The sequence below is a fragment of the Putridiphycobacter roseus genome (assembly GCF_003234935.1).
In the GTDB taxonomy this organism is placed as follows: Bacteria; Bacteroidota; Bacteroidia; order Flavobacteriales_D; family Crocinitomicaceae; genus Putridiphycobacter; species Putridiphycobacter roseus.
The window spans coordinates 1-115,343 of record NZ_QKSB01000010.1; the positions used below are offsets into that span (position 1 = coordinate 1).

Consider the following 115,343-nt stretch of genomic DNA (forward strand, 5'->3'; position numbering starts at 1 on the left):
ACGTTTCACATACCCCATGTTTTCTGATGTTTTCATTACACTACTGTTTTAGTGTATCGCTATTTCAGGACGTGACAAGTTAAATAGAGAAAGAGTCCTGACGTTTATCGTCAAGGCTTTTTGTATGGATGCTAAGACTACAGAAGATGTAATTACTGCGTTAGAAAAAGGTAAAAAACAAAGTACGATTATTACAAAAGCCATTGGTTGTCCTATCAAGCCGAGCAAAGGATAACAAGAGTTTACGTTTAAGTTAAATAGAGAAAGAGTCCTGACGTTTATCGTCAGGGCTTTTTTGTATGGATACTAAGTCTACAGAAAATGTAATTACTGCGTTAGAAAAAGGTAAAAAACAAAGTACGATTATTACAAAAGCCATTGGTTGTTCTATCAAGCCGAGCAAAGGACAACAAGAGTTTACGTTTAAGTTAAATAGAGAAAGAGTCCTGACATTTATCGTCAGGGCTTTTTTGTATGGCATAGAACTACTGTACTCGCCTACTTAAATAAACTTATTGTTTTATGCTATTAGGATTTAAATAGCAGTACCTTTAATGAAAATATAAATAAGAGATTCATGAAGTATGAAACCTGGTTAACTTATTCCAATATGTCGATAGCGGTACAAATTAAAGAAGGACTTTATCACTGCAGTCAATTTGGATCGAACCAGGAAAAGAAAAAAGATTCTAAAGTCTGCAGTAGCATTGTAGAATTAAAGTTTTTTTTATTGTCTTATCCAAATGCGCCTAAAAAAGACATATTGGCATTTATTAGTAAATTAGAAGCTAAAAAGAGTGTTACTGGAAAGTAGAAACGTTTTACTAATGCTTATTCACCTTTAACATAACCACCTTAATATTAAATATATTATGAATAAAAAAGTCATTTCAAAAATAGTTGAAGAAATTAAATTAACGGAACCGATTAAACTTCAAGTAAACGGATCGAAAGACAATAGTCCTGCACCGATTGGTTATTCCCGTTCGGACAAAAAATTTATGCCGGACATTGTTGCAAAATTCAAGAATAAAAGAGACATATATGCAATAGAAAAGGATATTTCCGATAATGACATCCATTTATTAGTTTCGAAATGGATATTATTTTCTGCTGAAGCTAGGAAATACTTTGGGACATTCTATATCGTTATACCTAGTGCACAAGAAGAAGAATTCGAAAAAATAATTATAGAAAAACAGTTAGAAGTTAAATTGATTTTAATATAATTTCTAACTTATAGCATAAAACGCCCATTAAATTGATTTTAATGGGCGTTTTACTTTCACTAAACTATAAAAATTTAATCCCCGTCGTTATCCCCAAAGGTTAGTGAAATACCAATGAGTGTTGGAATGTCTATTTTAAAACGTACCATCAATGCTTTGATTTTAGTCACGTATTCGGTTAATTTTTCTGGATTATTTTGATAATAGTAAGCATAATCATTTTCGAGTGCATCACCATATTCAACCAAAGCTTTAAAATCATCTAAGACTAAATTTGCGACTTTTTTATCTTTTTTTCTAATGTGGTTATAAATCGAATTAAAGTCGCTCGTACCTTCCCCAATAAATACTTCATATGCCATTTCAATACTTTCCTTAACAAAGGCAAGCCTTGACGTTTCGTAATAAGGGGCTTCCAGGACAGGAGTTCCTATTTTTTTAATGACCAAGTCCTCCAACACGTGAATAATTCTGTTGACAATCATGTTATAGGACCCTTCCACTCCTTCATCAGTCATACTTTCAAAATTGCTTTGGTAAACCGACCAAGAAAATTCAATATTTGCCATTTCAAGACTAATGGCTTCTATTTGCCATTCCAAAAAGGTACGGTATCTTGCAGACTGTGAAATGGAATCATTTGCTTGTGTATTATTTAATAAATATTCTATAGCAGACAGTCCTTTTACTTTATTATTTAAAGATTGAATTCCTTCGGCCAATGTTAGGGAATTATCTTGGTATACCTCCCAAATTTCATTGGTATCAATACTGGCTTTATAAAAGCGGTTGTAGACATATATTTTACTGATATCGCCAAAATTATAGAGTAAAATGGCATAGGCATCATCCAAATACGCTTGGTAGGTATTTTGGAACACTTCTATTTCCGCAATAGTAATATCATTGTCATTAATGGCTCTCCAATTTTGCAATAAAGCTTTGGACGATAAATTCACTTCGTCTAATTCTGGTGCTATTTTTAATTCATACAATGCGGGTAAAAATTCTTTTATTGTAAATTTATTTTTTTTACAAGCCATTAAGCCGACGCTTATTATAGCCAAAAATAGGGCGGTTTTTTTCATCAAAGTGAGTTTATAAATTTAAGCACTTGTGCTCTCTGCGTTTTAGGAAGTGCCTTATACCTGTTTTTTGTAGTTTCGGCTTCACCACCATGCCAAAGGATTGCTTCTTCAATATTTCTTGCCCTACCGTCGTGTAATAGGTAGGTATGTCCATTTACTGTTTGAATCAAACCAATACCCCATAACGGTTGGGTACGCCATTCTTTACCTTCCGCTAAAAATATGGGACGATTATCTGACAGTTCCGTTCCCATATCATGCAATAACATATCCGAATAAGGATGAATTAATTGCTTATTTAAATAAGAAAACACATGTGAATTACCTGTTTCAAAAGTATTTGTATGACAAGCGATACATTGTAATTCTGAAAACAATAATTCCCCTTGAATAACATCCTCATCCGCCACATTTCTTCTGGCTGGAACAGCCAAAGAGCTCGCGTATAAAACGGTTTTTTCTAAATCATCTTTTTCTATTTCTACTTCACCACCATCTTCTAAATTCAAACACTCTGGTTGATTATCGGTATGGTTTTCATTGGGAAATAAATAGGATTTTATGCCTAAGTCACCTTGAAAAGCCGCAGCAACTTGTTGCTTTAAACTAGGCTGTCCTGCTTTCCAACCAAAAAGTCCTAATTGCATATCACCTGACTCAATATCCCAAACATAATTTGCTTTACCTGAAATGCCATCACCATTGGCATCATTTTCATCTACATTAAGCAATATATCAGCAGAATTGATAGCTTCAAGTAGGCCAAGTCCTATCATTTGTTGTCCAATTCGAGGTGACATCATAATGTTTGGTGAAAGGGCACCATAATTTAATTTAATCAAGCTATAAATTGGTTTTCTTAACGTGTAAGGAGTCCCATCTTCAAATTCACCGGAAGTATATTCAAAATTAACATGGATAACACCTTCGTCCTTTACGCCATTTATTGATTTATCGTTAAATTGTCCACCATATATTGGATCATCTATCGGACTGCCATCTGGGTTATTTCCAGTACTCAATCGAATTAAAAAACCGGTAGCATTATCATCTATGGATAAAATTGGCGCCCCTCTTCCATCTTTAAAATGACAAGCCGAGCAAGATTTTGCATTTAAAAGAGGGCCGATACCATCTCTTGCTTTCGCAGAAGCTGGTGCCGACACCCAATTTTGGTTAAAGAAACTATTTCCGACAAAAAATAATAATTCTTTATCGTTAGACATACTTGACATGGCATGTCCAAATGCGTTTTCAGATTCGTCGAAAATAGTGCCATTTTTCCCACCACTATATAATCTATAGTCTGTAATTACAGCTTCCTTTCTACAAGAAAGCATCATAAGGAATAAAAGTATAAGTGGATAGGTTAATTTCATTACTCTGGTAAAGCGGTATTAATAGATAGTCCTAAGTGATTTCCTACTTCGGCAATAACATCTCCTAAATCTCTTAAATCATTGATTGAGTTGTTAATTGCTCCAGTAGATCCTGGTTGTTCTAAAGTTAAAGCATAGTCAAACGGTACAGAAATACTATGAACACTTGCATTACAAGCCGCCAAGGCATCTCTTAATTTTTGACTCAATTCCTCATCTGATTTTTCAACTACATCTGCAAGGGAAGTTCCTGAAACAACAGCGCCATTGGTTCTAGTATAAGTACCTAAACATACATTTTCAATTCCTTGAAAATTTAAAATAATATCTTGGTGTGTATTGTCTGAAAAACAAGAATGTTCATCTTCTTGATCTTGGTTATCTAAAGCAGTAAAGATTCTTTCTCCAGCTAACTCAGATTTACTCAATACCCCTATTCCAGTCATTACATTATTTAAAGCATCATCTGCATCCATAGCTAAATAGGTAGTTCTATAAGCGCCACCTTCTTTCCATTCATTCACCATCAAAGTTAAGTGTTCTACTAATAAATCAGCACAAACTTTTAAATAAATGCCTCTTTTTTCTTGATTCGACGCAGTTCCGTTTGCCCCTACTACATAATCCGTATATGGTCTATCCCCTTTTGTTTTTAAAGCAGTGTTTACATCATCTTGTCCCCACAATAAAAACTCAATAGCATGATAACCAATACTAATATTTTCTTCACCACCTTTTTCGTTTAATTCTTCTAAAATGGTTTTTTCAATATTTACTGAAGGATCGTTAATAATTCCTGTAGTGGCATCACCTTCAACATAATCGATATAAGCTTCATCTAATGGCCATGCATTTAATAATCCTTCTGGTCCATCTGCATCATCAATTGGTCCACCTGCAAATCTAAAGGCTTCCGTTTGTCCGTAAGGTACTCTAGCTGCCAACCATGCTTCTTTAGAAGCTTCAAAATTTACTGCAGTTGGATTATCCACAAAGTCATAAATAGTCGTTTTTAAAGCTTTTGCCAATTCATAACTGTCTTCATAACCAGCAGAAACTAATTCCGCATACGTGACTTGATACTCTTCTTTAAGATTCGTTACTTTTTTCTTTTTACAGGCACTTAATCCAATTAAGGCAATACCAATAATTACAATACTTTTTCTCATTTTATTCCGTTTTAAATAGTCTTATTTTTATTTAGTCTAAATAAGGATTGCAAAAGTATATTTTTTTTTACCAAAGTCAATAAAATGATAGACAAAAAATAAAAAAAGGTTCCAACACCAACTGTTGGAACCTTTTAATGATGAAAAAGTAAGCTATTTTAGTTACTCAAACAATGCTAGCCAAACATCATTTCCATCCTCCACCTAGAGATTGGTATAGATTTATCATGGCGACAAATCTTTCTTTTTTATATTCTACTAATTCTAATTGTGCATCCAAAGCATCTCTTTGGGTTAACAATACTTCCATATAATCTGCTCTTGCCGACTTAAATAAATCTAGAGCAATGGCAATACCATCAGACAAAGCACTTACTTCATTGTTTTTTAGAGCATAGCTTTTTTCTAAATTATCGATATTTGACACTTGGTTATACACTTCTAAATAAGCATTTAAAAGTGTTTTTTCGTAATCAAATACGGTTTGAATCTGTTTAGCGTTTGCATTTAGATAAGCAGCTTTAATTGCTTTTCTATTAATTAAAGGTGCCACCGCATCTCCAGCCAAGGAGAACAACATAGATTCTGGTGATTTTACAAGGTATACAGGATTAAACGCACCCAAACCTAAGCCAGCCGAAATATCGAGTCGTGGATAAAACTGTGCTTTTGCAACTTTAACATTTAATCTAGCAGCCGTTAGTCTTAATTCAGCAGCTTTAATATCTGGTCGATACGACATCAGTTGGGTTGGAACACCAGCAGAAAGTTGGGTTGGAATGTTCGCTAAAAAAGTCTGGGGATTTCGTTCCACCTTTTTCGGATATCGTCCCAGTAAAAAATTAAGCTTATTCTCCATCTCTATAATAGCTTGTTGTATATCATATTGAATACTTTGCGTATTTAAGACTTCCGCTTCAAACTTGCGCACCGCTAATTCAGTCGCTTCTCCATTTTGCTTTTGAATTTTCACCGTTTTCAAACCATTTTTTTGAATAAGGATATAATCTTGGATAATTCCCATTTGGGCATCTAGCGAAAGTAGCTCATAATAAGCGTTTGCAATTTCCGCTACCATTTTAGTCACCATGAAATTTTTACCTTCTACAGAAGATAAATATCTTGCAACAGCAGCATCTCTTGAGTTGCGCAATTTTCTCCAAATGTCTACTTCCCAACTCGCATTAAACTGAATATTAAAATCAGGTAATGGTTCCGGAAATTCTTTACCTGGTTCAATGTCGACATTAGCTTCTACAGCGCCATCTCTTGTATATCTTGGCACCTTATCCACAGCGGCGCCACCACCAAGGTTTAAAAAAGGGAGTAACTCCCCTTTTTTCGCAGAAATTTCATTTTGAGACATATTTATTTCTTGTAAAATCATGTTCAATTCCTGGTTGTTTTTCAAGGCTGTATCAATGAGCGCAACCAAATAAGGATCACTAAAAAACTCATGCCATTTCAATTTTGCAATAGAATTAGTATCACTTAACTGCGTATACTGTTCGGGTACAATTGCATTACTGTTTTTTTCTTGCAATTTTGGAATTCCACAGGCGGTTAAAAACAGCAAACAAGGAATTGCGAAGTGCTTTATTAATTTATTCTTCTTCATATTGTATCATATCTTCAGACAATGGGGAATCGTCTTGGTTTTTAATTAAAGTTTTTCCTTCTGCTAATTTTGCAAAAATGTAATATAATCCAGGAATTATTATAACCCCGAATACAGTTCCAAAAAGCATACCTCCAAGTGCAGATCCACCAATGGTTTTATTACCAATAGCACCAGCACCATGTGCCATTACCAAAGGAATAAGTCCTGCGATAAAAGCAAAAGAAGTCATTAAAATAGGTCTAAATCTCACCCTCGCGCCTTCAATTGCGGCCTCTAAAACAGTCAGACCTTCTCTTTGTTTTTGTACGGCAAACTCTACAATTAACACGGCATTTTTACCCAGTAAACCTACCAGCATAATCAGTCCAACTTGTGCGTAAACATCATTGGCAAGTCCCATCATTTTCAATAAAAAGAAAGAACCAAAAACTCCAATTGGTAAGGATAGTACTACCGCAAAAGGCAATAAGAAACTTTCGTACTGGGCAGCTAAAACAAAATAAACAAATACCAATACCACCAAAAAGATAAACAAGGATTCGTTTCCTCTTCTTGCTTCATCATATGACAAGCCTTCCCAAGCAATATCATATCCTGTAGGTAATGTCTCTGCAGCGACTTCTCTAATTGCTTGAATAGCATCTGCAGTGGTAAATCCCTCTGCAGGCAAACCACGAATAGAAGAGGAATTATACATATTGTAACGCGTAATTTCATTTGGTCCTTGCGTCTTTTTCATTTTCATGAAAGCGGAATAAGGTACCATTTGGTCTTTATCATTTTTAATATATAATTTCAACACATCTGTTGGTTGTCTTCTATATTCTGGTCCAGACTGGACATATACTTTAAAAAATCGACCAAAACGAATAAATCCTTGTTCGTAAGTACTACCAATTAAAATATCTAAATTTTCCATGGCTTTACCAATAGATACTCCTTTTTGCATAGCAGCCTCATTGTCTATTTCTAACTCATATTGCGGATAGTTTGCCGCAAAGAAAGTAAACAATCCGCTTAATTCTTTTCGGGTACCTAAAGCAGTCATAAAGTCTTGGTTTATTTTATCAAAAGCATGGTAATCAGTAGTTGGATTTTTATCTAACAAACGCATTGAAAACCCACTAGAAGATCCAAAACCGGGTACTGCAGGTGGTTCAAAAAATTCAATCACGGCACCAAAATCTTTGGTTTTTTCCTCTAACTCTTCCATCACCTCATGTACAGAATGCTCTCGGTCGGACCATTGTTTTAGGTTGATTAAACAAGTACCCGCATTAGACCCTCTACCTTCTGTCATAATTTCATAACCAGCTAAAGAAGTAACAGACTCAACCCCTTCAAGTTCTTCACAAACATCTCTTAATCTTTGCGACACCTCATTTGTTGTTTCCAAAGTAGAACCTGGTGGGGTTTGAATAATTGCATAAATAGTTCCTTGGTCTTCACTTGGTATAAAACCGGCTGGTAAACTTTTATTCTGAAAGAATATACCTACGCCAAAAGCAATAAGTACGATCGCAGTAATGATACGACGATTTACTATCAATCGTAATATTTTAACATAGCGGTTTGTTAATTTATCAAACCCTTTATTAAACTTACCCAAAAACCAATTTATTGGTGTCTTACGCTTTACTTTCCCATGGGTATTTCTTAAGAATATGGCGCAAAGTACAGGCGTTAAAGTTAAGGCTATAATGGCAGAAAGTATAATTGAACTAGCCATGGTAATAGAGAATTGTCGATAAAACGTTCCTACAGGACCAGACATAAACGCTATGGGCACAAAAACGGATACCATTACCGCAGTAATGGCAATAATTGCCCCACTAATTTCACCCATAACTACCTTTACCGCACGGTAAGGAGAAAGTCCTGTTTCTTCCATTTTTGCATGCACTGCCTCTACCACAACAATGGCATCATCTACCACAATACCAATGGCTAAAACTAAAGCAAACAAAGTGATTAAGTTAATTGACAGTCCAAAAAATTGCATGATAAAAAATGCGCCAATTAAGGAAACTGGTACTGCTAAAATTGGAATAATAGTCGAACGTAAATCCCCTAAAAATAGAAACACAACAATGGCTACCAAGATAAAAGCATCTCTTAAAGTATGGGTTACTTGTTCAATGGAGGCATCTAAAAACTTAGAAACATCATAGCTAATTTTGTAATCGACACCTGGAGGAAAGTTCTTTTTCATTTCTTCCAACTTTATTTTTACATTCTCAATAACTTCTGTAGCATTACTACCAAATGATTGTTTCAGTACAATAGATGCAGAAGGATGGCCATCTAAATTTGAATAGATATCAAAAAACTCACTACCTAGTTCTATTTTAGCTAAATCTTTTAAATAAATTATCTCTCCTTCGGCATTGGCACGAACAATTATTTTTTCATACTCTTCCGCTTTATTAAACCGTCCCTTATAAGTCAATACATACTCTAAAGATTGTGCTGCAATACCTGAACTTCTACCTAAACGACCAGGTCGACCAACGATACTTTGTTCGGATAATGCATCCATTATTTCTTCTGTTGAAATATTGTAAGCTCGCATACGATCAGGCTTTAACCAAATACGCATGGCATATTTTCTACTGCCTAAAATTTGCGCTCTTGCCACACCTGGCGTTCGGTTAATTTCTGGAATCATTTGCACATTTGCATAATTATACAAAAACTTTTCATCCAAGGTATTGTCCTTACTATATAGGTTTACATACATCAACATACTTGGTTGAATGGGCATGATTACCACCCCTTCTCTTTGGACCAAAGGAGGTAATAAAGGCATCACCCTATCGACCCTAGTTTTTACACGTATTACTGCTTGATTTGGATCCGTTCCAGGCTCAAAAATAATTCTTAATGTAGCCTCACCAGCACTTGTAGCATCTGTAGCCATGTACCGCATTCCTTGCACCCCATTAATTGAGTTTTCAAGGGTGGTTAAGGTAGATTTCACCAAAACATCTGCACTTGCACCAGGATAAGCAACAAAAATATTGACTGTGGTAGGTGCAATTTGAGGAAATTGAGAGGTGGGTAATTGATTAATCGATAAGACACCGACAAAGACCATAATAATTGAAATTACTATGGCTAGTACTGGCCTATGTATAATGTTTTTAAACATATCTTTTATATTTTTAATTCGTTAAATTACTCTGCGTATAAATCCAAATTAGAAATAACTGTTTTTGGATCTTTGAAATCATATTCTATTTTATCTCCAGCTTTCACCTTTCTAAGTCCATCTAATAAAATTAAATCTCCCTCTTCTAGCCCATCCACCACGGCATATAAATGTGGTAGTTCTGTGCCAATTTTTATTTTTCTTGCCTGAACGACATCTTCTTTATCAATGACATAAACATATTTTTGCTCTAGAATTTCGAAAGTAGAAACTTGTGGAATTAATAAAGCATTCACTAAAGGTTTAGTGACTAAAACACTTCCTGTTTCTCCATGTCTTAATAACCCTTTTGGATTTGGAAAAGTAGCCCTAAAAGCAATATTTCCAGTTTCATTATTAAAGTCGGCTTCAATAGTTTCTACTCTTCCCTGATAGTCAAAAAGTGCTCCATTAGCCAATTGTAAACTTACAATCATCACACTGTCGCCTTTTAGTTTTGTTCTATAATCCAAGTATTCTGATTCGGAAACATTAAAGTAAACCCACATCTTACTGTTATCTGATAGGTTAGTCATTAAATCTCCTTCGTCAATTAAACTACCTAATCGAACATGAAACCTGTCGATAATGCCATCAAATGGTGCGCGAATGTCTGTAAAACTTAAATGCACTTGTGCCATAGATAATTCCGCTTTTGCCTTGTTAAATTTTGCTTTTGCAAGAGCCAGTCTATTCGAGGATATAATATTACTATCTGCTAAGCGACTGGCATTTTGAAATTCAATTTCAGCAAAATCTGCTTCTGCTTCTGCACTTTCATACTCTGCTTGGTATAGCTTGGGCATTATTTTAAATAAAAGCTGCCCTTTTTTAACGCTCTGTCCTTCGTCAATATAAATGTCTTGTAAAAAACCTCTTTCTTGTGCACGTATTTCAATATGACTAATCGCATGTATTTGAGAAACATAATCTTGTAGGATTGTGGTATCTTTTCTTATTGGGCTAGTAACTAGGAATTTGCCTTCAGCCTCATGGCCTTCTTCTTTTTCTGTTTTACAACTTGTTTGAAATAACAAGGCAAACAGGCTTATAACCATTAATGATTTTTTCATAATAAATAGTAATTGTTTCTTTAGTGAAACTATTTGGATAATGTTAAATTTTGTGCGATAAGCACCGATAATTAGTCCAGAAATTGGACATTCTTATTTTATTTCAAGCAGCGCGAAAAAACTCCTTAAAAAAATACGGGTATAGCATATACCAGTTTAAAATCAAATACGAAATACTTGAAACAGTAAACACAAGGAATCTGTGTTACGTTCTAATTTTGCAAAATCTAATTTTGTTCCCTTTCTTTGAATTAAAGACTCTGGAAATTGATTAGAAAAATAAAATAAATTGAAATTTAAAGCACAATTTAAACACTTCTTTCCCCCTCTACTTTCTTCCTCTTCGGATGTGTCAGCCACAATGGATTCTAATTGCCGATCTTTTCCGTTATTGAGTTTATAACCGTAGTTATAGTTGTGGCTTGTCTCACTTGCGTGTTTTGAATGCTTAATAGATAAAAGCTCATTCGCTGGTGATACTTGCTGATATACATCATTTGATAATGTATTAGCCATCATATTACCCATTCCGCCTATAAACAGAATGACAAACAAGACTACATATTTATACAAATAATTTTTCACAACGGTACAAAATTACTTAATCTAAATTTTTACTACCGCATTCCATTTGTTAAAAAAGTGTTAAATCTATTTAAGACATTTACAAAGAAACCGTCAAACAATAAGGAACAATATGTTAACCTCTATTTTTTTATAGAAACTACAACATTTACTTACCAAAAAATCCTTTTTAGCCATTATTGTTTTTCACCAAAACGCGCATACATTTTATCAATATCTAACTTTTTAGTACCTTCTTCTTTAACGCCATTGACAATAATTACAGATTTTAAATCAATGAGATTTACTTGCTGTATATTACCCCATTTTGCATCTTTTAAATCAATAAGCGCTGGTGCATATTCTCCTTTTTTCTGAAAGGCAGAAAAGGCTACCTCTGCATTTTCAATACTAATTTTTTCGCCAATAACTTTAGAATCATCTTTTGAAGCAATACCTGTAATGGCACCATCAATTTGAATATTAGAGAGGGTTAAGGTTGATCTTTCTCCACCAGAAATTCCTTTATCACCAGATTTTTCCGCATTTAATTGATCAATTGTAACCACTGAACCAGAAAAGTCAATACAATCATTTCCTGTATTTTTAAAAGTAGATTTTTTTAAAGTCCCAGTACAAAAATCAGCATCAAACCCATCTGAAGTCGTGTTTTGAATGATTAAATCACTAATTTCAAAATGACTACGAATAATGTTTAAAGCATCTTCAGAGTGATTATTTTCAATCTTTACATGCTGCAAAATGGTTGGTGTTTCATAAATCGTCAAGGCGCCAGTTAACAGCCATTTTTCATATGCCAAATTCGATAATCCACTTATTGTAACATGCTCAAATCTTGCGATTTTTCCTTTCAAAATAGTCACCCCATTCGACGTACCATCCTTGCATATTAATTGAATAGGACGTTCGGTGGTGCCAATGGCATTACAAGTGTTATTGATAATCAATCCTCCCTTATTTTTAAATTCAATAATAGTTCCTGCAGCAATTTCTACTTCATATTGACTTGGAATATATATTAATCTATCGATAAGTACTTTGCCTTTAAATACAATTTTATTATTTTGAATACTAAAGGATTTATTACGCGGATCAAACCCAGTTTCTAATCGCATACGCGTGGTAGTTTCTCCTGGTTTTTCAAAAGGAAATACCGCTTTATAATTTAATTGATTGGGGATATTGTTATAGGTAAATACAATTTTTGAAGGTAAATACGTGGTAGTTGCAGAAGCCGTTTGAGCTTTATTTACATAGGCGTCTATATTTATTGTTTCTTTAAATGGTAATACAGAGTCCCCAAATAATTTAGATTGATAGCCAATAATGTGTACTGAATTTGGATGATAATTTTCAAAGTTTAAGGCGTAATTCACTGAATCAATTACCTTCAAATACGTATTTATTGAAATTTCTTTTACAAAAAAGGAATCTACAATGGTTGCATAATCTACCCTACTGATCCAATCGTCCACCTTGTTTTTTTCAGTTAAAACTACTTCCCAAATAGAATCTAACTTCGGTATTTCATTTTTTAAAAAAGCTGCGTGTTTATAATACACTTCTTTGTTAAAACTAAAATGTGGTTCTTCCACCATAATGGCTTCAACGTTTTCATTTAAGGCCGTTTCAACTATGCTAAATAAGGAGTCAAGGTAGGACGCTTCTGTCATTTTATTTATATAAAACAAATACTTCTCCTTAAAGGAACGGTGCAATAGAATGGCATTATCAAATACCAACTCTTCATCATGCTTGTTTTCTAATAAATTATGTAGGACGTTACTTTTAAAATTATCCTTAATTGAAAAAGGTATCACATCATATACAATATGTTCAATTTTTTGTGTTACTGGATTAAAGTAAAATCTTCTATTGTGCCAAGCTAGTGCATGGTTATGTGCAGATAATTCCATTAAGGCGTAGAATTTTGCCAATTGATCAATGTCAAATACTTCTTCAATTCCTAAATAGCCAGTTTTAAATAGATGCAATAAAACTTGTCCCTCTTCAAAGTTCATTTTTAATTTTGGATTTTTCAATGTTCTATTTTCTTTAAATAAAGAAATCATGCTCGCATTGAATACCGGAAATCTTGCCTCATTATCTGACTGTGTTAATTTATAATGGAATGCCCAAGCACCGCTTTCATCCATTTTTAAAATCGGCCCCTCTCTTCTCTTTCTGCTTTCTACTAATTGTTTATCAAAATGCTCTTCCAAAGCAAAAACACCATAATCAAACCCATTGATAGTTACTGAAATAAATTCATATTTTGTGGAAAGCAATCCCATTATGTCAGAAAATTGATGGAAGACCCATTCATGTATATAATTTCGAGTTTTTGGATGTTGAATAGAGAATGTTTTGAGTCCTAAGAATGAATTATTACCACTTACTTTAATTCTAAAAGATGTTTTCCCTGACTTTATGTGATCCGTCCAATCCCCTTTCAGTTTCATTTTAATTTTTAAGGAATCTTCTCCGTCTAGGATAAAAGCTTTTACATATTTTTTATTTTCACTGGCGATAATTTCAGACTTTAATGCATTAGAAATAAAGCCATCCAGTTTATTTTTACTTTTCTCTGGTATGTATAAATTCAACCTGTTTTTTAAGTTGTTTTTTGGTGCATTTGGTAAAATAGTCACCGAAAAATCATCAAAGTAGGCATCATTTCCTCCAGCAAACACAAATATTTTAATGCGTTTAACGCCTGGAGTAACCACAAATACTAAGTTGTGTTGTACCCATCCATCTTCCCCTGTTGCTCGCTTATCATAAAAAGTCCTAAACTTATGGGCATAACCATCACCTTCAATATCCGCGATTAATGTACCGTCCTTCGCGCCTTTTTTTTGCCATATGGAAGCGCGCACAAATTGGCCTTCTTTTACATTTTCTAATTTAAAATTAACTCCATATAAATTATTCGAGTCTAACTTTACCGCATGCGATCCACTTTTTGCGTACGTTTCATCCATTAAGTCACCGCCCCCCAAATAAAAATTAGGTTCACTCGTGGTAAATTTTATATCTCCAGAAATATTTTCCACCTGCTCCAAATCGGAGGTAATGGTAATTTCATTATTAGGTATTTTATTGGTTTGTGTATTACAACCAACGAATAAGAAAAATAAAATAAAAATGTGAAAAAATATGATTTTCATATGCAAATAATAATTTTAAGCTGTCAAATTTAAGAAATCTATGCATAGTTAATAAAATTATGATTGGATTAAATATACTTTTACGAATAGTATGTAACTTTACACTGAATTAAAATAAACGATTTAGTGTGATTAAAAAGAAAACAAAACGTATTCTCCTCATTGGAACTTGGCTAATTGCATTTACACCCTTGTTTGCAACGGTATTCATGTTAGAAAGGTCTAAGAGTAACATTCCTGCTTACGAAGAACTTTCAAGTCCACCAGACAAGCAAGCTTCTATTATACTTTCGGAAGACAAGGTAGAGATGGGAAGATTTTGGAGTGTAAATAGAAAAAGTATTTCCTACAAAGCAATTTCTCAGAATGTAATTTCAGCACTAGTTGCTACGGAAGATAAAAGGTATTACGATCATGCAGGTGTTGATAGTGAAGGCTTGGGTAGAGCACTTGGCGCTGCTTTAATTGGAAAGAACAAAGGTGGCGCAAGTACCATTACACAGCAATTAGCAAAATTATTATATACCATGAACGACACCGTGAATGGAGGTTTAGCTAGTTCAAAATTTGGTCGATTAAAACAAAAGTTTGGAGAAAATGTATTGGCTGTTCGACTAGAAAAAGCCTATACAAAGGAAGAAATAATTACCATGTATTTGAATAATTTCGATTTTTTAAATAATGCTGTAGGCATTGAAACGGCTGCACATGTTTACTTCAACAAAAAACCCATTGACTTAAAAATTGAAGAAGCGGCTATGCTAGTAGGCATGTGTAAAAACCCTTCTATTTTCAATCCATTACGTCACCCGGACACTACTAAACACAGAAGGAATGTTGTATTAAACCAATGGAGAAAAGACGCCGACAATGAATTCTTGGCAGTAAGTATCAGTCAAGCCCAATACGACTCTATTAAAACATTGCCTTTAGGTATCAGTTATCAGAAAGTTGACCACAAAGAAGGATTAGCGCCTCACTTCAAAGAGGTATTAAGGGCAGAATTACAAAATAAATTTAAAGAAAAAAATCCGGATGGTTCTTTTGTATATGCCAAACAAGATGGTTCTCCATATAACATTTATAGAGATGGATTAAGAATTTATACGACCATCAATTCAAAAATGCAGACTTATGCTGAGGCTGCTGTACAAAAGCACTTAGCAACTAGACTTCAGAACGAATTTGACAAAAGTAATAAGCGAAATAAAAATCCTCCTTTTGCCAATGACAGGGAAAATACGCCAGAAGCCATAGCACGAATTATGAATAGGGCCATGAAACGTTCCGACAGGTATCGACAAATGAAAAGAGGCGGGAAAAGTGAAAGTGAAATAAAAAAGGCTTTTAACACACCTATTGAAATGAATTTATTTGCCTACACAGGAAATTTTGACACCATTATGTCGCCCTTAGATTCCATTCGTTACTATAAAGGATTTCTACAAGCAAGTTTAATGTCTATGGATCCTAAAACCGGCTTTGTAAAAGCTTGGGTTGGTGGACCAAACTTCAATTATTTTGCTTTAGACCATGTTAAACGAACTAAAAGACAAGTTGGTTCAACCATTAAACCATTTGTATACGCTGCTGCCATGGGTATTGGCGTAATAGATCCATGTAAAACTTATGCCGATATATCCTACGGGATAGATGTTCCAGTATCGCCAACGAGAACCAAATCGTGGAATCCTGCAACAGGTACTAAAAATACAGGTGAATTGATTCCTGCAAAATGTGGTCTTGCCGGATCTTTGAACAACATAACTGTCGCAGTAATGAGAGAAATGGGCGCTACTGCAGGTCCACAAACCATGAACAAATTACTAAAACAAGTAGGAATCGATTTATTAGAACAAGACGTGGTACCTGCCATGTGTCTAGGACCAATGAGTCTTTCTTTATACGACATGGTTGGTGCACAAAGTACTTTTGCGAATAAAGGTATTTACATCAAACCAGTATATGTAATGCGTGTAGAAGATAAAAACGGTAATGTACTGATAGATTTAGAATATGAAATGCATGAAGCCATGCCCGAAGAGTTAGCTTATTCCATGTTAGGCATGATGAAAGGTGCTGTAAATGGAGCTGCAAATCCTTACCAAAACGGCAAGGTGTACGCTACTAGTTCCAGCCTTAGAAGCAGTCAACCTTGGGGAGGAATTAAAGCACCTACCGCAGGAAAAACAGGAACAACAAATAGCGCTGCAGATGGTTGGTTTATGGGATTAACTCCCGACCTGGTGACTGGTGTTTGGGTAGGTGCTGATGACAAACAAATTCACTTCCGCTCTTATCCTTGGGGACAAGGTGCTAGGATGGCGTTGCCAATTTATGGCTATTATATGCAAGAAGTTTATAAAGACAAAAAATTAAAAATTTCAACCAGTGATTTTGAAAGACCTAGAAATTATAATGATGATATTTTTAGGTGTAAAAACGAAGACACTAATATTGACGGATTATTTTAAAACATTATGAATAAAGTTGTAAATTCAGTAGAAGAAGCACTGGAAGGTGTTACAGATAACATGACATTAATGCTAGGAGGCTTTGGGCTTTGCGGTATTCCTGAAAATTGTATCTCAGAATTAGCCAGATTAGGCATAAAAAATCTTACTTGCATTTCAAATAACGCAGGCGTAGATGATTTTGGTTTAGGATTATTGCTTCGGACCAAACAAATAAAAAAAATGATTTCTTCTTACGTAGGCGAAAATGATGAATTTGAACGTCAGATGCTCTCTGGTGAACTAGAAGTGGACTTGATTCCACAAGGGTCACTAGCCGAACGTTGTCGTGCTGGCGGCGCTGGTATACCAGCCTTTTATACACCGGCAGGTTACGGTACCGAGGTTGCAGAAGGAAAAGAAGTAAAAGTATTCAACGGCAAACCCCATATTTTGGAAACAGCTTTATCGGCCGACTTTGCATTTGTAAAAGCATGGAAAGGAGATACAGAAGGAAACCTAATCTTTAAGGCTACTGCACGTAACTTTAATCCATTGATGGCTATGGCCGGCAAAATAACCGTTGTAGAAGTGGAAGAATTAGTACCTGCTGGTGAACTAGACCCAAATTTTATTCATACCCCTGGAATTTTTGTACAAAGAATTTTTAAAGGTGAAAAATTTGAGAAAAGAATTGAACAAAGAACAGTAAGACAGAAATAAGATGGCTTTAGATAAAATAGGAATTGCAAAAAGAATTGCACAAGAATTAGAAAACGGATGGTATGTTAATCTTGGCATTGGTATACCCACTTTAGTAGCAAATTATGTACCCAAAGGTATTGAAGTTGAATTTCAATCAGAAAACGGGATTTTAGGCATGGGACCTTTTCCTTTTGACGGAGAAGAAGATGCTGATTTAATCAATGCCGGTAAGCAAACGGTTACGTTAAACCCTGGCGCTTCCATTTTTGATTCTGCGACCTCCTTTGCTATGATTAGAGGACAACATGTCCAACTCACCGTACTTGGTGCTATGGAAGTAGCTCAAAATGGCGATATTGCCAATTGGAAAATACCTGGTAAAATGGTAAAAGGTATGGGAGGCGCTATGGATTTAGTTGCTTCGGCGCAAAATATCATTGTTGCCATGATGCATACAAATAAAAAAGGAGATTCAAAAATTTTATCCACTTGCTCCTTGCCCCTCACTGGGGTGAATTGTGTTACCAAAGTAGTCACTAACTTAGCTGTTATGTCGGTAAAAGACAATGCTTTTCACTTAATTGAAAGAGCCCCTGGTGTTACAGTTGAAGAGATAAAAAATGCTACTGCAGGTAAATTAATTGTACCAGATGTTGTACCAGAAATGAATATTTAAAAAATATTAGGTGTTAATTAAAAATAAATATATATCTTTGCACTCTCATTTTTGTAAGAGAATATGAAAAAAGATTTTATCATTGGTTTCACCAGTTTAAAAGACGGTCTTCATTCATTTGATTACAACATTGACGATACGTTCTTTGAGCAATTAGACTATTCTGAAATACAACAAGGAGATTTAAAAGTCCACCTTGACCTCGAAAAAAAGGCAACTTTAATGGAGGCACATTTTCAGATTAGCGGAAAAGTAACTTTAATGTGCGACCGTTGTACAGATGAATATGAACAAACGGTAGACACAGAAAATGAATTGATTTATAAATTTGGATCCGAAGCAATGGAAGATGAAAACGTAATAACGGTTTTTCATCATGAACATGAAATCGATATTACCCATCCAATTTATGAATTTATCATTACAAGTTTACCTTCCAAAAGATTACATCCGAAAGGAACTTGTAATGAGTCTATGCTTGAAATAATGGATCAATATCTTTTAGTCGGTAATGACGAAGAGGAATAAAGAAAAATAACTAGAATTAAAATTATATTTAAAATAAAGAAAAATGGCGCATCCTAAAAGAAAAATCTCGAAAACGAGAAGAGACAAAAGAAGAACTCACGTTAAAGCCGTTGCTGCTAACATTTCGACTTGTCCAACCACTGGACAACCACATTTGTTCCACCGTGCTTTTTGGCATGAAGGTAAACTTTATTACAAAGGAAAAGTATTAGCAGAAAAAGAAGTAGCTATTTAATTATAGTAGAAATTTTCTATACAATATTGGCTTGCTATAATTTATAGCAAGCTTTTTTGGTTTTTCATATTCTCTAAAATTCAAAAAACATACTTATATTTGAATTAATTTCGTATTTATTCTACATTTTTGGGAGTGGTTTAGGAATTTTTAATAATTTTACCGCTTCGGTTATTGCAAAACACCAAACTTAACACCTTAGATTAAATGAGTAAAATTACAGCAGCAATCACATCAGTTCACGGCTACGTCCCTGAAAAAATATTAAGTAATTTTGACCTTGAAAAAATGGTCGACACTAATAATGAATGGATTGTTTCGAGGACAGGTATTAAAGAAAGAAGAGTAGCTGCTGAAAATGAAGCTTTATCTGATTTCGGTGTAAAAATAGTGGAAGGAATTCTTGAAAAAAGGGGGATTGACGCTTCGGAAATAGACATGATTATTGTTGGGTCTATTACTGGGGATTATAAATTTCCTAGTACTTCAAATGTAATATGCGACCGTGTTGGAGCAACAAACGCTTGGGGATTTGATTTAAGCGCAGCTTGTTCTGGTTTTATATTCACCTTAGATGTAGGCAGACAATACATAGAAAATGGCACTTACAAAAAAGTAATTGTGATTGGTGGAGATGTAATGTCTAGTATCATTAATTATAAAGACAGGGCGACTTGTATTATTTTTGGTGATGGCGCCGGTGGGGTTTTATTAGAACCTAATACAGAAGGCTACGGTATTCAAGATGCTATTTTAAAAGCAGACGGTTCTGGAAGACAATTTTTATTGCAAGCCATTGGCGGTTCACGTGAACCTATTACCAAAGAAAATGTTGGTTCTGATGGTATGTATGTATACCAAGAGGGACAAACCGTTTTTAAAAATGCGGTAAAAAGTATGGCTGATGTTTCCGCTGAAATCATGGAAAAAAATAACTTAACCAGTGAGGACGTGGATTATTTAGTACCACACCAAGCGAATTTAAGAATTATTGATGCCACAGCAAGAAGAATGGGCTTAAACCCAGATAAGGTTACCGTCAACATTCAAAAGTTTGGCAATACCACATCTGGTACCATCCCATTGTGTTTATGGGAATGGGAAAAGAAATTTAAAAAAGGAGATAATATTATTTTAGCAGCATTTGGTGGCGGCTTCACATGGGGAGCAATTTACATCAAATGGGCTTACGACTCAAAATAAATTGACGAATAACATCTATAATTATGGACATTAAAGAAATACAAAATTTAATCAAATTTGTTTCAAAATCAGGCGTAAACGAAGTAAGTTTAGAGCAAGGTGATTTTAAAATCACTATCAAAACAGATATGCCTGCGGCTGATCCAGTTTATATTCAGCATTCTTTGCCAAATGCGGCACAAATGCCAATGCAAGCTGCACCGGTTGCACCTGCACCAATTGTGGAAGCTACACCTGCAGTAGCTGTTGAAGAAGATAGCAAGCTAATTACAGTTAAATCACCTATGATTGGGACCTTCTATAGAAGACCTTCTCCAGATAAAGATTTATTTGTAAATGTAGGAGATTCAATAAAACCAGGAGATGTGGTTTGTATTATTGAAGCTATGAAATTATTTAACGAAATTGAATCTGAAATAACAGGTAAAATCGTTAAAATTTTAGTAGACGATATGTCTCCTGTAGAATACGATCAACCTTTATTTTTGGTTGACCCTGCTTAATTGAATTAAAAATATCAAACTATATGTTTAAAAAAATATTAATTGCCAATAGAGGCGAAATTGCTTTGCGTATTTTAAGGACATGTAAAGAAATGGGGATCAAAACAGTTTCTGTTTACTCTACGGCCGATAAAGACTCCTTACATGTTCGTTTCGCAGATGAAGCGGTATGTATTGGTGGACCGCCTAGTTCTGAATCCTATTTAGTGATGGATAGAATAATTGCAGCTGCTGAAATTACAAATGCAGATGCAATTCACCCAGGGTATGGCTTCTTATCTGAAAATGCTAAATTTTCTAAAATTTGTCAAGAACACGGGATCAAATTTATTGGTGCCTCTCCTGAGATGATTGAAGCAATGGGCGATAAAGCCTCAGCGAAGAAAACCATGATAGATGCAGGTGTACCTTGTATTCCTGGTTCTGAAGGTTTGTTGAGAGACTTAGACCATGCAAAAGAAGAAGGTATAAATGTTGGCTATCCTGTAATGATTAAAGCAACTGCCGGTGGTGGTGGTAAAGGAATGCGAATTGTTTGGAGTGAAGAAGAAATGGAAGAACATTGGAATTCTGCACGACAAGAATCTAAAGCTGCCTTTGGAAATGATGGTATGTATATGGAAAAATACATAGAGGAACCACGACACATTGAAATTCAAATTGCTGGCGATCGTTACGGTAATGCTTGTCACTTGTCAGAAAGAGATTGTTCTATCCAAAGAAGACATCAAAAATTAGTAGAAGAAACCCCTTCTCCTTTTGTAAACCAAAAGTTAAGAGAAAAAATGGGTGCAGCTTCTGTGAAAGCAGTAAAAGCAGTAAACTACGAAGGTGTTGGAACTATTGAGTATTTAGTAGATAAACACAAGAATTTTTACTTCATGGAAATGAATACTAGAATTCAAGTAGAGCATACTATTACGGAAGAGGTAATCAACTACGATTTAATTAAAGAACAAATTAAATTGGCAGCTGGAGATAAAATTAAAAAGTCAGCCTACTACCCTCACCTACATGCTATCCAATGTCGTATTAACGCAGAAGATCCTTATAATAACTTTAGACCTTCTCCAGGGAAAATAACCGATTATCACCAACCTGGTGGACATGGAATTAGAGTAGATACACATGTTTATGCTGGATATGTTATTCCACCATATTACGATTCTATGATTTCTAAATTAATCACTGTGGCACAAACACGTGAAGAAGCAATTAGAAAAATGGAAAGAGCTCTCGAAGAATATATTATTGACGGCGTGAAAACAACTATTCCTTTTCACATGAAATTAATGAAAAATGAGAAGTTTAGGTCTGGTGACTTTACCACTGCCTTTATGGATACATTTGAAATGTAATACCGCAATCAAAAAACAATGAAAGCGTTCGAATTATCGAACGCTTTTTTTTTGTTCTTTACTTATAATAACTATATTTATTACTTCATTATTAAGTAAACATTTTATGAAGAAAATTATTCTTGTTTTTTTTACACTATTCGCACTGTATAGTTGCAGTGACCAAGTCAAAAAAAATAAACAGAATAATAAATTACCCATCACGTTAACCACTGCAAAAGGCGGTAAGTTTTATGGAGAAACATTACACGTAAATTCATCTGAACCAATAACGGCACTATTTCCCGCAAGTGTTACAGATATCTATTCTCAACACGTATCGAGTCAGATATATGAAGGCTTATTAAAATTTGACCCAAATGACTTAAGCATTCAACCTGCGATTGCAAGTTCTTATACCATTGACTCTTTAAACAAAAAGTACCGATTTAACATCCGGAAAAACGTCTACTTTCATAATGACCCTTGTTTTATTGACGGTAAAGGAAGAATGGTTACTGCAAAAGATGTTAAGTATGTATTTGAATTTTTATGTTCTAACCATAAAATGAATGCCTCTACCATTCAGTGGAGAACAAGTATTCTTGGTGCGAATGATTACTTCGAAAATAAAACCGACCATGTAGCTGGGATAAAAATTATTGACGATTTTTGTATCGAAATTGAATTAAATGAACCTTTTTCTGGATTTCTAAACCTATTGGCCTTGATCCATACCTCTATTTTTCCCAAGGAAGCATTTGAAAAATATGGTCCCCAATTAATGAACGAAATGGCTATTGGCACTGGACCGTTTGAAGTGTTAAGCATTGAAGACACCTTTAAATTACGGAAAAATTCCCATTATTGGCGCAAAGATGAATTTGGTAATCAATTGCCCCTTTTATCGTATATAAATATTCAATTCGACCAGAATAAATCTAATGAATTAGCAGACTTTAAAAAAGGGGAGCTAGATTTCATATGGGGACTTCCAGTGGAAGAAATTCCAAATGTGATTGGGAGTTTAGAAGATGCTAAAAATGGAAAAAATAAAGAATTTACGGTCCAATCTATTAATAGCTTACAAGTAGAGTATTATGGTTTTTTAATGAAGGATAGTTTATTGAAAAATAAAGCCCTCCGAAAAGCCCTAAATTATGCCGTGAATAAAAACTATATCGCGACCTATATTTTAGAAGGTTCCGCCTTACCTGCTACGCATGGTATTATTCCAACGATTCATGGTTATCCGAATGCCAATGTAAAAGGTTATGCATTTTCGAAACAAAAGGCACTCTATTATCTAAAAAGGGCTGGATATACCAATGGCAACCAAGTAAAAGATTTAAAACTTTATTATAATAACTCAGGCCAAATAATTGAATTAGTTGCCAATTCTATACAAAAACAAATATCGAATATACTAAACATAGACCTTCAATTAGTTCAATACGAACGAAAAGATTTGTTTAGCAAAATTGAAAATAGCGTTTTACCTTTTTGGCGATTTGGATGGATTGCAGATTACCCAGACCCAGCTAACTTTATAGCTTCCTTTCATTCAAAAAATATTAACTCGGCTTCTAAAAGTGCCAATAATTATGGCTTGTATAACAATCCTGAATTTGATTTTTATTTTGACAAAGCCATGTCAGCTTGTAATGATTCTTCCAGAATGCTGGACTTGGCAATGGCCGAAAATATATTGATGGAAGACGCCGCGGTATTACCACTATTTTACTATACTTCTATCCGATTAATCAATCCACAATTAAGAGATTTTCCAATTAACGAATTAGAGTATAGAGATTATTCTTTGGTTTATTTTACCAAAGAAAAAAAGAAACGGGTCCGTGTTTATGAATCTTTATCCAAAGAATAATTAATATGCAGAAAGCTATTTTCATATTTGATGCTGGTGGAACCAAAACAGATGTGCTATCGCTACAACAGGGCGAGACAAAAAAATATTCCCTACCTGGATTTAATCCCAATCGGAAGGAAAAAGAATTCTTATCGGCCATTAACGAATTAAATATCTCAGAAAATAGTCAAGTCTACTTTTACGGTGCAGGAATTAAACCCGCACAGCATAAAGATTTTCTCCGCACGTTAATGGGAACAAGCGACATCTTTGTGAATGATGATTTATTAGGAGCTGCTCGGGCGTCTTTTGGGGATAAAAAGGGGGCAGTGGTAATTATGGGCACAGGTGCCAATATTGGTTATTATAACGGTAAAACTATGTTGGACCAAAGAGGTGGTTATGGTTATCTTATTGATGATTTAGGCGGTGGCTACGAATTGGGAAAAAAAATAGTATCTGCATGGCTATCTGGAGACTTAAACGAGCAAACCAACCAAGTGATTCAGGACTACATTTGCACACCAAAAGAAAATTTTATTACCACATTTTATCAAAATATTGATTTAGGACTGTTAGCTGGTCTTTGTAAAATAGTTTTACCTGAGATAGAAAAAGACCCAAACCTTAAAACCATTACGCTAAATTATTTTGATGTTTTTGTTAAAACACACCTCATACCATTTTCTAATAAACACCATTTTAATTCCATATCCTGTGTAGGATCCATTGCATTTTACTATAAAAAATATATTACGATCGCTTTTAGTAAAAATGGCATAAGAATTGATTCCATTCTATTGAAACCAATAACCGAATTATTTAAGTTTCATTTAACAAAATTATAATATTATATTGTTAAAGGTAGAGAACTTAGCTGTACCTTTGCGCTTGATTTTACGTATAGTAACATGATGACACAATTAAACATACCAGCCACAGAGAAAACACCAAGCATACGTTTTGATCCAGCCAATGATTTTTTTGAAATCAAAGGTGTTTCATTACCCGTAGAAGCCGAACAATTTTATAGTCCCATCATTGAATGGGTAAAGAATTATATTGTAGATGCACAAAAGAAAACCAAGTTGATGGTAGATTTACAATATTTCAATATAAGTTCATCTAAACAATTACTCGATATTTTTTTCCAATTAAAAAGACTAATTGGACTAGAAAAGCAAGTATTGATTGAATGGCTTTACGACAGTGAAGAGGAGGATTTATTAGAAATGGGACAAGACTATGAATTCATGGTCGGGATACCCTTCAAATACACTGAACACCAATTAATTACGAAGTAACCTTGTTAATATTTCACAAAAAAAATCAAATTTAAGGACTTGACAAAAGGCCTATTTACAATTTGTTTCTATTTTTGCACCATATTTAAAACCTAATGGAAAATAAAAATACACTTGCAAAAGCAGCGTTAGCTATTAATGTTGTTTTAATAATCTTAGTTATCATTCTTTTTACTAAAGTTGGAAAAGGCAATAACACAGTAGAAAACCCTTCAATTACTTCTAGTGATTCCAATGCCGTAGTTTCGACACCTGTACAATCAGCTACTGGAAAAATAGCTTTTTTTAATATGGATTCTTTAAATAGTAAATTAAAACTATTTGGAGAAATCGAAAAAGAAATTAAAAATGCAGGAATTGCAGCAGAAGATAAAATGCGTAGAAAGCAAAGAGATATTGATGCATGGAAATCGAAGTGGGAGAAAAAAGGAAAATTATTATCCACTGAAGAAGCACAGTATTACAAAGAGGCTGAAAAAATTCAAAACGAAGCTATGCAATTTGAACAAAATGTGCAAATGAAATTAGCGCAAGAACAAGAGCAGTATATGCAAACTTACGCCTTAAGAATTTCAAACTTCGCAAGTGATTTCGCAAAGAAAAATGGATATGACGTTGTATTTTCATACCAATTTGGACAATCTCCTTGGTACTACCACGAATCATTAGACATTACGAATGCTTTAGCAAAGGATATGAATGCTGATTTTGCAGCTTCAACAACTCCAGAAGGAGAAAAATAATTATGCAAATCGCAAAAAAAACTAAGGAAAATAATATTTCGGAATATGTATTATACATGTACCAAATTGAAGATTTAATTCGTGCCAATAATCTTTCGTTAGATACTATTGTCACTACTATACTTAAACCGCAAATTCAAGACGAAAGTATTTTAGATGCGTATAAAGTATGGTATGCCGACCTGATTAAGCAAATGAAAATAGAGGGGATTCAGAAAAAAGGACATTTAAGTGATTTAAATGAAATTTTAATGGAAATGTCTCTATTACACAATACCCTAATTAACATTATTAAAGAGCCGAAATATTTAAAAGTATTTGAGGGTGCTTTGCCAAGCTTAAAAGCTTTTCAAGCAAAGAGTAATGCTGGAGATATTAACTTAATTGAAATAGGCTTCAATGCACTTTACAGTAAAATTATACTTGGATTAAAAAAGCAATCCATTAGTGAAGCCTCCAATGAAGCCTTTAAGTCTATTGCTACTATGTTTGGTTTTTTAGCTGCATATTACAAAAAGATGAAAAAAGGGGAATTAGATTTTGCTAATAATTAACGCTTATTACAATTCTCCTTCTCTATAAATAATTAGCTTTGTTTTGTGTTAAGCAAAATACTATATTACGGCATTCTTCTCCCCCTCTCCTATCTCCCTTTAGGTTTGTTATACTTACTGTTCAAACCAGTTTTTTGGGTCTTATACTACGTGGTTGGCTATAGAAAAAAAGTAGTAGAAAAAAACATTGCGCAATCCCTTCCTGAAAAAACGCTTTCGGAACGAAAACAAATTATTCGAGACTTTTATTTATTCTTAACCCAATTGTTGGCGGAATCTATAAAAAACCTAAGTATCTCAAAGAAAAACCTCACTAAAAGACTAACGGTTAAAAATCCAGAGTTGATGGAAAAGTTGTATCAGGAAGGAAAATCAGTCATATTCTTGTCGGCACATTATAACAACTGGGAATTCTTAATCACTGCACAAAACATCATTTTTCCACACCAAGCAATTGGAATCGGCACCCCTTTAAGTAATTCATTTTTTAATACAAAAATAAATAAAAGGCGGGCAAGATTTGGGATGGCAATTGCCAATGCCAATGATTACAAAGCCATTTTAAGCGCGCACTCAAAAACACCCACAGCCACCTTAATGCTGGGTGACCAAGCACCAAATCACGTTGAAAATTCTTATTGGACTGAATTTCTTCATCAAAAAACACCCTTCTTTTTTGGCGCAGAAATAATGGCTAACCAAAACCAATCGGCTGTGGTTTATGGCACTTTACAAAAGGTGAAAAAAGGATATTATCAATTAGAATTAAAATTAATCACGGCATCTCCAAATGATGAGAAATACGGCATGATTACCCAGGAATACGCAGATTTATTAGCACAAGATATTCAACATGAACCCTCGAAATGGTTGTGGTCGCATAAACGTTGGAAAAGACAAATACCAGAAAATTTAACCGCAGTTCAATTTTCACATCAACAAAGGTTTGAAGACAAGTTCAGAAATTAACCATTAATTTTCGTCAATGCATTTTTTGCTTGAAAGATGTGCCTTTCGTTATGGTACACCATAAACAACAAAGCGTCCCCAATATTTAATTTTACAACAGGTCTTAAAGACAAGGGTACTTTTGTTTTTCTTAAATCAATCGTTTCCGCATCTTTTAGCAGATCAATAAATTCTCGGTTGTGTGCTAAATACTCTGTTAAAACATTTTCTGTACTTAAAGATTTATTCACTAATGGGTTATAATCTTTTGGCGACTTTAATTTACGTTTTACATTTTTTACCTTGCCTAATTTTACCGAACGATAAACTGCTTTACCCAATGGACTACTGATAAAATGAGTCCCCGGCTCAATAAACCGCGAGTTGGTAATTCTTCCTTTTAAAACTGGAATATAATACCGGTAATAAGCATTCAAATGTTCAATGCATTGTGCCGCACTCCAACTGCGTTCATTAGGTTGTTCGTTTAAATCTTCGACTGTTTGATTTAAAAAATTTTCAGTAACTTCTTGAGTGAACCCATTCGTTAAAATGGCTATGCGCTTCAATAATACTTCAACTGCGATTCTTTTCATGACAAACAACTTAAAACAAAGTTAATTTTTTTCAACATAATGGCTCGTATTTTTATAAGAATAATTCTGTTTAAATTGGTCTAACCGAAGATTATTAACTAAATTTCATTTTTTTCTTCTGAAAATTAATTATGAGCGAACAAAAGAAGTTTGGAACATTTGCTGGGGTATTCACTCCTTCTATATTAACCATTTTAGGAGTAATGCTATACCTACTTTTTGGAAAAGTAGTAGGAAATGCAGGTCTAGGTGGTACGATTATTATTATCATAATCGCCCACATCATATCCATATCAACGGGGTTAAGTGTATCTTCTATAGCCACAGATAAAAAAGTAGGTGCAGGTGGCGTGTACTATGTTTTATCCCGAAGTCTTGGCTTACCTATCGGAGGAGCCTTGGGCATTACCCTTTTTGTTGCTACTGCAATAAGTATTGCGCTCTACATGGTCGGTTTTGCTGAAGTTTTCAACTCCATTCTTGACATCAATTTTGTGGAAATAAAGCAGGTAGTCAACGACCAAGAAGTTAAATCCTACCTTGTAAATGATAGCCAATCTTTTTTTAATGGTTGGTCCGACATTGATTTGATACGTTTCACAGGTACAATTGGCTTAATACTTCTAACAGTTATCGCTTTAATCAGCACCTCAATCGCTATAAAAACGCAATTTATTATATTAATTTTAATTGTTCTTTCATTGGTAGCCATAGCTTTTGGCGATCCAAGTCTGGCCACAGTATTTACTAAGTCCGCAGTAAACCCTGCCAATCGTCTAGATTATTTTGAAGCATTTGCTTTATTCTTCCCCGCTGTTACGGGTTTTACCGCCGGTGTTGCCATGTCTGGTGATTTAAAAAATCCAAAAAAATCTATCCCAATCGGTACCATGCTTGCCATTGCTGTTGGTTTTGTTGTCTACATGTTAGTCGCCATATTTTTATTCTATAATTTTTCAAGCGAAACGCTCATAGAAAATACCAACCTACTTTATGAAATAACCTTATACGGCGGTATTTTTGTCATTCTCGGTGCTATTGGTGCCACACTTTCTTCTGCCATTGGCGGGATTTTAGGGGCTCCCCGTATTCTTCAAGCCATGTCGGTTGACAAAATTACACCCAAATTATTTGCCAAAGGAGTAGGAAAAGAAAAGGAACCAAGAAATGCACTTTTATTGACCGTTTTTATTGCTGAAAGTGGTGTCTTAATTGGACAATTAGAAGTCATTGCTGTAATTTTAACCGTCTTTTATTTGGCTGCTTACGGTTTTATCAATTTATCTTTTTTCCTTGAAAGTTGGGCAAGTGCAGACTTTAACCCTAGTTTCAAAGTCAATAAATGGTTTGGATTAATCGGGTTTATTGCCACATTTACGATAATGTCACAAATCAGTATATTGTCCATGATTCTCGCTTTGGTCATTATTTCAGGCATATACCTTTACCTTAATAATAAACAAGTTTCCCTAGGCACAGGAGATATATGGCAATCGGTCTGGTCGACGATTGTTAAAAAAGGATTAAGGAAGATGGAGACCTCTAACGACCATAAAAGAAACTGGAAACCAAATATTCTTTTATTTAGTGGTGGAAATGAATCTAGGGATAAATACATTGAATTCAGTAAAGCGATAGCCGGACAAACGGGAATCATTACTAATTTTGATTTGATTGAAAACAAGGAGGCAAAAGTATTATTTCCAAAACATAAACAATGCGTCAAAGATGAGGAACTAGAGAAATACGGCATATTTGGTAAACAGATTGAAGTACAGAATGAATTTAAGGGGATTGAAAGTATTGCTTCTACTTTTGGCTTTTCGGGAATTGAACCCAATACCATATTAATGCAATGGCCTGGAGAAACCAAAGACCCTGTTTGGTTTACCGATATGACCCAAAAATTATTTGACCTAGATTTTAATGTATTGTATTTAGACTATGACAAGCGTTGGGGATTTAGAAAGAAAGAAACTATTGATTTATGGTGGAGAAGTGTTGGCAATAATGCTGAATTGATGCTTAGCTTAGTTAAATTTATCAGTCATTCTACAGATTGGGCAAAAGCAAATATTCGCGTATTATTGGTCAATGATACAAATACAGAAAATCAAATTATTGAAAATAGAATACAACAAGTAGTAGACCAATTCAGGGTAAAAGCCAAAATAAAAATAATCTCCAACCGATTGGACCAAATTCCAATTTATGAATTAATGAAAATGCACTCTTCTGAAGCTGACTTAGTGTTTGTTGGTATTCCTGAAATTGAAGCGCCTGACCAATTTATTAAAGAAACCAATGAACTGATCAACACCATTGGCACCACTTTACTGGTAAAAGCTTCTAGTCAGTTTGAAGAGACAGATTTAAAAGTAGAAACCATTGAATTAAATTACGAAACAGTTGCCATTACCGATTCCAAATTAATTCCCTTGACTGCTTTTGAAGACGCAAAACTGAATGAGGCCATTGTACAAATAGACAACCTATGGGGAGAAGTATATAAAACAGCATTGAATGACAGTATTGATCGTATTGCCATGTTTCACTTTAAACAAGTTGCAAAAATAAATACAAAAATTCAAGCCTTTATTAAAAATGTTACCACAAATCCTGGCATGGATTTTTGGATAGAAATTCAACAATTATTAACACAAATCAACACGATTTATGAAGATGATATGAAGTTTCAACTCCCTGAATTCTATCAGGATTTTGATCAGTCATTTGCGGCATATATTGCGCAAAAGGAAGAATCTATTTATGAAGTACCTAAAAAAATTCGCCTCAGCAAAAGAAAAGACAATAAGGGAGCGTATGTGCATAAACCAAAAAAAATTGCTTGGAATAAGCAAATAGAAAGGTTATGGAATACAAAAGGAAAATTGAATTTACAAAGCAACATACAAGAATTCGGTTATCAGAACTATATTTTATTACACCAAAGTAAAAATTTAATTCACCAAGAGTTAAAAAAGCTAGTCCATCAAATAGAAAGTGGCGCCCAACTTACCAGCAATTTTGAGAAAAGTTTTACCACAATAAATGAAAAAATAAACGAAAATATCTCTCAACTTGGAATTTCATTGTACAAGCAAATAAGGAGTGCTGATCGTGCTTTACTTAATAAGCTAGGTGGGATTCTTGAAAAGACGAGTTTTAGAAGAGAAATCCAAGAACGCCTCCCCTATTTAAACCGTCGTGAAGAAAAGCAATTACAAAATAGCTTGCGCAATTACTCTGGTTATTGGCAAAGAAACATGGTATTGTTTAGTTTAAACATGCAGGCAGACATTTATTTAATTCAATTTTTGGTTAAAATTGATCACCTAGTAGGCAATATTAAAGAAAGAGCAGCAACAGATTACATAGTAGAATTAAATAAAAATATAGCCGTAATTCAGTCTAATGTAGCTACCATAAAAGACCTAATAAATACCAATAAAAAAGGTGCATTAAGTCAATACCAACCCAAATTGACTGCGGATGTTTATTTTAACCTAGATGGTATTGTTCAATATGTACTTGACTTTATACAAAATGGGCTTGAAAAAATTCCTGAAGAAGTGGTTTTAATGAAAGCGAATTCAGTAAATAGTATTCGTAACATTCAAGAAAAAGAAGTCGGAACCATACAAGTTCAACTCGACGACATCAGTGATTATTTGACTAAGATAAACTTTTATAAACCGTTTAAAGATATCGTTTCAAACTATATTAATCAGTTAAAAAAAATAATCTCTACTGCATTAAATGGGGTTTACAAATTACAAAATGAATTAGAAAACTATGCAAAGACCAATCAGACTGAAGGATTAAATGCTGCGCTTGAAGCATTAAGTGTAGATTGTGAGTCCTGTAATTTAGCTTTCCAAACCACGCACCAAGCCTTTGCTTTAGAGTTAGATAATTTAAAGGTGCAATTAGCAGATGTATTAAACATCAATAAAATAATAGAACAGTACGAAATTATTTACCCCCAAGCCAAATTAGAATCTAAAGGAAATAAAATTAAGGGGCAGATTAAACAGTACCAAAATAAAATTGGTGGCTTTCTAAACAAAACTGTTTCTAAACTTATACAAAGAAAAGAGGATAGTGAAAAAATTGCAAATGTGGATAAATTCAGCCATGTTTTAAGTCCGATTAGCATTTACCAAAACTTTATTGCGCAGTTTAGTATCAAGCCGCAAGTTCAGATTAATTTACCATTTTATTACGACCAATTGTTTTCTGGAAAATACTATTCCGATACAGAAATCATTGAAAATAGAACAAATGAAGTAGCACTCATAAAAAATGGGTTACAAAAAATTGATGAAGGAGTTTCAGGTGGAATATTAATCCTTGGAGAAAGTCTTTCCGGAAAATCTTATGTGGCCAACCACATTATTCACCAAGTATTAAAAGATGCGGACGCTTATCGATTAAGACCCCTAGGGCAAAAGAGGAAAGAAAATGCTTCCATTTTGCGAATTATACAAACTGCTACAGGAATTCAAGACTCCATGTCGGGTATTATGCATCAATTAAAACCAAAAAGTATTTTCTTTATAGAAGACATTGAAACCTGGTTTTTAAATACAGAAAATGGGAGTAAGTTATTGAATGAGTTAAGCAATTTAATGCACCAATATGGGAGTATGCATTACTTTATACTTACGGGTAATATTTTTGCTTATGGGTCGATTAAAAAGCATGCTACTATCAACCACCATATCATTGCAAGTATTGTTTTAAATCCTTTAACTAGTTCTGAAATTAAAAAAGTAATAGAAACTAGACATCATTTAGGCAGTATGAATTACATTTATAAAACGATTCCTGAAAATTATTTGTCCGATTCAAAGAAAGCAAAATTAATGCAACGATTTTATCAAAATGCAAAGGGAAATGTTGGAATGGCTTTAAAATATTGGATTAGTAGTATTGAAAGTGTAGATGAAAATAACATTGTTATTTCACCAGTTCCAGCAGCGGTATTACCCCCATTTCCAGACGAAGTATGGCAAAGTATGATCTATCAGTTTCAGTTACACAAAAGACTATCTAGAAACGATTTAAATGCCATCTATGGAGACAGTAATAAAGTCTGGATCTACAGACATTTAATTCTGTTAGAAAAAGCAGGATTAATAAAAAATATTGAAAAAGATTTATTTGAAATGCCTTCCAGTATTCGTTTTTTCATTGAAAAGAAATTATATGTCAACAATTGATACCCTTATCCCTTTAAATAGTGACAGCATTCCTGCAATACAGCAGACGGTTCCACCTATTGTAATCAACGTGCGCGATACCATCATTAACCAAATCACCACGAACAGCAGTCCGCTAACTACCGACCATATGACCATGGACTGGGACCTCAGTGTGTCATTTTGGTTGATTCTTTTAATTACCGGTATGGGACTGGCTGTATTTTTTGGAATTGCCTTCCTTAAAAAATATATTTTACCCATACTAAAATCGAAATTTAAGGCCGATAAAGTCAAAATACTTTGGGGCAGAATAAGCATGATGATTTGGCTACTATTTGGACTTTTTTCGGTCTATTTATTGTTAAAATCAAGTATCATTTTAACCAGTATTTTATTGGTTCTAACTTTTGCCCTGTTCCATCAATTCTTTATTGACTTTTTTATAGGTTTATACTTTAAATTCGAACACCAAATTAAGGTCAACGATCACTTTAGACTCGACGCCATGGAAGGTGAAATAGTAGCCTTTAAAAACAGGCATTTACAACTGGTTAACAACAAGCAAGAGCAGCTTTTAATCCCTTATAGGAACCTATTAAAGCAACCTATTATTATTACCAAACAAGTGGAAAACTTAGCACAAAAAACAATCGTCCTTACATTGACTGGTGAAGTGGGTAATAATTTATTGCGATTAAATACCTTAATGGAAATGTGTCCTTGGATTTATAATCCCAATCACTACAACATTACACAACAAGAAAATGACACTTATCAAGTTACAGTAAGGGCCAAGGAAATATTTACGTTCAGTAAAATTGAAGCCTATTTAAAAGACAAATTAGGTGAATAAGAATTATTTAACCAATAGAAAGACACTACTTTTTTAAATTTTAAGGCGGGTATTTCTACATGAAAAATGGCCTAGTTTAATTGCAATAGCTACTTTTTAAAAGGACTTAAAATACCCACAGATAAAATTGCTCCTAATGGCCTTGCACATCACTTAAAATCGAATCCTGAACTGTTTTATAAAATAGTTTATACGCAACTTACTTTTTCTTCTTTGCGTAAAAAAAATAATAAAAGGAGATCCATTTGGTCCCGCCTTTTAGACTTAATTTCTATATCTTCCATCCTGCAATTAGAAATTCACTTAGGGAAGAATGCCTTTTATTTCGAGGGAATATATTTTACCTACCCAATTCTTATGCAGTCCTTCTGTTAAACCATAAAGTTTAAATTCAATAGTACGCGAACAGCATACAAGACAAGCAAAATAAAATACCTAAATTAATAGGCATTTCAATTATTAATCCGCGCACAACTCTCCTATTTTAGTTCAAAAAGAACCGTAGATTTTACCAAGGTTAAATACATAAAACTGTACAAACCTGTACTATTCTAAAGTTAAAACCTGCTTAACGGTTATTTAGCCAAGCTGAAAAAGGAGCTTGTTTAAACTGCGGTATATTTTCTTTTAATTTTTCTTGAAAAACTTGAAATGCCTTAATGCTAATAGCTTCACTAAGGGGAGTTTTAAGTAGCGCCAAATCATAATGTTCTCCCACAAAATTAATCGTAAACTTTCCATTTCTAAACTCTGGGTGGTTTAAAGCGAACTTACAAAAGCCTAAAGTAGTAGCAAAGCCATTAATTTTGTATGCATCAATTGCTTTTATGGTCTTATCAATAGCTTCGTCTCTTGTTTTTGCATGCACAATTAATTTTGCAATCATGGAATCATATTCAATGGCAATTTGCATACCTTGCTCGTAACCATCATCCACTCTAATACCCAAGCCTGTTGGTTTTTTATAGTATTCTAAAACACCTAAATCTGGTAAAAAATCATTTTCAGGATCCTCCGCATATACCCTTACTTCAATGGCATGTCCATTTATTTTAATATCACTTTGTTTTAGGTCTAATACTTCCCCTCTTGCTACTTTAATTTGCTCTTCCACTAAGTCTAGGCCGGTAATCATTTCTGTAACTGGATGCTCTACTTGCAACCTAGTATTCATTTCTAAAAAATAAAAATTCTTATTTCTATCCAATAAAAACTCAACCGTACCTACTCCTTCATAATTACAGGACTTAGCTACATTTATCGCGGCAGCTCCCATTCGTTGTCTCAATGCTTCATCCACAACAGCAGAAGGCGCTTCTTCAATAACTTTCTGATGCCTACGTTGGATAGAGCATTCTCTTTCTAATAAATGAATTACATTTCCGTGTTGATCTGCTAAAATTTGAATTTCAATGTGTTTAGGATCTTGAACAAATTTTTCAATAAATACAGCACCATTACCAAAAGAAGAAACAGCTTCAGAAACTGCACGGTCGTATTGACTTTCAAACTCTTCATTAGACTCCACCACTCTCATTCCTTTTCCGCCACCACCAGCAGAAGCTTTTATCAAAATTGGATAACCGATTCCTTCAGCAATAATCTTTGCTTCATTAATATCTGTTATTGCTTCGTCCGTTCCAGGCACCATGGGTACATCAAATGCTTTCACGGCTTGTTTGGCATCAATCTTATCTCCCATAATATTGATTGCTTCAATTCCAGGTCCAATAAATTTAATTCCTGCTTCGGTCACACGTTTAGCAAAAACTGCATTTTCCGATAAAAATCCGTAAGCAGGATGAATACCATCTGTATTTGTTTGCAATGCAATATCAATAATTTTATCTTGGTTTAAATAACTTTTTGCTGGAGAGGATTCTCCTAAGTAATAAGCTTCATCTGCAAATTTGACAAAAGGTGCATTTTTATCTGCATCAGAATAAACTGCAACAGAAATGATATCTAATCTTTTTAAAGTTCGCATGATTCTCAGTGCGATTTCTCCTCTATTTGCTACTAATACTTTTTTCATAGAATTTATTTTTTTTCTGGCAATACTGCAGGTTTAAAATTTTCAACTACAGGCACTTTCCTACCATTACTGCCTTTTTTCTTTTGTTGTTTATTTTCTTTGTTTCTAAATATATTCAAAATTCCTTGCCAAAGCTTAAAATCTCGACTAGAATTAAATGATTCTTGATAGCTCAACCCAAATCCTTGTGTAAAAGCCCCTCTATCTTGGTTGGCAATTTCATTAGATTCATTGAATACATTTACAGAAAATGTCCCATCTTTATTTAACTCATATTCTACATTCACATCCCCTACAATGTTAGATGCTTTATCATCTCCTTCCTCCGAGGAAATAACCCCTACGGATGTTGTCATTTTTAATCTATCATCTAAAAAGGAGGTGGAAAAGCCTAATTCGGCATGGTCTGTTCCAATATCAGAGTTTAAGTTATAATTATCTCCAATCTGTCCCAACACCGCATTAATTTGTTGGTTCACTAGGTCTTCTGTAACATTTCCAGAAGCTGCGAGTGAGCCTTCTACAGGAATAAACTTTTTAAATATTAAAAGGGAAAAGAACTGCTTGTATAAATCATCTTCAATACCTGTTATTTGGCTCAATGCAGATTTTGCATCATCCTTTGCATCTGGGGCTTCAATGTCTAACTTTAGCTCTGGTGACATGAGGGTATTCGTTAAATTCAAATAACCATATACTAATTCATTCGTGCTCGATTGATTTAAATCACTCGAAATGATATCACTTATATCTGCTGTTCTTTTAAACCTGGTTTTTATGTCAATATTTGCATCATATGGTGATTGTGTCCATACTACCGTACTACCATCCATAATTTCAAAATCTTCTTTCACCACATTTTTCATATTGAAATGGTACACACCTTTGGTAATTTTATATTTTCCAAACATAGAAATATCGCCATAATTATCCATATTCATTTCTATCTGACCAATACCTTGTGCTTCTATTTTATCATTTAAAATAGGATCAAATACAATGTTAACTTTAGCTTGCTCGGTCACATCAAAATTCATTTGTAAGGTCATACCTAGTCTTTCTAATTTTACCAAAGCAGTATTTTGATCTGCAGTATCTGCACTGTAAAATTTCACAAACCCACCGTCTTCTATTTCGCTTGTCCCATAAAGTGGCAAGGTTAAATTGGTTCCTTTTTGAGTTTTGATATCTACAGTAATTTCGGTTAAATCATCATACCCAAAAATATTAACATTACCAGTAATAAAAGCCTTTCCATAATACACATCCCCTTCTTTGTAAAATGTGTTCATGGCTAAAAATGTTCTGGTCAGACTTGGATCTTCCAAGTCTAGCGTTACATCATAATTCCAATCGCTATATTTTTTATGGTACACCTGCATCATACCAATCCCTTTATTTCCTATCTGATCGGTTATTTCAAGGTAATCTGCAATAATTTCACCTCGATTAAAATTAATTAATCCAGCAATGGTATAATCGACATTAAACATAGGCACATTTACACTTGTGGGCTCCACCGTTAAATCGCCAATAATTATAGGGTTATCTAGTTCTCCTTTTACTTTTAAACTTCCATCTAACGATCCCCGAATATTCGTATATAATTCAGGATCAGAAAATGCATTTAAGAAACCAATATCTGTATGTTCAAATTTTAAATTAACATCTAAATTATTATTTTCTCTTTCTATGTAATACAAGCCATCAAAATCAAAACTTTTTATGCCTTTTCTAGTCAAATCGCCATTTACCGCCAAGGCATTATTTCCTTTATTCCATTTTCCTGACAAATTAATATCCCCTACTAGTTCATCATTAATGGCCAATGTATTAATATTGGAATTCGTCACCACCTTAATATTGTCATAAACATCTGACAAACCTCCATCTAGATTTAACAAACCATCTAATTTTACCGTTTCTCCAGTAAATGAATTCAAAGAAGATAGGTCAAAATCTTTGACATTGATATTTAGCCAATCCTCAGGATTTTCAGATACTTTTCCGTTTAATTTCACAAAGTGATTGCCACTATTAATGTCCAAGTTCTTTATTTCTATATATTCAGGATTCCATAACACTACAGCTTGGTCGAGTATACCCCATTTTTCGTCTTGCAAGTGAAAATAAGAAGGCGCAAATACAGAAATAATATCTTTATTTTCAGCCAATACAGTTTCTATTTCAAAAAATGCAGATTTTATTTTATTATTTTCTATCCAGCCTAATTTGGTATTTAAAGTATTGTTTTGAATATTAGAAAAGAAGGAAAAGCTATCTACCAGTAAGCTGTCTGTTAAAAATATTTTTCCAATTTTGTAATCTAGCACTGCCTGCGTACTGTCTATTGTGCTGGTCAATTTCACTTTTTCAAATGTTCTTCCTTCGAAACTAAGCTCTTTAGAAGCTATTATCATTTTACTGGTTCCCGCTAAGGAATTTGTTTCCAAATCGATTTGGGTATTGGGTTGTAGATAATAATTTTCGTCGAAAAAGCTCAATATGGGATTAATATCTTTTAAATCCAGTTGTAGTGTAAAATTTTCCAACACCTCTAAAGGAATAGGTTCTATTTCCAATAAATTAGGTACTAGTCTAGCAATTTGATTTTTAAGAATTGGATAAATGTATTCAAAGTTAAATTGTCCATCTAAGTGAAGGGAAACATAATCGGACTCCACCGCAACGTGGTCAGCAGTTGGTGTTCTATTGATTTGCATGGTTACATTATCCAGGCTTAAACGTTTATTGCCATCAAAATAATCGATAGAGGAGATAGACAAATCTCCATGGATATTTTCCAAACTATTACCGGTTAAATTCACATGAATTTTTGTTTTCAAATTTGTTCCTTCATTGCCATTCAGCAACTTCAATTTAGTTAAATAAGAACTATCCACCCGCACATCAAAATTAAAGGAAAGTTCCTTTTTAAAATCTACATAACCATTGTAATTTAAAGCTAAATTATCATCTTCAATATCAATTTCACCTGTAAAACGTTCTGCATGAAACCGGCCTTTTTTAATAGAAATATTTTCATATTCATAGCCATTCATCACAATATTTTGCAAGCGTCCATTAAATAGTAAATCAATTTCATCTAAAGAAAAACCATGAGATTCAGGTAAAACTTGTAAGTAACCATTAATTTTACCAAGGTTCACATTTCCGGTCAATGCCCCTAAATCAAACCCTTCAACAATTAAATCTTTTGCCAATTCCTTATCTAATGCACCTTGATAATAATATTGGCCGTCTGCTCTTTTCTTAAATTTAAGTCCATTTTCAGAATACAAATTCCCTAATCCAGTTTGAATCACCCCATCCACTACAAAGTCAGTTATAAACCCCGTAAAGTGTCCATTTTTCAATTGAATTTTATGGAGTTTTTTGATGTTACTGGCCAATTCTATTTTGCCATCTCCAGCAATAAAAGGCGATAAATTAACACTTTCAATATCTGCAATTGAAGTTTGGAATAGACTAATATTTTCATCTAAAAAAGCAGAATTAAGGTCATTAAGATTAGGTATTTGAAAATTTCCTTGTAGTATGGTACTGGCAAGCATTCGAATATCTGCATCTCTTATTCTCATGCCATTTACCACACCTGTCACCTTTGCATTCACGATTTTCACATCATCTGTCATGCCTTTAATTTGGGGAACAAAATAAGAAAGGTCTTTTAAATTCACCACACTATTCTGCAATTTGGCATTGAAATAAACCTGGTTTAAAAAGTCACTAAAATCGACTGCACCATTGGGTGTTTTTAATTCAAAATAAGCTGCTTGTAATAAGGTCTTTTCTAGGGCAAGATTTAAATTGTTTAACCCAATTATTTCTGGGCTATACAAGACATCCGTACTTAGGTTATTTAAAACCAAACCAGATTGATCTGTAAAACGAAGTCCTTCAATATGTGTTTTAATAGTATCTCCTTCAAACGAGAAATCGTTAAATGCACCGTTTAAATTTTGTATGTTCAAATGGCTGTAATCTACCCCGTAAACGAGGGCGGAATCATTAAAATTATCCATTTTAAAATTCACATCTTGCAGCGCTATTGTTTTTACTGCTACGCTAAAGTTTGTAGTACTGGTATCTTTTTTTTCAGTGGCAAAATAATCGACCAAATGTTGAAAATTAAAAGTACTATCCCCTTGCTGTTTATTTAAATGCACATGTGCACCACCAAGTAGCACTTTGTCTATTTCAATATACTTTCTTTTAAAGTCCCAGTCTCCAATAACCACACGAACGACCTCGGCACTCAATAAAGTATCTTTATTTTTATCTTCCACAAATATGCCTTCCAGATCTAATCTATCAAAGAACAAGATATCCACTTTATCAATGGCTATTTTAGACGCTAACTCATCCGATAAATAAGTGGTTAATTCTCTTGCTAAAAAAGTCTGAAAAGTAGAGGTACGAATTAAAAAAGCGACTAAAAAGAGCACTATCAATAATATTTCTATTAATAATAAACCAAAACTGACAATGCCTTTACCTATTTTCACTAATTTTGTGTGTATATATATTTTCCGCTAAATTAATTAATTTGAACAATAATAGCACCATAATTTTAGGAATAGAATCTTCCTGTGACGATACATCAGCATCCGTACTCATAAACGGAAAAATCATTTCAAATATTGTTGCGAATCAGGCCGTTCATGAATCTTTTGGCGGGGTGGTTCCTGAACTAGCTTCTAGGGCACACCAACAAAACATTGTTCCGGTTGTTGCAGCAGCATTAAAGGAAGCAAATGTAAGTAAAGAAGAACTGTCAGCAATCGCTTTTACACGTGGCCCTGGTTTGTTAGGCTCTCTTATTGTTGGTACTAGTTTTTCTAAAAGTTTGGCTTTAGCATTAGACATTCCCTTGATAGAAGTCAACCATATGCAGGGACATATTTTGGCACATTTTATTCAAAATGACAGCAATCGTTATCCTCAATTTCCTTTTATTTGTTTGACTGTTTCTGGTGGCCATACTCAAATTGTATTGGTAAAGGATTATTTTGAAATGGAAATATTAGGAGAAACCATTGATGATGCTGCTGGAGAAGCATTTGATAAAGCGGCAAAAATAATGGGATTACCTTATCCTGGTGGTCCATTAATTGATCAATTTGCTAAAAATGGCAATCCCAAAGCCTACCCTTTTCCAATCGCTAATTTGGAAGGTTATAATTTTAGTTTTAGCGGTTTAAAAACTAGTTTACTTTATTTTTTAAAGAAAGAGTTAGTAAAAGACCCTGAATTTATCACAAAAAACAAGGCTGATATTTGCGCATCTTACCAACACACGATTATTAAAACATTGTTTAAAAACCTACTAAAAGCTACTAGAGCAAATAACATCACCAACATTGCAATTGCTGGTGGCGTGTCTGCAAATTCTTTGTTGCGAAGTGAATTAGAGAGAATTGGAAAACAAGAACATTGGGAAACTTTTATTCCTAATTTTGAATATTGTACCGATAATGCTGGAATGATTGCTATTGCTGGTTATTATAAATATTTAAAAAAGGAATTTGTTGGACAAGATATTACGCCAAATGCTAGATTAAAGATTAATTAATTAACCTTACTTCTGATCGCCGGTTTAATGCATGTAACTTATCTAAACAATCTACGCCGTCGCCACAATCGTTTACTAATTTACCTTCCCCATAAGCGTTAATAACTATTCTATTTTCACCGATACCTTTGCCTACCAAATAACTTTTTATCCACTCTCCTCTTCTTTCGGAAAGAATCAAATTATACTTATCAGAAGCTCTAGAATCGGCATAGGAATTAATTTCTAAAGTACTATTGGTATTAATTTCCATTAGAATCAACATTTTCTCTAGTTTAATTAAATCACTAGAGTTGGGTTGGGTTTTATTGGACCCATAATAAAGAGATTCAATATCACTGCTCAAATCTAATGCCGAATTACCAAATATTTTGTCGTGATTACTTTCATCCATTTGTTCTTTTAACTCCAATGGCAACGGCGTAGCAAATCCCATTGGTTTGTAAACAAAAAATCCTTTTTCACTACTTCTCAATTTCGCCAATTGTTTTCCATCTTCTCCCTCCACAAATAAGGAAAACTTACTCAAATCATAGCTTTCTTCTAGGTCGGCAAGTTTAAACAATACGCTCGATACACCCGGCAACTTCCTAAAAGCAAAACGCCCTTTTTCATCTGTGTACACTTCTCCTATTAAATTACCATTGCCATCATAAGCAAGCACTTTTAATTTATTCTTAAAATATCCCTCTTTGTCATCATAATCGTAGTTTCCTGAAATTTCGAAAATCAATTCAAAATTTTCCTCTAGGTTCGACATCTTATCAATTTTAGACTGGATCGCATCTAGTTTATTAAAGACGAATTCTCCGTTTTCATTAGCTACAATTTCTGTTAATAACTCACCATCAAAATCATTAATTGCGATAGACAAGTCTCCAAGATTTAAGTCAGCTGGTGCGTTTATTATTTCAAATCTATAGCCTTCAATATCTTCTCGGTCATCAAAATTAAAACTTCCATCTGCGTCTATCGATTTGGTTACCTGTAAAACATTGTTTTTATCATAGACATTGATTTGAATACCTGCTACAGGAAAACTTTTCCCATCTTTTCTCTTTAATTGTCCCCCATATTGATTTAAATCTGAAAACAAGTCAAAAGAACCTTCCTCCAAAATATTCATAGTAACAGCTGAATTCACATTGATGAAATCCAAAGAACGATATTCAAATTCGCCTGAGTTATTAGATAAGATCTCTTTAAGAAAGTCCCCATTTTCATCTACAATTTTTAAGGAAAAGGCACTCATATCAATTTGCTCGTCTAATTCACTTAATTTAAAAATATAATTTTCTATTCCACTTAATTTTCGATATTTAAACTCTCCATTCGCATCTGCAAATATGGTATCTACCAGTTCATTATTTTCGTTATAGACAAAAACTTGTACACCTTCATTCGAAATAAAATCATTTCCATTCTTATCAAAATCACCGTTAATAAAATCTGTTCCAAAAGTAAATGCTTCTTCCCTTAAATAGTTTTTATTTTTAGCACTGTTGATTCTCAATACTTTTAATTTTCTAAACAAATAATTACCAGAGCCATCATCTTTTAATCGCTCCACAATTTTATTAGTTTCATTAAAAATTACTAGGGTTAGTGCCTTATTTTTTTCCTCCAATTGAATAATGTAGTTTTTATCGGCAGGTAAATCTTTAAAAGTAAAGTACCCCATAGAATCTGCTAGTATCGTATGTGCAATTTGCCCATTTTCATCTAATAGGTTTACGGTTAATACACCAGGATCTTTATGAATATTATCCTCGTATAAAAATCTGCCAGCCATTTTTGCGGTACCATCTGTTTGGATTTGCAATAGATTTAAATCTCCAATATCATTCATATCCACCATACGATAAATAAACTCATCATTATCGTCTGCCAAAAGTCGCTCATCTGGATTTCCTTCATTGTCGTATATCACCAACTCCAATTCGGTTTTAGACTTTGCCTTTACAATATAATCCCTTTCATTTTTCAAGTCAAAAAATTCAAATTCTCCATTTTCATCTACCAAGGTGTTTTGAATAGATTCTCTATTTTCATTTAACAAATGAACGGTGAGTGGTTGTTCTATTTTTTCATTTAGTTTTCTATATTTTAATTTTCCAAAAAGACCATTTTTAATATTTCTTTCCTTTTTTATTGAGATAAGAAATAGGTCGTCATTACCATCACGATTAGAACTTAAAAAACCAAAATTACCACTCTCGAAAATAAATAGGCCAAAATCATCCGCACTGCTGTTCAAGTATTCCACATTATAGGATTCTAAGGTGTTTTTCACTAAAAAATATACATCTAATCCTCCTTTTCCCTGGTTTTTATCTGAAGAAAAGAAGATAGTCCCTTCATGGTCTACGAATGGAAACACTTCATTGGCTGTTGTATTAACATTTTTGACACCTACTGGTGCTTCCCATTGTCCATCTTTTATAGCTACTTGATAGATATCCTTTCCTCCTTTACCTCCTTTTTTATTAGAAGAAAAATATAAAGTTTGCGTTTTAGAATCAAAATATGGATGGCCAAAAGAGTATAGTGGATTATTAAAAGGTAATAATTGACTGTTTTTTTCCCAAATACCATTCACTCTTTTTAAAAGATAGATTTGCGGTTTTAGCACCCTAATTTTTCGATCAATTAGCTTTCTAGGGACTTTGGTGAAAAATAAAGAATCCCCTGTCACAGAAAAACTAATTGGCCCTACATGTGTGTATTCGTCTTGAATTTCAAAGAATGGGGTAATATTGGAAGTGGAGACATCATAAAACTGATTAATGTTTTTTATTTCCCCTTTGTACATATTAATTTTGTGGGTGTTACTCCAATTATTTTCATGATAATTTATCATGTTAGGTTCTCTGGCAGAGGCAAAATAAACCATTCCATCATGTAATATTGCTGAAAAATCTTGTTGAGAAGTATTTATACCAGGAATTTTACGCACTTCTCCAGTATAATTGGTTACCAATTTAATATGCCCTTGACCATAGCCAAACGCAGCTATTAAGAGGATAATATATAAGCTGAGTACAATTTTCATTTATAAATATCTAGGAGAAACAATTTTAATATTTCTATTTTTCAAGTTAAAATCAAACCCTAAAAAAAGTTCGTGTGACCCTGAATTATATTTCATTAATTTGTTGATGGAAAAGTCGTAAGCATATCCAACTCTTAAATAATCAAATACATTCCATTCCGTTAAGATATTAATACTACTGCTGTTTCGGATAGAAGCACCAAGCCAAAACTTTTCCAAAAACATAAAATTCACCCCCAAGTCCATATTTAAATTTGCGCCTTCCGTCACTTTAATTAAAATAGTAGGCTTGACTTTAATATTACTCACCAAATCAAAAACATAACCACTGTGTAAGTATAAGTGTGTTTGCAGTATCAAATTTGAGCTATTTGGAAAAGCATCAAAAGATATATTTTCATTGGTCAAATGATTTAAAGAAAGACCAACAAAGAATCTTTTGGTATAAAAATAAGTACCAAAATCAATATTGGGTACTAAGGAGCTGACTTTGCCGCCAACATTATACACGTCGGTACTTTCTTTGAACGTCAATAAATCTCTATTTAATGTGGTGTTATAGATCCCACCTCTTAAAGCAAAACTCAATTTGGCTTTTTTAAAGCGAATGTGGTAGCCTAAAGATACATTCGCAGAAGTGCTGTTCAATGGTCCTACACTTTCGTTATTGACATTAACCCCATAAGCCAGAGAAGAAGTACTCAATGGAGAATGAATGGTAAAAGACTCAACTCTTGGCGCATCTTTTATTCCCACCCATTGACTACGGTGCAATATTACACCACTGAAAGAACTTCTAGACCCAGCATAGGCAGGATTAATGGCATATTGGTTGTAAGCATACTGACTATATACAGCATCTTGTTGTCCCCAAGAGATATTGGACAGGACCATAAAAAATAATATGTATATTAATTTTGTCATTTATTTCAGTACTTCAACCCAGCCATCTGTGACCTTTTTACCTTCTGATTCTATAATGTAATAATAGGTTCCAAAAACAACTGCTTTTTGTGTTTTTTGGTTAATGCCATCCCAAACTTGGTATACATTATCGTAATTTTCGAACTTGGCAATTTGATCTCCCCATCTATTAAAAATATAAACAGTTGGACTGGTGTAACCTTCAATTCCTGTAATTTCCCAAGTTTCATTTACCCCATCTCCATTCGGAGAAAAGGCGGTATAAATTGTATTTTCGCACTCCGCTTGTAACTTGATACGAACCAATAAGGAATCCGAATTCACACAATTATTGACATCTGTAATGCTAACCGTATAATAAGTATCATATAATGGGTTAACTGAAATTGCCGCGGTAGTATCCATAGTAGACCACAAGTATTGTATTCCTCCTGTCGCCTCTAAATCGGCATAATACCCAGCACATAACTCTTGATTTTCGCCAGCGCTAACCTCTCCAAAAGCATAATGGTATAAAGTAATGCTATCGTACAAGGAATAACAACCAATACTTTCATCTATGTAATTCACATAATAGGTAATTTCTTCATCAAATGTTTCCATAGGCATATAATGGTTTGTGTCTGCCGAAAGGGTATCCAAAAAGTTACTGTTGGCAAACCAATAGCCATTCACCCCATTAGCTAAGAAAATAGTATCGGCACTTACATTTAAACAAAAGGTGGTCTCCATGCTACTAATTTCGGGTGCATTAACAATATCTTCAATAAAAATATTAAAAGTATCTACTTCCGATATACACCCATTTTCTATGGTATAGGCATAATAATCACCTGCTCCTTCTAAAGGAATATAATAAGCGGTATCTGCTATTAATAAATTAGCAGCAGTCGTATCTCCAAAATACCAATTAGTCATTACCCCTGTACCTACAGTTAAGGAATCAATTATTTCATAATTACAATACACTGAATCGCTTGAAGAAATCACCGGGTTTTCTGGATTTTCAATCATATAAATAGTAATCGGCACTTGAATTGAATTACACCCATGCACATCTGTATAGCTATAATAATATATAGAATCCGCTAATAATGGTCCCGACATGTCATATTCAAAATCATGTATTAAAGTATCATTATTGGCATCATACCAATGTCCTGTACCTGTTGCACCCACAACCGTTAATTGATCAAACAAAGTTTCGCCTTCACAATAGGTTGTATCAATATTATCTTTATCAATTTTGGGCTTAACTGGTTCATCATATATTTGGACATTTACCTTGCCTAATTCTGACTTACAAGTAAAGGTAGCACCATAAGATTGTGTGTAGAAATAAAATAAATTATTAACAGTAGCTACGGGGAAATTGCTAAATGTAATGGCAAAGGAATCATTGACACTTAATATTGTTGAAGCTTGTTGGTACCAAGATAAATCAAGTGCTGACACCAATGTATCTAAATTTTCACCTGGGCAATAAATGATGGTATCTTCATTCGTAAGCGAAGTAAGCGGAATGTTCATACTCGGCAATTCCGGGGTTGGATGATAGGTCACGCCCACTTCACTGAAATAAGATTGACAGCCATAAATACTTTCTGCTTGCGCATAATAAGTAATGGTAGAATCATCAACATATGAATAAGCGGGTGGTGTAAAATCAGCTGTTAACAAATCGGTGGCCAATATCGTTGAATCATTTACGAACCAATTATTCGCAGTTGCATTTGAATTGATATCTTGAATGTTTTCACCTTCGCAATATTCATAAACACTACTGGTAAGTATTGGCTCATCTGGTCTTGGATGCAATTTGATAAATGTAGTATCTTCCGCTGACTTGCAATTGTAACCGGTAGAATCGTAACTAACTAATTCAATAATTTGTGTGCCATTAGAATAAGCCCCTTGAAGAATATCGTAACTAATCGCTAAAGTACTGTCTCCAGTCGGTGTATTACCAACTTGGTACCAGTTTAAGGTATTACTTCCCGCCGATTCAAATAAATCAATGCTTTCGTATTGGCAGTATTCTATCTGTCCACCAACATTGGAACCATTTGCCATAATTACTGGCGTTTGCCAAGTTTCGAAAGTATGGACGATAACCGAATCGATTGCCGATTGACACACTAATGGTAGTACCGAACTAGTATTGTGAGAAACGAAACTGTAGTAATATAAAGTGTTGTCGGTTAAGTCTCCAAAATTTAAATCGTAATCGACATCTATCGTTTTAATATTGGGATCAGTATACCAAGCAGTACTGTCCTTGTGCGTATTAATTGAAACCACAAACTCATTCGAATTTGGACAAACTGCTATGGAGTCATTCGCAGGAATCAATCCTTCTAAACCAGTTTCAACAATGGGCATAATTGGTGTCCCGTGGAATGAAATATCTATTTCACTGGTATCAGAATAGCAGCCATCACCTGTAAAGTCAAAAGCATTGACTGCAATTGTATAGTTATTATAGTTCGTCGGTACAGGAAGTACATAAGTAAACGGACTTACTGTGATGGTATCATTTACACTGGTCTGAGAATTATAATACACCACTTTATTCACTGCTGGCGCTACAAGATCTACTGATAAGTCAGCAATATTTTCACCAAAACAATAAGCAGTATCCTGCAATACCATAGGCTGTTCAGGTGTTTTAAAGGTGTGTATATTAATTTTGTTGGTGTCAGAATAACAAATCTTCTCTCCATAAACATCATATTTTATGCTGACAAAATAAAGAATTACATTATCTGATTCTTCCGCAAATGAATTTAAACCATAGCTAGTTCCATTTACAGGCGTACCAATTGTAACAGGGGTTGCCCAATACGTGCTATCAGGATGTGTATTTGCCATCAAAGATTCTGGTACAGTTGGACAAATATTAATCAAGGTATCAGGGTTAGCAATTGACCCATCACCTGAATAGGTCAATATTGGTGCATTCGGATCCGCATGATATCTAATATTTACTGTATCCAATGTTGAAACACAACCTAAATCAGACGTGGTTATACCAGTTGAATCCAAGGCATATATTTGAATGGTATTGTTGGTATATGGCAATAATTGTATTTTTGGTTGGTAAGTAAAACTGTAAACAGAATCGGTTCCTTCATACCATTTAATATTGGTTCCATTCATTACTGAAAGTAAATCCACTGTCTCCCATTCACAATAAGCAACATCTATTAAGTTTGGTTTTACAGGTGTTGGCAAAACTTGTAGTTGAATAGAATCAATCTCTGATCTACAAATTCTTGTAGGATAAACTACCTGTCTATAATAAATTAATGTCGTATCAATAATAGAATTACCTCCTAATTGACTGATAAATTTATTGGTTGTGTCGGCATTTGAAGCAGCATACTCATAATACCAAAAAGTGTCTGTTGAATCTGTATCGGCATAAATGGTATCCAATAAATTATCTTGTGGGCATATGGTAACTTCATCCCACGAAGAAATCATTAATGTTCCCGCACCGGTGTTTAAAGATAAGTTAGGTTTAACTACTGCATCATGAAAAACAATTTGGGTAGTTACAGTGTCTGAATAACAACTTTGACCGGTAGAATCTCTGGCGTAAACAGCCAAAGTAGTATTTGCTGCATAATTTAAAATTGCATGTGTTGGTCCTGTTGGTCCTACTTGATTACTGGTATTAATTTCAAACCAATTGATAGCATGGGTTCCTAAGGCATCATTACCTAAGTCTACAATTTCAGACTGGGCACAATATGCGGTATCCCCATTTGTAATATTTGGCATTACTGGTGTAAAATAGGTGTGAATATTAATGGTATTTGTATCAGAATGACAAGTCACACCGTCAAAGTCTAAATATGTTTCAAATGCATAATAACTTAAAACTGAATCCGAGTTATCAGCATAGTCAGGCACATAAGACTTCATGGTTACTGGTGATGCATTGGCAGTATACCAACTTGTTTTTAACGCAGCTGTACTGGCAATTAAAGTATCGTCAATGGTTGGACAAATATCTAGACTAACTGGATCAGTTACCCCTGCAATAACGGCATTCACAGTAGGCGCTATAACTTTTGGATAAATTATTATTTCAGCAGTATCTCTTTCAGATAAACATCCTGTAGCTGTTGAATCTTGTGCGTAAATGGTAATAATGTTGTTATTATGTCCTATTGTATCCACCACATAACTTGGATTGTTAATTGAAACTAAATCTGTTGTAGTATTTAAAAACCAATTGGTATGGTGCGATTGTGCCGTATCTGTCAATGCAACAATCGCTTCCCCAAAACAATAAGCAGTATCTCCATAGGCAATTACTGGCGTTACTGGTGTGAAGTTAGTATGAATATCCACATGGTTTGTATCGGAATAACAAGTTTTTGTTTCTACAGCTGTAAATTCTTTATCCGCGAAATAATACAAGGTGGTGTCCGTATTTTGTGGAAATTCTAATGGGTAATTCTTGCTATTTGTCTCTGTACCTAAAACGGTATACCAAAAAGTATTTGCGGCTGCTAAACTAGATATTAAAGTGTCGGCGCTGGTCAAACAGATGGTCACATTTGATGGGTTTAAAGTACCGTCTGAAGTCAAATTCACATCAGGCTCAGCAACCTCAGGGTTTAGCACTATTTCAACACTTACTTGCGCTGAGGCACAACCTGTCCCAGTGGAGTCTTGTGCGTAAATAGTAATAATATTGTTATTGTGTCCTACAGTATCCACAACATAAGTTGAATTGTTACTGGATACTAAGTTACTCCCCGAGTTTAAAAACCAGTTTGTGTTAACGGCTTGAGAAGTATCAGCCAATGTAGCTATTGCTTCTCCAAAACAATAAGAAGTATCACCATAAGCAATTACTGGTGTTACTGGTAAATCAAATACATTGATATTTACAGTTCCAGTGTCCGACTGACAAGTTTTTGTACTTGGCACCGTATAATTCACAGTATTGAAATAACTTACATTATAATTAGTGTTTGGGGTTAAAGTCGGCACATACACACTGTCGTTAACTGTGGTTGGGTCCTTAAAAAATGTTGTACTTGCACTGGTGTTTGTCGACCATATTTCATCAGGTGTAGAAGGACAGAAATAAGCAGTATCTAAACCAGTATTGATGTTCGTTGCACTCAAAATAGGCTTCACCGCTTTCGTGAAAATTTCAATGGCATTGGTATCTCTTCTTGGACAAATAGCATCACTTGTCAAGTATATTAATTCATAAGTACCTACTGTTAAATCGGCGGTAATTGGTGAAGGTACTAATTCACCCGTTGCATTATTTAATACTGCATTTGTTCCACTCGGTGAATTGTATAGGCTAAATGTACCACCTGCAGAGACAATGGAAAGTGGTGAAATACTGCTCTCATTTTGACAAAAATCGTTGAATGTAAAATTAGGACTAGGTACGTCGTTGGTATAAACAGTAAAGGTATCCGAAGAACAAGATCCATAAGCATAGTACATTTCATAAGTCTCCCCTGCTGCTGCATTTACTAATTGACCTGTTGCAGGGTTAAACGTTCCAGATAAGGCGTTAATTAAATAATACTGTGTAAGCGTTGGATGAGCAAATGCAGGTAAACTTACGACATAACCAGTCGTATCTTCACAAAAAGTACTGTACACAAAATCTAAATTTGCTTTTGGTACCACGGCAGCATTTACTGTATGTGTTACTGTATTTTCTGAAATACACGTTTGTCCACTTACAATGGCTTTTACTTTTACATCCAACAAACTACTTGCGGTTAAGTTTGAGAAATTTGCACCCGCTACAAAATTAGATCCATCAATACTATAAGTAAAAGGGGCATTAAAAACAGGTGCAGTGGAATTGGTGGTATCTATAGTTACCATTCCTGTGGACAATCCACAAGTATCATCTGCAAAATCTAAGACCAAGGATTCAAAAGTTGGTCCTTGAGTTAAAATACTATTTGCCGCGGCGTTAAACACGCAACCATTACTATAGTTTATTTGCACAGCATAACTCCCAGGTGCTAAAGTATCTCTTAAATAATTTGGCGAAGTAAAGTCACCATTAACACCACCTATCAGTACGTCAAAAGTATATACACTGTTTGCACTATTATCGACCAATATCCGACCGCCTGCAGCTGCATCTTTACAGACTTCATTTTCATTCACAATTATTGGATCTATTGGTGCATCTAACACAATACTATTTTTACCAAACTCAGAACTACTACCCGTTGAACCTAATGTTAAAATTGCGGTAAAAGAAGTGTCGTTTGCCGTTAGTATATATGGGGCAACAGCAGCTGCAGTTAAGGGAATATTTAGCATTTCTGTAGAAGCAGTTGCAACAAAAGATTGCAACAAAATCGAATTTTTTCCTTCGCCGAAACCTGTTCCATCAACATGCCCTTGATTCGCATAAACATCTAAATAGTAAGTATCACCAATATTTAAATTATTCAATTGAACAGCCAATTGAATATCAGCCCCAGGTGTACAAGGAAACGAAGTATTAATGATTGGCGTGTGTAATTCATCTTGTAAACCTGTCACACCTGTTGCACTATTTCCCCCTGCACCAATATTAATTCCTAATCCTGAATTGTTATAAATTTCATTTCTTAGAAAGGAATTACCACTCGCATTATTAATGACAACAATTCCATTTTGATTATTTCTAGCGATATAATTACGACTTGTTAAATCGGTTCCACCAATTAAATTGTTAAATGAATTGTTGATGACAATGCCATTACTTCCTCCAGTAATGGCGAAAGTACCATCAGGTTTTACCCCAATGTAATTTTGCTTTAAAACATTACTATTTGAATTTGCTGCAAGAATTATTGGGTTAGTGTTATTCAATATATAATTTGCAGAATCTCCTATGCCCCCAATTTGATTATTTGAAGCACCAAGTAAAATTAGTGCTGTATCGTTTTGAAATGAATTTGTAAATGTTGTATCCGTACCAAAATAGTTTTTGAATAATTTGTTTTCACTTGAATTTGCCCCCAGATACACAGCAACCTTACTACCTCCAAACACGTTGAATGGTCCAATGGCATTATTCACAGAAGCATTTGTTCTCGCTACAATTCCTCCTCTTAAATTTTGACCACCTCCATTAAGCCCGTCATAATCGACCCCCATAAAAGTGTACTGAATTTGGTTAGTGTCTGCTCCATTTAATACAATACCAATATTTCTATTGACGATCACATTTCTTTCCGCGGCATTGTCACCACCAATTTTATTAAATTTTGAATCCTTAATAATAATCCCAGTACCCACACTACTACCTAGTTTTATGATATTGTTTTTATCATAACCAAATACATTCCCTTTCACTATTTGGTTTTTCGAATCTTTTAAACCAATACCAACAGAATCTACGGTGATATAATTCGCATTGGACATATTGTCGCCAATAGTATTTACTTGGTCTGTATTATTGATTGCAATTCCATATTTACTACCAGAAATCAACGCCAAGCCACTAGAATTTAAACCAATGTAATTGTTTTTCACCGTTGTGTGTGCGGCATTATTGATGATACTGACGGCAGTTTTATTACCCGATATCGTATTGGTTAAATCACCCATACTGGTATAATCAGTTCCTTCTAATACAATGCCAATCAAATTACCTTTTGGACTATTCCCCGAAATATTGGTTCCGATTAAATTACCACCGATTTTAGCATTTGTTGTTCCATTCAAGTAAATTCCAACACTGTCATTACCTGAAATAACATTATTAATCCCTGAGTTACCAATAGAAATCAAATCAGATTTTTCATCCACATATATTCCTATATTATTACCAATCATCTGATCATTGACATCAATTCCAATATAAGAATTTGAAATATTTTGGTTATAGGAAGAGTCAATTTGAATACCTATATTTTGGTGATGAATTTGTAGTTGCTGAACCAAATCGGTATTACTTCCTATGGTATTGCTTAATAAGAGGTCTGTAATTTTTACCCCCGTATTATTTGCCTTAACACCTACTCCAACATAGTTTCCTGCGATTAATGCCGAACCAATTACATTCGAATAAATTGCGTTATTATTTGTTGTACTCCCTTCTAGCCATACCCCTGTGGTATTTCCAGAAATAAAATTAATACTATTTAAATCGGATGAACCAGGTGTAAAACCAATTACATTATCGTGGGCACCATTATCAATTTTAACCCCCACTGTATTGGCTATTACTGAATTTTGGTCGTAAAAAGGTAAGCCTATTAAATTACCAATAATCCTTGTATTTTGAACATTTGATCCTGAAAGGTGAATTCCTAATTCATTACCTACGATTATATTCCGCATAGAATCGATACTATAGTCCACATCCCCTATTCTATTTATATTTGTATTTCCAGAGGTTCCATCAATTAAAATGCCAATATCATTCCCAAAATCACTATCTAAACTCTTATTTCCGCCAATAATGTTGTTATGCATTTTTACAGCATTACCATTTTTGATATGCACACCCACTGCCTCATTTCCAGAAATAATATTTCCTTTTCTCGAACCAATGCCATACCCATTACTTGCTGTCTCCAGCGAAATACCGTTATAATTTGGGAAAATGGTCTCCCCCATATAATCTACACCAATGTGATTGTTGTCAATTCGATTATCTGAACCAGCAGTTTTTGTCAATATCCCACTACCATCATTTCCTGCAATGGTATTTTGCCCAAATATTTTTTCTGATCCCATTTCACAAGCTGAAATGGCATCTGTATAAATTCCATGTGCTTGTTTATTGGATACTCTTTGTAAATTTAAGGAATCAATTCCATTACCCGCTAGACCTATAATATTACCATAAATTTTAGCACCTGAAACTGTATTCGACAAATGCACATTGGTTCCAATATAAGGTACTATGACATTTGGATGATCAAAACCATTGTCCGAAATTACATTTCGTTGGTAGTGAAATAAACCACCCAATTGAGAAGAACTTGAATTCAATAATACCCCTGCTTCCGTATTGCCATGAATATAATTTCCAAAAATAATGGCATTCGAAGCACCAACATCTGTCCCTATTCCATTTCCATCAAAATTTATAATTTCTAGTCCCGCTATCACAGAGTTAGGTTTTTCAATGTAAACACCTGAATTACTGGGATTAGATGAAGCAGCTTTAATAATCACTAAATCGGAAGCAGGAACCAAACCATCACTTGCTCCTATACCTGTTCTCGGTCCTGGTATTTTAGAACCATCTTGAGAAAAGCCATCTATATAAACTGTTTGATCAAAATCCACGCTTCCAGAATTGTTTTTTTCAATGGAAGTGCTTCCTGGTGTCAAATCAAATGCTATGTAATTTATAGGTTCAGCAGCAGACAAATTATTTATTGCACGTCTGAAAGATCCTGGTGAATTTCCTGAAGAATCATTTGTCACCCTTAACGAAGTATACTCTACAGCACCAATATCCACCACAAAGTCTAATACCCTTGGCGCTCTTCTAGCGTCATGATCAGAAGTTTCATAAGTATGGCTATTTTGAGAAGCTGCGGATATGTTATTATCTCCAGTGTTTATCAAGGGACTACCGCTAGCTATAATAGGGAAATATTTTAAACCGTACCCATCAGTTACATGCGTAGATCTAAGGTTTGAATTTACAGCCCCGCTAAAATTATCAACAGCAGTATAATCGTTAATCAAACTACCTTCAAAAGCATACACCACTTTTTCTGCAACGGATTGAAACAGGTAGTAATTATTTTCTGCATAAATAGAGAAATTGATATCGTACCATAAAAGAGACAACAAGGTAAGCGTGGTAGGCACGTAAACTTGGTATTGTCCTATACCTGTAGCGCCATAATTTTCCGCAATGATATTATTTTCAAAAAAAGCGTACCTGGTATGTGGGAAAAAAATATTCGCTTGAATGGTCACATTCAGCCAAATGGCATGTCCTGCATTTTCAATATCACTCGCTTGATTTTGGTAAAAGGTATTATTGATAAACCGGATAGAATTAATCGCAGGAACATATTCTATATATACAGCTCCACCAACACCTGCAGCATTATTTTTATGGAATGTACAATTAAAGAAATTCCCTTTATTATCCGCATTATCAAAAGCTACAGCACCACCATTATTTGTGGCTACATTACCAAAAAAAGAGCTATTCCAAACCGTCAATTCAGCAGTTCCTTCTACAGCAATAGCGCCACCATTTCCACTTACAGGCTTGTTATTTTCAAACAAACAATCTTCTACCCACAATTCTGAAGCTCCTGTGAGTTTAATGGCCCGAAGGTTAAGATCATTTCCTGAAACCATATGTTTAAAGCCTAGTCCTTTAATAACTATCCCCGTTTTATTGTTGATTTCAAAAATGTTACCACCATACTCACCTACAAATGAATTATGTGTAGGGTATGGACCAATTATGGTTAAGTCGTCGTTGGCAATAGTAATTGCCGAAGTCAATAATATTCCTCCAGAATAATTAATAATGACAGTATCCCCTGCAGAAGAATTAATCTCAACATGGTCTCTTAGCGTATTTACTCCTGAATTATTTCCATTATCCACATACCAAATAGTGGCATGTCCATTGGACACAAAAAACAATAAAATTAAAGAAAGTAAAATTCTTTTCAAATTCATTAAAGCAGGGTTACTAATTAAAATTCGCAAATAATAGTACGGCTATTTTACTAAAAGGTTTCTATTACAATCGACAAAGGTATGTAATTTGCATTAAGCAGGAAAATAAGTTTACCATATTCAGTGGTATATCTTAAATCACCCTCTTTTAAAAACAAATTCTTCTGCTGTACTTTCGGTATTACAAAACCAATAACCTGCACTAGAAAAAGTTTTAATTTTTTCAATACTATCCACTTGTTCTGTAATTAAAAACCGGGTCATTAATCCCCTTGCTTTTTTAGCAAAAGTCATATTTACTTTGTAGATCCCATTTTTATTTATATCCTTAAATACTGGTGTAATTACTTTCCCTTTAATTTCTTTTAATTTTGCGGCTTTAAAATACTCTGAAGAAGCACAATTGACTAATATTGGAAACTCATCCTGCTCCAGCTCAGCGTTTAATGTATTTACTATTTTATCTCCCCAGTATAAATATAGATTTTTTACTTTTGGTGTAATCTTAAATCGGGTCCCCATTTCCAATCGATAAGGTTGAATTAAATCTAAGGGCTTTAATACCCCATATAATCCAGAAAGTATTCTTAACTGTTCTTGGCCTCTTGCTCTTTCTTCAATAGAAAGAGAAGGGTAATCTAATCCTTGGTATGCCATGCCCGTAAATATGTCAGCCGCACTTTTACTATTATCTTTAGTAAATGGTAACTGCCATTGTTGAAACCTTTCATAATTTAAATCTGCAATAGGTTTACTCACCGACATCAAATCCGAAATTTGTCGACTGCTTAATTTTTGAAGTTTATGAATTAAATATTCAGCTTCCGACAAGAATAAAGGCTGTGTAGGTGTATTTTTAGTCACGTCAACTTCAAAATCAATTGATTTTGCTGGGGAAAGTAAAATTTTCATTGTTAAATAATTTGTACAAAAATAATTATTTCAAACTTATTATCTTTGCATGAATATCTTAAAAGTGGAAAAAAGTATTATTCAAAGAAAGTGTAGTCAATGTGGAGAATGGAATACCAACCAATCCTATTGTCAATTCTGTAATAGTCCAATCGATTTAAAAGTTATAGAGAAAATAGAAACCCAAAAAAAAGATGCAATAGAAGCTGCCATTCCAAAAAGCAAATTAGAGATATGGAATGAGCGCCTAAAAACACATCCTTTTATCCCCTTAAGAATATTGTATTATCTGTTTTATTCGGTATGGATATTTTTTATGGGAATTGGCACTTTAATCGCATATTTTATAGCATGGGCAGCAGGTTAAACAAAAAACAATTTATCGGGTATGTATTACTGCTTCTTACTTACGCATTAATACAATACCTAAAACATTTAAATCTCTCCTTACCTCCCTTTTTCCAGTACTATTTTACGGATTTAATATGCTTACCCATTGTATTATACACCTGCTTACTCTTATTCATAATATCTCCCTTTCATCACCTAAAAAAATTATCCATGACCATGGTAATAGTCATGACTATTTATTTTTCTTTTATTTTTGAATTTTTATTGCCCACCATAGATAAAAGGCATGTAAGCGACATAAAGGATATCGTATATTATACTGTTGGTGCAAGCTTTTTTTATCTTTTCATGAATGGACACAAAACTGCCTTCCCCTTTACAAAAAAGTCGATTTAAAATTGTATATTTGCGTTAATCACTTAGGTAGAACAATGCACATAAAAGGGAGTTTATTTTTATTAATATTTATTACACTTTTGAGTCATTCAAATGCACAAGTGAGTGACATTGTCAATTACAAACCTTATGACAATTCTTTTATCTCCCCCGAAATCCGACAAAAACATGGTTTTTCAATCGGTGGGAATGTTGCTTTTTTCACCAACAAGACCTATTTAAAGAAAGATACTTTGTTAGAAAATGGTCCTTTAAAATACAACCGTGAGAATTATGGCTTGAGTTTAGGATACCACTATTTATTTATTCGGTCAAAAAAAATGACACTTTCAAAAAAAAGAAGGGATGAATTAGCAGGGATAAACCTGTACTTAAATGGTTTCATGGCATATTTAAACCGGCAAGACCCATTATACAGTAAATACACTACACATAAAGATTATTATACATGGAGTCAGTTTGAATTAAGAGCGACTTACCTTTCTCCATTCTTTTCGTTTAGAGGGAAATTATTTAGTTTGTACTTTATTAATGAATTTGGGTTCTCTTTATTTTACAGAAATATGGGGATTTACGACCAAGAATTTGACAAAAAGTTTAAAAGTTTTTTCTGTGTAAGTCCATTAAACATAAAGCTAGGGAAAATGCCCTTGATCATTAAATCAAGTATCAATGTCGCTATGGATAGTAACCCGCTTCAAAGAGCCGAAGTAGAAGCTAACGTCAACTTGGGATTACAAATTTATTTTTACAAGTATAAATGATTAAAATTTTACGCCCATATTTACTGTTATTCCTATGTATACAAAATGGGTATGCGCAAGAAATTAAACTGGGTATACATGTAGGTACGAATGCTTTTCAAAAAGTAGATTTTAAAGCACCATATTACAAACCAGAAGGCAGTAACTATACATATACCCCTGAAAAAGCAGGAAGCAATAGCTTGATTAATCATTTTAATGTTGCCAACAACTTAAAACTAGGTGCCAACATTAGGTTTTCTAGAAAAAAATTAGGCTTAAATTTTGAACCTGAAATCTTATTAGAAATTATTCAATTAAAATTTAACGCACCATACCTATCGGAAAGGTTAATGAATAAAAAATCATTACGCTTACCATTTTTCGGGACTTACTACCTTTTTAAAAACATCAATACTCCTTATCTAATTCTTGGTGGAATTTGGTCCTTCGAAACCGTATATGATTTTCAAAGACCTAGTAACAATTATTATACAGGAACACAAGAAGGAGTGTATGAAGACAAAGTTAATTTTGGAGACAATCATTTTGAGGGAGTTTTTTATGACACCGAACAAAAATTTCGGTACCAATACATGATCGGTATTGGCCAACAAGTCAAGAAGATTAATATGAGTGCGCGGTATGTAAATTATGTACCTAATTTTGAAAACTTAATTGAAAATAACGTTTTCAGGGGAACTATATGGCAAATTGAATTTAACTTAAGTTACTACTTCTTAAGCAATAAGGATGTTACTAAGAAAAACTATTTATATGAAGAGTAAAATACATGTAATAGTCTGCTTATTGGTTGTCTTTAGCAGCTGTAGCAAGCAAGAATGGATAGATCCCAAATTTTTAGAAAACGCAGGTAGCGCAACCCTATTATACAAAGCTGAAGTATTTAAAGAAACAGATAGTAGTTTTATACTTCAGTCAAGCTTTTTAGATATCCAAAATAAAGTTTTAGGGACCAAAGAAAAACAAAAAGATTTTAACTTTGATTTGAACCTGGGAGAAGACACGCCTTATTTAAGAATTTGCGATTCCATTAGCCATAGTACCTCCTTAAAAAGTCCAAGCATTAACTACTTTAATTTAATGCTCATTAATCCAGAAAATGCGAAAACAAGAATGTATCATGAGGCGACTGGTTTCTTTTTAGAGGCATATAGAAAAGAAGCTATCTCACACAACAATGAATTTTATATCGGCTATTGGAATAATCAAAACTTAGATGTCCTCTACCCCAACAATACTAACGACACCACTTTAATGCAAGTATTTTATGCGAATACACACATGGTAAGTCAACCAAAATTAAAAAGTCCGAATGAAATACCTTACCCAATTATACCAATAACAGAAGTATTAAACTTATTGAATAAAGCTGCGGATGAAATTATTAATCATGCGCCACTGCCCAGTGTAAAAAACCGCTACATCACTTATATTAATTACAGTAAAATAACAGATGAAAACTTTAATCCTATCGCCTTTAATAATTTAATAACAAAATTTACTGCAAACGGCATTCAATTGAATGTCATTAACTACCAAAACACGCCTATTCTCCTTCCTCTTGTATTCAGGTCAGGTGGCTTCTCGGTGAACAATTACAACAAAAGAGTTGGCTATAGTGACACAGAAGATGGCGTAGCATATTTTGAAACTAAAATGAAAGCAACAAATGTGGTACTTCAAAACTTAGAAAAATTATTACGAAAAGGTAACTTACAAATTGAGAACTATTTCTATAGGGTATGTAAAACGCCTATTAACAACGTTGATTATTCAATTGACTACTCCTTAGAGACCTTAGAATTATATATCGATTACGGCATTAATCGTTTTCTAGTTCATCCAATCTATAACTAACATGAAAAAAATAATATTCCTATTATTCCTATTGTTGAATTTTAGTCTTTTTTCACAAAAAGAAGAATTGGTAGTTCACCGAACACACTCTAGCGATATTGAGCTTTTAGAGTTTTCTAACTCTGGAAAATACTTGGCATCTTTAGGAGAGAATTCTGAAATAATAATTTGGCATATTCGTTTAGGGAGATTATTAACCACTTTTTATATAGATGAAGCTGAGGAAATAGAAAACATATCCTTTAGTGAAGATGAAAAATATTTATTTGTAAGAACAAAAAATAGCATACTCGGATTTGACATTAATCACTCAAAATTAATGGACATGGGCATTATAGAAACGCCTACGAATAGGAAAAAAAATTACTACCTAGATAAAAATGGGAAAATAGAATTTGCCATGAAGAAAGGCATCATTTTAAAACGTCTAGCAAACAAAAAAATACCACTAAACAGACTATCCGCTAATTCTATTGAAACAAAATTAAATGCCTTTGATATTAGTCCCAATGAAGATTTAGTAATTGCTGCTGGTCAAGATGGCAAAGTATACATTTACAAGTATGGCGGAAACCTTGTCACAACGTTAGACGCCCACTATTCGGCAGTGAATGACGTCCGTTTTTCTAAGGATGGTAAATCTTTCGCTTCTGCAGGAAAAGACAGAAGTATTATCATTTGGAATACAGAAAAATTAGAATTAGAAAGTAGGGTTTCCTCCAGTATTCACCGAAAAAACACGGTAAACTATAGCCATGACGGTAACAAAATATATGTTGGTGATGAACTAGGGTTTATTTTTGAAATTGACTTAATTGCGGCTTTTCCAAAAGTTGCGGTTCAAAAAACTTCGGACTATGCCATCAATAAAATTCAAAAATCCCCCAATGGAGTAGATTATTTTATTGCGACCTCAGACAATCATGTACTACATAAAACCAATCCAATTGATGACAAGTCTTTGGATAACTTTAGATACAAACAATACCCAATAGCCAACACGAAAACATTTTTATTTAAAGCTTTAGGAACCTATCAACCACCAATAGGCGAAGTTAAGGTGTTAGACGTTAGTAAAGACGGCAATCAAATTATTTTTGCTGGTACTTCTGGCAATCCAAATTTAACACACTATGATTTCAAAAAGAACAAAGCGACTCACCTGTACAAGTTTAAAAACTGGGAATCCTTTGAATCCATAAGCTTTATTAATGATAACACCATTATTGCAAATGCAAGACATCAAAATGTTATTTATGAATGGAAATTACATAAAAATAAATTTTATTATAATGCAGATACTTTAGATTTTAAAATTCAAGATTTTGTTAAAATAGCCGAAAATAAAATCTGGATTAATTCTGTGGAAAAAGGACAGTTCATATTCAACCTTACTACCCAAAGAATTGAAAACGTATTACCTGATAGTTACCAAAAAGTATTTAAACGCAATAACTACGTGGTGTTAATTGACCCTGCAAATCGCATTATCTTTTACGATTACAAGACTAAAAAACAGTACTTTTCTTTTAAAGGACACTCTGACTTAGTCACTGATATATCTTTTCATCCTGATGGAATACATTTTGTTTCTAGTAGCTATGATGGTACGGTGAAATTATGGGATTTTGAGCAAAAAACATTAATCACCACTATTATCCCCTTTAAAAATAACGACTTTATCTTTATCACAAAAGACAATTATTACTTGATCAGCAAAGGAGCAATTAACGATTTTGGCTTTAAATATAAAGACCAATATTTTTACCCAGATTTATTTGATATAAAATACAATCGACCAGATTTAGTTTTAACGGCTTTAAAAAGTAAAAATACAGAACTAATTGCTGCCTATCATCAAGCGTATTTAAAAAGACTAAAAAAATTAAATTTCACCGAAGACCAACTGGGCAGAGACTTTCATTTACCCGAAATTGAAATTACCAATTTAAAAGATCTTAAACCAAAAACCAACAAGAATTTTGCGGAGATAAAAGTAAATGCGAAAGATTCAAAATACAAATTAGAAAAAATTAATGTATGGTTAAATGGTGTGGCCATATATGGTGTGGAAGGTTTTAATGTTTCTTATGCCGACACAAGTAACTTTGCACATTTATTCAATATTCCATTGGCTGCAGGAAAAAATAGAATTGAAGTAAGCGTGCAAAATGTAAAGGGTGTAGATAGTTACAAGAAAACCTATAACCTATTTAACACGAATGAAGTAAAGGAGTCTAACCTTTACTTAGTCTCCATAGGTATTGGTAAATTTAAAGAAAATCAATACGATTTAAATTATGCTGCAAAAGATGCAAAAGACATCATCAAAACTTTTACCGACAGTAAATCTTTTACCAATGTTTATAGTCGCGAATTCACAGATGAAGAAGTAACTTTAGAAAATATTAATACCGTTAAACCTTTTCTTGAAAAAGCAGGTATTAATGACATGGTAATTGTTTTTGTAGCCGGTCATGGTATATTAGATGAGGATTTCAATTATTATTTTGCGACCTACGACATGGATTTTCACAACCCTAAATTAAGAGGGATACCTTATGAAATAATGGAAAGCTTAGTAGACAACTTGAAAGCATTAAGAAAATTATTATTCATAGATACTTGTCATAGTGGGGAATTAGAAAAAGATGAGGTAGAAAAAGTGGCGGACCCAAGTAGTACGGAGAAAGCCAGTGACATTATATTTAGAGGAGGAGCAGGCGTTAACGTTAAAGAAAAAGAAAAACCCTTGGGACTTTTAAGTACCAATGAATTGATGAAGAGTTTATTTACTGATTTAAGAAAGGGTACTGGAGCCACAATTATCGCCTCCTCAGCAGGTACTGAATATGCCATGGAAGGAGAACGTTGGGAAAATGGTTTATTTACTTATTGCTTGATTCGCGGACTAAAAAACAAGGAAGCAGATTTAAACAAAGACAATAAAATAAATATCTCAGAATTACAAGAATACATTCAATACCAAGTGAATTATATCTCCAATGGAACGCAAACCCCTACTTCCCGTATAGTAAATACACAATTAGACTATAGAATTTGGTAACTACTACCCATTAACAAACTGATTACACAGTATTTTATTAAAAATAAGGTGTCATTTAACGCGAATTTTAATGATGTTTTTTTACCTTTGTAGCTAATTTGTAATTATTTTTTAATGAAGCAATTTATTTTTATAGTCACCTTATTACTAGCCAAATTAAGTTTTGCAAGTGACTTGACAATAAGTACTTCCATTACGTCTCCTGTTTCTGGCTGTAATTTAACCAATGCAGAAATAGTGAAAATCACTATCATTAATGCGGCTACCTCTCCTTACTCTGGAACTTTTGATGTTTCTTATACTTTGAATGCCGTCACTACTACAGAAAGTATTACCGTACCAATACTTGCTACGAGTACGACTTATATTTATGAATTCAATACGCTGGTAGATTTATCTGCTTGTGCCATTCACGACTTCACCTTTGTTGTTTCTGATATTAATGACACTAACCCTTCCAACGATACAGTTACAGCATCCATTACAAATGACTGTACGCCAACACCAGGTACATTTACTGGCGCTACAAATGTTTGTATCGGCATGAACAATGGCGCTCTTGATTTAGTTGGTAATTCTGGTCAAATCTTAGATTGGGAAAACAGTATCGATAACGGAACCAATTGGAACAGCTTGACAAACAATTCCACTAGCCAATCATACAACAACATCACTTCTAACACCAACTATCGTGTTATTTTTAATGGTTTCCATGGTATCTGTCCAAACGATACAGTCTATCACTTATTAGAAATTGACTCTATCAGTCATGCAGGTATTTTAGAAAACGATTCTATTCATTGTGATACCATTTTTCCAACAGTAATTCATTTGAACAACTACACCGGAGATAACATCCAATGGTATTTGTCATTAAACAATGGCACTTCCTATACAAATTATGTAAACCCATATGATACGCTATCTTATTATGAAATTACGCCAAATTTTCAATTCTTTGCAAGTGTGAAAAATGGCACCTGCCCTGCTGACTCCAGCAATGTAATCCACATTAGCTACATAGAACAAAGTAATGCTGGTGTAATTCAAGGCGTAGACAGTATTTGTAAAGATGAACCGTTTCATACCTTGACGGTAAATGGCAGTAATGGCAATTTATTAAATTGGCAACTTTCAACGGATGGTACAAATTGGACAACGCTAACAGGAAATACGAATCCTTTTCAAACTAATATCCCTAATACATCTGCAAATTATCGTGCAATTTTTCAAGCAGGCGATTGCCCACAAGACACTTCCATGTTTCAAATCACTATCCTCGACTCCTCCAATGCAGGAATTTTAGTTGGTGCAAATTCATTTTGTGACACCATAAACAATGGTTTAATTTACGTCGATAATTTTACAGGCGATATCATTTCTTGGGTTTCAAGTATGAATAATGGTGCTACTTTTAATAGCATCCCTAATGTAAACGACACTTTATTTTATGCTAATATTAAGGAAACTACCGGTTTTGCTGTAGTGGTTCAAAATGAAAATTGTGCGCCCGACACTTCTGCATTATTGACCATTCAAATTATACAGAACTTAACAGCAGGAACCATAGTCGCTCCAGATTCGGTATGTTATTTAAGTGATTCGCTCGACATTTTCTTACAAGGCTATTCGGATGCTAACTTTTGGTGGGAAATCTCATTAGACAGTGGCTTAACATGGAGTAACACTTCTCAATTTACCCCTTTCTATACTTATAACACCACCAATCAAACCACCAATTTTAGAGTAATTAATAGTGAAATAGGTTGTGAAAATGATACTACAAATCATGTAATTCACATTTATAAGCATCCAACTTTGTCATCAAGTACAGACACCATAACCCTTGGGAATAGTATTTCTTTATTAGCCGATCCAGGATTTAGTTATCATTGGACCCCTAATATATACCTCAATAGCCCTTCCATTTATAATCCCATTGCGACCCCTGAAACCTCCACCGATTACTTGGTCGAAATTACCGGACCGGGAAATTGCATATTTACCAATAATTTTCATGTAATTGTGGCAGTTGATTTATCCATTATTGTAGTACATAATATAGTTACACCTAATGGTGACGGATTTAATGATACTTGGCAGATAGAAGAAATTGAATTTTTTGATCAAAACGAAGTAAAAGTATTCAATCAATATGGACAAATGGTTTACCAAGCAAGTCCATACTTGAACAACTGGAACACTGACAATTTACCTAATGGCACCTATTTTTACACCTTAAAACTAGCCAAAAATCAACCTGTAATTAAAGGAACGTTTACCATCATAGATCAGCAATAAATGAAATTAAATATTTTTAAATTATTCTTGTTTACAGCAATTAATATCAGCAGTATTTGCATTGGTCAACAGTCTCCATTACTTCAACACAACTACCTTTCTCCATTTGTTTATAACCCGGCATATGCTGGCATGAACGACGGTGCTGAAATGGGCATAATAAGAAATCAAAAATGGGCAGACTTTAACGGTGGAATTATCACCAATTTGTTAGTTGCACATACTAGACTAAAAACCTCAAACTCGGCAATCGGATTTAATTTAGGTAGCGATAATTTAGGCTTAACCAATCGAATAAACGCTCACCTTTCTTATGCATACCGTATTAAATTATCCGATAAGCTTACCATACAACCTGGCTTATCGGTAGGTATAATTGATCAACGCATACACATGAATGAAATTATTGGAGACGCAAATGACCCTGTACTCCAACAAAGTTTTGCCAGTAATAAAACCATTTTAGATGCAAATTTTGGTGTATTCATGCAATACGAAGCCTTTACATTAGGAATCGCAATGCCACAATTATTAGAAAATAAATTCAGTCTAAGTAACACTAATCTTTATAGTTTTGAATTGGCTAGACAATATGTTTTTAACAGTAGTTACCATTTTAAATTTAAGAAACACGATAACCTTTTTGTCAAACCAGATATTTTAGCAATCTATTCCCCAAACGTACCATTACACTATTCTGCTACTTTATTAGCTGGGCATCAAAAATGGGGATGGCTTGGTGCCACCTACAAAAGTGACTATGCTGTTGCTGCTAGTATTGGCTTTTCTTTTATTGAAAATTTAAAAATAAGCATGGCATATGATATTCCAATTGGCGCAATGGCATCCATTTCTAACAGTAATAATTTTGAAATAGCGCTTTTCTATCAAATTAAACAGAATAAACCAGCAGAAAACAACAATTTTTCAGAAGAAAAGTTAGAAAATAGACTAAAAACAGTGGTTGAGCAACAGGCTGTAAAAGATGCTATTCAATACGCAATTATTGATAGTTTAACGAACCAGATAAACATTAAAAAAATTGAACAAAAAGTACTAGAAGATGAAAATGTACTCATCAAAGAAACACTCACCCATTTCGATTCTATCAACCGAATACACCATACAAATGAGGAGATTAAAAGTAATAATGAAACTACAGAAACCGCATCTCCACGAGAGAATGAAATCTTAAAAACAAAAAATAAAACAAAAAAAAACGAAGACCAAACCATTTTAAAAAAGGGAGATAAAGGAGCTGTAGATGGTAAAAATATCAAAGTAAACCAAAAACCAATTTATGATGGTTTAAATGAATCTATTCAAACAAAAAGTATTAAAATTAAAGATGATTATTTTACAGAAGTAATGAACAGTGAGGCTTCACCAAATGGCTACTATATTGTAAATGGCACCTACTCGACTTTAAAGGAAGCAGAAAGATTATTAAAAACTGCCATTCCATTATTTCCGCAATCTAAAATTTTAATCAATTCGAGAAATCAAAAGTATTATGTTGTTTTATACTACTCAGAGGACATTAAAGGGGTTATTGATGCTTTAATTATTTCTAATTCAATCAACGAACCTGGCTTTAAAAATGCATGGGCAATGAATTATTTTTACAAGAACTAACAACCTTTTAAGAACATTCACCGTATAGTTTTATACACAAGCATTTACCATGAAATTTTTATTCTCTTTTTTACTTTCAATTTCATTCCAACTAAGCTTTGCTCAAACCACCAATGACTGGGTATTATTTCATGCCGAAAATGGCGTATCTTTTTACAAATTAGAAGCCGATTGTCAACCTACCAATATTCCGAATCAAATTGGAATCCTCATTAAAATTGTAAACAAAAATAAGCAAGAAATTACCGCAACATGGGATTTGAGACTATGGTATGACAATAAAGAATTTACATCAAATATTGCCGATAAAGAAAATCAATTAACCGTTGTAATTCCAAAAAATGAAGAAATTTTAGGTAATTGCGATACACCCTTTGGCAATTTATATATTCTTAAACGCTTTACGACCTTTAATAACAGTGCTACTTTAACAGATTTTAAATTTGACAATATTCGCATTACGATTAACAAATAATGAATAACTTAAAAAGGCTAAATTTTTATCTAATATTTATACTTATTTCTGTGGGGGCAACAAGTCATGCACAGAATGTAGCGGCATATGCAGATAATACTTTTTTAAGTTGTGGTGGTGGCGTGGTTAAGTTGTCTGCAGTTGGTAATACTTCCTCCACTATCTTTGGGGATAATTTTAACACGAGTTCCTTAACTGCAGGATGGACAACAGGTCCTGCCGCACAATTTAATAATCCATGTGGTACTTCTTTAGATGGAACAACTTACCTTTGGATGGGCTCTTCTACCTCAGCACCGCGAACACTGACTACTTCTAATCTAGATGTCTCCTGTGGTGGTAATGTTTGTTTCGATTTTAAATTCATGTGTGAATATTGTGGGGACCAATCCCCTTGTGAAGGAGCCGACTTTTACAATGAAGGGGTAAGTTTACAATATTCTACCAATGGTACTACTTGGATTGACATTGCTTATTTCGCTCCAAATGGTAACTTACTGACCAATTACCCAGGAATTGGCGCTACTGCTCCTATTGCTTTTGGCGCTACAAATTTTACAACATGGGATAATTATTGTTTTCCAATTCCAATTGGTGCCGTAGGTAACAATACCAAGTTTCGTTTATTCCAATGGGGGTCTTCGGGAAATAATTATGACCATTGGGGAATTGATAATTTCTATGTTAATGCCACCCCTTGCTCTCCATATTATTATGACTGGTTACACATTCCTGGTTCACCAGATGCTGCATCCGTTTCTACCTATATTACCCAAACCACAACCTTTGTGGTTAATTATACAGATGGCGTAACTACTTTTACGGACCAAGTAACTGTAGTTGTTGATAATTTAGAATTTGACACTATCATTGTAAATCCGGCAAGTTGTTATGGTCTTAGTGATGCCTCCATACAAGCAAATATGTTAAATGGTCAAGCCCCTTATAGTTTTATATTAAATGGCCCCATTCAAGCTACTAATTCTACGGGTAATTTTAATAATCTTCAGGCTGGTTTATATGTCTTAGAAGTAACTGATGCTTTAGGTTGTACTGTTATTGCTAATGTTGTGCTACCAGAAGGGCCTTCATGTTGTACCGTTACCAGCAATGGAACAGATCCAACTTGTGATGGCTATACAGATGGCGCAATAGTCGCGAATGCTTCAGGAGGTATACCATCCTATGCATACCAATGGTATACCGCTGCAAACACCCCAATTAATGGACAAACTTATCAAAGTATAGGCGGGCTTTCTGCTGGGACTTATTATGTAGAAATTCAAGATATATCGGGCTGTATCAACCGAGACACCATAACCATTTCGGCTCCCTTGCCATTAACCGGGAACTTAATTACAAACCAAATAAGTTGTTTCGGTTCCTGCAATGGAGCCATACAACTTCAAAATCCTGCGGGAGGCACACCACCTTATCAATATTCCTTAAATGGTAATAATTTTTCTGGCATAAATACTTTCCCCAATCTTTGTGAAGGAAATTACACCTTTACCATCAAAGACAATAAAAATTGTACACTTCAACTATTAGATACCATCATAGAACCCGAAAAATTAGTCCTTTTTGATACCTTAATTAAAAAAGAAATTTGTGGCGGTGGAGATGGAGAAATATATGTATCAGCGGAAGGTGGTAGTCCAATTTACACTTATACTTTAGGTGCTAACACCAACACTAATGGCATTTTTACTAACCTATCCGCAGGAAGTCAACAGATTACAGTTACGGATATTAATGGTTGTACCACTAACATAGATGTTACTTTATTGAATATTCCTCCACCAAATCCAGTTATTGACTACCAGCAAGATGTTGCATGTGCCGGTGGAATAAACGGGGCAGTAACCATTGTAGTAACCATTACAACCGGTACCTCTCCTTTTACTTTTAACCTCAACAATACGGGACCTTCTCCAACAAATACTTTTAACGTTAATGCTGGAGCACATTCTGTTGTAGTAAATGATGCCAATAACTGCACCGGAACCATCATGTTCAACATAGGGCAACCTTCCCCATTATCCTTTACTACTTCTCATACTGACATTAATTGTAATGGGGTTTGTGATGGAACAGTAACCGTAAATGCAAGTGGTGCAACGCCGCCCTACCAATATAGTTCTGACGGAGGATTGAGCTTCCAAAACTCTCCTACTCTAACCGGTCTATGTGCTGGAAATACAGACGTTCGGGTGATTGATGCCAATGGTTGTTTGGCAAATTCCACCATCAATATTGGTGGACAAACCGCCATTAGTTCTTCCTATACAAAAGTCGATCCTACCTGTCATAATGGTTGTGATGGAAGCATTAGTTTTGGATTAACCAGCGGCGGCAACCCAAATTATTTATACAGTGTTGATGACGGTACAAATTATTTTAGTTCTCCTTTTTTTGTCAACCAATGTGCTGGAACCTACAATTTGAAAGTTAAAGATGCTAATAATTGTGTTTACGCTATGAATGGCATTGTACTAAACAATCCTTTAGAGATTGGTTTTAATACAATTTCAAACACAGGGTCTAATTGTAACTTCTCTAATGGTGGCTTCGAAGTACAGGCTATAAATGGTACAGCAGGCTACATTTATTCTATTGATAATTTTACAAACACACAAAATAATGGTAACTTTTCTGGATTGAATGCTGGAATTTATACGGTAATTGTTCAAGATGCAAGCGGCTGTGAAGACACCATTCTAAAATCAGTTAGTGATTTAGAAATTAGCACAACTCTTGATTCTACACATAACGTAACATGTTTTGGCGGTCAAGACGGTGCTGTATTTGTAGAGGTTACCATTGCCCTTCCTCCAATTAGCTTTACATTAGATAGTATTTATTTTCAAACCAATGGTGCTTTTGACGCTGCCACCAATCCAAATGTACATATACCTGCAGGGACCCATTATGTCATTATTCATGACAGTGGTAATTGTAGTGATTTTTATGAATTTACCATCACAGAACCGGACAGCATCACTTACAATATCAATACTGTAAATACTACTTGTTTAAACTCAAATGATGGGCAAATTTCATTTAGTAATATTTTAGGAGGAAATGCCGGCCCATATAGTTATAGCATAGATTCTGGATTGACTTACCATAATACGAATACATTTATTGGATTAGCTGCAGGAATATACAATACCCGAGTACAAGACAGTAAAGGCTGTTACGCCGATATGCAAATAACCATCTCAGAACCTTCTGCCATCACCACAACTATTAACCCCACCAATTTAATTTGTCATGGCGACCAAACAGGTAGTATGATTTTTGTAGCGCAAGGTGACAACGGTCCTTATAACTTCGACATAGGTGCATCAAGCAATACAACAGGTATATTTATCGGTCTTAATGCCGGACTTTATAACATTAAAATTACAGATGCAAATGGCTGTACCCTAGACACGGTACATACCCTAAATCAACCAGATACCATTACAGCAGTTTGGAACACAACTGATAATGCCTGTTTTGGCAATTGTGATGGTGAAATTTTAGTCACTGCTTTAGGTGGAACACTCCCCTACCTATACAGTGCCAATAATGGTGTCAACCAACAAGCATCTAACTTACTGACTAACTTATGTAATGGTATTCATAATATCCAAATTGAAGATTTTAAACACTGTGTTTACAACGTGAATCAAACCATCACCTCTCCTACTCAACTCATAATGTCTACCACCAAAACAGCCGCTACTTGTGGTGTGAATAATGGTAGTATTACAGCAACTCTTTCCGGAGGCACTTTACCTTACAATTATTACATCAGTAATGACAATGGCCTTACTTTTTCCGGCCCTTCAACGAATAACCAATATAACAATTTATCCCCCGGTTCTTATCTCATTAAAGTGGTTGACAATAATTTTTGTTCTATTCAGAAAAACATAGTTGTTTCCGCTACCAACCCACCAACTATAGACTTTGTAAATACAGTTGATATTTTATGCTTTGGAAATGCAAACGGGAGTATCACCATTAATAGCGCCATGGGTACGGGTATGCATGAATACAGTATGGACGGAATCAACTACCAAACGAGTAACACTTTTACTGGCATTGCCGCAGGAACTTATAGTGCGTATGTTAGAGATGCAAATTTATGTGTATCTCAATCAACAGCAACAATCAATGAACCTGCAATATTAAACTCCACGATTAGTAAATCAGATTTAATTTGTAACAACGATTTTTCAGGATCTATTAATGTAGTGCCTAATGGCGGAAAACAACCATACACTTATTCTATTGATAATGGTATTAGTTATCAATCTGCAGGTACTTATACTTACCTAGACGCTAATAATTATACCGTCATTGTAATAGATGCTAATAATTGTTCAGATACAAACCTGATTACCATTACAGAACCATTAGCTATTACAACGCCGAATTTTACAAGTAGCAATACCTCTTGTTATGGTTTTTGTGATGGTTCCATTGACTTAGGACCAAGTGGTGGGACAGGGACTTTAACCTATCAATGGACTGGCAATATTGCCAACCCAAATTCTGCCATTGCTAACAATGTTTGTGCTGGAACGTACAATGCAATTATTACGGATGCCAATGGCTGTTCACTGGACGTATTTAATATTATCCTTACAGAGCCTCCAGCTATTTTAATCAGTAGCGTGGTACCTACTAATATCGATTGTTATAAAAATTGTACTGGTGAAATTTTAGTTAATGCACCCAACGCTGTTAATTATGAAATTATACAGGCGGGAAACAGTACTATCAGTCCTAGTAATACCTTTTCAAATTTATGCATTGGCAATTACGACATTATAGTGACAGATGTTTTTGGTTGTACCGACTCATCTAATACCACTATTACACAACCAGACAGCTTATATGGTACAGTTCCAAACGATTGGGAGAATGTGTGTTTTGGAAGTTCCTTGAATATTTCTGCAGGCTTTACCTATGGAGGTACTGGGCCATTCACCTTCAATTGGGTAGATAATTATGCAAATACTTATCCAGCAACCAATGTCTTTACCCAAGTTGCGACACAAAATAACACCTTCACTTTCGACATTACAGATGCAAATGGTTGTACCGCTGGCCCCTATTCCTTTAACATGACCGTTACAGATCCACTTACCAGTTCTATTACTTCAAATGTAGTACATATATGTCCTGGTGGCACTGCTCTGATCACAGCGAAAGGAATTAATGGACAATTGATTGATTTTGGAGATACTTTAGATTACGCGTATAGCTGGAATACAGGTAATCCGAACGACACATTAAGCACCTTAACAGTTTCTCCAAATGACACCACCACTTATACTGTATCCATTACGGATTATTGTAATACGACAGATATTTCTAGTGTTACCATCAATGTTTACCCTGACCCCACGCCTAAAATTGTTGGTGGCGACACCATTTGTGCAGGTGAACCTATCAGTTTGAGTAATGGTAATTACCTTACTGGCTCTAGCTGTAATTGGAAGTTTAGCAATGGTTATCAGTCTAATTCTTGTTCCCCTACAATTAATTTTACAGAACCAGGCTGTTATGATGTTACTTTATCCGTTTCAAATCCTAATGTAGGTGGACCTACCTGTTATGCCACCGTAACACAAGCAGATATTATATGTATTAATCCTTTACCTATTGCCAAATTTACATTTGCACCTGAAAAACCGATTGTAACAGATGGTAAAATTGATTTTATGAATCAATCAATTGGTGCCGATTATTATAATTGGAGGTTTGGAGGTTACGAAACCACCCAAGATTCTAGTCCATTATTCCAGTTTAGTTTTGACCAACAAACAATAGTCAACACTTGTTTAGAGGTTGCTACCAAGTTTGGTTGTAAAGATGTATTTTGTAAAACCATCTTAATTCAAGATAATATGCTCTTTTATGTCCCTAATTCTTTTACACCAGACTATGAAAGTAGAGACAACAATATCTTTAAAGCCGAATTTACAGCTGGATTTGATCCCTATGAATTTGAAATGTTAATCTTTAATAGATGGGGAGAAATTGTTTTCCAATCCAGAGATGTAGCAGAAGGTTGGGACGGAAACTACGGAACTACTCCTGCAATACAAGCAGTATATGTTTGGAAAATAAATTACCTAGATACCTTTGACGGTACCCACAAAACAGCCACAGGGCATGTTACACTTTTAAGGTAAATAAAAAACAATCCTACTTATACCCTAACCACCGATCTAACTCCTTCTATTTGCTCAAACTTAGTAATTAGTTTATCCAAATGTTCGGTATCAAAAACGTAAAGCATAATATTCCCTTCAAAAATACCGTCATTAGATTCAAATGAAATGGATTTCATGTTTACATTTAGTTCCAAAGAAATAATATTAGTAATTCTGTTCACAATTCCCATATCATCAATACCCGTGATTTTAATACCCGTCAGTTCCGCTTTCAGTTTTTGACTTTGCCATTTAGCCTTTAAAACACGGTAAGCATAATTAGACATTAATGCAGTTGCGTTTGGACAATTAACCCGGTGTATTTTTATACCCTCCGTAGCCGTAATAAAACCAAAGACATCATCTCCTGGAATTGGACTACAACAATTAGCCAATCGGTATTCCACATTCTTGAAATCTTCACCAATAACAATAGTATCCTTTTTATTATCGACACAAGTTATGATGTTTTTTAAAGAGGAAGATGTAATTTTTGGTGCAGGCGTTTTTTTAAGTATGAAATGCTTATTGTTTACAGGAATTGTTCTTAATTTAGATAAATCAATTTTACCTTTCGCTATTTGGTAATACAATTCAGTAGCACCATGCATGTGGTAAAATTTTTCCAACACACTTACATTCTCACTGTTAAACAACACGTCAATTTGCTTAAACTTTCTCTGCAAGGTTTCCTTACCATCACTGGCAATTTTTTTCTCCTCTTCTTTTAAAGATGCTTTAATGCGTTGTTTTGCTCTTGCCGTCACCACAAATTTTAACCAATCTTCTTTCGGTCTTTGTTTTGAACTAGTAATAATTTCCACCTGATCGCCACTTTTTAAAGAATGACTCAAAGGCATCAATTTACCATTTACCTTGGCGCCAATACAACGCATACCAATATCGGTGTGAATATCAAAAGCAAAGTCTAAGGTGGTGCCACCAACAGGTAAGACACGTAAATCTCCAGAAGGGGTAAATACATATATTTCCTCATTGAATAAGTTCAGTTTAAACTCATCAATAAAATCAACTGCATTTTCATCTGGGTTCTCTAATAAATCTCTAATTTCACCTAACCACTTATCAAAATTAGATTTTTTTGCATTATTTTCTTTATATTTCCAATGCGCTGCATAGCCTTTTTCAGCTATTTCATCCATTCTTACACTCCTAATTTGTACTTCGACCCATTTTCCAGTTGGACTCATCACCGTGGTATGTAACGATTCGTATCCATTGGTTTTAGGTATCGAAATCCAATCTCTCAAGCGATCTGGATTGGGTTGATAAAAATCAGTCACAATAGAGTAAACTCTCCAACATCTTGATTTTTCCAACTCCAAAGGTGCATCTACAATAATTCGAATGGCAAAAATGTCATAGATTTCATCAAAAGTTAAATTCTTATTTTTTAATTTTTTATATATCGAAGAAATACTCTTGTACCTGGCTTTAACTTTATATTTAAATCCTGTTTTATTTAATTCACTTTTAATTGGATCAGAAAAGTTTCTAATAAATGCATTCCTTACTTCTTTAGATTTTTCAATTTTTTGTTCTATTTCTTTATAAGCATCTGGATATTTTACTTCGAAAATCATATCCTCAAATTCTTGCTTAATGGCATTAAATCCTAAACGGTGTGCTAAAGGAGCATAAAGAAACTCGGTTTCAGAACAAATTTTTAGTTTTTTATCTAATCTAACCGATCCTAATGTTCGCATATTATGCAAGCGATCTGCAATTTTTATAAAAGCCACTCTTAAATCATCCGAAATCGTTAAGATTAATTTTCTGAAATTTTCCGCTTGTAAAGAAACGTTATCATCAAACACCTCAGGAATTTTAGTCAACCCATCTATAATCATTCTGACTTTTAAGCCAAATTTATCTTCAATGTCCTGCAATGTAATATAGGTATCCTCCACGGTATCGTGTAATAGAGCAGCTACAATGGCCGTGGTTCCTAAACCCATTTCTTCTGCACAAATTCTAGCAACAGCAATTGGATGGTAAATATAAGGTTCGCCTGATTTTCTACGCACTCCTTTATGCGCCTCCATAGCCATGTTAAACGCTTCTCGAATCATCTTGGTGTCTTCTTTCGATTTTCTAAATCGTTTACTAGCACGTAACAACCCCTTGTAGGCATTTAATATGTCTAATCTTTCTCTTTCTTCATCTATTTGAACTTCAACAGCCATGCGTTTCTTTTATTTCCCTACAAATTTAAACTTTATAAATTAGAACATAAAAAAAGCGTTATAAAATTATAACGCTTTTTACTATTATTTATGCAGCAGATTAACTGAATAGTCCACCAAGTTTATTTTTGAAAGTGTTCACTAAATCACTATCTCCAAACATGTCCAATACGCTTCCTCCTTCTTTGTCTCCTCCTTCTGCCATAGCATTAGAAGTACCGCCCATGAATTTTGCCATTACCACACTTTTAATTTGATCAATGATACCTTCATCAAGTCCTAATTTATTTTTTAAATTAAAAGCTAAATCTCCTTCTAATTTACCTGCCATACCATTTGCAGCCTCTGTATTCTCATTTTGAGAAAATAGATTTTTAATGGTATCAACGTTTCCTTTTGCGTTTTCTTTGTTTACTCTGTATTTAACTGCATCCGCAGCTTGGTTTGTTACTGCAGCTTTATCTTGCTCCGACAATCCTACTTTTTCTAAGATATCTCCCAAGTCTACTTTTTTCATTAAATCATCTAATCCAAACATTTATTTTTTTTTAAGTTATTATTATACTTAGCAAAATACCAATTATTATACCATCTTTCAAATTGACGCTATATTTTTTCCTACTTTTATTGTTTTCAATCTAAAACACATGCAAATGATGCTAAAAAAAGTACTAATAATTCTTGTCTTATTGGTTACATCCCTAGGCTATGGTCAGGAGAAATGGGAAGATTTCACAGGAAAACAAAAAGCTTTTTTTTATCAGCTCACACGAAAAATTGAAAACTTAAAGCCGACCATTCATCCTTTATTCGAATTTACAGACTCTATTCCTTACATCAACGATACCTTACCAGACTATCCTTATGTGGAATCCTTCATTGAAAGTGATTCTTCTAAATTGATTTGTCACCATACAGAGTTTGCTAGAAAAAACAGAGGCTTATTAGGGGATGTTGGTATGCATTATGCCGCTTGGGAATTGGATTTATTGCTTCAATTTAGAAATTCAACAAAATTAAAATACGCCTATTTAAAGCCAAAATTTGAATACTTTGTTCAATTAATTCTCGAAAATGCACCAAGTAATTTAGCGACCATCAACACTAATGGGAAATATGAATTATCGCCTAGTATTCTAAACTACCTTTCTCCAAATCTTACCATTGGAGAAAAAATGGCAGCCATTAAAAATAGTGGTTTTACACCGGATGAAAAATATGCTATCCTACAATCCATTTATGCAGCACAAGAAAAATACATGCACATTCGGGCCAATGAAATAGTCGACATTTTAACCCAGAATAATATAAATACTACGCATTATATGTTAGCCGCTGGAGATGGTGAAGATTGGAATGATTTAGAATCTATCATCAGAACTAAATATAATCGCGCCTTACCCGACCCTAAAGCCTTATTCAATTATCAACTAAAGACAAAACGAAGCGAGGATAAATCCAATAAAAACATTTTAGTAAGTGATGCACCTGTGATAAAAATGAGTACCAAGGTAAATCACCAAACTCACTTACATATAGATGCCTGGGCATATCACCCAGAAAGACAAACCACCATTGTAGTACAAAAAGGTGGTAGCTCTTATGTGTTATATGGGAAAAATGAACAGCGTTATGTTTCTCCCGATTCTACTTTTGGGGAAGGCGTAACTTATTGGTCGCTTATTAAAAATTTAGAAGAAGTCTGGATTGCTGATTTAAAAGAAAAAATATATGGTAAAAAAGGGTTCGATTATTATATTGCCTTGTATGAAAAAAAGCAAGCCAAAACAAGAATGCACATAAAAGTGACCGAAGAAAAATTAGATGCTATTCGATACACGCCTGCTGCAGCACCTAAAATGAAAAAATCTAGAAAAGCTAAGAAAAAGAAAAAAAAGAGTGCCGGACTTTCCTACCAGGACTCTAATTATGTACCACATGGTAAGCTGACAAAAACGGCAAAAAAAAGGCAAATACAACAACACAATTTAATTGCTTTAAATGGTCAATTAGAAACGGAGTTAGCTACCTTAAGACAACTGAAAAAAGAAAAAGAAGAAGCCTTTGATTTACTGTCAAAATTTGAGACCAAATTAGACCAAATGAAAAAAAATATGGGCTTTAATTTAATGGCCTACGAAAAAGATAAATTAGGAAATTACCTTTTTACAGATGGTGCTACTTTTAATGTACAAACACAAGACCTTACTTTTCCTGAAGCAGACGAAGTTGATTATTTTGAAGTAATTTTAGTCAGCTTTGGTGAATCAGTATTTGATAAAAATTTAGCAGAATTTTTTGTGCATTTTAATTTAAGCCATACATTAAGTAAAGATGTTTTTGTTTTAGATGAATTCAGCACAAAAATTAAAAAATCTGGTGCGTACAGTAAAAGTGATTCTATTCAAACAATGGAATTCTTCCATGAATTATCCAATAAAAAAATGCCTATTACCATTCAATTAAATGGATTAGGCGTTGCGAATGGTACGCCTCCTTATCCTATATCTGTTAATACAAAGCCAGTTGTGGCAGACGAAACCCATAAAAACAAACTGTTTTATTATCTGCAAATTCAAAAAGGTTCAAGTTTAGCATATAACTTAACCGTGTGGTCCAATGAATTTATACCTACAGACCAAAATATAAAAAGAAAAATAATTGTTGACCAAAACCCTCAATTAAATCCAATTGAGGTAGAAACGGCTGTTCAGGCAAAGGCCTTTTTCGATAATTACAAAGTTGAATTGACTGCACTCGCTACGTTATGGATTAAAGATACCAAGCAAAGAAAAACGGTATTAAAACGCATTAAATCTTTAAAAGCGAAAACAGTGCTTGTAAATGGTGAAGAAATTAAAATATAAAGAAAGAGGTTACTTTTTATTTCGTAATTTTGCAACCCAATAATGGAAGAAGAAGAAGAAAACATGTCCTTTTTAGGACACTTAGAAGAATTACGTTGGCGATTAGTTAAGGCTGTTATTGCGGTACTTTTAGTTGCTATTGTTGTATTTATTTTTCGGCAAGAGATTATTGACACTTTATTTATCAAATTAAAAAGTGGTGAATTCCCTACCTTTAAACTGGCTTGCGAGTGGTTTGGAATATGTTTTGAAGATGTAAAAATTAATTTTCAAAACACGGCATTGGCTGGACAGTTTGGTACCTCAATTAAAATGGCTTTGGTAGGTGGCTTTATAGGTGCCTTTCCTTTTGTATTTTACCAAATTTGGGGATTTGTTAAACCAGGCCTTAAAAAAAATGAAAGAAAATCATTTCGCGGTATCACATTCTTCATCAGTATTTTATTTTTTATTGGTGTCCTTTTTGGTTATTATGTAATTGCCCCTTTGACCGTTAATTTTTTAGGTAATTTTTTATTGACTGAAAATGCAAAGAATGACTTAATAATCAGTGATTTTATTTCTACCATCATTTCTACCATTATATTAACAGGGGTTATTTTTCTATTACCTGTTTTTATACTTATCTTTTCTAAGATAGGTATTATCACTTCTGACTTTTTAAAGAAATACAGAAAACACTCCATAGTAGTGGTTTTATTATTGGCAGCAATCATTACTCCGCCAGATGTATTTACGCAAATTATTGTCACCATCCCAATCATGTTTCTATATGAATTTGGAATATTTATAGCCAAGAGAATTGAAAAGAAGAGACGTGCAGCAGAACTAAAGCAATAGCAATGAAAATATTGCTTACATGTCTTATCGTTATTTCTACTTCCTTATCCTATGGCCAATACTTAACGGGTATAGTTTTGGATTCTATTTGGAACGAACCTATCCCTTTTGCTAAATTATATCTTGAAAAAAGTGAAACTTCAGCCATTGCCAACGTAAACGGTGAATTTCATCTTAAAATTTTATATGGGACAGATGTTTTACAGGTTTCTAGCATAGGCTATGAGCCACGAAAAATCACTTTTTCTAAAAATGAAACAGATACCATACTCATTAAATTAAGTCCGAATACCACCTTAAATGAGGTGGAGGTTATTGCAAGCAAAACAAACCCTGCATTTGAAATTCTAAAACGAATACATGAAAATGCAAAATTGAATAATCCTGACGCTTTGGATGCCTATGAATATGAAGCATACAATACGATTCAATTCAATTTATCAAACATTAATGAAAAATTTGAAGACAGGGCACTGATTAAAAACTTCGACTTTATTGTCGACTATATGGATACCATGAATGGTAAAAAAACTTTACCCTTTATGTTTACAGAATCCGTTTCTAACTATTATTACCATAAAACCCCCGCCTTAAAAAAAGAGGAAATGATTGCCTCAAGGGTCACAGGATTTAGCATCATCAGCTTAGATAAATATACCGGTGAACTCTTTCAAAAATTTAATATATACGATAATTTTATTGACATTTTCAACATGGACTTTATGAGTCCAATTGCCTTGGGTAGTCGCGGGTTTTACGACTATACTTTGATGGGACGTGACACCGTGAATGGGGAACCTTGTTTTTACATGAAATTCAATCAAAAACGAAAAGGTGATGCGACTTTTAATGGAGAATTTTGGGTCAGTGATGCCAGTTATGCAATTGTTAAAGTAAGCGCAACTCTGCCAGATGCGATTAACATCAACTATGTTTCCTTCCTTAAAATAACACAACATTATACCGAAGTTGAAAAGCAAGCTTGGTTTGTCGAGAATGAAGACCTAGAAATTCATTTTAAAGTATTGAATGATGTTAAGAAAGCTTACTTAATGGACTTGAAAGTATATAAAAACACCAGTAGAAAAAACATTAAAGTCAACCCCGTGCGGCCACTTAGTTTTTATGTAGCGGATGTGGTACTCAATGATTCTTCCAAATTTTATAGCAATGAACAATGGGCAGCTATTCGACATCAACCATTAGATACGGTAGAAGAAGGTATTATTGAAATGGTGGATAGCTTAGAACAGAACCCTACTTTTAAACTTTATAAAAAAATATCTTACTTAGGCTATACCGGTTTTTGGCAAATGGGTCCTATTGAACTAGGGAGTATTTATTCCCTATATCAAAATAATACCGTGGAAGGCAATCGTATTTTTCTTTCCGCAAGAACATCAAACAAATTCAGTCGTAACCACGAAATTTCTGCTTATGGGATTTATGGGGATTTAGACAAGCAATTTAAATATGGAGGCTCTTATCGTTGGAAGTTTAAACACCCCAATCGAGAGATTTTAAGGTTTGCTTACAAAAAGAAAATAGAACAATTAAGTCTTTCCCCAACCTTGGGCGATATTGGTAACGCTTTTTCAACCTTACTATCTGTCGGTGACATTGACAAGCTCACCATGGTCGATCAATTTTCTGTCGGGTTTGATAAGGATTATGCTTTTGACATGCGGACTTTCTCAGCCGTTCAATGGAAAAAATTTACCGCATTACAAGCATCCGACTACCAAAGGGTTTCTGGTCTTGACACCTTAAGAATTAATACCATTACATCCTTCGAAATTAGAAATCAAATCATGTACACCAAAGACGAGAAATTTATTTCTGGGAGTTTTGATCGCATTTCATTGGGTTCAAAATACCCTATTATTAGTTTGACACACACGCTTGGAATAAAAAGTATTTTAGGTAGCCAGTACAATTTTAATCGATTAGATTTCATTGTCGACCACAGACCCAAACTCGGTGTGTTCGGTAGACTAGGTTATACCTTATACGCGGGTAAAATATTCGGAACACTCCCCTATCCTTTTCTGAATGTACACGAAGGGAATCAATCCTTTTATCTACAACAAAGCTCCATGAACCTTTTGAGGTATTATGAGTTCATTAGTGACACGTGGATAGGTTTAAATGTAGAACACCGCTTACAAGGATTTATAATGGATAGAATTCCTTTGGTAAGAAAAGCCAAATTAAGGTTGGTTTACGGTGGCAAAATGGTGATTGGAACTTTATCCAACAAGCATGAATCAGAAATGTTGTTCCCTAGTTTTTCTAACACATTGAGTTTTTCAAAACCTTATGCTGAAGTTAGTGTAGGCGTAGAAAATGTATTAAAATTTATACGAATTGATGCAATATGGCGTTTAACCTACCTCAATCATCAAGATATTACTAAATTTGGTGTGAAATTTGTTTTTACAGGAGACTTTTAAGCCATGATGAAATTATTAACAGAAGACATAAAAAAATCATACAAAGGAAGAGCCGTAGTTAAAGGAGTTTCTATTGAAGTAAATCAAGGAGAAATTGTTGGGCTACTCGGTCCGAATGGCGCAGGAAAAACTACTTCATTCTATATGATTGTCGGCTTGGTTCGGCCAAACTCAGGTCGTGTAATCTATAATAACATTGACATTACCAATTTTCCAATGTACAAAAGGGCACAAATGGGAATTGGCTACCTGCCTCAAGAAAATTCTGTGTTTAGAAAGTTGTCCATTGAAGACAATATTCTTGCAGTACTTGAATTGACTAAGTTAGACAAAGCTGCAAGAGAAGCTAAGTTAGAAGAGTTAATATCTGAATTTAACTTGAACCATGTAAGAACTAATTTAGGTCAGAGTTTGTCGGGTGGAGAAAGAAGAAGAACTGAAATTGCAAGGGCTTTGGCTACCGATCCTAAATTCATTTTATTAGACGAACCTTTTGCCGGTGTAGATCCCATTGCTGTGGAAGACATTCAAAACATTGTTTCCAAATTAAAAAATAGAAATATTGGCGTTTTAATCACCGACCATAATGTACAGGAGACCTTGGCAATTACAGACAGAACCTATTTACTTTTTGAAGGAAGTATACTAAGACAGGGAACTGCGGAAGATTTATCAAAAGATGAAATGGTGAGAAAAGTGTATTTGGGTGAAAATTTTGAATTGCGTAAAAGAGTGGCAAAGTAAATTGTTTTTTTAAAACATTTTATTCAAAGATTACCTCTCCTATTTATTTAGCATAAAAATATCCTTAACTTAGACTCACCTTAACAAGATACTTTATAACTTATAACCAATGAGTGTTTATTACAATAATTTAGTTTACCTATTAGATAGAAAAGACTTGAGTGTTGCTCAATTTGAAAACGTCATTTTAATTCCTAAAAATAAAATACTAGAACCAACTCCTGTTGAATTAGTGAAAATAGCGAATTACCTAGATATTTCTATTGACCTGCTCATCACCAGACCTCTTAAAAATTTGAACAAGGTACTTTCTACAGATATTAAAATGATTATTTTAGATGTAGACGGAACAATGACAGATGGCGGAATGTACTTTACTGAAAACGGTGACCAAATGAAAAAATACAATACCAAAGATGGTATGGCCATTAAAAACCTAGTTAAAACTGGTTTTCAATTTGGAATTATTTCACATGGTTACAAAATTAAAGTAGTGGAAGACCGTGCTAAATTATTAGGCATACAAAATTTATATGTTGGGAAAGAAGACAAACTAACGATACTCAACCAATGGTTAACGGAATTGAATTTAACCCTTGAACAAGTCGCTTTTGTGGGTGACGACATCAATGACATAAAGATTATGGAAGCTGTAGGCTTATCTGCCTGCCCTAAAGATGCGGTTAAATCTGTGAAAGCTATTGCCGATATTATTCTTGAAAAAGATGGTGGCAAGGCCTGTGTGCGAGAATTTATTGATGAATACATAACAAAATAAATATGATTATAACAACAACAGAAACCGTTCCTGGGAAAGAAATTGAAAGTATTTTAGGTATTGCTAGAGGAAGTAGTGTAAGGGCTCGAAATATTGGACGTGACTTTATGGCTGGCTTAAAAAATATTGTCGGTGGAGAAATTGAAGAATATACCAAGCTACAGGCCCAGTCTAGAGAACAAGCACTAGAAAGAATTCAAAAAGATGCGGAAAAAATGGGAGCAGATGCCATAGTTTCTATGAGAATGAATACATCTATGGTCATGCAAGGCGCTGCAGAAATTTTAGTTTACGGCACTGCAGTAAAATTTAAATAATGAGCCCCATATTTCCAATTGCTATTATTGTGCTCTATGTGCTGTTTGCTGCTTTAACCATAGCACTCTTAGTATACCTTGTTATCCGAAGATTTAAACTTAAGGAAGAAGAGACTTTTGAGAAAAGAGAAAATTAAAAAAGGGTTTACATTGCTGTAAACCCTTTTAATAATTAAATAAGTTTCTTAATTGAAATCACAAGAACCACCTGCAAGAATCCATGAAGCACCAACTGCATCACAAGCATCTTTTGCATCACTTTTCTTAACATCTTTCAATTCATACGTGTAAACTTCACTATCGATAGTACACTCACATGTATAATCTTTTTTACATGAAGCCAATGCTAACATACTTACTGCGGCAATTAAAATTACTTTTTTCATTTCTTTTAGTTTTAAGTTACGGCAATATATTAATTACTTGCTAGTTGACAAATTTATTCCCACATTATTTTTCCATTAATTTTTTTCTATAACTTTTTATTAATTAGCCATTGGCCTAAAGCAACGATAAACACTAACATTCAGCTTTTCAATACTTAAGAAAAACAAATACAAGAATACCAATTTCCCAGTAAAATTTATTCAATTGCACACATTGAAAATTGAATAAATTTTAGTCTCCTCCACTTTGATGCACAAAAAAAGCCCCAACGATAAATGTCGGGGCTTTTAAATATATTAGAATAATAAAAAAATCAATTACTAACCCAAGTACATTCTTTCTCTTCACATTGCTCTTGAAATACTTTCGCATTCTCTCTACTTGTTTCTGGATACTCTTGGCTACTGATCACCTCTTCTCCATCTTCATCCAAGCATTCACAAGTGTAGTTTTTATTACAAGCAGTAAAAAGAAATAAGCCTACCGTGCTGATTATAAATATTTTTTTCATTTTGATTCGTTTTAGATGTCTAAATATATCAATTGTAAAATGAAATTACAACTGTCTATTTCATTTTTTATTTGTTTTACTTAAAAGTCAGCCAAAGTTTTATCAATTATTGCTACGCAAGCCATCAATTCTGCTTCATTCATTACCAATGGTGGCGCAAAACGAATAATATTACCGTGCGTTGGTTTTGCCAACAAACCATTTTCTTTCAATGCCATACATATGTTCCAAGCCGTTTTACTGTCTTCCGTGTCATTAATAACAACAGCATTTAATAAACCTTTACCACGCACTAAATTTACAATAGCATATTTATCCACCAACTTATTCATTTCACTTCTGAACAACTGACCTAATTGCTCCGCATTTTCAGCCAAACGTTCCTCTTTAATCACTTTTAAAGCTGCTATCGCTACCTTAGCTGCCACAGGGTTTCCACCAAATGTAGAACCGTGTTGACCTGGTTTAATCACCATCATAATAGCATCATTTGCCAATACAGCTGAAACTGGATAAGCACCCCCGGATAAAGCTTTACCTAAAATTAAGATGTCTGGTTTTACATTCTCGTGATCAACTGCTAATAATTGTCCTGTTCTTGCAACACCTGTTTGAACTTCATCCGCAATGAACAAAACATTGGCTTTTTCACAAGCTGCCTTTGCATTCGCTAAATATCCCGCATCAGGAACAAATACACCTGCTTCTCCTTGAATTGGTTCAACTAAAAATCCAGCAACATTTTCTTCTTTCAATGCTGTCTCTAAAGCAGCAATATCGTTGTACGGTATTTTAATAAAACCTGGTGTATATGGTCCAAAGTTTTTTCTTGCATCTTCGTCATTAGAAAATGATATAATGGTAGTTGTACGTCCGTGAAAATTGTTTTCGCAAACAATAATTTTCGCTTTATTTTCATCAATTCCATTCTTCTCGTAAGCGTATTTTCTACACAACTTGATAGCCGTTTCAACTGCTTCTGCACCAGTATTCATTGGCAATACTTTATCGAAACCAAAAAACTCAGTTACATATTTTTCATATTCTCCCAAACAATCATTGTAAAAAGCCCTTGAAGTCAATGTCAAAGTTTTTGCTTGCTCAGTCATGGCTGCAACAATCTTTGGATGACAATGTCCTTGATTTACGGCAGAATAAGCAGAAAGAAAATCAAAATACTTTTTCCCTTCTACATCCCATACATAAACTCCTTCTCCTTTTGCTAAAACAACAGGTAATGGATGATAATTATGTGCGCCATATTTATTCTCTAACTCTATTATCTGTGTCGAGGTCATTTTTTCAGTTGTGTTTGTCATTTTTTATAATTTAAAGATTAATATTCGCCTCGTCACGGAGAGAGCACATCCTTTCCTCAAATTATGCTGGAGAGAAATCATCCTTCTACAAAATTAAAAGAATAAAACGAAAAGTCAAAAAAATGTCTGAATTTCATATAAAATAAAACAAGGACCAATTATGATGTTTTTACCGTCCTTTTTTGAAAGAACAAAGCATTTTGCTAATTATATTTGTAAAATGCCATTAATGCGAATATGAAAACAGTTTACGACCTTACCATAAGAGATAAAAATGCCATAGAAATTGAAGAAATTCAATTAAACATGGACAATAAACAAATACTTACGAAGCTACTCAAAGAGTACAAGTACATTAAGGAGTTAAGCCAATACAATTTGAATATTAACCATAAACTATTATTACATGGGCATACCGGGTGTGGAAAAACAACTACCGCCAAGGCCATTGCAAAAGCCTTAGGTAAAAAAATTGTAATTGTTAATTTAAGTAACTTAATTTCATCCAAACTTGGTGAGACTGCACAAAATATCCAAGTCCTTTTTGAAAAAGCAGCCAATGAAAAGGCGGTACTCTTTTTAGATGAATTCGATTATATTGGAAAAGCGAGAGACTTAGAAGATACGGATGCCGGTGAAATGAAGCGCTTGGTCAATAATTTAATTCAATTAATAGACTACTACCCTACAGATGCCATCTTAATTGCTGCCACGAATCACCTTAAAATCTTAGATGCTGCCATAAGAAGAAGATTTCAAATCAACTTAAAATTTGAACTACCAACGAAAGCAGAATTAGATGTTTATTATGCTAATTTATTAAGCCAATTCCCTGTCAGGTTCCGCGAAATTAAACGCAGCTATGAAATTTCTTATGCAGAAGCTAAAGACCGCTTAAACACGCAAGTAAAATGGAAAATAATTGAAGAGTTAGAACAAGCAAATGGCTGATTCAACAATTTGATTATCTTTGAATTATTCATTATTGATGACGCCATATGAAAAATTCCCGTATTTTTTCTTTAGCTACGCGTAACGCACTGGTCTATTTTATACTTTTTGTAATTTCATTAGGTCTAATTGGTGCACTCATCATTTTTAACAGTAGTCGAGAAATTCATAATCTCACAGAAAAAAGACTGCTCCATAATAATGAAATTATCAAGCTAAAATTTGAAGGGTATTTTAAAGCTATTGTAAATGATGTTCATCAAATTGGAGACAATCCTTCCCTGAAAGAATATATCTACACGCCAAACGACGCCAACTTAGCTTCGGTTGAGGATGCGTTTTATGCCATGTTAAAAAATAAACCGAACTATTTTCAAATACGGTTGTTAAGCACACAGAATAAAGGAGAAGAATTGATCCGTGTCGAGAAAAAAAATAAAGAAATCCGGAAAACGCCAAAAGCACTACTCCAATTTAAAAATAGCAGGGATTATTTTCAAGAAATATTAAAATTACCCCTCGATTCTATCTATTTTTCTAAAATTGATTTAAATAGAGAATTCGGTAAAATTTCTACCCCAATCACACCTACCACTCGAATTGGAAAAAAAATTGAAGGAAATAAAAACGAACAATTTATCTTACTTGTAAATATTAATTTAACACAGCTTTTTGAAGAACTAAAACACACCGTCCCTAAGCACTATGAATTGAGAATATTTAACGGAAATGGAGATTACTTCATCCATCCAGATTATCAAAAAGAATTTGCTTTCGAATATGGTAAACCTTCTTATTTTCAAACGGAATTTCCAAGTATTCAATTCAATTCAAATGATTGGAGTAAACCAATAATCGCCAAAAATACGGTCAACCAATTTAGTCAACTTAATTTTCAACGGATTAATTACGCTTTATATTGCGACGTAAGTGCGAATAAAGATGACGTTTATGCTTCCTTTTATGAATGGAAAAATAAAATAATTTTATACTCCAGTATCATTGCAATTTTCTTTCTCGCAATTGGTTTTTTATTGATGCGAAATCAAAATAAAGAGCTCGGGATAATAACACAAGAACTCACTACTTTTTCCGAAAACTTAAAACCAACCGTGTTACATGTCGACAGAAAAGATGAAATTGGGGATTTAGCGAGAAGTTTTGAGAAAATGTCCTCCAAAATTACGGAAAGTCATCAATTAATGCTATTGGCAAAGAATAATGCAGAAAAAGCAAATCAAGACAAGTCGGACTTTATTGCCAACATGAGTCATGAAATAAAAAACCCTTTGCAAGCTATTTTAGGCTCCATAGAAATACTAAATCAAAATGACAAACTAGACGAACAAATTCCATATCTAAACTCCATTCAGTTTAGCACGCAACAGTTGAACTATATGGTGATGGATGTATTGGATTATAATAAATTAAAAAATAAAGAAATTACCCTATCTCCAACTTGGAATAACCTCCATGTATTTTGTCAAGAATTAATTAATTCCATTCAATATTTAGCCGATTATAAAAAAATTGACCTACAACTGCTTTACCCTGAAGAATTAAAGCAATATATTTATGCCTACGACTATAAAAGACTGTACCAAATATTATATAACTTGCTCACCAATGCCATTAAATTTACCAATCCTGCAGGAAAAGTAACTTTACAAGTAAAAGCGATAAATCATAATAGTGTTCGTTTTGAAGTCATAGATAACGGAAGCGGCATTGCCCCTAACACCCTTAAAAAGATTTTAGACAGAAATTTTAGTTCCGATTATTCTACTGGTTCGGGCTTAGGTCTTGTTATTATAAAAGATATCATTGAATTGCATGGCAGTACATTAAAAATTGATTCAAAAATTAACGTTGGATCCAAATTTTCTTTCGACCTTAAATTAGACAGACAATTATTGAATAACCTACCTGTTCCCAAAATAGACCAAATGAATTCCATTTTAATAATAGAAGATGATTTGGAAATTCAAAATTACTACGCACATATTTTTCAAAGTGCAAAGACAGAAATACTTAATTCTCCAAATGAATTAGAAAGTATAACGGAAACGTTTGATTTTATCATTACCGACCTGCACTTTTCCAACACCAAAATTTCTGTCGAGCAGTATTTATTGAATCTAAAAGAAAGGTGTAAACCAGATGGATTAATCATTGTTATATCTGGTACAGCCTATATTTCTAAAGAAAAAGGAATCAAGTCTCTACTCAAACCAATAGATAAAAACAGCTTACAAACCTTAATGTTTACCCATCATATAGGTATAGAATATAACCCAATACGTTTTGGAGGTATTGAAGAGGATTATGACCACGATCCTGCACTGATTAAAAAAGCCATGCGTTTAATTGTGCCCTCTTGGGAAAAAGATATAAAAAATTTAAGTCTTGCATTAAAAAATCAAGATATCAAAAAATTCAAAGATATTCAACACCGTTTAGTTACCAATTTAAGAAGGTTTGGTTTAGAAAATGTTATCCAGTTTATAGATGAAATAAGTATTAAAATGGCAAATGAAAAAGTAGACGATACACAACTTACTATTTTATTGCAGCAATATTTGATTGAGTTAAAGCAATACCAAGCGGCTATTTAATCCATTTTTCAAGTGCCGTTTGAAATTGATTTTTATATGCTGCTCCCACTGGTATAGCTGTTGGAGCTATAATCACCTCATCTCCTGTAAATCTTTCTACAAAGTTTAAATTGACTATGAATGATTTTTGAACTCTTATAAAATTACTCGGTAAAGTTGTAGCTAATAACTTGAGACTTTGAAGGGTCATTACTTTTTTATCTTTTAAGTAAAAAACAACATAATTTCCTTCTGACTTTACGTATTTTATATCCTCTATTTTTACTATAATGGATTCATTTCCATCTTTCACTACTAACCTCTCTTGCTTACTTTCTTGTATTGGTATAATAGTATTTTTGCTAGCATGTACTTTCTCAATTGCTATTGAAAATCGCTTGTAGTTTAAAGGTTTCAATAAAAAATCTACCACTTGCTCGTAATTATAAGAAGCAATACCAAAGTCTAATTCAGAGCTAATCATGATTACTGGTATTTGAGTGGGAAATAAGTCTAATAAATTTGCTCCTGTTAAATCTGGCAAGTGATAATCGAGGATTATTAAATCATAATCTTCTGTTTTAATGGCATGTATTGCTTGTTTTCCATCCATTACTTTTGTACAACTGGAGATTAAAGCTTCCTTTTTACAAAAATGCTGAATTAAATCACAAATTGCTGCATCATCATCCACTACTAGACATTTCATAACTTATTTTTTTCATCCGCTAAGATTAATATTTTATCAATTCAAAACAAGGGTTCATCAATTTTTGTTAAAAAAGGCAAATATTTAATATACATTCGGATTCAATATTAATAAATAAGCGAGACAATTCATGGGTAATAAATTATTTTTTTATTTGACATTAAACATTTTTCTTTGGACAAGCTGTTCAAATGACAGTACTTCTACTACAGAAGTAAATACTTCCGAAGTATCTACAACACAAAAAAAAGGTAACGAAAATGTGGCCCATATATGGGCAGACGCTGCATTGTATGGCACAGCAATGGATACGGACCGTTTTGAACCTCGTCCAACGATTACTTCTCGTTATTTAGGGCTCATATTTACGGCCATTTTTGATGCTTGGACTTTTTATGACAAAAATGCCATCCCAGTGTATGCAACAGGTATTGAAAAAAGGAGTATAGCAGAACAAACTGTAAAAAATAAAGAAGAAGCAATTAGCTATGCTGCACTGCGTACTTTAAATGAATATTATTATTCCGATAGTGTATATTTTAAAAATTTAATGAAGGATTTAGGTTATGATCCAGAGAACAGAAGTTTAGAACCAACCACAGCTGCAGGAATTGGTAATTTAGTGGCAAAAACCATTATTGAAAGAAGAAGTCATGATGGTGCGAATCAATATGCTACTGCGCCTGGATCAAAAGGAATGCCTTATTTCGATTACACCCAATACAACCCAAAAAATTCGGTAGATATTATGGTGGACTTAAAAAGATGGCAACCTAAATACTTTAAAAATAAAGCAGGTAAAAAATATGATCCAGGATGTTTAACTCCGTATTGGCAGAATGTAGAGCCTATTGCTTTAGATAGTGCCGCTCAATTCCGTCCAGGTCCACCTCCAACTATGGACTCAGAACAACTTAAAGTAGAGTTAGCAGAAGTAGTATCCATGCAAGAAGATATGTCTGATTATGATAAAGCATTGGTGGAATTCATGAGAGATGGTCCATTGTCTGTTCAACAAGCCGGTCACTGGCTAAAATTCTCTCAATTCATATCCGAAAGAGATAAACATACCCTAGATGAAGATGTTAAAATGTATTTTTTAGTACAAACAACTGCCATGGACGGTTTCATTGCCTGCTGGGATTCAAAAATATATTATGACTATGCAAGACCTTATGCTTTAGTGCATAGTTTTTATAAAGATAAAAAGATTAAATGTTGGGCTGGAGATGGAAAAGGATTTCATACAGTGAATGGCGACCAATGGATGCCTTATTCACCAGAGTCTTTCCTATGTCCTTCTTTTCCTTCTTATGTGTCAGGTCACTCTACCATAAGTGGCGGCTGTGCTGAAGCATTATTATTGTTTACTGGGAATGAATATTTCGGAGATTCTGCGACACTTGTAGCAGGTGCTTTAACAGAATCAAATGTTGCGGATCATGGTGACACGATTACTTTAAAATTCCCAACATTTACGGAAGCGTCAGAAATGGCTGGACAGTCACGTGTGATGGGAGGATACCACATTCAATCCGATAATATTGCTGGTTTAAAATTAGGAAGAGATGTTGCCCATCAAGTTTGGGAGTTTTATCAAGCACATTTAAATGAAAAATAATTATAAATAGGTTAATTGAACAAGACTTGGGTGTTCTGCTTTGTCGTTAATTCTAAGCACCCAAGCTTGTTCTTTTAAAAGAACAATAAAATATGAAGCAAAGAAAATTCTTATGTATTTCAATCGGTATTTTGTATCTAGTATTTGGATTATTAAAATTTATCCAAGGTGCTAGTCCTGCCGAAGAAGTTGCTTCAAAAACAGTTAGCACGCTTACTTTTGGTATATTAAACGAGTCGGTTAGTTTACTTATTTTAGCCTTTTTAGAAACCATTATTGGCTTAGGCCTTATTTTTTCTTCTAGGAAAAGATTTTTTGTAATCACTGCTATCGTACACATGGTATTCACCTTTACACCCATGATAATTTTTCCGGAACTTGTTTTTAGTCATGCCCCTTTTGGTTTAACGATTTTAGGACAATATATATTTAAAAATATAGTAATCATTATTGCCTTATTCTCAATAATAACCCCTGAAAAGCAAATAGAATTACAAAGAAATCACAGCTATCCGCCTTCCCCTTAAGTTTAAATATTTTTGCTACCCATTTACGCTATACGTTGCGCAAATATTTTTGCTAAAATAAACTTTTTGTAAATCCTCCCTGCTATCTTCTATTTGCTTTTGTGTAACTATTATTGTAATTTGTAATTCAATTACAAGTTATGCTAAAATTCAGTTACTTCAGTATTTTCATCTTTCTATTTACATTTCAAGCTTTTTCAGATCCATTAAGCAGCTTAAATATTGGCGAAAAAGAGGCGCCTTGTATTGCACAATGTAAAGTAAAACTGGAAAAATTAAATAAAGATTTAAGTGCTTTTGAACAAAAGTTAGCTGTTGCGTTTAGAAATAGTGTTTACCTTAACGATATTCGCCGTTTTAGAATGTATAGTAACGGCTATAAAAACCACCTTAACTCTTGTACTAAAGATAATCCGAAAACTGACATGAGCGAAATTGCAGCTGGCTACGAAACTTTTAAGAAAAGATTAGAGCAGTTCAATAAAGCATTGGAAGAAAAAGAATCCTGGGCAGCTGAAATGGAAAAAACGAGATATGCCATTAAAGAATTAATGAGCTATTATACCCAAATGCCTTCCTCTCCTATTACGCATATTGACTTGCAAGACGAAAACAAGGTGACTATTATGCAATGGGAAATGATTCAAGATTATAAAGAGGATGAAGGTGCTTTTTACAACAACGTCATCCTCGATTCAAAAAATGAAATAAAAAGATTGGAAGACTATATTGATCAAACGAGCACCTTAACTAACTTTACGGCCACAATCAATAACATCTCCAATAGAACTGACAAAACAGATGCAAAGGCAGAACTCGGAAAAATATTACTAGATTTAAACTATTTTAAATCCATTTTTTATCCCGAAAACAAACAATTAGATTTGTTTATTCAATTAGTGAAAGCTAAATTATAACAAGCAAATTATACACTAAAACAATAGAATCGATAAACTGAATTCTACCTTAAATCCTACCCTGAACGGTATACAATTTATGGTATCTTCCTTGTTTAGCCATTAATTCCTCATGTTTACCTTGTTCTACAATTTTACCCTGCTCAATTACCAATATCTGATCTGCTTTTTGAATAGTAGTCAACCTGTGCGCAATTACAAATGTGGTTCTGTTCTTCATTAATTCTACCAAACTTTGTTGAATAAATGCTTCACTTTCTGTATCTAGATTGGAAGTTGCTTCATCTAAAATAATAATCTTAGGGTTGGCCAATAATGCCCTTGCAATAGATATTCTTTGTTTTTGTCCTCCCGATAATTTGACACCACGTTCTCCAATTAATGTTTCTAATCCTTCTTCGAACCTATTGGTAAACTCACTCACATAAGCTCCTTCTACAGCTTGTAATAACTCTGCTTCACTCGCAGTTGGATTTGCAAATAATATGTTTTCTTTAATAGTTCCTTCGTATAAAAAATCATCCTGTAAAACAACCCCTAAGTGCTGGCGATAACTGCTTAAATTTACTTTACTCAAATCTTGACCATCTAAAATAACTTTTCCTGAATCTGGCGTTAAAAAAGTAGCTGCTAAACTTGCAATGGTCGATTTTCCAGAGCCTGATGAACCAACTAATGCTGTTACTGAACCTGCTGGAGCTGTAAAATTAATATTATGTAACACTTCCTTTCCTGCTTCATAACTAAAGGAAACTTCCTCAAAAGATACATTTCCTTCAAAATCTTTAATAAATTCTGTTCTAACCAATGGATCATCTTCTTCCGTCATTTTCATTAACTCCTCTGTTCTATCCAAACCTGCCATAGCTTCTGTTAATTGACTTCCTATATTACTCATTTGAACTATTGGTGCAATCATAAATCCTAAAAACATGGTAAAGGATACAAAATCACCCGCTGTCATAGAACCGTAAATCATATAATAGCCACCAATACCCATTATACCAGCAGAAGCTAATCCTAATAAAAAGGTCGAAGAACTAGTCATTAAAGCCGTTGCTGTCAAACTTTTCTTTACATTTTGAAACAATCTATCGGTACCTTTCTCAAAAATTTCATTTTCTTGCGCTTCTGCATTAAACCCCTTAATTACCCGAATACCATTCATTGTTTCCGTTAAACGTCCTGTAACCTCCGCGTTAATCTTACCTCGGTCTCTAAATATTGGTCGAATAAATCCAAATGCTTTTAAGGCAATGACTGCAAAAATTAATACCGGTAGTAAGACAAACAATGTCATCATGGCATTAATATTAATCAAGAAGTATAAGGCAACAATTGCAGTAATACTTCCTCCAATTAACTGTACTAAGCCTGTTCCGACTAAATTACGAACCCCTTCCACATCTGTCATTACACGAGAAACTAATGCTCCTGATTTTTGATTATCGAAAAACCGTATGGGTAAAGTCAGTAATTTTTTCTGCACTTTTACACGCAATTGTGCAATTAGGTTTTGCGCTTCTACACTTAAAAGTCTGGTCAAAGAAAAAGAGGTAACTGCCTGTATTAGTATCGCTGAACAAACCAAAACAAGCAATACCGTTAAGCCATCAAAATCCTTATTGGGAATGATATCATCTAATAATGTTTTACTGGCATAAGGTAAAACTAACCCCGACAAACTTCTCAATACAATTAATAATAAACCAAAAGATAATATGCCTTTTCTTGGGATAATAAATTCCTTTACCGCCCATTGAAAGGAAACATTTTCATTTTTTTTCTTGCTCATGGCGTTTCTTACCCGAAAATCGCGCCAGTAATAGAAAGAATGACACTTCGTCAGCTTTATACATTTTAAAGATTATGCGAATGTTTTTACTTCCAATTTATCCAATAAAAAGCATTTCCAATCTTCCGCGTATTGGCCTTTCATTACCCTAGGGAATTTATGTTGCGCGCCATACTTACCTTTAATTTTCATAAATTCATAAAAGTAAGTGGTTGGAATCATATTCAATTCAATGTCTTTTAATGCATACTGTCGCTCCAGTGCATAATCAGCATTAAACGTTTTTAAAGCAGCGTCTAGTCTTAGTTTCATAGCGGCCAAGTCTACTAATTTATCTGAAGAGAAAAACCATTCATGCTTAAACCCTCCTTCCACATCTCCACCAATCACAACAAATTCTCTTACATCTATATTAAATTCAATACAAACCTTAGTCAATGCTTCTGTCATATTATCTACAGAAAGATGCTCACCACACAGACTTAAAAAATGTTTGGTTCTACCCGTAATTTTAATTTTATTCCGCTCCTTGTCTGTAAATTTAATCGTATCGCCTAATAAATAACGCCAAGTACCAGCATTTGTCGAAACCACAATTCCATAATCAATCCCTGCTACCGCATCTTTTAAAGAAACCGCATTTTTATAGGACCTTAATTCTCCTTCTTCGTCAAAGTTTTCAATGTTAAATGGAATAAATTCGAAGAATACACCATTATTCACAATCAATTCTAATCCATCTGAATTGAGTGGCTGATAGGCAAAAAATCCTTCCGAAGTTAAATAAGAGTCCAAATAGATGACTTGTTGTTTAAATATTTCATTAAACTTTAACATATATGGCTCAAAATTAACACCGCCATGCACATATATTTTTAAATTTGGCCAGACATCAAAAATAGAATTCAAGCCATAATGGTCCACAATTCTTTCTATCATCATTTGTATCCACGCTGGTACACCACACACAATACCAATGTTCCAACTTGGTGCTTCTGCTACAATAGCTTCAATTTTTTCTTCCCAGTTACGTAAAGCGCGTACCCTTCTGTTTGGTTTAGAAAAAGGAGCTAGCCATTGTGGCACTTTACCAGTCATAATTCCACTCAAATCTCCTTCTACATGTGAATTTATTGTCGTTAAAGCTGTACTTCCACCTAAAAATAAAATATCACAAGCATAAAATTCGGCGGGGACATCTATTTTGGAAAAACTTAAAAACTGCTTAATTCCCGCTTTTTTTATAGATGAAATCATCTTATCAGATACTGGAATTTTTTTACTCGCAGAACCAGTTGTGCCGGAGGTCAATGCAAAGTTTTTTATCTTACCTGGCCAGGAAACATTCTCCACACCACTTAAGGTTTTATGCCAATATTGTTGAAACATCAAATTATAATCAAAAACTGGTACTTCCGCTTGAAATGCCTTTATTATATCATCTGATTTTAATATTTGATTAAAATTAAAATCTTTTCCAAAATTTGTTTTTTTGGCTTTTACCAATAATTTTTTTAATTGTTTTTCTTGATATTCATGCCCTTTAACCACTGGTTTTTCTACCACTTTAGCGGCATATTTAGATGTGCTTTTGATGAGAGATCCTATGACAGCCATATTATTGTTTTTACAAAAATACAACCGACACCTGCTAATCCTGTTTTACAAATCATCATTAAAAGGTTATCCAAATCTTATGATTCTTCCTGTTTTTCTATTCAAATATTACTTTATTATTAAATCAGCCATCTGCTCCCCCCTCCCCTGTTTACAAGACACAAAAATAACACTTAAACCATTAGTTGTTAATTATTTGCAATTTCGGAACGCTTTTTGTTAATTAATCATAAATTATAAAAAACAATATATGAACAACTTATTGATTGTAGAACCTGTAACTGGTTCTATTAGTACATTTCTTAACTCAATTATGTCCGGAATTGGAGACTGGGGACTAAAACTAATGGGAGGAATAGCCGCACTGATAATCGGATTGTGGTTAATTAGATTAGTAATGAAGGCTATTGGAAAAGCTTTTGATGTAAGACATATTGACGAATCATTAAAACCTTTTCTACTAACCATTATTGCTTTTGGTTTAAAATTTCTTTTGTTTATTTCTATAGCAGGAATAATTGGTGTACCAACTGCATCATTCGCAGCGTTAGTTGCCGGCATTGGTATTGCAATAGGTGCGGCATTTAATGGCTCTTTGGGACATTTAGCATCTGGCGTAATGATTTTAATATTCAGACCATTTAAAATTGGTGATTTAGTAGAAATAGATGGTACTTTAGGAACCGTTAAAGAAATCTCGGTCTTTGTTACCATCTTAGAAACTTTTCAAAACAAAACGGAAATCATTCCAAATGGCACAATTACAGATGGAAAGATTACTAACATTACTAAAAAAGGAGAATTAAGAGTAGATATGTTTTTCAATATAAGATATAACGCTGACCTAAAAAAAGCAAAAACCATTATTGAAAAAGCAATGGCTGATGATCAATTTGTAATGAATGAACATCCTGCTTTAGTAAAAGTAAACAACCTAACCGAATCTACCATTGAATTAATCGCTTTACCATATGCTAAAGTGGCTAATTACTGGGAAGTATATTGGGGTACGAGAGAACATATCCTCTTAGCCTTGAGTGAAGCTGGATTTGAAGCGCCACATCCGCAAAGAGTGGTTACCATGAATTCATAATACACAGTAAAGCGTTCAGATATAAATTTCTGGACGCTTTTATTATATGGTAAATCAATCGTCTATATAAATGCATTCCACTATCAATTATATGTCTTGGTCGAATTGTTGATACTTAAATAAAAAAATAGATTTTATTTAAGTGCAGTTATTTATCTTTGCAAGCGCATGAAAAAAAATGATTCATGTAATACCGTTATTGGTGTTACAGAAGGATTTTACAAGGAAAAAGGATCTAAGTTTTTAGCGTATGCTTTAAACTGTGAGGACGAGACCCATGCAAAAAAACAAATAGACCAGTATAGAAAGGAAAACCCCAATGCTTGTCATGTTTGTTTTGCTTGGCGTTTTGGATTCAATGAACCATTTACCGATCGATTTTCGGATGATGGGGAACCCAACAACTCTGCTGGTAAGCCTATTTTTGGACAAATAATTTCTTTTGATGTCTCCAATATTCTAATCGCTGTTGTACGATATTATGGGGGGACTAATTTAGGAGTAGGTGGTTTAATGAATGCCTACAAAACAGCAGCAAAAGACGCTTTGGAAAAAGCGAAAATAAAAACTATTTATGATACTTCCCCCATGGAAGTTGTATTTGATTATGATCAAATGGGAAACATCATGAACCTTTTAAGCAAATACCAAGTAAATCAATTTGAACAAGGTTTTATTGGTACACAAGGAAAACTAAATTTTAGCATTCGAAAATCGTTTGCACAAAAGATAATAAATGAGGTCACTCTTTTACACAACGTGACTTTAAAAAATAAGGATTGAAATGAATACAACATTTTTAGAAAAACTAGTAGCCGTTCAAGGCGCAAGTGGTGACGAAAGTCGTATCAAAGATTTTATACTCAACCACATTAAAAAAGAGCAAAACACTTGGAAAGTACAACCTAAAATTATCCATGGTAAAGGTTTCCAAGACACCTTACTTTTGGTCTTTGGCGAGAAACCTACAACTGCTATTTTTGCCCATATCGATACCATTGGATACAATATAGGATACGATAATGAATTGATTAAAATTGGTGGTCCTAGAGCCATTGATGGCATGGAATTGGTTGGTCGTGACTCCCATGGTATCATTGAAACAGAATTGATGATCATAGAAAATGAAAATGGTTCTGTAAATTATAAAGCCGTTTTTGAAAGAACTATTGACCGTGGTACGGTGCTTTCTTTTAAACCTAACTTTAGAGAAAATGATGAATTTATACAGTCCCCATATATGGACAATCGTTTAGGCGTATGGACAGCTTTAGAAGTCGCAAAAACCTTAGAAAATGGTGCCATTGCTTTTTCCACTTATGAAGAAACAGGTGGTGGTTCTGTAGGATTCCTTGGAAAATATTTATATGATAATTATGATATTAATCAAGCTTTGATAGCAGATATTACATGGGTGACACCAGGAGTGACGCACGGAAATGGTGTCGCTATTTCTATGCGAGATAAAGGAATTCCAAGAAAAGTATATTTAGATCAAATTATTGGTATTGCCAAAGAAAGTGGTATTCCTTTTCAACTAGAAGTAGAAAGTGCCGGTGGCAGTGATGGCACAGCTCTACAAGAATCTTACCTTCCTTTTGATTGGTGTTTTATTGGAGCTCCTGAAGACCATGTACATTCTCCTGATGAAAAAGTACATAAAGAAGACATTAAAAATATGATAGCAATTTTTGAAAAATTAATGACAAAATTGTAACTTCAAGCAAAGTAGATTGACCCCACATGAGAATTGTGGTGTCAATTTAGTTTTAAGTCTATGATTTAAGCCCTTTTTTTAGGTCTGCTTGCTTCTTTTCCAGTCATGCTTTCAACCAATCCATCATTCTTAATAATCGATTTGTAAATTGGACGAATACGGAAAAAAATCACACTAGCTATATTTACTAATGTACAGGTATTTTATGCATCAAATTAATCGTTTAACCACTTCTTAAACTTACCCCATAATGTTGTTGGTGCTGGTGCTTTTTTTACAGGACTTTGTTTTTTTACCGCTTTTGCAATTTCTTTAGTCTTTTTTTGCCTTGAAGATTTTAACGTCTTTTTTTGAACATTTTCAAAATAATGTTGCTTCTTTTTTTCTTGCAACAAAACTTCCGCTTCCTCCTTTTTACGAATCGCTCTTCTATCCGCATGTGCCTTTCTGTCCGCTTCTGTTAATGTTCTGCTGTTGCGTTTTGTGACTTGTTTTACTTTACGATTTTTATGTTGCGCTACCGCCTTTTTCTTTCTGACTGCGGCTTCATGACTTCTTGTTTCATAAATAGTTTCTGTCACATCTTCCGTTACATCACCATTGGTTACCAAAAATTCAACACTTCTTTTTATGGTAGGTAATTCAATTTTACCAACTACTTTAAAACCATCTAACTCAAGTTTAGGCGCTTTAATCACCCCATCTTCCACAATCAATTCTGGTAATTCTTCGCCGTCTTCCCCTACTCTAGCAATCTTTTCTACCACATGTTCAGTTACTGTCTCCGTTGGTTCTTCCGCATCTATTTCTGCTACAACCGCTGCAGCCGCAACATTTTCAATCTCCTCATCCGATAATGCTATTTCTGCTTCTGGCATTTCAACGATTTCAATTTCAATTTCTGGTAACTCTACCGATTCCACGACAGTTTCTACCGGTTCAATCGCTTCTGGAACTTCTACTAATTCAACCGTTATTTCTTCTTCTATTGGCACAGGAACTTCAACAGCTTCTGGTAAATCTACAGGTGGTAATTCCACTTTAAAAGCTTCCATTACTAATTCGAGGGCTACCCCCTCAATTTTCGTATTTAAGTCTGTTTCTATAGCAATTTCATGCTCCTTAATTAGGAAATCAACCAATTCTTGAGGTTTTCTTTCTAATCTTCGGGCTAACTGTCCTAATCGCATAATTGGGGTTTCTGGGTTTTATGCAAATATAATAAGGGATTTGAAGTTTTCAATTAATTTGCCATATTAAAACATAGCTTTCCTGAAGAAAGGACCATATTTCAATGGAAGACAAATGTTTTTTAATGGACAGTTTCCACTAAACCACTTTTTCTTAACAAGGCTTTAGAATCAGGAGATTTCCCCCTAAATGCTTTGTAAATTTCCATTGGATGAGCACTTCCTCCTCGCATCAATATATTTTCTTTATATCGATTTGCGACTTCCCGATTGAAAATTCCATTTTCTTTAAAGTATTCAAATGCATCAGCTTCTAAAACTTCTGCCCATTTATAACTATAATATCCTGCAGAATATCCACCAGCAAAAATATGTGAAAAGGCGGTAGAGGTTAAAGTATCCGTCTCACCATCAAATAATTTGGTTTTTTCACCTGCAATCTTTTCTACTTCCAATACTGAATCCGACGGTATTGTTGTTACATCATGCCAAGCCATATCTAGTTGTCCCAAACCTACTTGTCGCACGGTTTGGTAGGCACTTAAAAAATTCATGGAGTCTTTTATTTTTTGAATCAATTCCTCTGGAATACTTTCCCCTGTTTCATAATGTTTTGCAAATAAATCCAAACATTCTTTTTCATAACACCAGTTTTCCATCAATTGAGATGGCAATTCTACAAAATCCCAAAATACATTGGTCCCACTCAAACTCTCGTAATAGCCATTTGCCATCATTCCGTGTAAAGCATGACCAAACTCATGGAACAAAGTAGTCACTTCATTAAAGGTTAGTAGAGATGGTTTCGTGTCTGTTGGTTTCGTAAAATTACAAACAATAGCTACATGCGGTCTTTCATTCTTACCGTCATATTTATTTTGTCCCTTAAATGAAGTCATCCAAGCACCACCTCTTTTAGAAGCTCTTGGGAAAAAGTCGGCATAAAATACCGCTAAAAATTTCCCATTTCCATCAAACACCTCATAGGTCATGACATCTTCATGGTATTTTTGAATATCTGTTCTTGGCTTAAAGGTGAGACCGAATAACTTATTCGCAGTTAAAAAAGCCCCGTCAATTACATTTTCTAATTTAAAATATGGCTTTAAAATCTCATCATTAATTGCAAATTTTTGCATTTGCAATTTTTCAGAATAGTAGGAGAAATCCCAACGTTCCATTTTCTCCAATAAATCTTCTGTTTTCGCCAAATTTTCAACCTCTGCTAACTCTTCCTTTGCTTTTGGCAACGCATACAATAATAACTCATCCCATAATTCATAGACAACTTTTGGACTTTTCGCCATACGTTCTTCCAATACAAAGGCAGCATGTGTTTTATATCCTAATAAATTAGCTCTTTCTAATCTTAAACTGCTAATCTCTTTTATTATTTCCGTATTGTTATTCTCATTATCTAAAAAACCACGACGACCAAAAGCTTCATACATTTTTTTTCGCAGATTTCTATTTTCTGCGTACTTCATAAATGGTATATAACTCGGATAATCAATCGTGAATAAATAGGCATTCGATTTCCCCTTTTCCTTGGCACTCGCTTTTGCTGCTTCAATAGCACCTTCAGGTAGTCCAGCTAAGTCTGCCTCCTCCTCAATCCACATTTCGAAGTCATTCGTGTCTTTTAATACGTGCTCACTAAATGTGAGACTCAAAGCAGATAGTTTGTTGTTAATCTCTTTTAATCTTTCCTTGTCCGCTCCTTTCAATTTCGCCCCATTTCTAACAAAACTTTTTACGGTTTTATCCAATAAGTATGCAGCTTCACTATTCAAGCTTGAATTATCTTGCTTACTGACCTCTTCTATGCGTTCAAATAGTTTTTCATTTAATAATAATTCCGTTGAAAAAGCAGTGACTAAAGGAGATATTTCCTGCGCTAAGGCCTGCATTTCTGAAGAAGTTTCAGCGGAGTTTAAATTGAAAAATATACTGGTAATAGTCCCCAATAAATGACCACTTCTTTCTAATGCTTCAATCGTATTTATAAAATTAGCAGGCGCCTTATTGTCCACAATAGCCGCAACCTCTTCCTTCGCTGTTTCTATAGCTGTTTTTACAGCAGGTAAATAATGAGCCAATTGAATTTCTTCAAAAGGAGCTGTTTCAAAAACAGTTTTAAATGGCACTAATAATGGATTTGACATATGCTTAATTTTGCCATAAAGATAATCACTATTCCATATACCAATTATTAATTTATGTTATTTGATGGTGATAAATGAAATTAAATTGTAAATCTATACCTGAAAAAATGGATTTAATAAAAAAGGAATAAGACATGACACTTGGAATAGCCTTGGAAATAATTTTGTGAAACTAATTTGCCTACTCTTCCTCCCCAAATAAATCAGGTTGGCTATCGTCCTTGATGTCTTTAATTGGACTAGACTTCTTTTTATCTGTCATATCCCATTCTACTTCAATCGGACCTTCATCCTCACTGTCAGACTCTGCATCTTCACTTTCGGCCTCTTCCGCTGTCTTTACATCTTCAGGCCAAGGAATTCCACCACTAATTTCATGCGTCAATTCAATTTCCTTTACTTTTAACTTAGTCAATTGATTCCCCAAACTCTTCATGCCTTTTATATCTATAAATTCCGCCAAGTTCAAATCCTTATCTGGTAAGTCTTTGGTTTCTCTAAGGCGTTTGTTATAAATAATTTTAATTACGGGCTCATAGCTGGTTGAAACAATATCCAATTTGGAGTTTTCATGCTCCGTAATAAAGGATACTTTCTTATCAGAACGGGTTTCAATTACAAATCGTTTTACATAGTGAAGCTCCTTCTCGCCATCAAAATACACAGTACTTATGGGTCTATCTGGATGCCATTTTTCTACATGAATTAAATCGTCATCAAAGTGATTAGAAATATCGAAGTTGGTCAAACGATAAGCCCCGGAAGCATATAAACTCAATATTTTATCATCTCCCTTAAACTGACCTAAATAAGTACCTCTTTTATCTACATTTAACCTAGCAACCGTTGGATCAAACCAAATTTTTCTGGCTGCTAAAGTAGATGGTCCAACTTCTTTTTGAACTATTTTTGAAACAATTTCTTTAGTCACTCTATTTCCTGCCGATCCTCTTCCTTTTATCAACAAACTTCCAAAATCAATTTCAAATTTGATGCGTTTTAAATGTGGACGTGGACGTAAGTGAACAGTCACCACTTCTTGCTCTCCATTTGGATGAAAAGAGAAATAATAAACCTTAGAGCCTTTTGTGCCTTTCGTTAAATCATATTCCTTATCCCTTGTAATCGACTTAACATTAAATCGCTTCATCATTGTAGGACCATTCGGCCCATCACGATAAATTAAATGATAAATGGTACGGCTATCGTTCTTTTTGAAAACGGCCGTATGGATAATACCTTTACCGACAAATTTTTTGTCACTAATTTTAGTGACCATCATTTTACCTGTTGCAAAAAATACAATAATGTCATCAATATCACTACAATCTTGTACGTAATCATCCTTCTTTAAATTGTATCCGATAAAACCTTCCTCTTTATTGACATACAATTTCTTATTTGCAACAATTACTTTTCTTGCGGCAATATTATCAAAAGTCCTAATTTCAGTTTTACGTTCTTTTCCTTCCGAAAACTTCTCTTTTAAATCTTTAAAGTAAGCTATAGCGTATTCAATAAGATTGGCCAAGTGATGCTCTACTTCTTTTAACTCAGCTTCAAGTGACTGAATGTAAGTATCTGCTTTGTCAGCGTCATGCTTCGTAATTCTCCGCATTCTCAACTCCAACAATTTCTTTACATCTTCATCCGTAACCGCTCTTGCCAAATGTTTGATGTGTGGCTTTAAGAGCTCATGCGTAATTTCAATGGCCTCTTCATAAGTTCTGCCGTCAAAATCAATGTATATTTTTTGTTCGATAAAAATCTTTTCAAGACTTGAGAAATGCCATAATTCTAACAATTCCGCTTTTCTAATCTCTAATTCCTTTTTTAACAAACCAACCGTTTGATTGGTCGAAATTTTTAATATTTCATTTACCCCAATAAAGTGAGGTTTATCATCCCAAATAACTGATGTATTCGGTGAAATAGACATCTCACAATTAGTGAATGCATATAGTGCGTCAATGGTTTTATCCGGAGAAACGCCAGTAGCTAAATGGATCAATATTTCCACTACCGCTGCAGTATTGTCTTCAATTTTTTTTATCTTAATTTTACCCTTATCATTCGCTTTCAATATAGAGTCAATTAAAGTAGAAGTATTGGTGCCAAAAGGTATCTCATCAATCACTATTGTTTTTGAATCTTCCTTTCTAATTTTTGCCCTTACTCTTACTTTACCTCCCCTTAATCCGTCGTTGTACCCTGAAAAATCAGCCATTCCACCATTTTGAAAATCTGGTAAAATATTGGTTTTCTTTCCCCGCAATACATCAATAGATGCATCAATCAATTCGATAAAATTATGGGGCATGATTTTACAGGCCATCCCTACTGCAATTCCTTCCGCACCTTGTGCTAATAACAAAGGGAATTTAACGGGTAATAAAATGGGCTCATTATTTCTTCCATCATAGGAAGGTGTCCAATCCGTTGTTTTAGGATTAAACACAACGTGCTTTGCAAACTTAGACAATCTTGCCTCAATATATCTTGGTGCCGCCGCAGAATCACCGGTAAGGGTATTACCCCAGTTCCCTTGCATGTCAATCAACAGTTCTTTTTGACCAACTTGTACCATGGCATCTCCAATAGACGCATCACCATGAGGGTGATACTTCATGGTATTTCCAATAATGTTCGCTACTTTATTATAACGTCCATCATCTAATTCCTTCATGGAATGCATAATTCTTCTTTGAACAGGCTTAAAACCATCCAATAAAGCAGGTACCGCTCTTTCTAAAATTACGTAGGAAGCATAGTCCAAAAACCATTCTTCATACATCCCTGACAAAGGAATGACATTACTGTCCTCTTCCGAATTTGAATCCATGTCTCCATCATTCAATTCTTCATTTTCATTAATATCATCAATCTCTTCTGCCATGTTTTTCTGTTGAACGCGAACAAAAATAATAAACCTCTTCATTCTCTCCACATATACACTTGTGGAGTTATTAACATGTTATTTTTATTTTTTCATGTTATCTTCGTCCCAATGAATTTTTACTTGCAAAAATATGGGTTTCAGAACCCAGTAATTAATCACGTCCCTTCTGTAAATCTTGAGACAATCGTAGTAATACCATGCTTTAACGAACCTGACATTATCCCTTCTTTAAATGCATTAAACAATGCAGACCAACCAAATGCTGGTGTGGAAATATTAATCGTAATTAATCACGGAGAAATTCATTCTGAAGAAATTAAAGCGCAAAATGCCAAAACAATTGCCCAAATTGAAGAGTGGAAGTCAAAAACGCTGTTAAACTTTCCTTTTTTCATTCTTAAAGCCTTTGATTTACCTAAAAAACATGCAGGTGTTGGATTGGCTCGAAAAATAGGAATGGATGAAGCTGTTGCCCGCTTCCATCAAATTCAAAAGGACGGTATAATACTTTGCTTTGATGCCGACGCAATTTGTGAACCAAACTATTTTTTGAACATTGAAAAACATTTTATAAAAAATCCTAAGTCACCTGGTGCAGCTCTCAAATTTGCACATCCATTGGAAGGAAATGAATACGAAGAAAAAGTATATCAAGGTATTGTTTACTACGAACTTTTCCTCCGCTATTATAACCAAGGACTAAAATATGCCAATTTACCATTTGCTTTTCATACTGTTGGGTCGAGTATGGCGGTCCGCTCTAGTGCCTATCAAAAACAAGGTGGCATGAATAAACGCAAAGCGGGTGAAGATTTTTATTTTTTACATAAAATTATTGCCCTAGGTAATTTTATGGAAATTAATGACACTTGCGTTATTCCTTCTCCCAGAACTTCAGATCGCGTACCTTTTGGTACAGGAAAAGCAATTAATGATTGGATGGAAACTGAAATGGATGATTACTTAACTTATGACGTAAGGATATGGGATCTTTTAAGGGAGTTTGTCCAAACAATTCCCTTACTATTTGAAGGGAAATTGGAAAATACCCCATTTTATAAAAATCCAATTCACCAATACTTCATTAAATTCCTAGAGATAAATAACTTTCAAGAAGATTTGCAGGGTATATTAAAAAACTCAACGGATATCCATTCGTTTATTAAACGATTCTACGCGTGGCTAAGTGCTTTTAGAATTCTAAAACTAGTACATTACTTAAGGGATGAACAATTTGCCAACCAACCAATATTTGAACAAGCTAAAGGCATGGCCTTAAGAAATAATTTTTATGCGGATGAGGCGGATGAAAAAGCCCTTTTAATCAGGTATAGGGAGCATGAAGCAAATCATCATTCGTAAAGAGAAATAAATCCTATAATTTCATTCGTAAATTTTTCAGGTTCATTTATCATGGGCGAATGTCCAGAGTGTTCGAAAAAAACCAATTTCTTATTGGATGAACCTACCTTGTTAAACGCATCAATACCCAATGCTGGAGGTACTACAAAATCATATTTCCCCCAAAGAAATTGTGCGGGTATTTTAACCTTATAAAGAAATTCACTGGTTGGGTTTTCTTTTGAATCATTATTCAATACACCATTAACCAAACTATTATTTGTTAAAATACTAAGACTATTAATAGGTGAGTTAAAAAAGGAATACCCTGCCGTTGAATTGTCTTCAGGACGTTCAATTTCCTTTAGCTTTTGTTCCGCTTCAAAACCTTTTTGATTCAAGTATAATTCATCTGCAAAAGTAATATTTAAGGTATCTATTACTTTTACACTATCCAGCACTTCTTGCCAAAATCCTACTTCATGGTTTTTTGCAACTTGTGCTTCCCCTACAGTTTTAAAAAGTCGAATGGCTTCTAAATTATTTTGTGCAAAATCGTTTACGCCATCCACTTCAATCCAACCTTTTAATTCTTCCTGAATTGCCGTGTTTACTAAAACATGTGAAGAAGTAATCCCACCCCAACTGTGTCCTAATAAAAACAAACTAATATCATCTCCATACTTTAATTTTAAAAATTTAGTTAAAGCATATACATCTTTTGAATTTTGTGTCAAAGTTAAGTCGCTCTCCGAATAGCTTCCTTGTGAAGCACCATTCCCACGTTGGTCCATATATACTATAGCATATTTTTCTTCTAAAATTTCTGAATACCTACCTCCATTATATGCCGTGCCACTTCCGCCTGGACCACCATGCAATAACAATATAAAGGTCTTACTTGCCAAATTACCATTCACCTCCACCGCTAAATCTGCACCATCATTTCTAAACATAAAACGGGCGTACGTAGCCGTCTCTTGCTTGGTACAGGAAACAATTAAAAGCCCCATGATTACCATGCTTAAATACAAGTTAATTTTTTTCATATTGGTTACTTAAAGTGATAAATAAATTCAATTTCTAAAGCGCCATTAAATACAAAACCATAGCTATACGAAAGAACTTGTAGGTTTGGCTTCAGCTGAAGCTTAATCGGGAAATTACTTTTCAAACTAAAATCACGACCAACATACGGAGAGAAACTGTAAACTATTCCTCCAGAACCTGCAAATAATATCTTTTCAATTTCATTATCTACTATCGCATAAGTGTCCGTTTTATAATCTCGATATAAATAACCAACCGAAATGTCTGCGCCATAAAGCCAGCCCTTTCTCATCTTCATCCGCTCATAACCTAGACCTATATTTCCAAACCACCCATTGTGATTGTTAGCAAAACTATACGCCCCAATGGAAACTTTTCCATAATATGTTCTACGTTTCACTTTGTTTCCTTTTTTTTCCTGAAAACGTGTAAATTTTCTTTCCTTGGATTTTTCTTTGGTCACTAAATCATAATATCCGCCTAGTTTTAACCCTGGATGAATTGCGTTATCGCCATATATACTAAAAGATACTGCAAATGGACTGCCCACTTCATTTTGTGAAAAAGCCAAGTGATAGTAATGCGATATTAAAAACACCAAAAATATTTTTTTCATAAAAAATGGTTTAGCAGGTAAAATTAGTATTATATCTACAATAAATACAAGTGTTTGGAATAGGAAATATTATATTTACCAAATGAAACAACACTGGCATCAAGATGAAGAATCATTTTTTGGAATTGGCGTTTATCAACCTAAAACAGCACACAATATTGGTACATTATGGAGAACTGCTTATATTTTAGGTGCAAGCTTTATATTTATTATTGATGGGAAATATAACCACCAAGGCTCTGATACAGCTAAGGCTTGGTCAAAAATTCCATTCTTTAAATACGACGATTTTGATCACTTTTATAACTCTATGCCACATTCCACCCAATTAGTAGATATTGAAACTGGAGAAACATCTTTACCTCTAAATAAATTTACACATCCACCTAGAGCCTCTTATTTATTGGGTGCAGAAAACAATGGATTACCAGAAAAAATAATCCAACGTTGCCACCACTTAACCCGACTACCAGGAAAAACATCCATGAATGTCGCAGTTTCAGGTAGTATTGTAATTTATGACCGCGTTGCAAAAAGAGAATCCTTTTAAGCGCATCTGCTAAAGTACCTGTTTTTTTAACCATGCTACCTTTTATTTTAGGATGGTAGTCTCCACTTTTATTAGTACTTTTGTCCTGAATTTTGATACAATAAATGAGAACGGAAGCGGAAATAGAAGAAGAAAAATTAAATCGTAAAATAAAAAAAACGGTTTGGAATGCCATCAACGAATACAATATGATCGAAGATGGTGACAAATTAATGATTTGTCTTTCTGGGGGGAAGGATAGCTATACCATGTTAGACATCATGATGCAAATACAAAAAGCATCTGTCTTTAATTTTGAAATTGTAGCCGTAAACCTCGACCAAAAACAACCTGGTTTCCCTGAGGAGGTACTCCCTAACTACTTAACCAATGTAGGAGTCGAATATAAAATTATTGAAGAAGATACTTATAGTATTGTTAAAGAAAAAACACCTGTCGGTAAAACTACTTGTAGCTTATGTTCTCGCTTGAGAAGAGGTAATTTATATACTGCTGCACAAAATTTAGGCTGTAACAAATTAATGTTAGGGCATCACCGAGATGATATTATTGAAACATTTTTCCTAAATTTATTTTTTGCTGGAAAAATTGAAACAATGCCCCCTAAATACGAAACAAATGACGGTCGTTTTGTTGTATTACGTCCACTTGCTTACGTAAAAGAAAAAGACATTATCCGTTTGTCGGAAATTAGAAACTACCCAATTATACCATGTAACCTTTGTGGTTCACAACCCAACATGCAACGTCAATTAACTAAAGCAATGTTAGCAAAATGGGAAGAAACATATCCTGGTAGAAACGAAATTATGTTTACAGCCATGAAGAATATCTCCCCTACCCATATGCTAGATCATGATTTATTTGACTTTAAAACTTTAACCCCAAAATTAATGGGGGAAGTAAAAGCTGGTAAAGAATTTGAGCTACTTTAAATAAATGAAAATACAATTCGCTTTTTTTATTACCCTTTTTTCTTTGCCTCTTTTCGGTCAAACACCATCCTATTATAATGATGTTAACCTAAACTTAACTGGCTTAAATTTGAAGCAAGAATTGGCTCAAAAAATTGTATCCACACACAACAATACTTTATCGTATGGACAAGTTTGGAATGTTTTAAAGGAAGCGGACAGTAACCCTATCAACAGTAATAATGTACTGCTATTATACGGTTGGAATGATACAGATACAGACATTACCAATGACTTAAATAGAAACATAGAGGATAACGGCGGCAATACCGGAGATTGGAATAGAGAGCATACTTATGCAAAATCTTTGGGAACCCCTGCCCTTGGTACAAGTGGTCCTGGTGCAGACGCCCATAACCTAAGGGCTTCAGATGTTCAAAGGAATGGTTCTAGAGGAAATAAAAAATTTGGGGAAGCTACCCTTGGAACCCCATCAGGTACCGTAGGAACTTTTTGGTTTCCAGGCAACGAATGGAGAGGAGATGTTGCTAGAATTTTAATGTACATGTATTTGCGCTATGGCGATCAATGTAAACCTAGTAATGTTACCATTGGAAATCCAGTAAGCGTCGATTTAAATATGGTGGATTTATTATTAACTTGGAATGCTATAGACCAGCCAGATGCATTTGAAGACCACCGAAATGAAATCATTCAACAAAACCAAGGCAATAGAAATCCATTTATCGACAACCCTTATTTAGCTACAATTATTTGGGGAGGAAACACAGCTCAAAACAGATGGAATTTAACCCTTAAAAAAACAGCTTTAGCATCATATATATTATATCCAAACCCAACCAAAAATAAACACTTTACAATTTCTAATTTATCCGTAAATTACAATCATCAATTAACACTGCTTAATATGCTAGGAGAAGTAGTTTTTACCATAAAATCAGATTATAAAAACAATATTTCAATCGATTTACCTGAATTGCCAAAAGGTAATTATTTATTAAGAGTGAATTCTAACAATACCATTTTCCATAAAAAAATTCTCCTCTTATAACGAAAATCATTCGCTTTAAATATTCCTTGCGAGTAACTTTATCATAATTTAAGTACATTTAGTACAAATTAATAATTATGAAAGCTTTCCTATTTCTTTGTTTTTTTGCTATAACTTCTACACTAAACGCCAACCCACTTTGGCTAAGATACCCTTCCATTTCTCCTAATGGAGAATGGATTACATTTAATTATCAAGGAGATATTTTTATCGTCAGTGTAAAAGGCGGGGTAGCGCGTCAATTAACAAGTAATTCCGCTTATGATTATAACCCTGTATGGTCACACGATAGTAAAAAAATAGCATTTGCCAGTAATAGATTTGGGAATTTTGATGTTTTCCTAACAGACACTGAAGGTAACACGCCTACCCGACTAACTTACCATTCCTCAAATGACATCCCTAATGATTTTACCCCAGATAATCAAAATGTAATTTTTACTGCAGCGCGTTTGGATAATTACCAATTTGCACAATTTCCCTATAATGGATTAAATGAAGTTTATCAAGTTGATTTAAAAGGAGGAAGAGAAATTCAATTTTTGACCATTGCTGCTGAAAAAATAAAATTCAATAAAAGTGGAGATGAAATTATTTTTCAAAATAAAAAAGGCTACGAAAATGAATGGAGAAAACACCACCAATCCTCCGTCACAAGAGATATTGTCAGTTATAATATTCAAAATAAAACATTTAATCAAATTACCAACTGGAATGGTGAAGATAGAGACCCTCTATTTGGAGATGGAGAAAACATCTATTTTTTATCAGAGAAAAGTGGTACTTTTAATATTTGGAAAGGAACCAAATCCAACCCTTATCAATCGCAAATTACCGACTTTAAAACGCATCCTATTCGATTCTTAAGTAAATCAAATAATAATGTTTTAAGCTTTTCATACCAAGGCGAACTGTACACTAATCAAAATGGTAAAAGTGTAAAATTAGAAATCATCATTCACAAAGACTTGACAAGTTTGCCCACTCATTTAATTAACGTAAATAAAACCAGTGGGGACTTTGCACTATCTCCTAATAATAAAGAGATTGCATTTGTTCACCGCGGAGATATTTATGTAACTTCCATAGATTATAGCTCCACTAAACAAATTACTAATACACCTGGAATGGAAAGAACTGTCAGTTTTAGTCCTGATGGTGAAAAAGTGTTATACGCTGCAGAAAGAAATGATTCATGGAATATTTATGAGAGTGAAAAAATAAGAGAAGAAGAAAATTATTTCTTTAATGCTACTGTTTTAAAAGAAACGGCTTTAATACAAAATGATCAAGAGACTTTTCAAGCTGCTTATTCACCAGATGGAAACGAAATTGCATACCTTGAAAATAGAACCGCAATTAAGGTATACAATATAAAAAATAAAAAAAGCCGTACGGTTCTAGCGGGAAAATATAACTACTCTTATTCTGATGGCGATCAGTATTATCATTGGTCACCCGATTCTAAATACATATTAGCCGCATTTTTTGAATACGAAAGATGGTCAAGTGACATTGGTTTAATTGATGTAAATACAAATAAAGCACCTATAAACTTAACCAAAAGTGGATACGGTAATGGCAATGCTAAGTTTGCCATGAATGGTAATATGGTCTATTATTCCACAGACAAATATGGCTTTCGCTCTCACGGGAGCTGGGGAGCAGAAAATGATGTAGAAGCAATTTTCCTAAACGAACAAGCTTATAAGAAATTTACCCTAAACAAGGAAGATTATGAGCTATGGTTGATAGAAAATAAAAAAGATTCTTCTTTGAACAAAATTATATTTGATCCTGAAAATTTATTTGATAGAAAGAAAAGGCTAACAATCCACTCCTCTTCTCTAATGGACTTTTATGTAAATAATGATGCTACAAAAATTCTATACCTTGCGAAATTCGAAAAAGGATTTGACTTATGGCAAACAGATTTTCGTGAAAAAGAAACAAAAATAGCTGTCAAATTAGCGGGATCTCCTTCGGTAATTATTTTAGATTCCTTAGAAAAAAATATTTATCTATTAAATAAAGGAATGATAATGAAAGTAGACGCAAAAACATTCAAGCCAACACCTATTAAAATGAATGCGGAAACAAATGTTAACTATGCAGATGAACGTCAAGAAATGTTTTACCATGCATGGCGTCAAGTCAAGGAGAAGTTTTATGTCAAAAATTTACATGGTGTGGATTGGACTGCACTTAGAAATAATTACGCGAAATTTTTACCGCATATTAATAATGGATATGACTTTGCAGAGTTATTATCAGAAATTTTGGGAGAACTAAATGCTTCTCATACCGGATCTGGATATAGAAACTACAAGCCAAATGGCGACCAAACTGCATCTTTAGGTTGTTATTATGATGAATTATATAATGGCGATGGTTTAAAAATAATAGAAATTATGGACAAGAGTCCTTTATTGACAATTTCTAAGAAAATAAAGGCTGGCTGTATTATAGAAGCTATTGATGGCCAAAAAATTGAAAAAAATAAAAACTATTACCATCTTTTGAATAGAAAAGCAGGTAAAAAAATATTACTCACCATTTTAAATCCGAAAACAAAAGAAAAATGGGAAGAAATTATTACGCCAATTGGAAAAGGTCAGGAAAATGAATTGGCATACGAACGCTGGATAAAAAGTAGAAGTCAAATAGTTGACGAATTATCTAATGGTAAATTGGGGTATGTTCACATCAAAGGAATGAATTCTAGTAGCTTTCGAGAATTATATGACAAAGCTTTGGGAGAGTTAAATACAAAAGAGGCGCTGATTATTGATACAAGATTTAATGGTGGAGGCTGGCTTCATGACGATTTAGCTACTTTCTTATCCGGTAAGTTATACATGCAATTTGTTCCACGTGGACAGACAAATATGGGAGGTGAACCAATTTCTAAATGGCAAAAACCTTCATGTGTATTAATGAGTGAAGGTAATTATTCTGATGCACACCTTTTTCCATACACTTATAAGGCTTTAGGTATTGGAAAATTAATAGGCATGCCTGTACCTGGAACCGGAACTGCCGTATGGTGGGAGACTTTAATAGATGGTAAAACCTATTTTGGTATTCCTCAAATTGGTATGCAGCGTGTTACTGA

77 protein-coding genes (1 of these 77 running past the window's edge) are annotated in these 115,343 nt (G+C 34.0%); 49 read left to right on the top strand and 28 right to left on the bottom strand.

Annotation, left to right across the window (positions count from 1 at the left end; genetic code table 11):
- Positions 1 to 299: 299 nt before the first annotated feature.
- From DNU06_RS13795 to DNU06_RS13805, 3 genes are all read left to right on the top strand, one after another.
- Positions 300 to 506 (top strand): hypothetical protein, encoded by a 207-nt coding sequence (locus DNU06_RS13795; RefSeq protein ID WP_111064081.1) that lies wholly within the window; start codon positions 300 to 302, stop codon positions 504 to 506.
- 71 nt (positions 507 to 577) lie between these two features.
- Entirely contained in the window at positions 578 to 814 is a 237-nt protein-coding gene (locus DNU06_RS13800) for a hypothetical protein (protein WP_111064082.1), read from the top strand.
- 58 nt (positions 815 to 872) lie between these two features.
- On the top strand, positions 873 to 1,229 hold the full coding sequence (locus DNU06_RS13805; protein WP_111064083.1) for a hypothetical protein: 357 nt from the start codon (positions 873 to 875) through the stop codon (positions 1,227 to 1,229).
- Positions 1,230 to 1,303: 74 nt separating this feature from the next.
- Here the strand turns inward: DNU06_RS13805 and DNU06_RS13810 are convergent, their stop codons facing one another.
- The 8 genes from DNU06_RS13810 to DNU06_RS13845 form a co-directional block, all read right to left on the bottom strand.
- A complete protein-coding gene (locus DNU06_RS13810) occupies positions 1,304 to 2,317 on the bottom strand; it encodes an imelysin family protein (RefSeq protein WP_111064084.1) in 1,014 nt (337 codons plus the stop codon).
- Entirely contained in the window at positions 2,317 to 3,696 is a 1,380-nt protein-coding gene (locus DNU06_RS13815) for a di-heme oxidoreductase family protein (protein WP_111064085.1), read from the bottom strand. Before DNU06_RS13815 ends, DNU06_RS13810 begins: the two co-directional genes overlap by 1 nt.
- The gene (locus DNU06_RS13820; protein ID WP_111064086.1) at positions 3,696 to 4,865 is read right to left on the bottom strand and encodes an imelysin family protein; all 1,170 of its coding nucleotides are present in this window, start codon (positions 4,863 to 4,865) and stop codon (positions 3,696 to 3,698) included. The genes DNU06_RS13815 and DNU06_RS13820 overlap by 1 nt, the downstream gene beginning before the upstream one ends.
- A gap of 187 nt (positions 4,866 to 5,052) precedes the next feature.
- Positions 5,053 to 6,483, bottom strand: a complete 1,431-nt coding sequence (locus tag DNU06_RS13825) for a TolC family protein (RefSeq protein ID WP_111064087.1) — start codon at positions 6,481 to 6,483, stop codon at positions 5,053 to 5,055.
- Positions 6,470 to 9,637, bottom strand: coding sequence for an efflux RND transporter permease subunit (locus DNU06_RS13830; RefSeq protein ID WP_111064088.1), 3,168 nt, complete (start codon positions 9,635 to 9,637; stop codon positions 6,470 to 6,472). The genes DNU06_RS13825 and DNU06_RS13830 overlap by 14 nt, the downstream gene beginning before the upstream one ends.
- Before the next feature lie 26 nt (positions 9,638 to 9,663).
- Positions 9,664 to 10,749: an efflux RND transporter periplasmic adaptor subunit gene (locus tag DNU06_RS13835; RefSeq protein ID WP_111064089.1), complete on the bottom strand. Its 1,086-nt coding sequence runs from the start codon at positions 10,747 to 10,749 to the stop codon at positions 9,664 to 9,666.
- Between the two features lie 162 nt (positions 10,750 to 10,911).
- Entirely contained in the window at positions 10,912 to 11,304 is a 393-nt protein-coding gene (locus DNU06_RS13840; protein ID WP_146239254.1) for a hypothetical protein, read from the bottom strand.
- Positions 11,305 to 11,510: 206 nt separating this feature from the next.
- Entirely contained in the window at positions 11,511 to 14,504 is a 2,994-nt protein-coding gene (locus DNU06_RS13845) for a CotH kinase family protein (RefSeq protein ID WP_111064091.1), read from the bottom strand.
- 128 nt (positions 14,505 to 14,632) lie between these two features.
- Between DNU06_RS13845 and DNU06_RS13850 the strand changes: the two genes are divergently transcribed.
- From DNU06_RS13850 to DNU06_RS13915, 14 genes are all read left to right on the top strand, one after another.
- The gene (locus DNU06_RS13850; RefSeq protein ID WP_146239255.1) at positions 14,633 to 16,978 is read left to right on the top strand and encodes a transglycosylase domain-containing protein; all 2,346 of its coding nucleotides are present in this window, start codon (positions 14,633 to 14,635) and stop codon (positions 16,976 to 16,978) included.
- A gap of 3 nt (positions 16,979 to 16,981) precedes the next feature.
- Complete coding sequence (locus tag DNU06_RS13855; protein WP_111064093.1) at positions 16,982 to 17,680, top strand: CoA transferase subunit A; 699 nt, start codon at positions 16,982 to 16,984, stop codon at positions 17,678 to 17,680.
- A gap of 1 nt (position 17,681) precedes the next feature.
- Positions 17,682 to 18,338 (top strand): 3-oxoacid CoA-transferase subunit B, encoded by a 657-nt coding sequence (locus DNU06_RS13860; RefSeq protein ID WP_111064094.1) that lies wholly within the window; start codon positions 17,682 to 17,684, stop codon positions 18,336 to 18,338.
- 63 nt (positions 18,339 to 18,401) lie between these two features.
- A complete protein-coding gene (locus tag DNU06_RS13865) occupies positions 18,402 to 18,866 on the top strand; it encodes a YceD family protein (RefSeq protein ID WP_111064095.1) in 465 nt (154 codons plus the stop codon).
- 43 nt (positions 18,867 to 18,909) lie between these two features.
- Positions 18,910 to 19,101, top strand: coding sequence for a 50S ribosomal protein L32 (rpmF, locus tag DNU06_RS13870; protein ID WP_111064096.1), 192 nt, complete (start codon positions 18,910 to 18,912; stop codon positions 19,099 to 19,101).
- 207 nt (positions 19,102 to 19,308) lie between these two features.
- Positions 19,309 to 20,304, top strand: a complete 996-nt coding sequence (locus DNU06_RS13875) for a beta-ketoacyl-ACP synthase III (RefSeq protein WP_111064097.1) — start codon at positions 19,309 to 19,311, stop codon at positions 20,302 to 20,304.
- 23 nt (positions 20,305 to 20,327) lie between these two features.
- On the top strand, positions 20,328 to 20,807 hold the full coding sequence (gene accB, locus DNU06_RS13880) for an acetyl-CoA carboxylase biotin carboxyl carrier protein (protein ID WP_111064098.1): 480 nt from the start codon (positions 20,328 to 20,330) through the stop codon (positions 20,805 to 20,807).
- 23 nt (positions 20,808 to 20,830) lie between these two features.
- Entirely contained in the window at positions 20,831 to 22,165 is a 1,335-nt protein-coding gene (accC, locus tag DNU06_RS13885; RefSeq protein WP_111064099.1) for an acetyl-CoA carboxylase biotin carboxylase subunit, read from the top strand.
- A 106-nt stretch (positions 22,166 to 22,271) separates the two neighbouring features.
- Positions 22,272 to 24,029 (top strand): ABC transporter substrate-binding protein, encoded by a 1,758-nt coding sequence (locus DNU06_RS13890; protein ID WP_111064100.1) that lies wholly within the window; start codon positions 22,272 to 22,274, stop codon positions 24,027 to 24,029.
- A gap of 5 nt (positions 24,030 to 24,034) precedes the next feature.
- Complete coding sequence (locus tag DNU06_RS13895) at positions 24,035 to 24,859, top strand: hypothetical protein (protein ID WP_111064101.1); 825 nt, start codon at positions 24,035 to 24,037, stop codon at positions 24,857 to 24,859.
- 63 nt (positions 24,860 to 24,922) lie between these two features.
- The gene (locus DNU06_RS13900) at positions 24,923 to 25,315 is read left to right on the top strand and encodes a DUF1987 domain-containing protein (RefSeq protein ID WP_111064102.1); all 393 of its coding nucleotides are present in this window, start codon (positions 24,923 to 24,925) and stop codon (positions 25,313 to 25,315) included.
- A 95-nt stretch (positions 25,316 to 25,410) separates the two neighbouring features.
- Entirely contained in the window at positions 25,411 to 26,058 is a 648-nt protein-coding gene (locus DNU06_RS13905) for an OmpH family outer membrane protein (protein WP_111064103.1), read from the top strand.
- 2 nt (positions 26,059 to 26,060) lie between these two features.
- The gene (locus tag DNU06_RS13910) at positions 26,061 to 26,612 is read left to right on the top strand and encodes a DUF4924 family protein (protein ID WP_111064104.1); all 552 of its coding nucleotides are present in this window, start codon (positions 26,061 to 26,063) and stop codon (positions 26,610 to 26,612) included.
- Between the two features lie 45 nt (positions 26,613 to 26,657).
- Positions 26,658 to 27,581, top strand: a complete 924-nt coding sequence (locus DNU06_RS13915) for a lysophospholipid acyltransferase family protein (protein WP_111064105.1) — start codon at positions 26,658 to 26,660, stop codon at positions 27,579 to 27,581.
- On the opposite strand, the gene DNU06_RS13920 is transcribed toward DNU06_RS13915, so the two are convergent.
- The gene (locus tag DNU06_RS13920; protein ID WP_111064106.1) at positions 27,578 to 28,156 is read right to left on the bottom strand and encodes a DinB family protein; all 579 of its coding nucleotides are present in this window, start codon (positions 28,154 to 28,156) and stop codon (positions 27,578 to 27,580) included. The two genes, DNU06_RS13915 and DNU06_RS13920, sit on opposite strands and share 4 nt — an antisense overlap.
- Positions 28,157 to 28,287: 131 nt before the next feature.
- On the opposite strand from DNU06_RS13920, the gene DNU06_RS13925 reads away from it, so the two are divergent.
- Both DNU06_RS13925 and DNU06_RS13930 read left to right on the top strand, forming a co-directional pair.
- Positions 28,288 to 33,381 (top strand): amino acid permease, encoded by a 5,094-nt coding sequence (locus DNU06_RS13925; protein ID WP_111064107.1) that lies wholly within the window; start codon positions 28,288 to 28,290, stop codon positions 33,379 to 33,381.
- Complete coding sequence (locus DNU06_RS13930) at positions 33,368 to 34,216, top strand: mechanosensitive ion channel (RefSeq protein WP_146239256.1); 849 nt, start codon at positions 33,368 to 33,370, stop codon at positions 34,214 to 34,216. The genes DNU06_RS13925 and DNU06_RS13930 overlap by 14 nt, the downstream gene beginning before the upstream one ends.
- Before the next feature lie 568 nt (positions 34,217 to 34,784).
- Here DNU06_RS13930 and DNU06_RS13935 read toward each other — a convergent pair.
- Both DNU06_RS13935 and DNU06_RS13940 read right to left on the bottom strand, forming a co-directional pair.
- Positions 34,785 to 36,251: an acetyl-CoA carboxylase biotin carboxylase subunit gene (locus tag DNU06_RS13935; RefSeq protein ID WP_111064109.1), complete on the bottom strand. Its 1,467-nt coding sequence runs from the start codon at positions 36,249 to 36,251 to the stop codon at positions 34,785 to 34,787.
- A 5-nt stretch (positions 36,252 to 36,256) separates the two neighbouring features.
- Positions 36,257 to 40,780, bottom strand: coding sequence for a translocation/assembly module TamB domain-containing protein (locus tag DNU06_RS13940; protein ID WP_111064110.1), 4,524 nt, complete (start codon positions 40,778 to 40,780; stop codon positions 36,257 to 36,259).
- Between the two features lie 41 nt (positions 40,781 to 40,821).
- Between DNU06_RS13940 and tsaD the strand changes: the two genes are divergently transcribed.
- Positions 40,822 to 41,847 (top strand): tRNA (adenosine(37)-N6)-threonylcarbamoyltransferase complex transferase subunit TsaD, encoded by a 1,026-nt coding sequence (gene tsaD, locus DNU06_RS13945; RefSeq protein ID WP_111064111.1) that lies wholly within the window; start codon positions 40,822 to 40,824, stop codon positions 41,845 to 41,847.
- Here tsaD and DNU06_RS13950 read toward each other — a convergent pair.
- The 4 genes from DNU06_RS13950 to yaaA form a co-directional block, all read right to left on the bottom strand.
- On the bottom strand, positions 41,840 to 44,899 hold the full coding sequence (locus DNU06_RS13950; protein WP_111064112.1) for an OmpA family protein: 3,060 nt from the start codon (positions 44,897 to 44,899) through the stop codon (positions 41,840 to 41,842). The two genes, tsaD and DNU06_RS13950, sit on opposite strands and share 8 nt — an antisense overlap.
- A complete protein-coding gene (locus DNU06_RS13955) occupies positions 44,900 to 45,823 on the bottom strand; it encodes a PorP/SprF family type IX secretion system membrane protein (RefSeq protein WP_111064113.1) in 924 nt (307 codons plus the stop codon). It abuts the gene before it with no gap.
- Positions 45,824 to 56,488: a T9SS type B sorting domain-containing protein gene (locus tag DNU06_RS13960; RefSeq protein WP_111064114.1), complete on the bottom strand. Its 10,665-nt coding sequence runs from the start codon at positions 56,486 to 56,488 to the stop codon at positions 45,824 to 45,826. It lies immediately after the preceding gene.
- Positions 56,489 to 56,626: 138 nt separating this feature from the next.
- A complete protein-coding gene (gene yaaA / locus DNU06_RS13965) occupies positions 56,627 to 57,400 on the bottom strand; it encodes a peroxide stress protein YaaA (RefSeq protein ID WP_111064115.1) in 774 nt (257 codons plus the stop codon).
- 49 nt (positions 57,401 to 57,449) lie between these two features.
- Between yaaA and DNU06_RS13970 the strand changes: the two genes are divergently transcribed.
- The 9 genes from DNU06_RS13970 (at position 57,450) to DNU06_RS14015 (ending at position 74,446) form a co-directional block, all read left to right on the top strand.
- Entirely contained in the window at positions 57,450 to 57,767 is a 318-nt protein-coding gene (locus DNU06_RS13970; protein ID WP_111064116.1) for a hypothetical protein, read from the top strand.
- A gap of 415 nt (positions 57,768 to 58,182) precedes the next feature.
- The gene (locus DNU06_RS13980) at positions 58,183 to 58,911 is read left to right on the top strand and encodes a hypothetical protein (protein WP_111064118.1); all 729 of its coding nucleotides are present in this window, start codon (positions 58,183 to 58,185) and stop codon (positions 58,909 to 58,911) included.
- Entirely contained in the window at positions 58,908 to 59,678 is a 771-nt protein-coding gene (locus DNU06_RS13985; protein WP_111064119.1) for a hypothetical protein, read from the top strand. Before DNU06_RS13980 ends, DNU06_RS13985 begins: the two co-directional genes overlap by 4 nt.
- Positions 59,668 to 60,771 (top strand): hypothetical protein, encoded by a 1,104-nt coding sequence (locus DNU06_RS13990; RefSeq protein WP_146239257.1) that lies wholly within the window; start codon positions 59,668 to 59,670, stop codon positions 60,769 to 60,771. Before DNU06_RS13985 ends, DNU06_RS13990 begins: the two co-directional genes overlap by 11 nt.
- A gap of 1 nt (position 60,772) precedes the next feature.
- The gene (locus DNU06_RS13995) at positions 60,773 to 63,838 is read left to right on the top strand and encodes a WD40 domain-containing protein (protein ID WP_111064121.1); all 3,066 of its coding nucleotides are present in this window, start codon (positions 60,773 to 60,775) and stop codon (positions 63,836 to 63,838) included.
- A gap of 114 nt (positions 63,839 to 63,952) precedes the next feature.
- Positions 63,953 to 66,139: a gliding motility-associated C-terminal domain-containing protein gene (locus DNU06_RS14000; RefSeq protein WP_111064122.1), complete on the top strand. Its 2,187-nt coding sequence runs from the start codon at positions 63,953 to 63,955 to the stop codon at positions 66,137 to 66,139.
- Positions 66,140 to 67,774: a PorP/SprF family type IX secretion system membrane protein gene (locus DNU06_RS14005; protein ID WP_111064123.1), complete on the top strand. Its 1,635-nt coding sequence runs from the start codon at positions 66,140 to 66,142 to the stop codon at positions 67,772 to 67,774.
- Positions 67,775 to 67,823: 49 nt separating this feature from the next.
- A complete protein-coding gene (locus DNU06_RS14010; RefSeq protein ID WP_111064124.1) occupies positions 67,824 to 68,249 on the top strand; it encodes a hypothetical protein in 426 nt (141 codons plus the stop codon).
- The gene (locus DNU06_RS14015; RefSeq protein ID WP_111064125.1) at positions 68,249 to 74,446 is read left to right on the top strand and encodes a T9SS type B sorting domain-containing protein; all 6,198 of its coding nucleotides are present in this window, start codon (positions 68,249 to 68,251) and stop codon (positions 74,444 to 74,446) included. Before DNU06_RS14010 ends, DNU06_RS14015 begins: the two co-directional genes overlap by 1 nt.
- A 17-nt stretch (positions 74,447 to 74,463) precedes the next feature.
- Here the strand turns inward: DNU06_RS14015 and DNU06_RS14020 are convergent, their stop codons facing one another.
- Positions 74,464 to 76,674 (bottom strand): RelA/SpoT family protein, encoded by a 2,211-nt coding sequence (locus DNU06_RS14020; protein WP_111064126.1) that lies wholly within the window; start codon positions 76,672 to 76,674, stop codon positions 74,464 to 74,466.
- 100 nt (positions 76,675 to 76,774) lie between these two features.
- A complete protein-coding gene (locus DNU06_RS14025; protein WP_111064127.1) occupies positions 76,775 to 77,212 on the bottom strand; it encodes a hypothetical protein in 438 nt (145 codons plus the stop codon).
- Between the two features lie 115 nt (positions 77,213 to 77,327).
- Between DNU06_RS14025 and DNU06_RS14030 the strand changes: the two genes are divergently transcribed.
- From DNU06_RS14030 to DNU06_RS17855, 7 genes are all read left to right on the top strand, one after another.
- Complete coding sequence (locus DNU06_RS14030; RefSeq protein ID WP_146239258.1) at positions 77,328 to 79,541, top strand: hypothetical protein; 2,214 nt, start codon at positions 77,328 to 77,330, stop codon at positions 79,539 to 79,541.
- 42 nt (positions 79,542 to 79,583) lie between these two features.
- Positions 79,584 to 80,381, top strand: coding sequence for a twin-arginine translocase subunit TatC (tatC, locus tag DNU06_RS14035; protein ID WP_111064129.1), 798 nt, complete (start codon positions 79,584 to 79,586; stop codon positions 80,379 to 80,381).
- 2 nt (positions 80,382 to 80,383) lie between these two features.
- Complete coding sequence (locus DNU06_RS14040) at positions 80,384 to 82,834, top strand: DUF5686 and carboxypeptidase-like regulatory domain-containing protein (protein WP_111064130.1); 2,451 nt, start codon at positions 80,384 to 80,386, stop codon at positions 82,832 to 82,834.
- A gap of 6 nt (positions 82,835 to 82,840) precedes the next feature.
- On the top strand, positions 82,841 to 83,578 hold the full coding sequence (lptB, locus tag DNU06_RS14045) for an LPS export ABC transporter ATP-binding protein (RefSeq protein ID WP_111064131.1): 738 nt from the start codon (positions 82,841 to 82,843) through the stop codon (positions 83,576 to 83,578).
- Between the two features lie 109 nt (positions 83,579 to 83,687).
- Positions 83,688 to 84,356: a KdsC family phosphatase gene (locus DNU06_RS14050; protein ID WP_111064132.1), complete on the top strand. Its 669-nt coding sequence runs from the start codon at positions 83,688 to 83,690 to the stop codon at positions 84,354 to 84,356.
- 2 nt (positions 84,357 to 84,358) lie between these two features.
- The gene (locus DNU06_RS14055; RefSeq protein ID WP_111064133.1) at positions 84,359 to 84,673 is read left to right on the top strand and encodes a YbjQ family protein; all 315 of its coding nucleotides are present in this window, start codon (positions 84,359 to 84,361) and stop codon (positions 84,671 to 84,673) included.
- Entirely contained in the window at positions 84,673 to 84,810 is a 138-nt protein-coding gene (locus tag DNU06_RS17855; protein WP_158526903.1) for a hypothetical protein, read from the top strand. Before DNU06_RS14055 ends, DNU06_RS17855 begins: the two co-directional genes overlap by 1 nt.
- A gap of 48 nt (positions 84,811 to 84,858) precedes the next feature.
- Here the strand turns inward: DNU06_RS17855 and DNU06_RS14060 are convergent, their stop codons facing one another.
- The 3 genes from DNU06_RS14060 to rocD form a co-directional block, all read right to left on the bottom strand.
- Positions 84,859 to 85,059: a hypothetical protein gene (locus DNU06_RS14060; protein WP_111064134.1), complete on the bottom strand. Its 201-nt coding sequence runs from the start codon at positions 85,057 to 85,059 to the stop codon at positions 84,859 to 84,861.
- A gap of 314 nt (positions 85,060 to 85,373) precedes the next feature.
- Entirely contained in the window at positions 85,374 to 85,571 is a 198-nt protein-coding gene (locus DNU06_RS14065) for a hypothetical protein (RefSeq protein ID WP_111064135.1), read from the bottom strand.
- An 80-nt stretch (positions 85,572 to 85,651) separates the two neighbouring features.
- Positions 85,652 to 86,890 (bottom strand): ornithine--oxo-acid transaminase, encoded by a 1,239-nt coding sequence (rocD, locus tag DNU06_RS14070; RefSeq protein WP_111064136.1) that lies wholly within the window; start codon positions 86,888 to 86,890, stop codon positions 85,652 to 85,654.
- A 237-nt stretch (positions 86,891 to 87,127) separates the two neighbouring features.
- Between rocD and DNU06_RS14075 the strand changes: the two genes are divergently transcribed.
- Both DNU06_RS14075 and DNU06_RS14080 read left to right on the top strand, forming a co-directional pair.
- Positions 87,128 to 87,841: an AAA family ATPase gene (locus DNU06_RS14075; protein ID WP_111064137.1), complete on the top strand. Its 714-nt coding sequence runs from the start codon at positions 87,128 to 87,130 to the stop codon at positions 87,839 to 87,841.
- 47 nt (positions 87,842 to 87,888) lie between these two features.
- Positions 87,889 to 90,456: a sensor histidine kinase gene (locus tag DNU06_RS14080; RefSeq protein ID WP_111064138.1), complete on the top strand. Its 2,568-nt coding sequence runs from the start codon at positions 87,889 to 87,891 to the stop codon at positions 90,454 to 90,456.
- On the opposite strand, the gene DNU06_RS14085 is transcribed toward DNU06_RS14080, so the two are convergent.
- Positions 90,449 to 91,144: a LytR/AlgR family response regulator transcription factor gene (locus tag DNU06_RS14085; protein WP_111064139.1), complete on the bottom strand. Its 696-nt coding sequence runs from the start codon at positions 91,142 to 91,144 to the stop codon at positions 90,449 to 90,451. The two genes, DNU06_RS14080 and DNU06_RS14085, sit on opposite strands and share 8 nt — an antisense overlap.
- 130 nt (positions 91,145 to 91,274) lie before the next feature.
- Here DNU06_RS14085 and DNU06_RS14090 point away from each other — a divergent pair, with 130 nt between their 5' ends.
- From DNU06_RS14090 to DNU06_RS14100, 3 genes are all read left to right on the top strand, one after another.
- Positions 91,275 to 92,765, top strand: a complete 1,491-nt coding sequence (locus DNU06_RS14090) for a vanadium-dependent haloperoxidase (RefSeq protein WP_111064140.1) — start codon at positions 91,275 to 91,277, stop codon at positions 92,763 to 92,765.
- A gap of 92 nt (positions 92,766 to 92,857) precedes the next feature.
- Positions 92,858 to 93,292 (top strand): doxx family protein, encoded by a 435-nt coding sequence (locus tag DNU06_RS14095; protein ID WP_111064141.1) that lies wholly within the window; start codon positions 92,858 to 92,860, stop codon positions 93,290 to 93,292.
- Between the two features lie 140 nt (positions 93,293 to 93,432).
- Complete coding sequence (locus tag DNU06_RS14100; RefSeq protein ID WP_111064142.1) at positions 93,433 to 94,209, top strand: hypothetical protein; 777 nt, start codon at positions 93,433 to 93,435, stop codon at positions 94,207 to 94,209.
- Positions 94,210 to 94,258: 49 nt separating this feature from the next.
- On the opposite strand, the gene DNU06_RS14105 is transcribed toward DNU06_RS14100, so the two are convergent.
- Positions 94,259 to 96,004, bottom strand: a complete 1,746-nt coding sequence (locus DNU06_RS14105; RefSeq protein WP_111064143.1) for an ABC transporter ATP-binding protein — start codon at positions 96,002 to 96,004, stop codon at positions 94,259 to 94,261.
- Between the two features lie 72 nt (positions 96,005 to 96,076).
- The gene (locus tag DNU06_RS14110) at positions 96,077 to 97,621 is read right to left on the bottom strand and encodes a GH3 family domain-containing protein (protein WP_111064144.1); all 1,545 of its coding nucleotides are present in this window, start codon (positions 97,619 to 97,621) and stop codon (positions 96,077 to 96,079) included.
- Positions 97,622 to 97,871: 250 nt separating this feature from the next.
- On the opposite strand from DNU06_RS14110, the gene DNU06_RS14115 reads away from it, so the two are divergent.
- The 3 genes from DNU06_RS14115 to DNU06_RS14125 all read left to right on the top strand — a co-directional run bounded on the left by DNU06_RS14115 (position 97,872) and on the right by DNU06_RS14125 (position 100,431).
- Complete coding sequence (locus DNU06_RS14115; RefSeq protein ID WP_111064145.1) at positions 97,872 to 98,714, top strand: mechanosensitive ion channel family protein; 843 nt, start codon at positions 97,872 to 97,874, stop codon at positions 98,712 to 98,714.
- A 168-nt stretch (positions 98,715 to 98,882) separates the two neighbouring features.
- On the top strand, positions 98,883 to 99,497 hold the full coding sequence (locus tag DNU06_RS14120; protein ID WP_111064146.1) for an IMPACT family protein: 615 nt from the start codon (positions 98,883 to 98,885) through the stop codon (positions 99,495 to 99,497).
- A gap of 1 nt (position 99,498) precedes the next feature.
- A complete protein-coding gene (locus tag DNU06_RS14125; protein ID WP_111064147.1) occupies positions 99,499 to 100,431 on the top strand; it encodes a M20/M25/M40 family metallo-hydrolase in 933 nt (310 codons plus the stop codon).
- Positions 100,432 to 100,646: 215 nt separating this feature from the next.
- Here the strand turns inward: DNU06_RS14125 and DNU06_RS14130 are convergent, their stop codons facing one another.
- The 3 genes from DNU06_RS14130 to DNU06_RS14140 all read right to left on the bottom strand — a co-directional run bounded on the left by DNU06_RS14130 (position 100,647) and on the right by DNU06_RS14140 (position 106,682).
- Complete coding sequence (locus DNU06_RS14130) at positions 100,647 to 101,621, bottom strand: hypothetical protein (RefSeq protein ID WP_111064148.1); 975 nt, start codon at positions 101,619 to 101,621, stop codon at positions 100,647 to 100,649.
- A gap of 122 nt (positions 101,622 to 101,743) precedes the next feature.
- On the bottom strand, positions 101,744 to 103,786 hold the full coding sequence (locus DNU06_RS14135; RefSeq protein ID WP_111064149.1) for a M3 family metallopeptidase: 2,043 nt from the start codon (positions 103,784 to 103,786) through the stop codon (positions 101,744 to 101,746).
- A gap of 181 nt (positions 103,787 to 103,967) precedes the next feature.
- Entirely contained in the window at positions 103,968 to 106,682 is a 2,715-nt protein-coding gene (locus DNU06_RS14140; RefSeq protein WP_111064150.1) for a DNA gyrase/topoisomerase IV subunit A, read from the bottom strand.
- Between the two features lie 111 nt (positions 106,683 to 106,793).
- On the opposite strand from DNU06_RS14140, the gene DNU06_RS14145 reads away from it, so the two are divergent.
- Positions 106,794 to 108,047: a glycosyltransferase gene (locus tag DNU06_RS14145; RefSeq protein WP_158526904.1), complete on the top strand. Its 1,254-nt coding sequence runs from the start codon at positions 106,794 to 106,796 to the stop codon at positions 108,045 to 108,047.
- Here the strand turns inward: DNU06_RS14145 and DNU06_RS14150 are convergent.
- The gene (locus tag DNU06_RS14150) at positions 108,038 to 109,075 is read right to left on the bottom strand and encodes an alpha/beta fold hydrolase (protein WP_111064152.1); all 1,038 of its coding nucleotides are present in this window, start codon (positions 109,073 to 109,075) and stop codon (positions 108,038 to 108,040) included. The two genes, DNU06_RS14145 and DNU06_RS14150, sit on opposite strands and share 10 nt — an antisense overlap.
- Before the next feature lie 5 nt (positions 109,076 to 109,080).
- Entirely contained in the window at positions 109,081 to 109,692 is a 612-nt protein-coding gene (locus tag DNU06_RS14155; RefSeq protein WP_111064153.1) for a hypothetical protein, read from the bottom strand.
- Between the two features lie 82 nt (positions 109,693 to 109,774).
- On the opposite strand from DNU06_RS14155, the gene DNU06_RS14160 reads away from it, so the two are divergent.
- The 4 genes from DNU06_RS14160 to DNU06_RS14175 form a co-directional block, all read left to right on the top strand.
- Entirely contained in the window at positions 109,775 to 110,242 is a 468-nt protein-coding gene (locus DNU06_RS14160) for an RNA methyltransferase (protein ID WP_199399031.1), read from the top strand.
- A 104-nt stretch (positions 110,243 to 110,346) separates the two neighbouring features.
- Entirely contained in the window at positions 110,347 to 111,177 is an 831-nt protein-coding gene (gene ttcA / locus DNU06_RS14165) for a tRNA 2-thiocytidine(32) synthetase TtcA (RefSeq protein WP_111064155.1), read from the top strand.
- Positions 111,178 to 111,181: 4 nt separating this feature from the next.
- Positions 111,182 to 112,228, top strand: a complete 1,047-nt coding sequence (locus tag DNU06_RS14170) for an endonuclease (RefSeq protein WP_111064156.1) — start codon at positions 111,182 to 111,184, stop codon at positions 112,226 to 112,228.
- A 77-nt stretch (positions 112,229 to 112,305) separates the two neighbouring features.
- On the top strand, positions 112,306 to 115,343 hold the 5' portion of the coding sequence (locus DNU06_RS14175) for a S41 family peptidase (RefSeq protein WP_111064157.1). 121 nt of this gene lie beyond the right edge of the window; the window shows 3,038 of its 3,159 coding nt (coding positions 1-3,038); it begins with the start codon at positions 112,306 to 112,308; the stop codon falls past the right edge of the window.

What these genes read in the sequence shown, in the direction of transcription:
- DNU06_RS14115 (WP_111064145.1), top strand. Translation starts at nt 97,872, where the DNA reads ATGAACAACTTATTGATTGTAGAACCTGTAACTGGTTCTATTAGTACA.
- lptB (WP_111064131.1), top strand. Translation starts at nt 82,841, where the DNA reads ATGAAATTATTAACAGAAGACATAAAAAAATCATACAAAGGAAGAGCC.
- DNU06_RS14030 (WP_146239258.1), top strand. Translation starts at nt 77,328, where the DNA reads ATGATGCTAAAAAAAGTACTAATAATTCTTGTCTTATTGGTTACATCC.
- DNU06_RS14140 (WP_111064150.1), bottom strand. Translation starts at nt 106,682, where the DNA reads ATGGCAGAAGAGATTGATGATATTAATGAAAATGAAGAATTGAATGAT.
- DNU06_RS13930 (WP_146239256.1), top strand. Translation starts at nt 33,368, where the DNA reads ATGTCAACAATTGATACCCTTATCCCTTTAAATAGTGACAGCATTCCT.
- DNU06_RS13900 (WP_111064102.1), top strand. Translation starts at nt 24,923, where the DNA reads ATGATGACACAATTAAACATACCAGCCACAGAGAAAACACCAAGCATA.
- accB (WP_111064098.1), top strand. Translation starts at nt 20,328, where the DNA reads ATGGACATTAAAGAAATACAAAATTTAATCAAATTTGTTTCAAAATCA.
- DNU06_RS14025 (WP_111064127.1), bottom strand. Translation starts at nt 77,212, where the DNA reads ATGTTTGGATTAGATGATTTAATGAAAAAAGTAGACTTGGGAGATATC.
- DNU06_RS14095 (WP_111064141.1), top strand. Translation starts at nt 92,858, where the DNA reads ATGAAGCAAAGAAAATTCTTATGTATTTCAATCGGTATTTTGTATCTA.
- DNU06_RS14060 (WP_111064134.1), bottom strand. Translation starts at nt 85,059, where the DNA reads ATGAAAAAAGTAATTTTAATTGCCGCAGTAAGTATGTTAGCATTGGCT.
- tatC (WP_111064129.1), top strand. Translation starts at nt 79,584, where the DNA reads ATGGAAGAAGAAGAAGAAAACATGTCCTTTTTAGGACACTTAGAAGAA.
- DNU06_RS14010 (WP_111064124.1), top strand. Translation starts at nt 67,824, where the DNA reads ATGAAATTTTTATTCTCTTTTTTACTTTCAATTTCATTCCAACTAAGC.
- DNU06_RS14090 (WP_111064140.1), top strand. Translation starts at nt 91,275, where the DNA reads ATGGGTAATAAATTATTTTTTTATTTGACATTAAACATTTTTCTTTGG.
- DNU06_RS13990 (WP_146239257.1), top strand. Translation starts at nt 59,668, where the DNA reads ATGAAGAGTAAAATACATGTAATAGTCTGCTTATTGGTTGTCTTTAGC.
- DNU06_RS13960 (WP_111064114.1), bottom strand. Translation starts at nt 56,488, where the DNA reads ATGAATTTGAAAAGAATTTTACTTTCTTTAATTTTATTGTTTTTTGTG.
- DNU06_RS13955 (WP_111064113.1), bottom strand. Translation starts at nt 45,823, where the DNA reads ATGACAAAATTAATATACATATTATTTTTTATGGTCCTGTCCAATATC.
- DNU06_RS13820 (WP_111064086.1), bottom strand. Translation starts at nt 4,865, where the DNA reads ATGAGAAAAAGTATTGTAATTATTGGTATTGCCTTAATTGGATTAAGT.
- DNU06_RS13925 (WP_111064107.1), top strand. Translation starts at nt 28,288, where the DNA reads ATGAGCGAACAAAAGAAGTTTGGAACATTTGCTGGGGTATTCACTCCT.
- DNU06_RS13815 (WP_111064085.1), bottom strand. Translation starts at nt 3,696, where the DNA reads ATGAAATTAACCTATCCACTTATACTTTTATTCCTTATGATGCTTTCT.
- DNU06_RS14080 (WP_111064138.1), top strand. Translation starts at nt 87,889, where the DNA reads ATGAAAAATTCCCGTATTTTTTCTTTAGCTACGCGTAACGCACTGGTC.
- DNU06_RS13890 (WP_111064100.1), top strand. Translation starts at nt 22,272, where the DNA reads ATGAAGAAAATTATTCTTGTTTTTTTTACACTATTCGCACTGTATAGT.
- DNU06_RS13830 (WP_111064088.1), bottom strand. Translation starts at nt 9,637, where the DNA reads ATGTTTAAAAACATTATACATAGGCCAGTACTAGCCATAGTAATTTCA.
- DNU06_RS14155 (WP_111064153.1), bottom strand. Translation starts at nt 109,692, where the DNA reads ATGAAAAAAATATTTTTGGTGTTTTTAATATCGCATTACTATCACTTG.
- DNU06_RS14105 (WP_111064143.1), bottom strand. Translation starts at nt 96,004, where the DNA reads ATGAGCAAGAAAAAAAATGAAAATGTTTCCTTTCAATGGGCGGTAAAG.
- DNU06_RS14015 (WP_111064125.1), top strand. Translation starts at nt 68,249, where the DNA reads ATGAATAACTTAAAAAGGCTAAATTTTTATCTAATATTTATACTTATT.
- DNU06_RS14160 (WP_199399031.1), top strand. Translation starts at nt 109,775, where the DNA reads ATGAAACAACACTGGCATCAAGATGAAGAATCATTTTTTGGAATTGGC.
- DNU06_RS14130 (WP_111064148.1), bottom strand. Translation starts at nt 101,621, where the DNA reads ATGCGATTAGGACAGTTAGCCCGAAGATTAGAAAGAAAACCTCAAGAA.
- DNU06_RS13865 (WP_111064095.1), top strand. Translation starts at nt 18,402, where the DNA reads ATGAAAAAAGATTTTATCATTGGTTTCACCAGTTTAAAAGACGGTCTT.
- DNU06_RS14170 (WP_111064156.1), top strand. Translation starts at nt 111,182, where the DNA reads ATGAAAATACAATTCGCTTTTTTTATTACCCTTTTTTCTTTGCCTCTT.
- DNU06_RS14150 (WP_111064152.1), bottom strand. Translation starts at nt 109,075, where the DNA reads ATGAAAAAAATTAACTTGTATTTAAGCATGGTAATCATGGGGCTTTTA.
- rpmF (WP_111064096.1), top strand. Translation starts at nt 18,910, where the DNA reads ATGGCGCATCCTAAAAGAAAAATCTCGAAAACGAGAAGAGACAAAAGA.
- accC (WP_111064099.1), top strand. Translation starts at nt 20,831, where the DNA reads ATGTTTAAAAAAATATTAATTGCCAATAGAGGCGAAATTGCTTTGCGT.
- DNU06_RS14065 (WP_111064135.1), bottom strand. Translation starts at nt 85,571, where the DNA reads ATGAAAAAAATATTTATAATCAGCACGGTAGGCTTATTTCTTTTTACT.
- DNU06_RS17855 (WP_158526903.1), top strand. Translation starts at nt 84,673, where the DNA reads ATGAGCCCCATATTTCCAATTGCTATTATTGTGCTCTATGTGCTGTTT.
- DNU06_RS14075 (WP_111064137.1), top strand. Translation starts at nt 87,128, where the DNA reads ATGAAAACAGTTTACGACCTTACCATAAGAGATAAAAATGCCATAGAA.
- DNU06_RS13970 (WP_111064116.1), top strand. Translation starts at nt 57,450, where the DNA reads ATGAATATCTTAAAAGTGGAAAAAAGTATTATTCAAAGAAAGTGTAGT.
- DNU06_RS14005 (WP_111064123.1), top strand. Translation starts at nt 66,140, where the DNA reads ATGAAATTAAATATTTTTAAATTATTCTTGTTTACAGCAATTAATATC.
- DNU06_RS13805 (WP_111064083.1), top strand. Translation starts at nt 873, where the DNA reads ATGAATAAAAAAGTCATTTCAAAAATAGTTGAAGAAATTAAATTAACG.
- DNU06_RS13875 (WP_111064097.1), top strand. Translation starts at nt 19,309, where the DNA reads ATGAGTAAAATTACAGCAGCAATCACATCAGTTCACGGCTACGTCCCT.
- DNU06_RS13995 (WP_111064121.1), top strand. Translation starts at nt 60,773, where the DNA reads ATGAAAAAAATAATATTCCTATTATTCCTATTGTTGAATTTTAGTCTT.
- yaaA (WP_111064115.1), bottom strand. Translation starts at nt 57,400, where the DNA reads ATGAAAATTTTACTTTCCCCAGCAAAATCAATTGATTTTGAAGTTGAC.
- ttcA (WP_111064155.1), top strand. Translation starts at nt 110,347, where the DNA reads ATGAGAACGGAAGCGGAAATAGAAGAAGAAAAATTAAATCGTAAAATA.
- DNU06_RS13910 (WP_111064104.1), top strand. Translation starts at nt 26,061, where the DNA reads ATGCAAATCGCAAAAAAAACTAAGGAAAATAATATTTCGGAATATGTA.
- DNU06_RS13835 (WP_111064089.1), bottom strand. Translation starts at nt 10,749, where the DNA reads ATGAAAAAATCATTAATGGTTATAAGCCTGTTTGCCTTGTTATTTCAA.
- DNU06_RS13950 (WP_111064112.1), bottom strand. Translation starts at nt 44,899, where the DNA reads ATGAAAATTGTACTCAGCTTATATATTATCCTCTTAATAGCTGCGTTT.
- DNU06_RS13860 (WP_111064094.1), top strand. Translation starts at nt 17,682, where the DNA reads ATGGCTTTAGATAAAATAGGAATTGCAAAAAGAATTGCACAAGAATTA.
- DNU06_RS13920 (WP_111064106.1), bottom strand. Translation starts at nt 28,156, where the DNA reads ATGAAAAGAATCGCAGTTGAAGTATTATTGAAGCGCATAGCCATTTTA.
- DNU06_RS14040 (WP_111064130.1), top strand. Translation starts at nt 80,384, where the DNA reads ATGAAAATATTGCTTACATGTCTTATCGTTATTTCTACTTCCTTATCC.
- DNU06_RS13980 (WP_111064118.1), top strand. Translation starts at nt 58,183, where the DNA reads ATGCACATAAAAGGGAGTTTATTTTTATTAATATTTATTACACTTTTG.
- DNU06_RS14050 (WP_111064132.1), top strand. Translation starts at nt 83,688, where the DNA reads ATGAGTGTTTATTACAATAATTTAGTTTACCTATTAGATAGAAAAGAC.
- DNU06_RS13985 (WP_111064119.1), top strand. Translation starts at nt 58,908, where the DNA reads ATGATTAAAATTTTACGCCCATATTTACTGTTATTCCTATGTATACAA.
- DNU06_RS14100 (WP_111064142.1), top strand. Translation starts at nt 93,433, where the DNA reads ATGCTAAAATTCAGTTACTTCAGTATTTTCATCTTTCTATTTACATTT.
- DNU06_RS14085 (WP_111064139.1), bottom strand. Translation starts at nt 91,144, where the DNA reads ATGAAATGTCTAGTAGTGGATGATGATGCAGCAATTTGTGATTTAATT.
- DNU06_RS13800 (WP_111064082.1), top strand. Translation starts at nt 578, where the DNA reads ATGAAGTATGAAACCTGGTTAACTTATTCCAATATGTCGATAGCGGTA.
- DNU06_RS13845 (WP_111064091.1), bottom strand. Translation starts at nt 14,504, where the DNA reads ATGAAAATCATATTTTTTCACATTTTTATTTTATTTTTCTTATTCGTT.
- DNU06_RS13935 (WP_111064109.1), bottom strand. Translation starts at nt 36,251, where the DNA reads ATGAAAAAAGTATTAGTAGCAAATAGAGGAGAAATCGCACTGAGAATC.
- DNU06_RS14135 (WP_111064149.1), bottom strand. Translation starts at nt 103,786, where the DNA reads ATGTCAAATCCATTATTAGTGCCATTTAAAACTGTTTTTGAAACAGCT.
- DNU06_RS13795 (WP_111064081.1), top strand. Translation starts at nt 300, where the DNA reads ATGGATACTAAGTCTACAGAAAATGTAATTACTGCGTTAGAAAAAGGT.
- DNU06_RS14020 (WP_111064126.1), bottom strand. Translation starts at nt 76,674, where the DNA reads ATGGCTGTTGAAGTTCAAATAGATGAAGAAAGAGAAAGATTAGACATA.
- DNU06_RS13810 (WP_111064084.1), bottom strand. Translation starts at nt 2,317, where the DNA reads ATGAAAAAAACCGCCCTATTTTTGGCTATAATAAGCGTCGGCTTAATG.
- DNU06_RS13825 (WP_111064087.1), bottom strand. Translation starts at nt 6,483, where the DNA reads ATGAAGAAGAATAAATTAATAAAGCACTTCGCAATTCCTTGTTTGCTG.
- DNU06_RS14145 (WP_158526904.1), top strand. Translation starts at nt 106,794, where the DNA reads ATGAATTTTTACTTGCAAAAATATGGGTTTCAGAACCCAGTAATTAAT.
- DNU06_RS13905 (WP_111064103.1), top strand. Translation starts at nt 25,411, where the DNA reads ATGGAAAATAAAAATACACTTGCAAAAGCAGCGTTAGCTATTAATGTT.
- DNU06_RS14055 (WP_111064133.1), top strand. Translation starts at nt 84,359, where the DNA reads ATGATTATAACAACAACAGAAACCGTTCCTGGGAAAGAAATTGAAAGT.
- DNU06_RS14000 (WP_111064122.1), top strand. Translation starts at nt 63,953, where the DNA reads ATGAAGCAATTTATTTTTATAGTCACCTTATTACTAGCCAAATTAAGT.
- DNU06_RS13895 (WP_111064101.1), top strand. Translation starts at nt 24,035, where the DNA reads ATGCAGAAAGCTATTTTCATATTTGATGCTGGTGGAACCAAAACAGAT.
- rocD (WP_111064136.1), bottom strand. Translation starts at nt 86,890, where the DNA reads ATGACAAACACAACTGAAAAAATGACCTCGACACAGATAATAGAGTTA.
- DNU06_RS14120 (WP_111064146.1), top strand. Translation starts at nt 98,883, where the DNA reads ATGAAAAAAAATGATTCATGTAATACCGTTATTGGTGTTACAGAAGGA.
- DNU06_RS14110 (WP_111064144.1), bottom strand. Translation starts at nt 97,621, where the DNA reads ATGGCTGTCATAGGATCTCTCATCAAAAGCACATCTAAATATGCCGCT.
- DNU06_RS14125 (WP_111064147.1), top strand. Translation starts at nt 99,499, where the DNA reads ATGAATACAACATTTTTAGAAAAACTAGTAGCCGTTCAAGGCGCAAGT.